At 38.0% G+C, this 115,343-nt stretch carries 112 protein-coding genes and 1 pseudogene (2 of these 113 only partly in view); 62 read left to right on the top strand and 51 right to left on the bottom strand.

Going from position 1 to position 115,343, the window contains the following annotated elements; translation table 11 throughout:
• The 11 genes from BGO88_RS05190 to BGO88_RS05140 form a co-directional block, all read right to left on the bottom strand.
• Positions 1–1,956, bottom strand: the 5' portion of a protein-coding gene (locus BGO88_RS05190) for a T9SS type B sorting domain-containing protein (protein WP_286706175.1). Its footprint begins 456 nt before the window's first position; the window shows 1,956 of its 2,412 coding nt (coding positions 1–1,956); the start codon lies at positions 1,954–1,956; its stop codon lies beyond the left edge, outside the window.
• Between the two features lie 48 nt (positions 1,957–2,004).
• The gene (locus BGO88_RS05185; protein ID WP_286706174.1) at positions 2,005–4,782 is read right to left on the bottom strand and encodes an FIDD domain-containing protein; all 2,778 of its coding nucleotides are present in this window, start codon (positions 4,780–4,782) and stop codon (positions 2,005–2,007) included.
• Between the two features lie 31 nt (positions 4,783–4,813).
• Complete coding sequence (locus BGO88_RS05180) at positions 4,814–7,114, bottom strand: T9SS type B sorting domain-containing protein (RefSeq protein ID WP_286706173.1); 2,301 nt, start codon at positions 7,112–7,114, stop codon at positions 4,814–4,816.
• Positions 7,115–7,136: 22 nt separating this feature from the next.
• Positions 7,137–7,976, bottom strand: coding sequence for a DUF2705 family protein (locus BGO88_RS05175; RefSeq protein ID WP_056070037.1), 840 nt, complete (start codon positions 7,974–7,976; stop codon positions 7,137–7,139).
• 61 nt (positions 7,977–8,037) lie between these two features.
• On the bottom strand, positions 8,038–8,934 hold the full coding sequence (locus tag BGO88_RS05170) for an ABC transporter ATP-binding protein (RefSeq protein WP_273238454.1): 897 nt from the start codon (positions 8,932–8,934) through the stop codon (positions 8,038–8,040).
• Positions 8,935–9,026: 92 nt separating this feature from the next.
• A complete protein-coding gene (locus tag BGO88_RS05165; RefSeq protein WP_056070040.1) occupies positions 9,027–9,266 on the bottom strand; it encodes a DUF1660 family phage protein in 240 nt (79 codons plus the stop codon).
• Between the two features lie 190 nt (positions 9,267–9,456).
• Positions 9,457–10,515, bottom strand: a complete 1,059-nt coding sequence (locus BGO88_RS05160; RefSeq protein WP_056070043.1) for a nucleoid-associated protein — start codon at positions 10,513–10,515, stop codon at positions 9,457–9,459.
• Positions 10,516–10,565: 50 nt separating this feature from the next.
• A complete protein-coding gene (locus tag BGO88_RS05155; protein ID WP_286706172.1) occupies positions 10,566–10,925 on the bottom strand; it encodes a four helix bundle protein in 360 nt (119 codons plus the stop codon).
• A 111-nt stretch (positions 10,926–11,036) separates the two neighbouring features.
• Positions 11,037–11,573 (bottom strand): IS1096 element passenger TnpR family protein, encoded by a 537-nt coding sequence (locus BGO88_RS05150; protein ID WP_056070049.1) that lies wholly within the window; start codon positions 11,571–11,573, stop codon positions 11,037–11,039.
• Positions 11,574–11,678: 105 nt separating this feature from the next.
• Positions 11,679–12,068 carry an SMU1112c/YaeR family gloxylase I-like metalloprotein gene (gloA2, locus tag BGO88_RS05145; RefSeq protein ID WP_056071408.1) on the bottom strand — a complete coding sequence of 130 codons (390 nt, stop codon included), beginning with the start codon at positions 12,066–12,068 and terminating at the stop codon, positions 11,679–11,681.
• A 5-nt stretch (positions 12,069–12,073) separates the two neighbouring features.
• Entirely contained in the window at positions 12,074–12,451 is a 378-nt protein-coding gene (locus tag BGO88_RS05140; RefSeq protein ID WP_273238456.1) for a VOC family protein, read from the bottom strand.
• 165 nt (positions 12,452–12,616) lie between these two features.
• Between BGO88_RS05140 and BGO88_RS05135 the strand changes: the two genes are divergently transcribed.
• The 6 genes from BGO88_RS05135 (at position 12,617) to BGO88_RS05110 (ending at position 18,637) form a co-directional block, all read left to right on the top strand.
• The gene (locus tag BGO88_RS05135; RefSeq protein ID WP_286706171.1) at positions 12,617–14,770 is read left to right on the top strand and encodes a TonB-dependent receptor; all 2,154 of its coding nucleotides are present in this window, start codon (positions 12,617–12,619) and stop codon (positions 14,768–14,770) included.
• A gap of 408 nt (positions 14,771–15,178) precedes the next feature.
• Positions 15,179–15,808 (top strand): tetratricopeptide repeat protein, encoded by a 630-nt coding sequence (locus BGO88_RS05130; protein ID WP_286706170.1) that lies wholly within the window; start codon positions 15,179–15,181, stop codon positions 15,806–15,808.
• Positions 15,809–15,829: 21 nt separating this feature from the next.
• Positions 15,830–17,185, top strand: a complete 1,356-nt coding sequence (locus BGO88_RS05125) for a 2TM domain-containing protein (protein ID WP_286706169.1) — start codon at positions 15,830–15,832, stop codon at positions 17,183–17,185.
• The gene (locus BGO88_RS05120; protein WP_235498583.1) at positions 17,176–17,520 is read left to right on the top strand and encodes a 2TM domain-containing protein; all 345 of its coding nucleotides are present in this window, start codon (positions 17,176–17,178) and stop codon (positions 17,518–17,520) included. Before BGO88_RS05125 ends, BGO88_RS05120 begins: the two co-directional genes overlap by 10 nt.
• A gap of 4 nt (positions 17,521–17,524) precedes the next feature.
• On the top strand, positions 17,525–17,842 hold the full coding sequence (locus tag BGO88_RS05115; RefSeq protein ID WP_101472051.1) for a 2TM domain-containing protein: 318 nt from the start codon (positions 17,525–17,527) through the stop codon (positions 17,840–17,842).
• A gap of 39 nt (positions 17,843–17,881) precedes the next feature.
• Positions 17,882–18,637, top strand: coding sequence for a LytR/AlgR family response regulator transcription factor (locus BGO88_RS05110; RefSeq protein WP_101471652.1), 756 nt, complete (start codon positions 17,882–17,884; stop codon positions 18,635–18,637).
• A gap of 548 nt (positions 18,638–19,185) precedes the next feature.
• On the opposite strand, the gene BGO88_RS05105 is transcribed toward BGO88_RS05110, so the two are convergent.
• The 8 genes from BGO88_RS05105 to BGO88_RS05070 form a co-directional block, all read right to left on the bottom strand.
• Positions 19,186–20,205 (bottom strand): COX15/CtaA family protein, encoded by a 1,020-nt coding sequence (locus BGO88_RS05105; RefSeq protein ID WP_286706168.1) that lies wholly within the window; start codon positions 20,203–20,205, stop codon positions 19,186–19,188.
• Between the two features lie 35 nt (positions 20,206–20,240).
• Positions 20,241–21,674, bottom strand: coding sequence for a CCA tRNA nucleotidyltransferase (locus tag BGO88_RS05100; RefSeq protein WP_056070074.1), 1,434 nt, complete (start codon positions 21,672–21,674; stop codon positions 20,241–20,243).
• 37 nt (positions 21,675–21,711) lie between these two features.
• Positions 21,712–22,272, bottom strand: coding sequence for an L-threonylcarbamoyladenylate synthase (locus BGO88_RS05095; RefSeq protein ID WP_286706167.1), 561 nt, complete (start codon positions 22,270–22,272; stop codon positions 21,712–21,714).
• Positions 22,269–22,901, bottom strand: a complete 633-nt coding sequence (locus BGO88_RS05090; RefSeq protein WP_286706166.1) for an acetyltransferase — start codon at positions 22,899–22,901, stop codon at positions 22,269–22,271. Before BGO88_RS05090 ends, BGO88_RS05095 begins: the two co-directional genes overlap by 4 nt.
• Positions 22,898–23,971, bottom strand: coding sequence for a DegT/DnrJ/EryC1/StrS family aminotransferase (locus BGO88_RS05085; protein WP_286706165.1), 1,074 nt, complete (start codon positions 23,969–23,971; stop codon positions 22,898–22,900). Before BGO88_RS05085 ends, BGO88_RS05090 begins: the two co-directional genes overlap by 4 nt.
• 5 nt (positions 23,972–23,976) lie before the next feature.
• A complete protein-coding gene (locus tag BGO88_RS05080; RefSeq protein WP_286706164.1) occupies positions 23,977–25,113 on the bottom strand; it encodes a hypothetical protein in 1,137 nt (378 codons plus the stop codon).
• Positions 25,114–25,119: 6 nt separating this feature from the next.
• On the bottom strand, positions 25,120–26,073 hold the full coding sequence (locus tag BGO88_RS05075; protein WP_286706163.1) for a WaaS/CpsH family glycosyltransferase: 954 nt from the start codon (positions 26,071–26,073) through the stop codon (positions 25,120–25,122).
• A 386-nt stretch (positions 26,074–26,459) separates the two neighbouring features.
• Complete coding sequence (locus tag BGO88_RS05070; RefSeq protein WP_277015404.1) at positions 26,460–27,311, bottom strand: glycosyltransferase; 852 nt, start codon at positions 27,309–27,311, stop codon at positions 26,460–26,462.
• A gap of 110 nt (positions 27,312–27,421) precedes the next feature.
• Between BGO88_RS05070 and BGO88_RS05065 the strand changes: the two genes are divergently transcribed.
• Together BGO88_RS05065 and BGO88_RS05060 are read left to right on the top strand one after the other, a co-directional pair.
• Positions 27,422–28,180, top strand: coding sequence for a lipopolysaccharide kinase InaA family protein (locus BGO88_RS05065; RefSeq protein WP_286706162.1), 759 nt, complete (start codon positions 27,422–27,424; stop codon positions 28,178–28,180).
• Positions 28,181–28,202: 22 nt separating this feature from the next.
• Positions 28,203–29,015, top strand: a complete 813-nt coding sequence (locus tag BGO88_RS05060) for a glycosyltransferase family 2 protein (protein WP_056070093.1) — start codon at positions 28,203–28,205, stop codon at positions 29,013–29,015.
• On the opposite strand, the gene BGO88_RS05055 is transcribed toward BGO88_RS05060, so the two are convergent.
• Positions 29,012–30,073, bottom strand: a complete 1,062-nt coding sequence (locus BGO88_RS05055; protein WP_286706161.1) for a glycosyltransferase family 9 protein — start codon at positions 30,071–30,073, stop codon at positions 29,012–29,014. The genes BGO88_RS05060 and BGO88_RS05055 overlap by 4 nt on opposite strands.
• A gap of 92 nt (positions 30,074–30,165) precedes the next feature.
• Positions 30,166–30,981, bottom strand: coding sequence for a 2,3,4,5-tetrahydropyridine-2,6-dicarboxylate N-succinyltransferase (locus BGO88_RS05050; RefSeq protein WP_056070100.1), 816 nt, complete (start codon positions 30,979–30,981; stop codon positions 30,166–30,168).
• Positions 30,982–31,098: 117 nt separating this feature from the next.
• On the opposite strand from BGO88_RS05050, the gene BGO88_RS05045 reads away from it, so the two are divergent.
• The 4 genes from BGO88_RS05045 to BGO88_RS05030 all read left to right on the top strand — a co-directional run bounded on the left by BGO88_RS05045 (position 31,099) and on the right by BGO88_RS05030 (position 34,468).
• Positions 31,099–31,836 carry a class I SAM-dependent methyltransferase gene (locus BGO88_RS05045; RefSeq protein WP_286706160.1) on the top strand — a complete coding sequence of 246 codons (738 nt, stop codon included), beginning with the start codon at positions 31,099–31,101 and terminating at the stop codon, positions 31,834–31,836.
• Positions 31,837–31,939: 103 nt separating this feature from the next.
• A complete protein-coding gene (locus BGO88_RS05040) occupies positions 31,940–32,443 on the top strand; it encodes a hypothetical protein (protein WP_286706159.1) in 504 nt (167 codons plus the stop codon).
• 1 nt (position 32,444) lies between these two features.
• Entirely contained in the window at positions 32,445–32,861 is a 417-nt protein-coding gene (ruvX, locus tag BGO88_RS05035) for a Holliday junction resolvase RuvX (RefSeq protein WP_056070110.1), read from the top strand.
• A 107-nt stretch (positions 32,862–32,968) separates the two neighbouring features.
• The gene (locus tag BGO88_RS05030; RefSeq protein ID WP_286706158.1) at positions 32,969–34,468 is read left to right on the top strand and encodes a malate:quinone oxidoreductase; all 1,500 of its coding nucleotides are present in this window, start codon (positions 32,969–32,971) and stop codon (positions 34,466–34,468) included.
• Between the two features lie 48 nt (positions 34,469–34,516).
• On the opposite strand, the gene BGO88_RS05025 is transcribed toward BGO88_RS05030, so the two are convergent.
• Positions 34,517–36,739: an FUSC family protein gene (locus BGO88_RS05025; RefSeq protein WP_273238473.1), complete on the bottom strand. Its 2,223-nt coding sequence runs from the start codon at positions 36,737–36,739 to the stop codon at positions 34,517–34,519.
• 175 nt (positions 36,740–36,914) lie between these two features.
• Between BGO88_RS05025 and def the strand changes: the two genes are divergently transcribed.
• Together def and BGO88_RS05015 are read left to right on the top strand one after the other, a co-directional pair.
• Complete coding sequence (def, locus tag BGO88_RS05020; protein ID WP_056070119.1) at positions 36,915–37,502, top strand: peptide deformylase; 588 nt, start codon at positions 36,915–36,917, stop codon at positions 37,500–37,502.
• Positions 37,503–37,540: 38 nt separating this feature from the next.
• A complete protein-coding gene (locus BGO88_RS05015) occupies positions 37,541–37,975 on the top strand; it encodes a DUF5606 family protein (RefSeq protein ID WP_056070122.1) in 435 nt (144 codons plus the stop codon).
• Between the two features lie 53 nt (positions 37,976–38,028).
• Here the strand turns inward: BGO88_RS05015 and BGO88_RS05010 are convergent, their stop codons facing one another.
• From BGO88_RS05010 to BGO88_RS04990, 5 genes are all read right to left on the bottom strand, one after another.
• Positions 38,029–38,577 (bottom strand): PepSY-associated TM helix domain-containing protein, encoded by a 549-nt coding sequence (locus tag BGO88_RS05010; protein ID WP_056070125.1) that lies wholly within the window; start codon positions 38,575–38,577, stop codon positions 38,029–38,031.
• A gap of 87 nt (positions 38,578–38,664) precedes the next feature.
• Positions 38,665–39,096, bottom strand: coding sequence for a VOC family protein (locus BGO88_RS05005; protein WP_056070127.1), 432 nt, complete (start codon positions 39,094–39,096; stop codon positions 38,665–38,667).
• A 34-nt stretch (positions 39,097–39,130) separates the two neighbouring features.
• Entirely contained in the window at positions 39,131–39,646 is a 516-nt protein-coding gene (locus BGO88_RS05000) for a DUF6265 family protein (RefSeq protein WP_101471668.1), read from the bottom strand.
• Between the two features lie 71 nt (positions 39,647–39,717).
• Positions 39,718–40,524, bottom strand: a complete 807-nt coding sequence (locus BGO88_RS04995; RefSeq protein WP_286706157.1) for a DUF6597 domain-containing transcriptional factor — start codon at positions 40,522–40,524, stop codon at positions 39,718–39,720.
• Between the two features lies 1 nt (position 40,525).
• Positions 40,526–41,020 carry an SRPBCC family protein gene (locus BGO88_RS04990; RefSeq protein WP_286706156.1) on the bottom strand — a complete coding sequence of 165 codons (495 nt, stop codon included), beginning with the start codon at positions 41,018–41,020 and terminating at the stop codon, positions 40,526–40,528.
• 345 nt (positions 41,021–41,365) lie between these two features.
• On the opposite strand from BGO88_RS04990, the gene prfA reads away from it, so the two are divergent.
• The 4 genes from prfA to BGO88_RS04970 are packed head-to-tail and all read left to right on the top strand — an operon-like array spanning position 41,366 to position 44,515.
• On the top strand, positions 41,366–42,442 hold the full coding sequence (gene prfA / locus BGO88_RS04985; protein ID WP_056070137.1) for a peptide chain release factor 1: 1,077 nt from the start codon (positions 41,366–41,368) through the stop codon (positions 42,440–42,442).
• Positions 42,443–42,497: 55 nt separating this feature from the next.
• The gene (gene pyrF / locus BGO88_RS04980) at positions 42,498–43,310 is read left to right on the top strand and encodes an orotidine-5'-phosphate decarboxylase (protein ID WP_286706155.1); all 813 of its coding nucleotides are present in this window, start codon (positions 42,498–42,500) and stop codon (positions 43,308–43,310) included.
• Between the two features lie 5 nt (positions 43,311–43,315).
• Positions 43,316–43,705, top strand: coding sequence for a DoxX family protein (locus tag BGO88_RS04975; protein ID WP_286706154.1), 390 nt, complete (start codon positions 43,316–43,318; stop codon positions 43,703–43,705).
• Between the two features lie 3 nt (positions 43,706–43,708).
• Positions 43,709–44,515 (top strand): ABC transporter substrate-binding protein, encoded by an 807-nt coding sequence (locus tag BGO88_RS04970; protein WP_101471673.1) that lies wholly within the window; start codon positions 43,709–43,711, stop codon positions 44,513–44,515.
• 210 nt (positions 44,516–44,725) lie between these two features.
• On the opposite strand, the gene BGO88_RS04965 is transcribed toward BGO88_RS04970, so the two are convergent.
• On the bottom strand, positions 44,726–45,481 hold the full coding sequence (locus BGO88_RS04965) for a DUF4197 domain-containing protein (protein ID WP_286706153.1): 756 nt from the start codon (positions 45,479–45,481) through the stop codon (positions 44,726–44,728).
• A gap of 167 nt (positions 45,482–45,648) precedes the next feature.
• On the opposite strand from BGO88_RS04965, the gene BGO88_RS04960 reads away from it, so the two are divergent.
• The 3 genes from BGO88_RS04960 (at position 45,649) to BGO88_RS04950 (ending at position 51,555) form a co-directional block, all read left to right on the top strand.
• A complete protein-coding gene (locus BGO88_RS04960; protein WP_286706152.1) occupies positions 45,649–47,130 on the top strand; it encodes a catalase in 1,482 nt (493 codons plus the stop codon).
• 236 nt (positions 47,131–47,366) lie between these two features.
• A complete protein-coding gene (locus BGO88_RS04955) occupies positions 47,367–50,807 on the top strand; it encodes a methylmalonyl-CoA mutase family protein (RefSeq protein WP_056070153.1) in 3,441 nt (1,146 codons plus the stop codon).
• Between the two features lie 214 nt (positions 50,808–51,021).
• Complete coding sequence (locus BGO88_RS04950; RefSeq protein WP_286706151.1) at positions 51,022–51,555, top strand: hypothetical protein; 534 nt, start codon at positions 51,022–51,024, stop codon at positions 51,553–51,555.
• A gap of 71 nt (positions 51,556–51,626) precedes the next feature.
• On the opposite strand, the gene BGO88_RS04945 is transcribed toward BGO88_RS04950, so the two are convergent.
• The 6 genes from BGO88_RS04945 to BGO88_RS04920 all read right to left on the bottom strand — a co-directional run bounded on the left by BGO88_RS04945 (position 51,627) and on the right by BGO88_RS04920 (position 57,058).
• The gene (locus BGO88_RS04945; protein ID WP_286706150.1) at positions 51,627–52,814 is read right to left on the bottom strand and encodes a DUF3570 domain-containing protein; all 1,188 of its coding nucleotides are present in this window, start codon (positions 52,812–52,814) and stop codon (positions 51,627–51,629) included.
• A 19-nt stretch (positions 52,815–52,833) separates the two neighbouring features.
• Positions 52,834–53,049 (bottom strand): DUF4266 domain-containing protein, encoded by a 216-nt coding sequence (locus BGO88_RS04940; protein WP_056070167.1) that lies wholly within the window; start codon positions 53,047–53,049, stop codon positions 52,834–52,836.
• 1 nt (position 53,050) lies between these two features.
• Positions 53,051–53,974, bottom strand: a complete 924-nt coding sequence (locus BGO88_RS04935) for an FAD:protein FMN transferase (protein WP_286706149.1) — start codon at positions 53,972–53,974, stop codon at positions 53,051–53,053.
• Between the two features lie 12 nt (positions 53,975–53,986).
• Entirely contained in the window at positions 53,987–54,421 is a 435-nt protein-coding gene (locus BGO88_RS04930; protein WP_101471680.1) for a thioredoxin family protein, read from the bottom strand.
• Between the two features lie 86 nt (positions 54,422–54,507).
• A complete protein-coding gene (locus BGO88_RS04925) occupies positions 54,508–55,197 on the bottom strand; it encodes a VIT1/CCC1 transporter family protein (protein WP_286706148.1) in 690 nt (229 codons plus the stop codon).
• Between the two features lie 46 nt (positions 55,198–55,243).
• The gene (locus BGO88_RS04920; RefSeq protein ID WP_286706147.1) at positions 55,244–57,058 is read right to left on the bottom strand and encodes a hypothetical protein; all 1,815 of its coding nucleotides are present in this window, start codon (positions 57,056–57,058) and stop codon (positions 55,244–55,246) included.
• 217 nt (positions 57,059–57,275) lie between these two features.
• Here BGO88_RS04920 and BGO88_RS04915 point away from each other — a divergent pair, with 217 nt between their 5' ends.
• The 20 genes and pseudogenes from BGO88_RS04915 to BGO88_RS04820 all read left to right on the top strand — a co-directional run bounded on the left by BGO88_RS04915 (position 57,276) and on the right by BGO88_RS04820 (position 74,486).
• Positions 57,276–57,743, top strand: coding sequence for a GyrI-like domain-containing protein (locus BGO88_RS04915; protein ID WP_286706146.1), 468 nt, complete (start codon positions 57,276–57,278; stop codon positions 57,741–57,743).
• Between the two features lie 21 nt (positions 57,744–57,764).
• Positions 57,765–58,520, top strand: coding sequence for a helix-turn-helix domain-containing protein (locus BGO88_RS04910; RefSeq protein WP_286706145.1), 756 nt, complete (start codon positions 57,765–57,767; stop codon positions 58,518–58,520).
• 32 nt (positions 58,521–58,552) lie between these two features.
• The gene (locus tag BGO88_RS04905; RefSeq protein WP_286706144.1) at positions 58,553–59,713 is read left to right on the top strand and encodes an FAD-dependent oxidoreductase; all 1,161 of its coding nucleotides are present in this window, start codon (positions 58,553–58,555) and stop codon (positions 59,711–59,713) included.
• 20 nt (positions 59,714–59,733) lie between these two features.
• Positions 59,734–60,306, top strand: coding sequence for an AAA family ATPase (locus tag BGO88_RS04900; RefSeq protein ID WP_286706143.1), 573 nt, complete (start codon positions 59,734–59,736; stop codon positions 60,304–60,306).
• A gap of 117 nt (positions 60,307–60,423) precedes the next feature.
• Positions 60,424–60,786: a cupin domain-containing protein gene (locus BGO88_RS04895; protein WP_056070185.1), complete on the top strand. Its 363-nt coding sequence runs from the start codon at positions 60,424–60,426 to the stop codon at positions 60,784–60,786.
• Positions 60,787–60,790: 4 nt separating this feature from the next.
• A pseudogene (locus BGO88_RS04890) lies at positions 60,791–61,668 on the top strand (AadS family aminoglycoside 6-adenylyltransferase).
• Between the two features lie 44 nt (positions 61,669–61,712).
• Positions 61,713–62,585, top strand: coding sequence for an alpha/beta hydrolase (locus BGO88_RS04885; protein WP_286706142.1), 873 nt, complete (start codon positions 61,713–61,715; stop codon positions 62,583–62,585).
• 100 nt (positions 62,586–62,685) lie between these two features.
• Positions 62,686–63,309 (top strand): hypothetical protein, encoded by a 624-nt coding sequence (locus BGO88_RS04880; protein WP_286706141.1) that lies wholly within the window; start codon positions 62,686–62,688, stop codon positions 63,307–63,309.
• A 213-nt stretch (positions 63,310–63,522) separates the two neighbouring features.
• Entirely contained in the window at positions 63,523–63,789 is a 267-nt protein-coding gene (locus BGO88_RS04875) for a hypothetical protein (protein ID WP_286706140.1), read from the top strand.
• Positions 63,790–63,798: 9 nt separating this feature from the next.
• Positions 63,799–64,806, top strand: a complete 1,008-nt coding sequence (locus BGO88_RS04870; RefSeq protein ID WP_286706139.1) for a T9SS C-terminal target domain-containing protein — start codon at positions 63,799–63,801, stop codon at positions 64,804–64,806.
• Positions 64,807–64,972: 166 nt separating this feature from the next.
• Positions 64,973–65,518: a hypothetical protein gene (locus tag BGO88_RS04865; RefSeq protein WP_286706138.1), complete on the top strand. Its 546-nt coding sequence runs from the start codon at positions 64,973–64,975 to the stop codon at positions 65,516–65,518.
• A gap of 163 nt (positions 65,519–65,681) precedes the next feature.
• Positions 65,682–66,629: a cation diffusion facilitator family transporter gene (locus BGO88_RS04860; RefSeq protein WP_286706137.1), complete on the top strand. Its 948-nt coding sequence runs from the start codon at positions 65,682–65,684 to the stop codon at positions 66,627–66,629.
• A gap of 228 nt (positions 66,630–66,857) precedes the next feature.
• On the top strand, positions 66,858–68,051 hold the full coding sequence (locus BGO88_RS04855; protein WP_286706136.1) for an MFS transporter: 1,194 nt from the start codon (positions 66,858–66,860) through the stop codon (positions 68,049–68,051).
• A 171-nt stretch (positions 68,052–68,222) separates the two neighbouring features.
• Positions 68,223–69,017 carry a porin family protein gene (locus tag BGO88_RS04850; protein ID WP_286706135.1) on the top strand — a complete coding sequence of 265 codons (795 nt, stop codon included), beginning with the start codon at positions 68,223–68,225 and terminating at the stop codon, positions 69,015–69,017.
• 387 nt (positions 69,018–69,404) lie between these two features.
• Entirely contained in the window at positions 69,405–69,974 is a 570-nt protein-coding gene (locus BGO88_RS04845) for a DUF2652 domain-containing protein (RefSeq protein ID WP_286706134.1), read from the top strand.
• 212 nt (positions 69,975–70,186) lie between these two features.
• Positions 70,187–70,630: a DUF3347 domain-containing protein gene (locus tag BGO88_RS04840; protein ID WP_286706133.1), complete on the top strand. Its 444-nt coding sequence runs from the start codon at positions 70,187–70,189 to the stop codon at positions 70,628–70,630.
• A gap of 9 nt (positions 70,631–70,639) precedes the next feature.
• The gene (locus tag BGO88_RS04835; protein WP_056070225.1) at positions 70,640–71,065 is read left to right on the top strand and encodes a hypothetical protein; all 426 of its coding nucleotides are present in this window, start codon (positions 70,640–70,642) and stop codon (positions 71,063–71,065) included.
• Between the two features lie 3 nt (positions 71,066–71,068).
• Positions 71,069–71,665, top strand: coding sequence for a DUF3347 domain-containing protein (locus BGO88_RS04830; protein ID WP_286706132.1), 597 nt, complete (start codon positions 71,069–71,071; stop codon positions 71,663–71,665).
• A gap of 1 nt (position 71,666) precedes the next feature.
• On the top strand, positions 71,667–72,116 hold the full coding sequence (locus tag BGO88_RS04825; protein WP_286706131.1) for a heme-binding domain-containing protein: 450 nt from the start codon (positions 71,667–71,669) through the stop codon (positions 72,114–72,116).
• 21 nt (positions 72,117–72,137) lie between these two features.
• Positions 72,138–74,486, top strand: coding sequence for a multicopper oxidase family protein (locus BGO88_RS04820; RefSeq protein ID WP_286706130.1), 2,349 nt, complete (start codon positions 72,138–72,140; stop codon positions 74,484–74,486).
• Between the two features lie 148 nt (positions 74,487–74,634).
• Here the strand turns inward: BGO88_RS04820 and BGO88_RS04815 are convergent, their stop codons facing one another.
• Both BGO88_RS04815 and BGO88_RS04810 read right to left on the bottom strand, forming a co-directional pair.
• Positions 74,635–76,992 carry a glycosyltransferase gene (locus BGO88_RS04815; protein WP_286706129.1) on the bottom strand — a complete coding sequence of 786 codons (2,358 nt, stop codon included), beginning with the start codon at positions 76,990–76,992 and terminating at the stop codon, positions 74,635–74,637.
• A 51-nt stretch (positions 76,993–77,043) separates the two neighbouring features.
• Positions 77,044–77,307, bottom strand: coding sequence for a hypothetical protein (locus tag BGO88_RS04810; protein ID WP_101471697.1), 264 nt, complete (start codon positions 77,305–77,307; stop codon positions 77,044–77,046).
• A gap of 374 nt (positions 77,308–77,681) precedes the next feature.
• Between BGO88_RS04810 and BGO88_RS04805 the strand changes: the two genes are divergently transcribed.
• From BGO88_RS04805 to BGO88_RS04760, 10 genes are all read left to right on the top strand, one after another.
• Positions 77,682–79,871: a glutamine synthetase III family protein gene (locus BGO88_RS04805; RefSeq protein WP_277015517.1), complete on the top strand. Its 2,190-nt coding sequence runs from the start codon at positions 77,682–77,684 to the stop codon at positions 79,869–79,871.
• Between the two features lie 473 nt (positions 79,872–80,344).
• A complete protein-coding gene (locus BGO88_RS04800) occupies positions 80,345–81,181 on the top strand; it encodes a hypothetical protein (protein ID WP_286706128.1) in 837 nt (278 codons plus the stop codon).
• A gap of 60 nt (positions 81,182–81,241) precedes the next feature.
• Positions 81,242–81,757 carry a hypothetical protein gene (locus tag BGO88_RS04795; RefSeq protein WP_286706127.1) on the top strand — a complete coding sequence of 172 codons (516 nt, stop codon included), beginning with the start codon at positions 81,242–81,244 and terminating at the stop codon, positions 81,755–81,757.
• 3 nt (positions 81,758–81,760) lie between these two features.
• On the top strand, positions 81,761–82,486 hold the full coding sequence (locus tag BGO88_RS04790; protein ID WP_286706126.1) for a CsgE family curli-type amyloid fiber assembly protein: 726 nt from the start codon (positions 81,761–81,763) through the stop codon (positions 82,484–82,486).
• Positions 82,487–82,502: 16 nt separating this feature from the next.
• Entirely contained in the window at positions 82,503–82,904 is a 402-nt protein-coding gene (locus BGO88_RS04785) for a curli production assembly/transport component CsgF (protein WP_286706125.1), read from the top strand.
• Position 82,905: 1 nt separating this feature from the next.
• A complete protein-coding gene (locus BGO88_RS04780) occupies positions 82,906–84,315 on the top strand; it encodes a CsgG/HfaB family protein (RefSeq protein ID WP_286706124.1) in 1,410 nt (469 codons plus the stop codon).
• Between the two features lie 18 nt (positions 84,316–84,333).
• Entirely contained in the window at positions 84,334–85,818 is a 1,485-nt protein-coding gene (locus BGO88_RS04775; protein ID WP_286706123.1) for a carboxypeptidase regulatory-like domain-containing protein, read from the top strand.
• 356 nt (positions 85,819–86,174) lie between these two features.
• Positions 86,175–86,963 (top strand): OmpA family protein, encoded by a 789-nt coding sequence (locus tag BGO88_RS04770; protein ID WP_286706122.1) that lies wholly within the window; start codon positions 86,175–86,177, stop codon positions 86,961–86,963.
• Between the two features lie 77 nt (positions 86,964–87,040).
• Entirely contained in the window at positions 87,041–87,928 is an 888-nt protein-coding gene (locus BGO88_RS04765; protein WP_286706121.1) for an OmpA family protein, read from the top strand.
• A gap of 104 nt (positions 87,929–88,032) precedes the next feature.
• Positions 88,033–89,211: an AIR synthase related protein gene (locus BGO88_RS04760; protein ID WP_286706120.1), complete on the top strand. Its 1,179-nt coding sequence runs from the start codon at positions 88,033–88,035 to the stop codon at positions 89,209–89,211.
• 110 nt (positions 89,212–89,321) lie between these two features.
• Here the strand turns inward: BGO88_RS04760 and BGO88_RS04755 are convergent, their stop codons facing one another.
• The 9 genes from BGO88_RS04755 to BGO88_RS04715 all read right to left on the bottom strand — a co-directional run bounded on the left by BGO88_RS04755 (position 89,322) and on the right by BGO88_RS04715 (position 97,250).
• A complete protein-coding gene (locus tag BGO88_RS04755) occupies positions 89,322–90,191 on the bottom strand; it encodes a GNAT family N-acetyltransferase (protein ID WP_286706119.1) in 870 nt (289 codons plus the stop codon).
• Positions 90,192–90,195: 4 nt separating this feature from the next.
• Positions 90,196–90,555 carry an iron chaperone gene (locus BGO88_RS04750; RefSeq protein ID WP_286706118.1) on the bottom strand — a complete coding sequence of 120 codons (360 nt, stop codon included), beginning with the start codon at positions 90,553–90,555 and terminating at the stop codon, positions 90,196–90,198.
• Between the two features lie 2 nt (positions 90,556–90,557).
• Complete coding sequence (locus tag BGO88_RS04745) at positions 90,558–91,175, bottom strand: class I SAM-dependent methyltransferase (RefSeq protein WP_286706117.1); 618 nt, start codon at positions 91,173–91,175, stop codon at positions 90,558–90,560.
• A 10-nt stretch (positions 91,176–91,185) separates the two neighbouring features.
• On the bottom strand, positions 91,186–91,548 hold the full coding sequence (locus BGO88_RS04740) for a heavy-metal-associated domain-containing protein (protein ID WP_101471708.1): 363 nt from the start codon (positions 91,546–91,548) through the stop codon (positions 91,186–91,188).
• Between the two features lie 192 nt (positions 91,549–91,740).
• Complete coding sequence (locus tag BGO88_RS04735; RefSeq protein ID WP_286706116.1) at positions 91,741–92,238, bottom strand: hypothetical protein; 498 nt, start codon at positions 92,236–92,238, stop codon at positions 91,741–91,743.
• 23 nt (positions 92,239–92,261) lie between these two features.
• Positions 92,262–93,191: a GLPGLI family protein gene (locus BGO88_RS04730; RefSeq protein WP_273238585.1), complete on the bottom strand. Its 930-nt coding sequence runs from the start codon at positions 93,189–93,191 to the stop codon at positions 92,262–92,264.
• A gap of 188 nt (positions 93,192–93,379) precedes the next feature.
• Complete coding sequence (locus BGO88_RS04725) at positions 93,380–93,787, bottom strand: hypothetical protein (protein WP_286706115.1); 408 nt, start codon at positions 93,785–93,787, stop codon at positions 93,380–93,382.
• Positions 93,788–93,799: 12 nt separating this feature from the next.
• Positions 93,800–95,434, bottom strand: coding sequence for a T6SS effector amidase Tae4 family protein (locus BGO88_RS04720; RefSeq protein ID WP_286706114.1), 1,635 nt, complete (start codon positions 95,432–95,434; stop codon positions 93,800–93,802).
• Positions 95,435–95,837: 403 nt separating this feature from the next.
• Positions 95,838–97,250 carry a hypothetical protein gene (locus BGO88_RS04715; RefSeq protein WP_286706113.1) on the bottom strand — a complete coding sequence of 471 codons (1,413 nt, stop codon included), beginning with the start codon at positions 97,248–97,250 and terminating at the stop codon, positions 95,838–95,840.
• 306 nt (positions 97,251–97,556) lie between these two features.
• Between BGO88_RS04715 and BGO88_RS04710 the strand changes: the two genes are divergently transcribed.
• Both BGO88_RS04710 and BGO88_RS04705 read left to right on the top strand, forming a co-directional pair.
• Positions 97,557–98,174 carry a GNAT family N-acetyltransferase gene (locus tag BGO88_RS04710; RefSeq protein WP_286706112.1) on the top strand — a complete coding sequence of 206 codons (618 nt, stop codon included), beginning with the start codon at positions 97,557–97,559 and terminating at the stop codon, positions 98,172–98,174.
• A gap of 3 nt (positions 98,175–98,177) precedes the next feature.
• Complete coding sequence (locus tag BGO88_RS04705; protein ID WP_286706111.1) at positions 98,178–98,615, top strand: hypothetical protein; 438 nt, start codon at positions 98,178–98,180, stop codon at positions 98,613–98,615.
• Between the two features lie 55 nt (positions 98,616–98,670).
• Here the strand turns inward: BGO88_RS04705 and BGO88_RS04700 are convergent, their stop codons facing one another.
• From BGO88_RS04700 to BGO88_RS04680, 5 genes are all read right to left on the bottom strand, one after another.
• A complete protein-coding gene (locus tag BGO88_RS04700; RefSeq protein ID WP_286706110.1) occupies positions 98,671–99,834 on the bottom strand; it encodes a peptidylprolyl isomerase in 1,164 nt (387 codons plus the stop codon).
• Positions 99,835–99,876: 42 nt separating this feature from the next.
• Positions 99,877–100,992: a peptidylprolyl isomerase gene (locus tag BGO88_RS04695; RefSeq protein ID WP_286706109.1), complete on the bottom strand. Its 1,116-nt coding sequence runs from the start codon at positions 100,990–100,992 to the stop codon at positions 99,877–99,879.
• A 14-nt stretch (positions 100,993–101,006) separates the two neighbouring features.
• Positions 101,007–101,642: a gliding motility-associated peptidyl-prolyl isomerase GldI gene (gldI, locus tag BGO88_RS04690; protein ID WP_286706108.1), complete on the bottom strand. Its 636-nt coding sequence runs from the start codon at positions 101,640–101,642 to the stop codon at positions 101,007–101,009.
• A 4-nt stretch (positions 101,643–101,646) separates the two neighbouring features.
• A complete protein-coding gene (locus tag BGO88_RS04685; RefSeq protein WP_273238595.1) occupies positions 101,647–102,657 on the bottom strand; it encodes a DHH family phosphoesterase in 1,011 nt (336 codons plus the stop codon).
• A gap of 68 nt (positions 102,658–102,725) precedes the next feature.
• Positions 102,726–103,982 carry a voltage-gated chloride channel family protein gene (locus tag BGO88_RS04680; RefSeq protein ID WP_286706274.1) on the bottom strand — a complete coding sequence of 419 codons (1,257 nt, stop codon included), beginning with the start codon at positions 103,980–103,982 and terminating at the stop codon, positions 102,726–102,728.
• 173 nt (positions 103,983–104,155) lie between these two features.
• Between BGO88_RS04680 and guaA the strand changes: the two genes are divergently transcribed.
• From guaA to BGO88_RS04655, 5 genes are all read left to right on the top strand, one after another.
• Positions 104,156–105,685 carry a glutamine-hydrolyzing GMP synthase gene (gene guaA, locus BGO88_RS04675; RefSeq protein WP_286706107.1) on the top strand — a complete coding sequence of 510 codons (1,530 nt, stop codon included), beginning with the start codon at positions 104,156–104,158 and terminating at the stop codon, positions 105,683–105,685.
• Positions 105,686–105,785: 100 nt separating this feature from the next.
• The gene (locus BGO88_RS04670) at positions 105,786–107,807 is read left to right on the top strand and encodes a LysM peptidoglycan-binding domain-containing protein (RefSeq protein WP_286706106.1); all 2,022 of its coding nucleotides are present in this window, start codon (positions 105,786–105,788) and stop codon (positions 107,805–107,807) included.
• The gene (locus tag BGO88_RS04665; protein ID WP_056070374.1) at positions 107,807–108,208 is read left to right on the top strand and encodes an OsmC family protein; all 402 of its coding nucleotides are present in this window, start codon (positions 107,807–107,809) and stop codon (positions 108,206–108,208) included. The genes BGO88_RS04670 and BGO88_RS04665 overlap by 1 nt, the downstream gene beginning before the upstream one ends.
• Positions 108,209–108,211: 3 nt before the next feature.
• On the top strand, positions 108,212–108,871 hold the full coding sequence (locus tag BGO88_RS04660) for a hypothetical protein (RefSeq protein ID WP_286706105.1): 660 nt from the start codon (positions 108,212–108,214) through the stop codon (positions 108,869–108,871).
• Positions 108,872–109,102, top strand: a complete 231-nt coding sequence (locus BGO88_RS04655; RefSeq protein WP_056070380.1) for a DUF3820 family protein — start codon at positions 108,872–108,874, stop codon at positions 109,100–109,102.
• Positions 109,103–109,158: 56 nt separating this feature from the next.
• Here BGO88_RS04655 and BGO88_RS04650 read toward each other — a convergent pair whose 3' ends face one another.
• Complete coding sequence (locus BGO88_RS04650; RefSeq protein WP_286706104.1) at positions 109,159–109,530, bottom strand: RDD family protein; 372 nt, start codon at positions 109,528–109,530, stop codon at positions 109,159–109,161.
• Positions 109,531–109,748: 218 nt separating this feature from the next.
• Between BGO88_RS04650 and pyrG the strand changes: the two genes are divergently transcribed.
• The 4 genes from pyrG to mnmA all read left to right on the top strand — a co-directional run.
• The gene (gene pyrG / locus BGO88_RS04645; RefSeq protein ID WP_056070386.1) at positions 109,749–111,362 is read left to right on the top strand and encodes a CTP synthase; all 1,614 of its coding nucleotides are present in this window, start codon (positions 109,749–109,751) and stop codon (positions 111,360–111,362) included.
• A gap of 69 nt (positions 111,363–111,431) precedes the next feature.
• Positions 111,432–113,375, top strand: a complete 1,944-nt coding sequence (gene yidC, locus BGO88_RS04640; protein ID WP_056070389.1) for a membrane protein insertase YidC — start codon at positions 111,432–111,434, stop codon at positions 113,373–113,375.
• Positions 113,376–113,519: 144 nt separating this feature from the next.
• The gene (locus BGO88_RS04635) at positions 113,520–114,269 is read left to right on the top strand and encodes a toxin-antitoxin system YwqK family antitoxin (protein ID WP_286706103.1); all 750 of its coding nucleotides are present in this window, start codon (positions 113,520–113,522) and stop codon (positions 114,267–114,269) included.
• A gap of 108 nt (positions 114,270–114,377) precedes the next feature.
• Positions 114,378–115,343: the 5' portion of a tRNA 2-thiouridine(34) synthase MnmA gene (mnmA, locus tag BGO88_RS04630; RefSeq protein WP_286706102.1), read on the top strand. Its footprint extends 222 nt past the window's final position; 966 of the gene's 1,188 nt are visible here — the first part of the coding sequence; it begins with the start codon at positions 114,378–114,380; its stop codon lies beyond the right edge, outside the window.

Here is a 115,343-nt window from a genome sequence, read left to right as displayed (position 1 = left end):
GACTATCACTATGTCGGCAATAGTAGCATTATTGGATGGCAGTACTTCTATGGTTCTGGTTTTGGAACAGCCATTGGCATTTGTGACTTTGACGGTATAGGTTCCTGCTTCATTAACCCTTATAGAAGATGTGGTTTGTATGGGAGTTGTTGACCATTCATACGTATAATCAGTTACGGAGCCTTGCAATAATCCTGCATCTAAAGTAGTGTAGCGATTAGGCAGATTGGTACAGACATAGTCAGTGTCCTGTACTTCGATTTGAGGCAGACGGTTAACGACCAATTGAATTGGTGAAATCCCCGAACAACTGTTGGCATCTTCAATACGCACATAAATGGTAGCATTGTAAGGCGTGGCGTTTGGATAATTGCCGGTATTGGTAATTTCATTCTGTTCCAGTAAGGCATCGTTGAGGTTAGGATAAAAATGCGCGGTTTCGGTTGGAGACAATACAAGGTCGGTTGTTCCAAGGTCAAAAGGCATAATACCTGTTTCTGACAGGTCACATTGCGGAGCAATAGTAACCGTTCTGTTGATAACATTTACATTTAAATCGAGGGTTCCCCAGCTGAAACATCCGGTCGTGAGGTTGGTGATTTTTACATCAAGGGTTTCGGGATTTGATATATTGTTATAGGCAGTAGGAAGCGGTGTCGTTGTGCCCGTCCTGAAAAATGTTACACCAAGATTGGCATCGTTTCCGGTTAGGGATGGGACTGCTTCGTTGAGATTGAATAAGGTCAATCCGTCCGGAGTTAAGCCTGTATCACATTGAACCAAAGTGCCACTCACTTTGGCGGGAAGCGGATTTACGATAAGTTTGATTTCCTCTATTCTGAAACAGCCATTCGGATTAGTGACTTTGATGAATACAGGCTCCTCGTTAGGAACGATGTTGTAATAAGTAGGTCCGTAAGCTCCGGTATTAGCCATGGCATTGGCAAAACTGGAATAATAATCTACTGTAGTCCCGACAGGATTTGCATTGGCAATTATGCCATTCGTGACATCACTCATAATAAAGGTCGCTTGCCCATTCTGGTCATCACCGTCAAGGTTATCATCACACACGGCAAATTGATTGTTTGGAATGACAACCGAATTGATTACTTCAACAGAAAATTCCGATGTCGAAAAACAACCGGTTACGGTATTGGTGATTCGGGCAAAAATAGGCTGCGGGTTTACTGTATTTCTGAAATCGTTGGAGGGCGTTATTGGACTTTCTCCCGTTAATACATCATTAAGGCTGGTATGATATGTAACAGCTACAGAGGTTTGGGTTCCAATAATGGTGCTGGTGTTTAAATCGAGATTGAAAGAGGTAGAATTATCAATAGTACCGTCATTGTCGCAATTTTCCATATCAAGGGCAACTCCTGTAGGCATTTGGAATGTTGGCGGTTGGTTGAATGTAGCCGTTCCTGTCCAGGTTAGTGAAAAATTACTCGAACCTACAGGCCTGTCAATAACCAGAAAATAGCTTTCGCCATTGTTAACCGTTAAAGATTGTACGAAACTGTTACCAAGTGCTCCGGGTCCTTCAGTAGTGTCAACTTCATCATCTTTAAGACCGGTGAGATTGTCTGTTGCATTGGCAGCTTGCGGGTTTGTAGTGGAACAGCGGATGGCTTGTCCTAAACTGCCGCAGCTAACATTAGGGCCAAATATGAAAAAATCAAAATCTACATCAATATTGGTGTTTTCCGGAGTGAGAATAAAACCGAGTGTTCCTCCGGTATCAATCGACAACTTTAACCAGATACTATTGTTTTCCTGACTGCTACAATTGTTGCCAAATCCCAATTCCTGAATCCCGATTCCTGTAGCACTAAGACCTTGAAATCCGGTATTTCCACATACCACGATGGCATCGGTACAGTCGTTCTGAGAAAAGGCTTGGGTTACGGTAAAAAAGAACAGGAGCGCAAGGAGGAATTTTTTAAGTATCATTCGTTTAAGGATATTTGTCCAAATTTATCATATTTTTTAAACGAATTGTTATCTTTTTAAAGAAAAGTGCCCCCTCACGGTTCTTTCTGGGTTTAAAAGTACCAAATACCAGTAATCTGTTGATAGAGCGGGATGGTTGTTATAATTTCCATCCCAACCGGCACCTTTGGGGTCAACATCTGCGAGAAGCTTGCCAAATCGGTCGAAGATGTAAATTTTGGCATTAGAATAGAATACGGAATTTATTCCAATAATATTCCAGGTGTCATTGTAACCATCACCATTTGGAGTAAAGTAATTAGGAATGTATAGTACGGAAATGTCTTTTTTGACAATTCCGCATCCGCGAGTATCATAGACATACACGGTATGAAAACCAGGGCTTACATTTTCAAAATGATTAGAATCCTGAAAAGGACCGTTTGGCAGGTCAAGGCTGTATTGGTAACTTCCAATGCTTTCCGGTGACAGCAGTACGGTTACGGTGTTGTTTTGTACCAGGTCAACAATTACTACATTCGCAATAGTAGCATTATTGGATGGCAGGACAGTGATAGTTCTGGTTTTGGAACAGCCCTTGGCAGTTGTTACTTTAACGGTATAGGTTCCCACCTGATTAACCCTTATTGTAGGCGTGGTTTGTATTGGTGTAGTTGACCATTCATAAGTATAATCAGAGATAGTACCCTGTAATAAACCCGGGTTTAAAGTAATGTAACGATTAGGCAGGTTGGTACAGACATAGTCTGTGTCTTCTGTTCTGAGTTGTGGCAACGGATTTACGACAAGATGAATAGGGAAAAGGCCATCGCATTCATTGTTCTCTTCTATCCGGGCATAAATTGTCTGTCTGTCACGTACTGTATTTCTATAGGCTGTAGGTAGTGCATTTTGTTCAAGCAGCGCATCATCAATACTGGCATAGTAGGAAGTAGTAGCTGTGGGAGAAATTCCGGGAATCACGACATCAGTGAGTGTGAAATCAGAAATTCCGTCCTCACCGTTCAACTCATCACATTTTTCAAGTAGCAAGGGAGCATTTATTACAGCGTTTACAGTTAGGTCTAGTGTTGTTGTCACAAAGCATCCGGTCGTATTGTCTGTTACCCGGGCAAAAACCCGTTGCGGATTGGAGATGTTAGGGTAGGAATTAGGCAATGGATTGGCATTGTCATTCGCCGCCTGGGAAGACAGGAAAAAAGAGACGCTTAAATTTGTATTGCCTCCGGTAATATTTTGCGAAGCTTCGGAAAGTTTAAAAAGAATATTGGTGTCAGCTGCTGTGGGACTGCATTGTGTCAGGCTGGAAGGAAATGCTGTTGGAAGCGGATTAATCTGTATGTTTTTACTGCTTCGGATAGTTCTTCCTTCTACAACAGCAGTTGCCCAAACAGTATAATTTCCGGGACCGGGAAAGACATGATATGGTTCAGAAACAGTACTAAAGGCACTGCCGTCACCAAAATCCCATACCACACTTTGAACGAAACCATTGGCACTTACTTCAAGTTCTGTAGCCTGACCTGCACAAAGATTTTTGGCAAGGATGTTTGTGCTGAATACGGAAGTAATGAACGGAGGTAGTCCGAATCGGGATATTCCCTGGTCCAGACTAATTGCGGCATTTTGATAATTGCAGGCTATTCCGTCTTCTTCCGGATTGTTGATAACGTCCAGAAAAGTATCTTCAAATCCGGTGTTGATGTTGGCTTTATAAATTTTCTTGTCAGGACCCAGTTGAAGTGCCGAAAAACTTTTTCTGGAAATAAATTGCCCTGAATTTGGAATGGATGCTGCTTCGAGATTGAACTGCATTACTCCGTTTTCTGCCGACAGGTAAAGCTTTTTAGTTTCGGCAGAAAATTCAACCCCATAGCAGCTGGCATCAGTTACTATTGCCTGACCGTTAGAAACAATTCCGGTACTGTTATCAAAATCATAGAGATAAAGAGCACCGCCGGTTTGAGGACCTACATGTGTTTCAGTGATCTGAACATGGGCGACAGCAATTTTTTTTCCGTTGGGAGAAACCTTAATTTGTCCAATCGCATTTCTTCTGTAACCCGAAATAGGAACTACAGGGTTAAGTTGCGAAATCACAGGAGTGGTGCTAACACCTGAAGGGTCAATCTTAAAAGCATAAAACTTGTCTATGAAATGGGTGATGACCCAGTAACCGCCTCCGTTTCGTATCTGGACAGCCGTTATTTTTTCAGAACATTTATATTTGATTTCTTCACCGGCAGGGTCGGGGTTATAAGTAACCAGATGAACGTTTCTTGTTGTCACATTCCCAATACTTCCGTTTGCTCCGGTAAGTGACATGTCAACAACAGAATAGTTAAGACCGTTGTTGAAACCGTCATCTCCATCCGGAATTGTGCCTCCTCCCGCTTCATATACTCCTGAAAATTGATTGGGATAGGCCGCCGCATTCTGATGGTGCGGCTCGTCTACCGTAAAAATATAATAAAGATTGGGATTGGCAGGATTGGGTATTATAATGCCTGATTGCGTACTGGAAGGGTCTCCAAACAATCCTGTACCCGCTGCATAATCTCCATTTGGCATGATAACATGGTTTCTGTCCCAAACAGTACGGCCGTCTGTATATAGCAGGAGATTGCCGTTAAGGTCAGAAAAAGAACTGCATCCTTCGTCAGTAACGATTCTGATTGGATTTGGAAAAGTAGAAAGGGTGGTTATTGTATTGTCACTATTAAACCGGATACCGGCTCTGTTGCCAAAAAACCAGTTCGATGCTTCGCCCTGGGGGAAGCAACTTATGGATAAGAACAGAAATAATACCAGTAATTTTGACCTCATATTGAGCCGATTAGCTCTCAAAGATAGAAAATTATCTCAAAAGTGAGAAGTGTCCCCTGATTTCTCTGTTGTCTTGCAATATTATTTTAAACCAATAGTCGTTTGCCGGTAAATCGTGCCCGTTCAGCTTGCCATCCCAACCCGGTTGCCCTCCTTTGAAAAAGTAAATGAGCTTGCCATAACGGTCAAAAATGGCAACTGTAGCATTAGGCTGATATTGTAGGTATGGAATTCTCCAGTAATCATTGGTTCCGTCATTATTCGGGGTAAAGAATTTTGGATAATCCATGATGTAAAATTCATGGGTAATAGTGCCACAGTCTGCTTCTTTTATAATGACGTTATAACGACCGGGAGCCAGATTTGTAAATGTTGGCGAATCCTGGAAAGTAATTCCGTCAAGAGAATATTGGTAGGTTCCAATGCTGTTTGACGTAAGCACAACAGTTGCAGTGTTATTTCCTCCCTGGAAATCTCTTATTCGGATGGTTTCTACTGTTGCAATACTGGAAGCCGTAACAATGAATTTTTTTGTGCCTTCGCAACCGTCAGCGTTGGTAACAGTAACGGTATAGGTTCCCGCCGCATTAACCCTAATGGTTTGCGTTGTTTCGTGATTTGGAGTGTTCCAGCTGTAGCTTGAAAAGCCACTTCCCGCATTTAACAATACAGAACTGCCGCTGCAAATAGTAACTTCAACATCATCCAGGCTGTTGCCGAAATAATTGACACGTACATTAAATTCGGCAATTCCATAACAATCAATACCCGAGCTTAATTTGGCATAAATACGCTGTGTAAACGGAACCGTATTAGGAAATGTTTCCGGAGTAGGAATCGGATTGAGTCCTGATAACGCATCTGCATAGGAAGTGTAATAGTTCACATTTCCTGCCGGCAGATTAATCAGAATATCTGCTTCCCTGTCACGCAGGTTAAAAACCGAAAGACCGTCTGAAGGATTGGCATCGGTGTCGCATTTTTTCAAATCCTGAGGGTCGGCAATATTATTATTGGAAACATTTAATGTTACTTCTGCAATAGCATAACAGCCGTACTGGTTTTCTACGCGGGCATAAACAATTGGCTGTGTATTTTCGAAATTGGTAACGTTGGTAATCGGGTTGGAATCCGATGCCGCTTCCGCATTGGTCCTGAAATAAACCGGATCAGTTAATGTAGGATCGGCTGCTACAATCTGAGCGTTTGCCTGGTTGAGGTTAAACAAAGCAAGACCATCGTTATCTTCGTCACATTGTACTAAAACAGCATTGGATACTGTTGGTACAGGTGAATATTCAATTTTTATTTCACCATTTGAGAAACAGCCGCCCGCAAGTTCAACGCGTACAGAATAAGTGCCGGCTTCAATGACCTGATAAGTAGGAGTTGTTTCCGGTTGTAATATGCTGTTTTTATACCATTCATAGCGTATGGCATTGGCGTTAGTCGCATTCAATGTTAGGGTTTCGTCCTTACACAACGGATTTCCATTTGCCAGCAATCGGTCATTACCTAAATCTGTTTCTATCTTAAAACTTCCTCCACCTAAGAAAATAGCCGAGTCATATCTGTAATTGCCTTCATCAGCCACAACTAATTTTATATGATAGCGAACGCCTGGCGTTACATCCGATTGGGCTGTCATAATAACAGTCTGTCCGTTGAAATTGGTTGGGTGTTCATATCCGTTGAATCCGCCAAAATATTCTTCGTTTTGAGCATCACAACCTCCGTTCCCGCCAATTGCCGGACGTACAGAGGTTACCTTAACGGGTATTGTAGTGCCTGGAATAACAGCCAGGTTTTTATATTCTCCGGTGCCGCCAACTTCTTTAAGCAGGAATGCAAATCCGTCCGAATAGCGGCATGGAGCATTATCATGATATTCTTCTGAAGAAAGAATGTAGTCAAAGCTTATTTTGTTGCCGAGAGGTATAAAGTCAAATTCAAGTACGGTAGCGTTAACAGAGTTGTTTATTTCCAGGGCAGCCTCTAAATCAGAATCGCCCGGCCAGTCCATTCCGCGTCCGTCATCTAACAGGCTGCTGTTAGGACCTTGTGCGGCCACAGCTCTTCCTGTGCTTAGTATGATTCCGTTTGCAAATGGAAAGCTGCTCGTTCCTGCATTAAAATAACCATAACTTTGTTCTCCGGATGCGAAATTCCCGCCTAAAACGGAGATATTTGAAACACTGGCACAGGTGTTATTGATGAGGACATCCCTGACTAATTGTTCTTTTGTATAAGTGTCATTAACTGTAATATATTGCGCTCTGGCTAAAAAAGGAACGCAAATTGCCAATAAGAAAAAAATGTGGGCTTTCGTCATTTTCATAGTATCGGCAAAGATACTATAAATCTCGTTTTTGAAGAATTTTATACGACATTAACATAAAAATAACCGTCCAAATGACAACAATAACAATTTCATACCAGTGCACGCTGTAATCTTTTGCAGCTACACCGCCAGAGACCTGATTTTCAATAGCCTTATAAGCCTTGAAACGTGTAAATGGTTCTTTTATAAGATTTGACATCGATTCTAACGGAAGGAAAGCGGCAACTTTATCTACCTGTTCCGTACTCGTAAATACCAACCATCTCAGAAGTCCGTAAAAGATTTTTTCTGCAAAAAACCATACAAGCAGGAAACCTAATGCAAAAGCAGAACGTTTTACCAATACGCCCAGAAAAAGACAGAACGAGAAGAAAGCCACAAGTTTTATGAAATAGGCCAAAAAATATTCAAGGTCGGAAAAGATAATGGCAGCTTCGTCATAAGAAGAAAAGCACAGCCCTAATATCATCGACATGATGAAAATAAAAATTGTAGAGCCCAATGCGAAAAGTGCAACGGTTATCAATTTTGACTGTATGAATTCTTTTTTGCTCAGTCCGTCTATAAGATTCTGTTTGAGCGTTCCATAGGTATATTCGTTTGCCATCATTGAAACAATTACAACGGCAAGGAAAAATTTAAGGATGGCGGCAATGTAGGTGTTGAAATGCCATATATAGGGAAAATTGAAAATTCCCTGGTCGGCAATACGGAAGTTAATTCCCAAAAAGCTGAAATTGATGGAAGCAATCAGGGCAATAAACGAAAGCAGAATGAAATAAGTAAGGGTCAATACTCTGCTTGCCTTATTCTGCCAAATTTTTTGGAGCTCTATAGATAGTAATCGTTTCATTTGGTTGTATGTTTTGTCCGGGCGCCATGTCAGACTCCGGTTCGGATTGGTTTCAGGATTGTTATTTGTTGTTTGTCAGTTGCAGGAATTGCTCTTCCAGACTATGCTTGCGTTTTACAAGATGGCTCAGCGTTATATTCCTTTCAAAGAGGAATTTGTTCAGTTCTGCCGCACTCAATTGATTCTTAGGATAGGCAATGATGCGTCCTTCTTCTTCCTCAACTTTTTCAATAGACGGATGTTGTGCCAGCGCCGTTTTTAATTCCTGAAGGTTGTCTGACAGCAGTTCGAAGAAACCATCGTGAGAATTCATTCCGTCAACAGTTCCGGAATATAAGATTTCGCCTTTTCGCAATACCAATACGTGACTGCACACTTTTTCGACTTCATCCAAAAGGTGAGAGGCAAGAAGTATGGTGGTTCCCTGTGCTGCAATTACTTTGATAATATCTCTGATTTGACGAATTCCCTGCGGGTCGAGACCGTTGGTTGGTTCGTCCAGAATTAGGATTTCCGGGTCATTGAGCAAAGCCGAAGCTATAGCCAATCTCTGTTTCATTCCTAACGAGAAAGTTCTGAATTTGCTGTCTTTCCTGTCAAGAAGGCCAACGATTTCAAGTTTTTCGTTTATTTTGGAATAATCAGTTCCTTTAATCTTACAAACGAGCTTAAGGTTTTGCTCGGCAGTCATATAAGGATAAAAATTAGGCCTTTCGATAATGGCGCCTACTTTTTTCAGGGCCTCATGGGTTTCCATTTCTCCGCCAAACCAGCTGTAGGTTCCGGAGGTTTTATTGACAACATTGAGAACAATTCCGAGAGTGGTTGATTTTCCACTTCCATTCGGACCTAAAATTCCATAAACATTTCCTTTTTTGATTTCAAGGGAAACATTTTTAACGGCTTTGACCAGTCCGAAGTTTTTATAAAGATTTTCAATTTTTAGTATGGTTTCCAAAATAGATAAAGGTTTGGTTTTATAGTAAGACGAACCTGGCAACAATTTGTTACAAGAAAATTAAAACTCTTTTCGGACTTGTTTTTGTAAGCTTACAAGGCTATTTGCCTTCTTTCATAAAGCTGATTGAGTGCCTTATTGATATCTTTCATTTCTTCAGAAAGATGAATTTTGTTGCCTAATATGTCATTGGTCGCACAGCGGTGGCACACTTTGCATTCAAATTCTTTGAAGTGGTCGGTTATTTTTCGTGTGGTCTTAAACTTATGACCAAAAAAACGACAAAAGGCTTTTTCGAAAAGCACATTGTGGCGGGCGATGTTTGGATTCATTGTAGGTTATGTTTGTTAGGGACGATAAACATACTAATTTATCCGATTAACGGCAAAAATAATCGATGAAATGCATAATGTATGTATTTTGTAAACAAGATGTTAGAGTGCGTAAACTAAATTGTTATCCGGAAGTATAAGAAATAAAAAAATCCCCGGAAGGGGATTTTTTTAAGTATTTCGATAGGTTTTATGATTTCTGTTCTTTGTTGAAATAAACCAGATAGTAGTACATCTGCTTTTCTTCATCCCATCCTTTTTCTACAAACTTTTCAGCACTTTCAGGATTAATGAAATCCAATTTGATTTGGATGTTTGTATCCAGATTGATGACATTCTTGATTTTTTTTCTTGCATCCGAAACTGCTGCATTTGCAATAGGGAAGGTAGTCACGTCTTCAATGCTGTATTTTTCTCCTTTGTCGACCTTGTAGTTTTTGAATTCCGACATAAGGTCCGGATTGTCAATTACCTCATTCAGGAAGTTTTGTTCTACGAAATCGTCGTTTTTCGCGAAATAGTTCACGGAGCGGTTCATGAACATTACTTCTTCTTTTTTGTCTTCAGCCGGTAATACCACATCTTTGGCAAAGTCCTGACAGAATTTTAAATATTTTTTAGTGATGAAGTTTTCATCCTGGAAAGCGTCAACAGAAAGGAAATGCTCTAACCAGTAGCGCGCATCATATCGGTTGCTGTCTACCGTCAGGATTTTATATCCTTCTTCTTTTTTGTGGTTAAAAATAAGGCATCCTTTGTCCAGCTTGTTCAGGTTGATACCATGTTGCAATATCATTTCCAGATTGCTCCCGTTCTCTTCAAATTGCAGGAAGTCAGACTGCAATTCGCTTTTGAAAACGCCTACTGCATCTACCTGATTGTTGTCAATGCTCAGGTTGGTAAGGTAAGCCACATAAACCTCTCCGTTTTTGATGTGCGGATGGTTTGATTGCTCAAAAAGATGTTTTGTTATTTTTTTTGAAACTTCATGCACACTACCCGGATTGGCAAAAATCTCGCTGGCAAAGTTGTACATTTCGTTATATTCCAAATCTACATCGTGTGCAAACTGGAAATAGTTCTCTTCTTTTTCCCTAAATGATTTGAAGAAAAACTCTTTTAGCAAAGGCATGATCTCGTCGTTCAGCCCATAAGGCGATTCAGACAAAAAGAAGGCTTCGTTACGGCTTTTGTTTCCAACTCTGTGAACAGAAAGGGTTTCGATGTGGGTGTTAAATAAGTTGATCATTTTTTTAAGTTGCTAAGGTAAAAAGGTACTAAGTCGCTAAGGTGCTGAGGTTATTGACGTTCTTTTATTTTATTTATAAAAGCGATGAGCATTCTCTCAACTTCCCTGCTGTCTTCGTACTGTTTGTTAAATTGTTCCATTGTAAAATAGCTGATATTCTTGGCTATTTCTAATTGTGTTTGTAGTTCAAAAAGAGAACTGATTGAAATGTTTAGAAAACGGAGATAGTCTTTATTACTATCTCTGCCAAATCCCTCCGCTATGTTGCTTGGAATTGAAATGGCACATTTTCTGATTTGCGATGTGAGACCAAATGCTTCTTCTTTTGGAAATGATTTAGTAGCATTATAAATTTCGGTTACTAAAGCCATTGATTTTTGCCAGATGAGTAAGTTTCTAAAAGTGTTCATGGCGCATATATTTTAAGATTTCCTCAAATATAATCCAATCCGCGAACAAAACCTCAAAACCTTATCTACTCCAAAAAAAAACTTAGAACCTTAGCGACTTAGCACCTCAGATCAATTCCAATTCTCCTCAAATCCGTAATCCTCAAAATTATCACCTCCATCAAACATATCCAGGTCGTCTTCGTCAAACTCGTCCTCATCATAGTCAAATTCATTTACGGCTGAGTCGCTAAAATCTTTGTCCGGAGCTTCAAGAGGCACTATTCCGTGTGAGAATAATACATCCGGATACACCTGTCCCGGAACATGCTCTTCGATTGCAGCTAGTTCTACAAAGAAAGTCCACATGTTGATAAAGTCATAAACATAGATGATTTTTGTTCTTTCTTCGTCTAAAACTTCAGAAAGCTCAAAATCAGACATTACTTTTTGTTCGCCCGGTACATCTCCTGTATCAAACATCGGAATTTCTTCATCCTGATTCCATTGGTCGTCACTGGTATAAAATGATGCTACTTCCATGCCGTCAAAGCCAAAGGCATTGACAATAGCATTGTGGAGGTCTTCTAAAGTGTCATTGTCCTGAATGGCAATATCTCTGAAAACATCTTCTTCCGCATCGAGTATTACCCTAAATTTATAAACCATAATCTAAATGTATTTTTGAAACGCCAAAGGTAAAATTTAAATTCCGATTTTTAGATTTTGCTTTCTTGGAATTTTTGATATACGCCCGTAATCAGCAATCATTCTTTAAGCTTCATAAAATTCAATAGGCAGATTATCAGGGTCTGCAATAAATGTAAAACGCTTGTTGGTGAATTCGTCAGTTCGCAGCGGTTCAGGGTTGAGATTGTTTTCAACCAAATAATGCCTTGTTTTTTGGATGTCGTCTACTTCAAAAGCCAAATGCCGTAATCCGCAGGCTTCCGGACGCGAAACACGGCCTGGCGGGTTGGGAAATGAAAAAAGTTCTATTGAATAATTACCATTCAGTGCCAAATCCAGCTTGTAGGAATCCCTTTCGCTGCGATAGGCTTCGGCTATGATTTCAAAACCCAGGATTTTGGTATAAAAATGTTTTGATACTTCATAATCAGAACAGATTATGGCAATGTGGTGTACTTTGTTGATTTTTAACATATAGATTATTCTCTTAAAGGTTCTGTAATCCACCATTGGTTTCCAAACGGGTCTTCAAATCCGGCAGTATAACCGTATTCTTCCTGTCCCGGATTTTTAAGAATTTTGGAACCTTTCTGTATGGCGAGATTAAAAACGTCGTCAATTTTTTCAATGAATAAAAACATACCGCATGTTTTCTGATGCCAGGTGTCATTGGCCTGGGCAAACATTACAACGGCATCCTGAATCCTGATTTCGCCATGCATAACGGAATTGTTTTTCCCGGGAACAATAAGCTGTTCTTTGGCTCCCAATACGGTTTTGGAAAATTCTAAAAAGTCACTGGCCTTATTCAGTATCAGATAAGGCATTACGGGAAGATATTGCTGCGGAATTTTCATAGAGGTACGGTATTAATTCTAATTAAAAGTATAAAAACAAAATTACATGAGGAAGGTTTTTATGATAGCATTGCAATTCATCCCCGAAAAATTACAATTCGGTAATCTTTATTATGAAAGAAAATTTTCCAAACGCAACTTTGCTCTATCAAAAACACCTAATCAATGAAAAATATTTTTACACTACTGTTTCTTATGTTGTCTGTTGCAAATTTTGCGCAGCAAACTATTTCAGGAAAAGTCACTGATGAAAAGGGACGTCCTGTTACGGGAGCCAATGTTTTTATTGAAGGAACCTATGACGGGGATTCTTCAGATGAAGAAGGGAATTTCAGTTTTCAGACTACTGTAACCGGAAAGCAAAATCTTGTGGTTACCTTTTTAACTTTTGAAACCTATAATCAGGAAATAGTAGTTGAAGATTTTAAAAACAGAACTGTCAAATTAAAAGAATCGGTTAATACGCTTGATGCCGTTGTGATTACTGCCGGAACATTTGAGTCGGGCGATAAAGCAAGAACTTCAGTTTTAAAACCTTTGGACATTGTTACGACGGCAGGTGCTGCTGGTGATATTGTTGGAGCATTACTTACTTTGCCGGGAGCGCAGACTGTTGGAGAAGACGGCCGTCTTTTTGTAAGAGGAGGCGAGGCCGATGAGACGCAGACGTATGTTGACGGGCTTCGCGTTTCACAACCCTACGGTGCAACAACAAACAACCTGCCAACACGAGGGCGATTCTCTCCTTTTCTTTTTAGCGGTATTGCCTTTTCAACGGGAGGTTACAGTGCAGAATATGGAGAAGCATTGTCAAGTGTTTTGTTGTTGAATACAATCGAAGACCCGGACCAGGAAAAGACAGAAATTTCATTGATGACTGTTGGTTTAGGATTGGGAAATACGCAAAAATGGGAAAAGAGTTCTTTAAGTGTAAATGCTTCCTATGCGAATCTGGCACCTTATCAGGCTGCGGTTCCACAAGCTGTAGATTGGAACAGGGCCTATCAGTCCATTTCAGGAGAGTTGGTTTACCGCTATCATTTTAATAATGGAACCCTGAAGACCTACATGGCTTTTGATGCGGCAGATTTTGACCTGAACCAGGAAGATATTAACCGTACTGAAAAAATCAGGGTAGATGTGCGAAATAATAATTTCTATCTGAATTCTTCTTATAAAGGATATTTTGGAAGCAACTATCAACTGACTACAGGAATTAGCTATGGCTATTCGCAGAATAAGATAGGAATAGCTTTGGATGATGTGAAAAATGCCGAACATGCTACGCATATGAAGATAAAAATTGGTAAAAATATTACTGAAAGAATAAAATTGGCCGTTGGAGCTGATTATTTCACGACTAAATTTGATGAAGATTATGCCCAAAATGCAGGAAGCACCTTTTCTTCAGGATATGACAATAATATTGCAGCGGCCTATGCAGAAACGAATGTTTTTTTCTCAAAAAGATTTGCAGCTAAAGCCGGTTTCCGTTTTTCGTATACCGATTTATTACAGGAGTCTAACCTTTCACCAAGATTTTCTTTGGGTTACAAGGTAAGTGATAACGGACAGCTGTCTTTTGCTTATGGAGATTTTGTACAATCACCAAGACAGGAATACCTGAAATATTCCAACCAATTCGAAAGTGAGAAAACGGCACACTATATATTGAATTATGAATACAGCAAGACCGGGAGAATATTCCGCGCTGAGGCTTATTTTAAACAATACCGAGATTTGGTGAAATATGATACTCAAACAGTTCAGTTTGACTCTCAATTTAATAATAACGGAAAAGGTTTTGCAAAAGGAATCGACCTGTATTGGAGAGATAATACAACATTTAAGAATCTGGAGTACTGGTTTTCTTATTCTTATATCGATACGGAAAGAGATTTTAAAAACTATCCAAAAGAAGTGACTCCTAGTTTCGTGGCAGACCATTCGTTTTCTGTAGTTACAAAATATTGGATAAACAGCCTGAGGTCTCAAATTGGATTAACTCATAGCTTTAATTCAGGAAGACCTTATAATAATCCTAACGAAACCAGTTTTATGAACGGAAAAACAAAGTCTTATAACAACCTTAGTCTGAGTTGGGCTTATTTGGTTTCACAACAAAAAATACTTTATTTCTCAGTATCAAATGTTTTGGGAACAGATAATGTCTTCGGATACCAGTATGCAAACAATCCTGATGCCAGCGGTCAATTCCAACGCAGGGCTATAGGACAACCGGCAGACCGCTTCATATTTGTTGGCTTTTTCTGGACAATAAGTGACAATAAGAAAGATAATCAGTTGAAGAATTTATAGAGAGTTGCTAAGTGGCTAAGGTTCTCAGTTGCTGAGGTTTGTTTTGGGAATGTAGATGTGAGTACTTTTGAAAAAGAGTAGTTTAAAAGTTGCTAAGGTTCTAAGGCGCTAAGTGGCTGAGGATTGTTTTTGAGGGTTAGGTGTTAATACTTCGAAAATAGGTTTGTTTAAAAGATGCTAAGGTCCTAAGGAAAAGAACCAAACATTTACCTTCACATCTCAAAACCTTAGTACCTCAGTACCTCAGTACCTTAGAACCTTAGCCACTTAAAAAAACAATTCATCCCTAAAATTCAACAACTCAGTAAGTCTCTTTTTTAAAAGATAAAATTCCGAAGCAAATTTGTATCAGAATAATAACCGTTTCAATCATCAAAAAAAGAATACCAACCTAAAAATTTTTCAATTATGACAAAATGTATCATTACCCTCGTTTTTTTTGTGACTTCTTTAGTAGGCGCACAAACACAATATGAACAAGGAATGCAGAAAGCTTTTGCGCTTTGGGGCGAAGGAAAAACTTCAGAAGCATCGGCTATGTTTGAAAGAATAGCATCTGCAGAAAAAAACAACTGGCTTCCAAATTATTATGTGTCAATGGTCAATACGACAGCGGCTTTTCAGACAAAAGATAAAGATAAGGTAGCTGCGTTGTTAGGGAAAGCTCAGGAAGCATTGAATATAGAACTGGATAAAAATTCTGAAAATCCGGAATTGTTAGTACTACAGGCAATGATTAATACAGCCTGGATTGTGTCTGACCCAATGACAAACGGAATGAAACTTTCAGCAAAGACAATAGAAATTTATAATAAAGCTTTGGCGATAGCTCCGGAAAACCCAAGAGCATTATTTTCAAAAGCAGAATTTGAAATTGGAGGAGCGCGTTATTTCGGGAATGACACCAAACCAATGTGCGCGGAGATTGACAAAGCAATAGAACTTTTTGCTAAATTTAAACCGGAAACTCCTTTTCACCCAAGCTGGGGATTAGACAGAGCCTTAGAAGCTCAGAAAGAGTGCAATAAAAAGAAATAATAATTACCAATCACTTCTTCCATGCAAAAAGTTATCAAATATTTTTTTAAGACTATCGTGACAGGTTTTGTTGTTAGTTGTGCCATCATAGCAATAATGTTTGTGCTTGAAGCCATGTTTGGAAGAAGTTTTAAGATAGATGCTTCTTTGTTTAAGGAAATGGGGTATTACTTTTTATATGGTATTGTACTAACCGCTATCAATTCTACCTATTTTGATTTTATGAACAATAGAATAGAGTGGAAGAAATATAAAAGATACAGATTTACCCTTAGTATTCTTGGAAGTGTTGTTCTTACTGTTATTGGAATTTTTATCATAAGATTGTTCATTGCATTGGTTCTGGAGCAAAGGAGTTATTCAGAATTTATTGCCAATGAAAACCATAGGTTCTATGTTGTCTGTCTGATGATAACCATGGTTGTGACTCTGGCTTTCCATTTGATTTATTTCTACAAGAAATCTCAGGAAAATAAAGTTAAGGAACAGAAGATTATTGCCGGAACAGCCTCTGCAAAGTTTGAGACATTAAAGAACCAGATTGACCCGCATTTCCTGTTCAACAGCCTGAACGTATTGACATCGCTCATTGAAGAAAACCAGGACAATGCACAAAAGTTCACAACGTCGCTGTCTAAAATCTACCGTTATGTTTTGGAGCAAAAAGATAAGGAGTTGGTAAGCGTGGAAGAAGAGCTTTCGTTTGCCAAAACCTACATGAATCTCCTGAAAATGCGATTTGAAAACAGCGTGTTTTATGAACTGCCGGAATCGGTTAAAAATCCGGATGCAAAAGTAGTTCCGCTGTCGTTACAGCTTCTGCTGGAAAATACGGTAAAACACAACATTGCCAGTGAAACAAAGCCTTTGCATATTAGGATTTATGAAAAAGGCGATTATCTGATTATTGAAAATGATTATCAGAAAAAAGAAGTCCTGCAAGACAGAAAAGGAGTAGGACTGCAGAATATCGTTGACCGGTATTCAATTATAACCAACAGGAAAGTAAGAATTGAGCAGACAGAAAAACATTTCAAAGTGGAACTGCCAATGCTCACCAAACAAATAGCAATTATGGAAACAGATTATAATACACAAGAAAGCACTTATCGTAAAGCGCAAAAAAAGGTAGAAGATATCAAAGGATTTTATGGCAACCTGACCTCTTATATCGTAGTAAATATTGGATTGGCAGCGTTGAATCTGATAACCTCTCCAGCTCATTTATGGTTTCTTTATCCTGCAATTGGATGGGGAATAGGAGTAGCAATACATGGAATGACTGTTTTTAACTATATGCCATTTTTAGGCAGTGATTGGGAAGAGAAGAAAATCAGGGAACTGATGGAAAAAGACAAGCAAGACAAATGGCAGTAATAATAACCCAAATGGTCATGGAAAATTTTAATTCTGAAAAAATGGCTTATGAAAGAGCCAAAAAAAGAGCAAAGGAAATCAGGGGATTTTATTACAACCTCACGATGTATTGTATCATCATTCCAATACTGATTATCATTAATCTGGTTTTTACTCCTGAATTTCAATGGTTCTGGTTTTCAATGTTGGGCTGGGGTACAGGGCTTTTATGCCACGGAATGGCCGCATTCGGATACAATCCTTTTCTGGGGAAAAATTGGGAAGAGAAAAAAATAAAAGAGATTATTGAAAAGGAAAAAAGAAAACAGGACTATTACCAACAAAATATCAAATAAGAAAATGGAAAATCTAACTGAACAAGAACAACGAAGATTGGAACGCGCGCAGAAACGTGTTAAATCAATCTTAGGATTTTATAAGCATTTGATTGCTTATGTGTTGGTGAATTTATTTCTTATTTCACGACACTATTTCGACCTTAAACCAGGAGAGGAGTTTTTTAAGTTTTCTACTTTTTCAGTAGCTTTCTTTTGGGGATTTGGGTTGGCTGTTCATGCTGCTTCCGTCTTTGGAAAAAATATCTTTTTAGGAGGAGATTGGGAAGAAAAGAAAATCAACGAAATCATGGAAAGAGAAAAAAACTCAAAATGGGAATAGCCCTTAATTAAAAACTTAAAACTAACCGCAATCAAGAATATGACAACCCTAATTATCGAAGACGAAAAACCGTCAGCAAGATTGCTGCAGAGAAAGCTTCAAAAATTGGATATAGAAACAAGTACGATGCTTCATTCGGTAGAAGAAGCCATTAACTGGTTTCAGGACAACCCGCACCCGGATTTGATTTTTTTAGATATCCAGCTTTCTGATGGACTATCATTCGAAATTTTTGATGCTATTGATATAAAAAGCGCCATTATTTTTACAACAGCTTATGACGAGTATGCTTTGAGAGCATTCAAACTGAACAGTATTGATTATCTGTTGAAGCCTATTGATGAAGACGATTTGGAAGCAGCCATCAATAAATTCAAATCCCGACAGCCAAAAGCGGAATCCATGTCTCTGGATTTGGAAATGATAAAAAAAATGCTTGTCAGTCCGGATACCAAAAACTACAAGAAACGCTTTACGATTAAAACCGGACAACATCTGAAAATGATTAATATTGATGAGGTAGAATGCTTTTATAGTGAAAATAAAGGTACTTATCTGCATACGACAGACAACAGGGATTATCTTCTGGAAGGAACACTGGAACAGCTTGAAACCGAATTGGACCCTAAAGACTTTTTCCGTGTGAGCCGCAAATTCATTGTTCCTATGAAAACAATCAAGGATATTGTAGTATACAGCAATTCAAGACTGAAATTAATCCTTCCAACTTATAAGGAAGATGAAGTAATTGTTAGCCGGGAACGGGTTAATGATTTTAAAAACTGGATAGGCTAAAAAAGAGACTGTTTCAAAAGCTATCGGGTTGATAAAGCTAATGAAACAGTCCTTGGATCATTTTTTTGGTCTTATTATGTAATGGTAAATTTGTTTATTTTAAATTCATTTTACTGAATTTTCCAAATTATTCCTGATTACTACAGATTAAAAAATGAACTCAAAATCAAATAAAGATTTGATTCTTTTTGTGCGATTTCTGTATTGTAAAGTTACTATAATACCATCACAGAAATGTTATATCATTTTGGTAATTAGTTATATAATATTTAATGGCTATCGGGTAGTTTATACCAAATCAAAGAATAGTGGAGTTAGCCACAGGTCAAAATGATTAGACAGATTTAAAGAATTCATATAAAATAAAAGAAAACCCGAAAAAGGCTCACTTTCATAACTTTTTCTTTGATAAGACTTAATACTTTGAGAATCTGCGCCTTTGCGAACCATTATTTCATGCAAAGGCGAAGAGTCGCAAAACATGACAAGTTATAAAACCTAGATATAAGAATCTTTTGGTGTAAAGTTTCCGATAATCAATTATTATTTTATTCTCTGTTTTTACTTTCTAAAATTAGGTAAAACTGCGTTCCAAACAAAAGTGATGCGATAACAAGATGTATGGTTTGTGAACCAAACGGGAAATCGTACCAATACATCACAATTCCCGAAAGTATCTCAATGCCTAAAAGCCACATCACCCAATTGATTTTTTTGAAACCTAGCTGTAATTTATTGTTTCGGGTAATTAGAATTACATTGATAAGCAAGACTACAAATGAAAAAGTTCTGTGGAAATAAAACCCGATAATAGGGTCTTCCAGAATTTTATGCATAGCATCATAGCCATAAATTTTAACCTGTTCATCCACAAACTGGCGTACCTGTGTCCCTAAGATAATCTGGGTCAATGTCAATATCAGCGAAATAATCAGGACGCTGTCAAAAACTTTGTCAAATTTTAGTGGTGTTGCCGGTTTTGGCTTTGCCAGATTTAAAATGTATAAAATGATGCATACAATTAATAGCGCCATCACCATGTGGATGGTAATTTTTACCGGATTCAGTACAGAATAAACAACTGTTGCTCCTAACCAGGCCTGAAAACCCATTAAAAATACCACAAGCCATGAAAGCAGCGTTATCTTTTTATTCTGTTTCCACAGGCTGAAAGAAAAGACAGCCATGACAAAGCAGGCCAATCCGGCCAATGCCCCAACCAAACGGTTAATATATTCTACCCAGGTATGCGTTGGATTAAACGAGGCATAGTCGTGTTTTGTATAAACCTGCCAATGGTTTTCCTCAAATTCACTGCCTGATTTGAAATCTTCCTGTGCCACGAGCAATTTTTCGCCACGAATAATTACCTGCCCTTTTTTAAATTCGCGTTCAGGCGACCACGTAAGTTCAGAAATATCTGTTGGCGGAATATAGTAGCCAAAACATTTAGGCCAGTCCGGACAACCCATTCCGGAACCGGTCATTCGTACTAAGGCACCGGCAATGATTACCAAATAAACCAGAATCAGGGCTGTTTTGGTAATGGAGGAAAAATATTTTTTCATTTTTAGTTAGTTTGAATTCGAATTGGATGAGGCGCCTAGTTGGCTGTTTTTTGCAATCCTAATTTTTCCGCTCTTTTCAGCATGAAATCATAGGCGGGCTGATATTCGTTAGGGATTTCTCCTTCAAGAATAGCCTCCTTAATAGCTTCTTTCAGTATGCCGATTTCTCTTCCGGGCTTTAAGCCGAATGTTTCCATGATTTCTTCTCCGGAAATAGGCGGCTGAAACTTTCTGATATGGTCGCGCTCTTCCACTTCCACAATCTTTTGGCGTACAATCTTGAAATTATTATGGTATTTTTTGAATTTGTTCGGATTCTTTGTCGTGATGTCTGCCTCGCATAAAACCATCAGGTCCTCAATATCTTCTCCGGCATCAAAAACAAGCCTTCTTACGGCAGAATCGGTTACGATATCCTGCGATAATACGATGGGACGTGAACTCATCATTACCATTTTGGAAACATACTTCATTTTATGGTTCAATGGCATATGAAGCCTTTCAAATAATTTCTTGACCATTTTTCCGCCAACAAATTCATGGCCGTGAAACGACCACCCGTTTTTTTTATGGTGGCGTTTTGTAGGCGCTTTTCCAATATCGTGGAGCAGGGCAGCCCATCGAAGCCAAACATCATCCGTATTAGGGGCAATATTATCGACAACTTCCAAAGTATGGTAAAAATTGTCCTTATGGGTTTGTCCTTCAGATTCGTCAACACCTTCAAGTGCTGTCAACTCAGGTAAAATGATGTGTAATAATTTGGTTTGATGCAACAGGAGAAAGCCAATTGAAGGCTTGTCTGTCATCAATATTTTATTTAACTCGTCAACAATTCGTTCACCGGAAATAATCTTTATTCTTTCTCTGTTTCGTTCGATTGCCTTGAGGGATTCTTCTTCAATATCAAAGTTTAATTGCGCGGCAAAACGAATAGCGCGCATCATACGAAGCGGGTCGTCAGAAAAAGTAATATCCGGATTGAGAGGCGTCTTTATGATTTTGAGTTCCAGGTCGGATAACCCGTTGAAAGGGTCAACAAGTTCTCCGAAATTGGCCTCATTTAGTGAAATGGCCAAAGCATTGATGGTGAAATCCCTGCGGTTTTGGTCGTCTTCCAAAGTTCCGTTTTCAACTACAGGATTTCTGCTTTCAAAATGATAGGACTCCTTTCTGGCGCCTACAAATTCAATTTCAGTATCTTCAAATCGGAGCATGGCTGTTCCATAAGTTTTAAAAACCTGGACTTTTGGCTTTTTTGGAAGCATTTCAGAAACTTTCAAAGCCAGCTCAATGCCGCTTCCAACAGCAACAATGTCGATATCTTTTTTAAATTTTCTTTTTAAAAGTAAATCCCGTACGAATCCTCCAATAACATAACTGTCAATGTTGAGCTCTTTGGAAGCCTGCGCGATTACATGGAATATTTTGCTGTTTACTGCTTCTTTATATGAAGTTTTGTCTTTCATTATTATGCTTAAAGTTCTAAGAACCGCAAACCTATTGCTATTTTCGGATTATCTTAACCTGGCTGTCTGAAGTCAGTTTGATAATAGCAGAAGGTTTTCCTGTCATCTTTTCTTGCTGCAAATTTACGACATAGTCAACGCCCTTTAAAATCTCGGGGCTAATTTCTTTGTAATTTATAGGGGTAGGCTCTCCGGATATGTTGGCAGAAGTAGAAACAAGAGGTTTTTTCATGCGTTCCAGCAGTTTGTAGCAGAAAGGTTCTTTTACGATTCTCATGCCCAAAGTGTTGTCAGGAGCAATCAGGTTTTTGGCAATGTTTCTCGGATTGTCTAAAATCAGCGTTGTTGGTTTTTCAGAAAGGTCTAAAATCTGCCAGGCCACTTCGGGAATATCCTTGAAGACATTATATACCATTCTTTCGCCATTCATCAGGACAATCATCGATTTTGACTCTTCTCTTCTTTTTAAGGCATAGATTTTCGCTACTGCGTCTGGATTGGTTGCATCACATCCAATTCCCCAAACGGTCTCCGTAGGATAAAGAATAATACCGCCTTCTTTGATTATTTCGTAAGCTTTGTGAACTTCTTCGTTCATATTTTTGGAACGTTATATTTAATTGTTTTTCCCGGAACACCAACAACAACTGCATTGTCTTCAATGTCTTTTGTGATAACGGCACCGGCTCCTATAGTTACATTTTTTCCGATTTTCAATTTAGGTAAAATTGTCGCATTGGCACCAATTGTTGTAAAAGCACCAATTTCGCAATTGCCCAAAACTTTTGCTCCCGGCGATATTTCTGCAAATTCGCCAATTTTACAGTCATGGTGGATACTCGCATAAGCATTGATCAATACGCCGTTTCCAATAAAAGTGTCTGCAGATACAAATGCAAAAGGCATGATGTTCAGTCCTTTTCCTAAAACGGCACTTTTGCTCACAACAGCGTTTTTGGCTATTGCTGAAACAGGGTTGCCATTGTATTCTAAAAACAGGATATAAACTTTGTTCCTGCTAAAAGGATTGCCAAGTCCTAAGATAAAATCGGGATTTTTTTTGAGTTGGGACCGGGCTTGTTCGGTAGTTTTTAGAATCGGATATGAGAATAAAGAATCTTCAAGGTCGGCACTAACGTTGTCAAAAAAATAAAACGAATCGGGTGCATCGATGGTTAAAACATCGAAAACTTCCTTAGCATGACCTTTTGCTCCAATAATTATCATATGTTTTGATTGATTATAGAAGTGATTTGTTCTAAATCTTCTGTTTTTAATCCCACATACAAAGGAAGGCACATCACCCTTTTTGAAACAGATTCCGAAACAGGCATTTCGGTATTTTTTATAAAATTAACCGTATTCAGGGATGGATAAAAATACCTTCTTGGGAAAATCTGATTCTCGTTTAATGCCTTTTGTACTCTTAACAGCGTTTCTTCAGAGTCCAGAATTATAGGATAATAGCTGTAATTCCATTTGGTGTTTTCCCGAATCTTCAAGCCTTGCAGATTGGAAAAGTTTAAATTGGCGTTATAAAAATCGACCACTTTTTTTCGTTCGGCGAGAATGGTATCGATATAAGGCAAAACGGCCAGACCCATAGCAGATTGAAGTTCTGAAATTTTAGCATTGATTCCTAAACCATGAAAATCCAAAGGTCCGTTGTGTCCGAAATTATGGCTGTAATATAATTTATGAAAAAGTTCTTTGTCTTTACAGAAAAGGGCTCCGCCTTCACCCGTATGGAACAATTTGGTTGCATGGAAACTGCAGGTACTCACATCGCCAAAATTAAAAAGAGACTGATTTTTATATTCTACACCAAATGAATGGGCAGCATCATAAATGACCTTTAAATTATTTTTTTTAGCGATAGCCTCAATTGCTTCCACCTGACAGGGGTTGCCAAAAACATGAGTAGCCAGTATGGCTGTAGTTTTTGGAGTTATGGCAGCTTCTATTTTGGTTTCGTCAATTGTAAGATATTCGGGGTTAATGTCAACAAAAACAGGTTCGCAATGTTCCCAGACTATTGCAGAAGTTGTCGCAACATAAGAAAAAGGTGTCGTGATGATTTCTCCTCCTTTTCCCAAAAGTTTCAGTGCAATTTGTAATGGAACAGTACCGTTATTGGTGATTAAAATAGAATCAGTATTCAGCCATTCTTTCAGCTTGTTTTCCAATTCTAAGGTCAACTGGCCCCTGTTTGTAAGCCACAAACTATCCCAAGCTCTTTTAACCAGGTTGTTATATTCGCTTTGCGGTGGTAAAAATGTCTGTGTTACGTTTATCATTTTGATTATTTAAAATCAAAGTTATGCAAATAATACTGCTTTATGTTATTCTCAAGCATGTTAAAACTGTATAATTTGTTAACAATGATGTCTAGTTTGTCCTGATATTCTTTAAAAGTTTCAGGATTATCATAATGTTTAATATCATCTGCTATCTTTTCATTCATTTCATCAAATGAAGTATAAAGCGTTGGCAGGTTCTTGAAATCTTCGGTAAAGAAAATCTCATTGTAAACGGCAAATGAAATACCTCCGGAGAAAATAGTTTCTATAAGGTAGCCATCCAATCCTTCGCCAAAAGTAATGACAAATTTGGCTCTTGAAGCATAATCTTTATAGGTGTCATACTTCATGTTTGTTATTTCAACAAAAGTATAATGCGGCAGTTTGGCTTTTAGATTTGCCAAAATTCCCTCTTTTGTCAACGTACTTGAATTGGGAACCCATTGAATTTTATCTGGGGAATAGATAACCAGATTTTCTTTTTCACTAAATGCCTTTCTGTTGTAGGGAGTTGGGCTTAACCAGGCTGAAAAAAGATGAAGCGGCACGCCGTAATAATTTCTTTTTTCAAGTGTAGCATAACGCTTGTGTGCCATGGTCATAGTCGTGTTTGGGAACATTTTCTTGACATTGTCGATTTTTTCAATCGGTGGCATAAAAAGGTCATTCTGGTTGAGCAGGTTGATTTTTATATCTTTTATATTTTCCGTCCATCTGAAAAAAGGAACCATACGTTTGTTCCCTTTATTGAAAGCAGCAATCATTACATCCGGGATATGAATTTCCGCAAAGTCAAGATGGTCAAAATACCTTTCAATTTCTTTGAAGGTGAAAATAATCATTTCGTTTGAAAACTTCCTGTATTTATAGTCGGTTTCACTTTTCCCGGGCAAAAAACTGGCAACCACGTCACATCCGTGAATGTCTTTTAACTTCCTGACAATGTTATAAATGGTGCATATTGACAAAATTCCTCCGTTAATCCTGTCTGTTCCGGAAGGAACAAAAAACAGGATTAGTTTTTTTGTGTCGGAATAATGTTCTTTAAAATATTTTTTTTTGAAGGATTTGTGGTGTCCCTGTAAAAAAAAGCTCTTGAGCTGATGCTGAAATTTATGGAAATCTTTTTTTATTGACATAAATAGCTATTTGTGAAATAAAACATTTTGAATCCAGCCTCTAATCGTGTATTTATGGTAGATTTCTTCAGGAAGCTTTTCATAGTCGCTTTCAAAGAACGAGGTAGGGATTACCGGATTTTTTTCGTCTATGACCAAAATATTATTGGGATTGTAGAAATCATAATTTACAATATCAGGATTGGTTGTTATGAGTTTCTTTTCTAACCCGATACTTTCAAAAATCCTGAAAGTCAGTCCAAATTGGCCATCTCTTTTGATGTCTAAAAGGGCCCTGGATTTTTCGATAAATTTCGAGACTTCTTCCAATGTAATTCTTTCAAAGAAAAATTCGATTTCGCTCTTCGGGCATTCCTTGTCTCTGCTCAAAACAATAATCTTGTGTTTTATCTGCTTCGACTTTAATTCAGAAATGATTTTTGAAAGAACAGGAAGTCTTTTGTCTTTGGAACAGATATTAAAAACCTGAAAATCAAACGGCCCTTTACTGCTGTTCTTGTTCTCTTCATAAATCCAGTTAGGAGCAAACTTTAAGCCTAATTTTTGACAGTCTTCCTTTTCAAAAGAAAATGCCTGGTCAAATGCAGAAGCAACCCGCTTTATTTTTGGACAACGTGTAGCACTGTCATTAAAAAAACCGATTGACTTTCGCGTATGTTTTTTTAATTGCTTTAAATAGCTTTTGTCAATGAAGTCTCCCTTGATGGTCACAATCAAATCCTGCCTCTCACCAATTTGCTCCAGGCGCTTGATGATTTCTTTTCCGTAGTAAATGTTTTTGATATTTTTCCTGAAAAAGACCTTCAGGAAAGCATTATAAATTTTATAATAAAAACTTGGGTATTTGTATATAAAATTATGGAAATCAATATGGTGCACAGTGTGACCGTCCTGTTTTAAGACTTTAGCAATTCCTTCATTCAAACCCCAATTGTCAAAACTAATCAACGCAATTTTCATCTATCTCCTTTGTATCGGTTTGCAATAAGAAATTACGAAATAATTTCTTAAAGTGGAAACCTGATTTTGCTTTTTGTTTTTGTCTTTTGCCGAAATGTTGGTTGCTTCAATTCTCAATATTACTTGCAAAATGCTTGTAAAAAAATTTGATTTCCGCAAAGATAAGTTTTTTTAAACGGAAGAAACAAGCGATATGTGCAATATGTTAAGAAAATCTTAATTAAATTGATAATCAGTAATTTGCAGGTGTTTTTAATGGGGATTTACCAATTAAGATTAGAATTTAAACAGTAAAAAGCAAAATAACAGTCTTAAAACTGAAACTTGAAAACAAATTCTTAGGAGGTGAGATGCTTGTGATAGAGAAGTCGAATTTCGACTCAAGATTATTTTATTTTATAAACACCCAATGCCTTTTTTATCTTTTTGCTTAAAAGAACCAATTTTACATACAATCGGTTTTTCAAACTCAGGAACATCCAGTTTTTATAGGGAATAAGTTCTTTTTCAATCAGGCTGTTCATTTTCTCTGATACAATAAAATCTTTATTGATATGCGCCCATTTTACATTGTCGTAACCGTCAAACTCATTCACCTTGTTTTTTTCATGAATGATTGACATCCATAAACGCTTGTCTGTAATCTGCGTAATACGGGTTTCCTTTTTCCACAACGTATGGTCGTTAAACCAAACAGTTTTCGGGTTTTCATTTTTTTCAATCAGGCTTATGAAAGGATTGAAAATATGTTCTTTTTTACCTAATATGTAACGGGGTTTTACCTGTAGAGAATAGCCTTTGATAACATCAACAGCCTGATATTCCTGTGACTGAAATTTGTGCTGTACTTCGTTGATGAAATTTTTATGGATACAATCGTCATTGTCAATTCTTGAAGTAATCAAATAAGGAACATTCTGTGCATCTTCAGAAATAAACTGTTGGATAGCCGGATAAAATTCAGGCATACCATCAATATAAAAGGCTTTGATGTTTGTCTTATCCGAAATCAGGTTAGTTATGGCACTTTTATATTTTTCGGGTGTTGTAGTGTCAAAAAATAGAAGCCAGTTAAAATCCGTATTGGTTTGCGCCACAACAGATGGGAAACAAAAGTTCTCAAAGAGCCACATTCTGTCTTCCATCCACTCGTCGGTCAGTAAGGTTTCGTTATTTTTAGTAACGTTCCAATCAGGATTTCTCAGATTAAACCTAGTAATTAGATAGTGTTTAAACATTTATTGGGTGCTAATTAACCTTTCGGCAATTTTTTTGTAAAATTAAATTAATTATTTGAACTCTAAAATCGAAAATGGTTACTTTTGTGAACAAAATAAGAAAAGCATAAATGCACGAAGTTTACAATCCAAAATTCCTACACCAGAAAGAAGCCATACGGGACTGTATTGCTAATTTTGAGGCTAAAGGTATTTTGTTTGTTGACGGAAAGCGCAACAAAATCAGGCTCTTTGAATTGGATGAGATTACATTGAATGTCAAATCGTTCAAGATTCCTAATTTTATCAATCAGGTAGCCTATAAATTTTTCAGGCGTTCAAAAGCCAGACGCTCTTTTGAGTTTGCCAATATTTTGCTGGAAAAAGGAATAGGAACCCCTCAGCCCATTGCTTATTTTGAAAATTTCAAAAATGTTCTTTACGACAGTTATTACATCAGCGAACAGTTGAATGCAGATTTGACGTTTAGAGAATTGACAACAGATTTGAATTATCCTGACCACGAGACCATACTAAGGCAGTTTGTGCGTTTTTCATTTAATTTACATGAAAATGGTATAGAATTTCTCGACCACACGCCAGGTAATACACTGATTAAAAAGAATGGTGAAGGGAATTATAATTTCTTTTTGGTTGACCTGAACAGAATGCAGTTTCATAAGTCCATGACCTTGAAGCAGCGGATTGTCAATTTATCCAAACTCACACCCAAAAGAGAATTGGTTGAAGTAATGAGCGACGAATATGCAAAGCTTTATGGCAGGCCTTATGAAGAGGTTTTGCAAATGATGATTGTTGAAACGGAATCATTCAGAAACAGGTTTCATAGAAAGAAGCGGCTCAAGAAAAAACTGTTTTTCTGGAAATAATTTTTTTGCATTTAAATAGATTATGAAAGCATCCGTAATAATGAGTACCTATAATTCTGAAGAATGGCTTGAAAAAGTCATATGGGGATTTAGTGTGCAAACTGAACTCAACTTTGAAATTATTATTGCAGATGACGGGTCAAAACCTAAAACCAAAGAATTGCTCGATACTTTAAGACCGCAACTTTCAATGCCGTTAATTCATGTATGGCAGGAAGATAACGGTTTTCAAAAGTCACAAATACTCAATAAGGCAATTGTTGCTTCCAATACAGATTATCTTATTTTTACGGACGGCGATTGTATTCCGAGGAAAGATTTTGTGGAAACACATCTTCATTATCGTGAAAGAGGCTATTTTCTTTCCGGAGGCTATTTTATGCTTCCGATGAATATTTCGCAGGCTATCACAAAAAATCATATCCTGCACCAGAATTGTTTTGATGTAAAATGGCTTGTTGGGCGAGGCCTTAAAAAGTCATTTAAAAACACAAAACTTTCTGCTACCGGTTTATGGGCAAAGTTCCTGAATTTTATTACGCCAACAAAAGCAACCTGGAACGGACATAATGCTTCCGGATGGAAAGACGATTTGGTTGCTATCAATGGCTTTAACCAGGAAATGCAATATGGCGGACAGGACAGGGAACTGGGTGAAAGGCTTTTTAACAAAGGGCTGAAATCAAAACAGATTCGATACAGTGCCATCGTAGTTCACCTGGACCATGCAAGAGGCTACGTAAATGAAGCTACCTGGAAAAAGAATTTTGCTATTCGTGAAAATACCCGAAAAAATAAGGTTATCAGGACGCCAATCGGGATTGATTCCAATTAATTTTTTTCCAGATAACTGTTGAGTTCCGGCAGAATGAGTTCCGGAGTAAAAGACTCGTACAGTTTCATGGCCTGATTTTTCATTTCTTTTGCAGATTTTTTACCATATAATTCCGGTTTGAAATCTTTGAGATGAACAGAAGCATAATGTATGCCGTCTTCAAACGAATTCCAGGCTTCCTTTTTTATCCATGTAGAAAATATTGTGAATGTAGGCTTGAATAGGGCCTTGGCCATATTTACTGCCCCGCCTTCGTTGCCAATCAGGGCATTGCAATGATAAGTAATCGATAAAAATTCCCGAATGCTTCCCGGAACAATGTTAATCTTAATGTTCTTTTGTGTTTCCGGCTGGCACAGTCCGAATATTTTTTTTGCCTGTTCCGCCTGTGATGGCATGTAGTTAAACAGAAGCGTAGCGTTGGTTTTGGCAACTATGGCATCAAGTAACTTTGCCATATAAGGAAAAGGATAGGTTTTATTATGACCACTACCCAAAACACCAATCATATAGATTTTTTTTGAAAAATCGATATTGTTTTGAATCAGGATATCTTTTCCGTTTTTAATTTCTTCTTCTGTCAGGAAAATTTTAGGGCGATTGTCAAGCGGAATGCCCGAAGAAAAAGGCTGTAGCAACAGCATTCTGTTTTCAATAGCCAGACCGGCTGAAGTTTTTGGTTTTAAAAGTTCCTTAAACGTGTCCGTATATAAAAAGTTGGTATAGGACTTATGAAATCCGATTTTCTTCTTTGCGCCTGACATTCCTACAACAAGATTGCTTTCCAGCTTTCCATAGGCATCAACAACAATATCGTATTTCTCTTTTCGGATAGAAACCAGAAAACGCAGGAGCATTTTTTTGCTTTTGCGAAATTCTTCCTTGAAAAGTACCAAATTATCAATATTGGGATTGTTTTCTACCACCGGCTTTGTGAAAGGATAAATCAGGTAGTCAATCTGTGCATCAGGATAAATAGTCCTTAAGTTGTTGCAAAGAATAGAACTGGCCAAAACATCGCCTATCATTTTCTGCTGGATTACAAGTATCTTTTTCATGAAAATTGTATGAATTACAAATTAATAATTAGGAATTACGAACATTTATGCCAGACAGGTTGTTCGTAATTCCTAATCTCAATTCCTAATTATTATACCGCTACGTCGTATTCTCTCAGTGCGTTGTTTAAAGAAGTTTTCAAATCGGTAGAAGGTTTTCTTTTTCCGATAATTAAAGCGCAAGGAACCTGAAATTCTCCTGCAGCGAATTTTTTAGTATAACTGCCCGGAATCACAACCGAACGTGCTGGCACGACACCTTTCATTTCTACAGGCTCATCACCGGTCACATCTATAATTTTTGTAGAAGCTGTCAGACAAACATTAGCGCCAAGAACTGCTTCTGTTTCAACGCGAACACCTTCAACTACAATACATCTGGAACCAATAAAAGCACCATCTTCAATGATTACGGGAGCAGCTTGTAATGGCTCTAAAACACCGCCAATTCCTACACCACCGCTCAAATGCACGTTCTTGCCAATCTGGGCACAACTACCTACGGTAGCCCAGGTATCGACCATCGTACCTTCATCGACATAAGCACCAATATTGACATAGCTTGGCATTAAGATTACACCGCTTGAAATATAAGCACCATGACGGGCTACAGCATTAGGAACAACACGAATTCCTTTTTCGGCATAGCCTTTTTTCAAAGGCATTTTGTCATGATATTCAAAGATTCCTGCTTCAAGGGTTTCCATTTTTTGAATAGGGAAGTACATTACAACTGCTTTCTTTACCCATTCATTAACTTGCCATCCACCGGCAATTGGTTCAGCTACGCGTAATTTTCCACTGTCTAGCAGTTCGATAACCTCGCGGATTGCTGTGGTTGTTTTTTCTTCCTGAAGCAGGGCTCTATTTTCCCATGCCTGCTCTATAATTGTCTGCAAAGTGCTCATAAAATTTGATTTTCAGCAAAGATATGTTTTTTTCGTTTTCAACCCTGCCAGAGTTTCAAACTCTGGCAGGGTTGAATAAACGGATTTTACGTAAATTTGTAAGACACCCTATTTCCTATGAAAGATAATTTTTCAAATCAAGCCTCAGAGTATTCTAAGTTCAGACCTTCTTATCCGCCGGAACTTATTGAACATATCGTTTCGTTTACGGAATCGAGAGAAATGGCATTGGACGTGGCCACAGGCAATGGGCAGATTGCCCAAAAGCTATCTGAATATTTCCAGACCGTATATGCTACAGATATCAGCGAAAATCAATTGCAGCATGCCAAACAATTATTAAATGTAATTTACAAAAAACTTCCTGCAGAAAGAACCGATTTTCTGGACAAGCAATTTGACCTGATTACAGTAGCCCAGGCAATACATTGGTTTGATTTTGACCAGTTTTATGCGGAAGTATATCGCATACTAAAACCCAACGGAATCTTCGCAGTAGTTGGTTATGGGCTTTTCAGCACCAACGAGGAATCAGATAAAATACTTTCTGATTTTTATTACAATATTGTAGGTCCGTTTTGGGATGCTGAACGAAAATACCTGGATGAGAATTATCAAACGATTCCTTTTCCATTTGAAGAATTGGAAACGCTTCGTTTCCAGAATAAATTTACGTGGACTTTCGAACAGTTGGTAGGTTATTTGGAAACATGGTCAGCGGTAGAACATTATAAAGCGCATAACAACGAAAATCCAATCGATTTGATTCGCAAGAAATTGGAGATTTCATGGGAAGCAGGAAATAAAACAGTTGTTTTTCCGATGCTTTTGAGATTAGGGAAATTAAAAATGTAATTTTACGCAGCCTAATTTTTGATTTATGAAAATATTGATTCCGTTGTTATTGGTTTTCTTGATAATTTCCTGCAAGAAAGAGGAAAGTTCGTCTTATGAATCTATGGAAGATATTAATAAAAAGATAACCCAAAACAAGCCCTTTTTTGATTTTGATGAAGTAATACATTATCAGATTCCAATTGACGAGAATGAATATTATGATTTGATTTTAGCAGATACAATTTCTGAAAAAGGTAAAATATTTGAATTTTTATTAAGAGAGCCTTGCCCGGAAACTAAAGAAGAAAAAATAAAGTTCAAAGAAGCCATTAAATCTGTTGATAAAGTAGAAAATACTGCTATCAATCCTAAGTATTACGATGAGCTGAGAACGCAGATTTTTGCAGAAAAGAGATGTGACCAATTTTTTATTGCCGCTTGCGACCCTATTTACAGAGATATCTTTATTTTTAAAATGAATAAGGAAGAAACAGGAATGGCAAAGATTTGTTTTAAGTGTGGATTATATAGTTTTTCAAATAAATCTGCAATTGTAGACTGTTTTAATATGAATGGTGAATTAAGAAGGCTTAAGAAAATAATTTCAGAAAATAAGAAAAGTTAAAATGCCAAGAATACTAGCCATAGATTACGGACTAAAACGAACCGGAATTGCCGTTACAGACGAAATGCAGATTATTGCTTCCGGACTAACAACTATTCCTTCAGAAACTGCTATTACTTTTCTTAAAGATTACTTTGCTAAGGAAAAAGTAGAAAGGGTTTTGATTGGAGAGCCTAAACAGATGGATTACACACCATCAGAAAGTGCCAAACTGATTGAAGCTTTTGTGGAAAAATTTAAAAATAATTTTCCAGACCTACCATTTGAAAGGGTTGATGAGCGTTTTACATCAAAAATGGCGTTCCAGACCATGATTGATAGTGGGTTAAAAAAGAAACAACGTCAAAATAAAGCGCTGATTGATGAGATTTCGGCAACGATTATGCTTCAGGATTACTTATCCAGAAAAAAATTCTAGATTTTATTTTTATTTTATTAAAAAACCTGTTTGTAATTTAAAATAGATATAAATAACAAAGTTTTTTGTTTCTTTCAAAGTATCTTTGCACGACAAAAATTTTTGTGATGGCAACTACAACTTTAAGAACAGAAACGGATGTGGTTCTAATTGGCGCCGGAATCATGAGCGCTACTTTAGGTTTATTGCTTAAAGAACTGAATCCCAATATTAAAATTGAAATTTACGAGCGACTGGACATGGCTGCGGCCGAAAGTTCTGATGCATGGAATAATGCGGGAACAGGTCACTCTGCATTTTGCGAGCTCAATTATACTCCGGAGCTTGCAGGTGGAGAAATCGATACCAAAAAAGCTGTAAAGATTGCAGAATCTTTTGAAGTTTCGAAGCAGTTTTGGGCCTATCTGGTTGAAAAAAATCTTATCTCCAATCCTGAAAATTTTATCAAGAGTATCCCGCATATGAGTTTTGTTTGGGGTGAAGAAAATGTGGATTTCCTGAAAAAAAGATATGACGCGCTTCAGCAATACAGTCTTTTCAAGGGAATGGAATATTCAGAAGATAAAGATAAAATACGTTCGTGGATGCCATTGGTTATGGAAGGCAGGAATCCAAAATCAGTTATTGCGGCTACTTCAATGAAAATTGGTACCGATGTGAATTTTGGTGAACTCACCCGAAGTATTTTTAATTACCTTAAAACATTAGAAGGTGTTAGCATGAAGTTCCATCATGAAGTGAAAAGTCTGAAAAAAGGTGAAGATGGAAGATGGCAGATTAAGGTGAAAAATCTGGAGACAGGCGATAAAACCAAAATCATTACACGTTTTGTTTTTATTGGAGCCGGAGGTGGTTCATTACCGTTACTTGAAAAAGCAGGTATTCCGGAAGGTGATGGTTTTGGAGGTTTTCCTGTAAGCGGTCAATGGTTGAAATGTGTCAATGAAGATATAATCGCAAAACACAATGCCAAAGTTTACGGTAAGGCTTCTGTAGGTGCTCCGCCAATGTCAGTTCCGCATATCGATACCCGTATGATTGATGGTAAAAAAGCTTTATTGTTTGGGCCTTATGCAGGCTTTTCTACTAAATTCCTGAAAAATGGCTCGTATTTGGACTTGCCGCTTTCTATAAAACCGAATAACCTGATTCCGATGCTTTCAGCCGGATTCCATAACCTGCCTTTGACAAAATATCTGATTGACCAGGTGCGTCAGTCACCGGAAGATAGGCTCCAAGCCTTGAAAGAATACCTTCCGGACGCCAGGATGGAAGACTGGGTTTTAGAAACTGCAGGCCAACGCGTACAGGTTATCAAAAAAGGCGAGAATGGGGGAGGAGTATTGGAATTTGGAACAGAAGTAGTAACAGCGGGTGATGGTTCGTTAGCCGTTTTGCTAGGTGCGTCTCCGGGAGCTTCAACCGCAGTTTCGATTATGCTTGACCTGATTCAAAGATGTTTTTCTGAACATGAAAAGTCAACAGCATGGCAGGAAAAGTTAAAAGAAATGGTTCCATCTTATGGAATCTCATTAAACGATAATGAATCTCTGCTTCAGCAGGTGAGGGAACATTCTGCTAAAGTCTTGAAATTAGATACGTTGTAAATAAATAGAAATTATACAAAGAAGCCTGAAGCAATTGTTTCAGGCTTTTTATTTGGTCTGATGCAGCAGCTTGGCCGCTTTGACAATACTTTCAGAAAGATTGGTCAGCCATACCAGTTGTTCGATAACCAATTGGGCTTCCTGCATTTTAAGCTGGAATTCTTCATCCTCAGAAAGATGCGCTTCCTTTAATTCCTTGGCACGCATATTCTTTAATTCGGTAAAGCGCATGGCCAGATCTTCATTTGTTTCGGTTTGTGCCAAAGTGCCGGAAACCTCTAAATCAGCAAAAGTGATGGCATAATTCAGATTTTTGATTACCGTTTGGACAACTACATTGAAAGCTTCAGATGCCGTCGATGTTTTATGCGTCTGTATATAAGTTCCTAAAGAAGCCAATGAAGAAAGCAATGTGTGGTTTAAGACGGCAAGTTTGTAAACCTGCTGCACCTGTTTCTGTTTGGATTTGGGTTCCTGGGTCATACGTTGAAACGAGGCCATCAGGTTACCGACTTCAATGAAGGCATTTTTTCGCGCGATTCGGTATGAGGTTGTCACTTCTCCTTTGTTGTTGTAAAAAATAGAAATCTCGTTGAGATAATCACGATTGGCTTCAATGGATTTTTTAATATAAATAGGCTGGCTCATAAATTCCCATGATGGCCAGAAGAAATAATTGGCCAAAAAGGCAAGGCCTGCCCCTACCACAGTATCCAGAATACGGTATTGGATGACATCGTTAATATTTGGGGTAATGATTCCGTAAACAAAAACAACATAAATGGTTACAAAAGTAGCGCCTACTTTATAATTTATCGAGGTAAATGTAAAGCCTAAAATCATCGAAGTAATAGCTAAGGCACCAATGATAATGTGATTATGGATAAACAGCAGTAGGGCAAAAGCAATGAGTCCGCCGACCACGGTTCCGATAATCCTGTGGAACGAACGCTCTTTGGTCAATCCGTAGCCCGGACGCATGATAACTACTATAGTCAGCAATATCCAATATACATTTTGAAAAGGGAAAAGGCTTCCTAACAAAAACGCAAGCATGATTGTGGCCGTCAGCCGTAACGAATGGCGAAATATGGTTGACGAAAAACTCAGGTTTTCACGGAATGTGCTCCACGGATAATATTGTGGAGTCAGTAATTTGTCAAGATTCTTGTCTCTTCCTTTATAATCGTTCGTGTTGAAGTTTGGCATGAAGGCACGCTCCACAATCTTAATTTTTTCAATCTGCTTTTCCGCATAATGCAGCATGTTGGAAAGCATCCAAACGCCTTCGGAAGCTTTTTCCTTTCCCAATTCCTGTTCGTAGTCTGAAATTACTTTTTCGAGCGCTTCAAGGTCTTTTAGCAGCGAATGCTTCGGTACATATTTTTTTCGGTTCTCGAGGCTTTTAAAAATTGCTTTTAAAGTAGAAGCAAGGTTGTAGGCCAGGTGCTGATAGGTAGCCAGGACTTTTGGATGGTCTGCAAATTTTTGATGCAGTTTATTATGGTCAAATGAGGTCGATAGTGCCAATTCCAGAATTTCAAGCAGTGAAATAAAAACCAGGGTCATCTTTCGGGTCTGGTCTGAAGTACCGTTGGAATGGCTGCGGTTTCGTATTAAAATTTCCCTTAGGTTTTCATGGATTGTGTTTAATTCTACCTGAAGGTATAGCTGCTTTTCGATAATTTTTTCGCGGGGTGAATCAATCTTCCATAAATCACCACGCAATTTCATATACTTTGAAGTCAGTCGCAAGCATTCGGCAACCTGAAGTTCGATATAACGGTGCGGTCTGATGTAATTAAATGTCAGGGATATGAGAAGGTAAAACAGACCGCCAACAAACATTAGTCCTGAATATTGGAGCATTTCCCATCCATCGTGTATGTGGCCAAAAGCAAGGCAGATAGATAAGAGGGCTGAAAATGAAACCTGAGTCGCACGTTGTCCATAAACCGAAATCATGGAGAAAAAGAAAATCATAGCCGCCATAGCCGGATACAATATCCAGGGTTGCGGATAGAGCAGGTTAACGACCAGATTGTTTCCCGCTACAATCAGGGCAGCAACCAGAATACCATTTATTCGGTGTTTTCTGTTGCTGGGAATATCGCTCGGATAGGTCAAAAAAGCACCTAAGGCAATATTGAAACCAATTTCAAAATTACCTGTATAAGAGAACAAAAGCACCGGAATAGCAGCGGCCAATGTCACTTTTAAGGCATTGGAAAAATTGGTACTATCGGTAAAATTTCGGACTTTCTGAATCATTGCGAAGCGGTTACTAGCAAAGATAGGAATTGATAAACATTTTCGGAATTAAAAAAATAAAGATTTAATGCTTTTGATGTTATTAAAAGATTACCGTCTATAATCTTTTTTCACTATTTTTGCCCTCTGATTTTGCAGAGATTCTGCTAATTCTTTATAATTCAATACGAAAGAAATGATTTTACCAATTATAGGATATGGCGATCCGGTTTTAAGAAAAGTAGGTGAGGAAGTGCCACAGGATTATCCTAACCTGAAGCAAGCGATTGCAGACATGTATGAGACGATGTATAATGCTTATGGAGTAGGTCTGGCAGCGCCTCAGGTAGGACTTAGCCTTCGACTATTTGTTATTGACACGGAACCGTTTAGTGATGATGAAGATTTAGAGGAAAAAGAGCGTGAAGAACTGAAAAACTTTAAAAGAACCTTCATCAACCCAAAAATGCTTAAGGAAGAAGGGGAAGAATGGGGATTTAATGAAGGATGCCTGAGCATTCCGGAAGTCCGTGAAGATGTGTACCGAAATGAAAGAATCACCATTGAATATTTTGATGAAGATTTCAATAAGAAAACGGAAGAATTTGACGGATTGATTGCAAGGGTAATTCAGCATGAATACGACCATATCGAAGGAATTTTATTCACAGATAAAATATCTTCACTAAAAAAACAGTTAATAAAGAAAAAACTTCAAAACATTATGGACGGAAAAACACGTCCGGATTATAAAATGAAGTTTGTTGCCAAAAAAGGCAGATAAGAAGAACAAATTAATTTCAATTATAAAATATCTTTAAAATGAATTTAGACAAAATATTGGCCATTTCTGGCAAGCCGGGCTTATATGCACTTAAACTTCAAACCCGTACCGGTTTTGTTGCCGAATCATTACTTGACGGAAAGAAAATTACGGTTGGTTTGAGAAGCAATGTCAGCCTGCTTTCAGAAATTTCTATTTATACAAATGAGCAGGAAAAACCGTTGGTTGAAGTAATGAGAGCTATTGCTGTAAAAGAAGATAACGGACCTGCCTTATCTCATAAAGAAGACAATGCTAAATTGGCTGCTTATTTTCTTGAAATCTTACCGGACTATGATCAGGACAGAGTATATCCGTCAGATATCAAAAAAGTTTTGAACTGGTACAATATGCTTCAGGCAAAAGGCCTGGTTTCAAAAGAAGCTCCTGCACCAAAAGTTAAGGAAGAAGTAACAGAAGAAAATTCAAACTAATTCTTCATCAAAAAATAAAAAACCTCGTTTAGAAATAAACGAGGTTTTTTATTTTAGCTCAATAAGAAGAGAAACAATAGCGGGAACACAATGCCGGCTATAGCGAGTTTCCAGCCTCTTTTCTTAAAGGTAAATTTTCCATAAGGAATCATCAGGGCACCGGTAACCGCAATTACAATTAATGAAATACCAAAAATATCAGAATAATAAATCCACCATTCTGAAGTGTTTTTGTGTAGTTTCATAGCATGGCTGATGATTGGTGTTTTTTTGAAAGCGACAATTTCTCCTTTTCCTGTTTTCATATCAATTTCCACATCGTGGTTTTCAAATGAAATCTTCAAAGTTCCTTTTTTGATGGAATGGCGTCTGATTTTATCATCAATGCCGTGTTCTTTTCCTAAGGATTCAGCATATTTTTCGCTAATCAGTTCTTCTGGCGGTAGCTTTACTTCAATGTTTTTTGTTTCAACGGTATATTTTTCCGGATGCCAGCTATCTCTGTGATTCATCAATATTCCGGAAAAGGCAAAAGAAATAATCAATCCAATGTAAAAATAGCCTAAATCACGATGCAGGCCTCTTATTTTTTGTTGCTTCATGTTGTTTTTAAAAGATGGCGCAAATATAGTTCACTTTTTCCAGCACAGGGCAAAAAAAAGCCCCCGTTTTGGCGGGGCTTAAGGTTTTTATTTCTGCTCATAATCGTAATTCACCATCCAGAGGATACCGAATTTGTCAACAAACATTCCAAATAAAGCGCCCCAGAAAGTTTTTTCCAAAGGCATGGTTACTTTTCCGCCATTGGAAAGTCCGTCGAAAAGTTTTTTAGCTTCGTCTTCGCTTTCTGTATTGATGGAAACTGAAAAATTCGTTCCTGCAGTAACAGGCTGTTGTCCGAAAGCCTCACTCGTATCACTTCCCATGAGTATTGTTTCTTTGCTGATTGGCAATGAAACGTGCATAATCAAATCTTCTGTTCCGGCTGGAAGCGGTTGTTCAGAAGGCATATCTTTAAACTTTCCGATATAGGTAAATTCTCCGCCAAATACGGATTTGTAAAATAGGAATGCTGCTTCACAGTTTCCATTAAAAGTAAGATAAGGATTTACTTGTGCCATGTTAGATTGTTTTATTGTTTTTGTTTGTTCAAACTTACTGAACTTTTTTCATTGCAAATTGTTCCGATTTCGTTTTTCCGTCTTTCATTCCGGAAATTTCAGCTACGATGCTGTCTTTTGTAATTTGGTTGTAAGTAATCTTGTTTGGGTAATCGTGTTTCGGGTTCTCGAAAATAAGTTGTTTGTCAGAAGAGTTTGTCAGGGCAAATTCTACAGGCTTTTCATTATTTTGATTTCTTACTGATACTTCATAAATCAATTGATTTTCTTTTTGCCAAAGTTTTACGCTTTCTCCAAAAACGGTGTCCTTACCAATGACAAAATAGCTTTCTCCGTGAAAAGTAGAATCATTTTCTTTGGTCCATATCTCAGAAAGATTGCCTTCTTTGGAATTATTCTCCCAACGTCCTAAAAACCAATCGGCTTTTTTGATTTCGGCATAAGTTTTTGGAGTAGCTTCAACGGGAGGAAGCTTTGAATCATGGGCTTCTTTACAGGAAGTGATTCCTAAAGTTGCCAAAACAGCCAGTGCATAAATAGTTTTTTTCATAAGATTGATTTAGTTTACAGCAAACAAATATGAATCAATATCGATTGATAAAATTGTAAAAAAACGACTTTCTATTCTAAATTGAAATATTTTGCCATTTCAAGATTTTCCGAAAAGTATTTTTTCGGATTCAAGCCTGTAAAATATGTGAAGTCTTTTATGAAATGGGCCTGGTCGTAAAAACCGCCGTCATAGGCTACATTGGTAAAATTTCTAAAATCTTTGTTTTCAATGAGCTGTAAAGCATGATTGAATCGTATGATTCTTGAAAATAATTTCAGGCTCAATCCTACGTTGGAAAGAAATTTACGTTCCAGGTGACGTTGCCCGGTTTTTAGATTAGCTGTCAGTTTTTCTATTGAAATCATTCCTTCGGATAGGATGATTTCATTGACACAACTTTCAATTGCATCCGTGTCGGTGGTATTTTTGAGATGGTTCTCAAGGAAATTTTCGATAACCCGAATGCGTTCTTCATTATTCTGGCAACAACCCATTTGTTCTTCCAAGGAACTGCTGTCTTCCCAGATTTTTGATAGCTCCACAAAAATTCCGGTCAAATTGCTGACAGGAAAATCAATAAAAGGCTGTAATCCGGCGGGTTGAAACCGGATGCTGAAAATACCAACTTTGCCGATTCCCTGTACTTCAATGAATTTTTTTAGCTGACCGTGTATAAAGTTTTTTGGTTGCGTTTCGGCTCCGTTTTTAGTGTAGGTGACAAACAGGTCGCCATGATTAAAAATCAGTTCAATACAGCCGTCAGGAAAAATACGTTCTCTTGAATGCGGTTCCAAATCATCAAGATTGTCGAGGCTCCAATAACAGCGGATGTATTTTGACAGCCTGTCATTTGGTGAAAAAACATGGTAGTTCATCTTAATTATTTACCATTGGATAAGTGTTTTCGTTTTTATTTCTCAAGTCCAGGCCACCTTCATATACTGATTTCAGATTAACCAGATAAAAACTCCAGCCCGTATGGCATCCCAGACGGATATTCCTTTTTGAATTTTCATCAGTCGGAATGTTTTTTTGTGTGAGTTCCACCAATACATAGCCGTCTTCTTGCGTAAGTAGAATATCGACAAGACAATTTCCGGCAAAAGTAAACTGCAAATAATCAGTGCCGTTGGCCTCGGTAATTTTTCCTTTTTCGACATCGTCATACAAAAACCATCGCCATTCATAAGTGGCATCTTTTTCGACGGCTGTTTTCGAATCGAGCTGTTTGCCATTTGGGTCAAAATAGGAAGCATTGCTCAAAAACCATTTTTCAATTTCTGAAGATGTGGCCCAGGCATTGTAAAGTGTTGAAAGGCTAGATTTTATTGCAATTTTTCTGGTGAATTTTGTCCAGTCGAAATTTTCCATACAAGAGTTTTTAAAGACTAAAGTAAGTAAAAAAAACTCAATTGTTTATCAGAAAACTTGCTTTGCGATTTTGTGTGAAATAGTTGCTCGCAAAGGCGTAGAGCCGCAAAGTTTTTAAGAACAAATTATTGACATTGCCGGTGTGGTTTAGACTTCTAAAATCCACATAATTGTTTTAATCTGTGATAATCCGTGGCCTAAAAACAATGAAATGAACCGTAAGAAAACCGGCTTTTCTTTGTTTGGTATAAACTTCATGACAGTCATAAAAACTCAATCTCAAGCCCGATGGAACGTAAACAATTTTTTTGTAAATTTGCACTCCAATTACATAAGGAAGAAAAGATGTTAGATAGATTGCAGATTGTAAAACAGCGTTTTGACGAGATTTCGGATTTGATTATCCAGCCGGATGTCATTGCCGACCAAAAGCGCTATATCCAATTAAACAAAGAATACAAAGACTTGAAAGCGCTTGTAGAAAAGCGTGACGAGTATGTAAATATAATGGGCAATATTGATGAGGCAAATGAAATTATTGCTGACGGTAGTGACCCGGAAATGACCGAAATGGCAAAAATGCAGTTGGATGAGGCCAAGCAGAGATTGCCGGAATTGGAGGAAGAAATCAAATTTTTGCTAATCCCGAAAGACCCGGAAGATGCGAAAAACGTCATGGTTGAAATCCGTGCCGGAACCGGTGGGGATGAAGCCAGTATTTTTGCAGGTGATTTGTTCCGAATGTATACCAAATATTGCGAAAGCAAAGGTTGGAGAACGTCGGTTGTGGATATGAACGAAGGAACTTCCGGAGGTTTCAAAGAAATTATTTTTGAGGTTACCGGTGAAGACGTTTACGGAACTTTAAAATTTGAAGCAGGTGTACACCGTGTACAGCGTGTGCCACAGACTGAAACTCAGGGACGTGTGCATACTTCTGCAGCAACTGTAATGGTTTTGCCAGAAGCGGAAGAATTTGACGTTCAGATTGACATGAATGACGTTCGTATTGATTTTTTCTGTTCGTCAGGACCTGGTGGACAGTCAGTAAACACGACAAAATCTGCTGTTCGTTTGACGCACATTCCAACAGGATTGGTAGCCCAGTGTCAGGATGAAAAGTCACAGCATAAGAATAAGGATAAAGCATTTACCGTTTTGCGTTCCCGTTTGTATGAGCAGGAATTGGCTAAAAAACAGGAAGAAGATGCTCAAAAACGTAGCTCTCAGGTAAGTTCAGGAGACCGTTCTGCAAAAATCCGTACGTATAACTATGCACAGGGTCGTGTAACCGACCACAGAATTGGATTGACGTTATACGATTTAGGAAACATCATGAACGGAGATATCCATAAGATTGTTGACGAGCTTCAGCTGGTTAGCAATACAGAAAAATTAAAAGAAGCCAGCGAAGTATTCTAAAAATAAACAAGCCTCATTATTGGGGCTTTTTTTATAAGACCAACTACACAACACCATGACAACACAACAACTAACCGAACAAATCCACCAAAAAAAATCCTTCCTTTGCATTGGATTGGATGTTGATTTGAATAAAATTCCCCAACATCTGCTCAATACGGAAGACCCGATTTTTGAATTCAATAAGGCTATTATCGATGCTACTCATGATCTGGCTGTGGCCTATAAGCCTAATACAGCTTTTTATGAAGCCTATGGAATCAAAGGATGGATTTCACTCGAAAAGACAATCCGTTATATCAACGAGAAACATCCGGAAATTTTTACAATAGCCGATGCCAAGCGTGGTGATATTGGGAATACTTCTTCTATGTATGCCAAGGCTTTTTTAGAAGACATGGCTTTTGATTCGGTTACAGTGGCACCTTATATGGGCAAAGATTCTGTTGAACCATTTCTGGCTGTGAAAGATAAGTTTACAATACTTTTGGCGCTGACTTCCAATGAGGGTGCTTTCGACTTCCAGACAAAATCAGTTGAAGGGAAAGAGCTTTACAAGCAGGTTATCGAAACGTCAAAACAGTGGAAAAATTCCGAAAACCTGATGTATGTTGTTGGAGCTACCAAAGCAGAATATTTTACCGAAATACGAAAAATAATCCCGACAAGCTTTTTGCTGGTTCCCGGAGTAGGTGCGCAGGGCGGAAGCCTTTCGGAAGTCTGCAAATACGGAATGTCTGAAAATGTTGGATTGCTCATCAATTCGTCAAGAGGAATCATTTATGCTTCACAACAGCAGGATTTTTCAGAAAAGGCCAGGGAAGAGGCCCTTAAAATGCAACAGGAAATGGAACAAATTCTAAAATAGTTGCTATGGACAGGACTTTTATTCTTCGCTTTGCAGTCGCCTTTATCCTCATTATGCATAGTGTGCCTGGAATGTTCAATAATGGGATCCATGAGTTTGGAACCTTATATCTGAATACGGTCGGATTTGCTCCTTATGGAGTTTTACTGGCCTGGTTGATTAAGCTGTCACACGTAGTTGTAGCGGTATTGCTTTTGCTGAATAAATATGTCAAGATTGCTTCTATCGTTACTATCTTCGTTTTGATTATGGGCATTATCATGGTTCATTATCCGGAAGGCTGGTTTGTGGTTGGCGGCGGAAGAAACGGCGTTGAATTTAACTTCCTTCTTATTTTTGTGCTTTTGGCAATTATGTTCCCGGAAGGAATAAATAGTAAACTTTCAAAAAAATAACCATTGAAAACGTACAGCGACCAATTGGGCAATTCGCATACTTTTGAATCGGTTCCCAAAAGAATAATTTCCCTCGTACCATCACAAACAGAGTTGCTGTTTGATTTGGGACTGGAAGAAAATCTTGTGGGAATTACCAAATTTTGCATTCATCCTTACCATCTGAAATCAACCAAAAAGATTATCGGAGGAACTAAAAAGGTGCATTATGAAAAGATAAAGCTGTTACAGCCCGATATTATTATCGCCAACAAAGAAGAAAATACGGAGGAAATTGTAGAAGAATTGCGTAAAATCTGTCCGGTTTGGGTCACCAATATCCTTACTATTGAGGACAGTCTGCAGATGATTTCAGATTTTGGACAATTATTTAATAAGCGGACGGAAGCTCAGAAGTGGATTGACAAAATACAATTTGCCTTAACCGATTTTCAAAATTTTATCAAAGACAAAGAAGAGCAAAAAGTAGCCTATTTTATTTGGGCTAATCCTTATATGGTAGCGGGAGGCGATAATTTTATCAATGAAATGCTAAAGCTTAACAAGTTTGTCAATATTTATGATAATCATCCAAAATATGAAGGCCGGTATCCTGAAATTGTGATTCAAAAAATGAGAATACAAGGTGATCCGGATTTGATTTTGCTATCCTCAGAACCTTTTCCTTTCAAAGATGAGCATGCTTTTGAATTGGGACGTTTTACACATCACGCCAAGACCGTTTTTGTTGATGGTGAGATGTTTTCCTGGTACGGAAGCCGAATGGCAAAAGCCTTTGATTATTTTAAAAAGCTGCATTCTAATTTATAATCTATTATCAGAAACTATAACTGTCAGCTGATATAATAAAAAAGCCAGTGTTCCTAAAAACACTGGCATTTTTTTTCTAACTAACCCTAACCAAATGAGAAAACCATTAATCTCTCTGCAAATGTCCAACTTTTTTTGGAGCGTATGTGTTAAGGCAATGTTATTTATATGTTATTGATTACTAATTTTTTAAGGGTCTGTTTGTTCCTCTTAATCCTGCATGGCAAACACCTTTTTTAGTAGTGGAGAAGTACGGGCTCCAATATCGGTACGAATTTTTTTCTCCTCCACAGAAATCATCTTAAACACACCTTCCATAGCTTTATCAGTCACATAGTCGTTAAGGTCAGGATTCACTTTTGCGACCAAAGGAATCGTATTGTATTTTTTAATGATACCTTCCCATACCTTATCAGCACCTACATTGCTCAATGATGTTTTTACAACAGGATTGAATTTTGTGTAGAGTTCGGTAGAAGTTGCACCTTGTAGATAAGTCGTTGCGGCATCTTCATTGCCTAAAAGAATGTTTTTTGCATCGGCAAACTTCATGTTTTTAATGGCACTTACAAAAATAGGAGTTGCTTCTTTTACGGCATCTTCAGCCGCACGATTCAATACTTTAATTCCTTCGTCAGCCAGGCTTGACAATCCCATAGAACGTAAAGTCTTGTCCACTTTCTGTAATTCTTCCGGGAAGAGAATTTTTACGGCTTCATTTTTATAAAATCCGTCCACAGCCGTCAGTTTGGTTACCTGTTCCGAAATTCCTTTTTGAAGTGCTTCTTTTAGTCCGGCACTAATATCGGTGCTTCCCAATAGGCTGCCGGTTTTTTTAGAACTTGTTTTAGTTTGTGTTTTTTCTGTTTTCGATTGTACCTTTTCGGTTGCCTTTTTGATAAATCCATCCAATTGTGCAAAGCAGGTTGCAGGTACTAAAAACGCCACTAGTAATAATCTTTTCATGAGAGTAAAGTTTTTCGATTCAAAGATAATCAAACATCATACCGTTTAGCAATATAGTTAAAAATTATTAAAATATAAAAACAATCAATTTTGTTTATCGAAAAGGATTGTTTAAATTTGAGGAAAACAAACTGATAATTAGGTACTAACAACAAATAATAAAAATTATGAAAGAACACAACAAACTCACCACAGCCTCAGGAAAGCCTTATGCCGAAAACGAAGATTCCCAATCAGTAGGACCCAGAGGACCTCTTTTGCTTCAGGATTTTATCCTGCATGAAAAAATGGCTCATTTTAACCGGGAGCGTATTCCGGAAAGGGTTGTACACGCAAAAGGATCGGCAGCTTTCGGAACTTTTACTGTAACACACGATATTACGAAATATACCAAGGCAAAAATCTTTTCACATATAGGAAAAGAAACAAAACTTCTGCTCCGTTTTTCTACTGTTGGAGGTGAAAGAGGTTCGGCAGATACGGAAAGAGATCCAAGAGGATTTGCATTGAAATTTTATACCGAAGATGGAAATTGGGATTTGGTAGGAAACAATACGCCTGTATTTTTTATCAAGGACCCGAAAAAATTCGGAGACTTTATCCATACCCAAAAACGTGATCCTTATACTAACTTGAAGTCGCCTACCATGATGTGGGATTTCTGGTCGTTGAATCCGGAAAGTTTGCATCAGGTTGCGATATTAATGTCTGACAGAGGAACTCCATACGGTTACCGCCATATGCACGGATTTGGAAGCCATACTTTTTCTTTTATCAATAAGGATAACGAACGATTCTATGTAAAGTTCCATATGCTTACCAAACAGGGTATTAAAAATTTTACGGATGCCGAAGCAGCAGAAATGAAATCAAAAGACATGGATTTTGCTCAGAGAGACCTGGTTGAAAATATTGATAAGGGCAACTTTCCGCGTTGGGACATGAAAATTCAGGTGATGACCGAAGCAGAGTCAAGAACCTACCATATTAATCCGTTCGACCTTACAAAAGTCTGGCCTCATGCCGATTATCCACTAATTGACGTTGGTGTTATCGAACTTAACAAAAATCCCGAAAACTATTTTCAGGATGTAGAACAGGCCGCTTTTGCTCCGGCGCACGTCGTGGATGGAATAGGATATTCGCCAGATAAGATGTTGCAGGGAAGATTGCTTTCCTATCCGGATGCGCATCGTTACAGATTGGGTGCCAATTATGAGCAAATTCCGGTAAACAGATGTCCGTTTGCTACTAACAATTATCAAAGAGACGGACAGATGCGTATTGATGGAAACGGAGGCAGCGCTCCAAATTATTTCCCAAACAGTTTTGACAATATTGTTGTTGACCAATCGTATAAAGAACCTGCATGGGCATTGGAAAGTAATGTAGCGGGTTGGTATGACCGCAATGCCGAAGGTGAAAACGATCATTACACACAGCCGGGTAATCTTTTCCGCTTATTGGAACCGGAACAGCAAAAGAATCTGATTAGCAATGTAGTGGGGGCAATGTCAGGCATTGAAGGGCCAAAAAGAATGGAAATCATTAACCGCCAGCTTTGCCATTGGTTCCGGGCCGATCCGCGATTAGGAATGGGAATTGCGCAAGGATTGGGAGTTGAAGTCGATCCGGACATGATGAAATAAGAATCCTAATAAACAGGATTTTACAGATAAGTCAATATTTTAGAGTTTTGACCCCCTGGGCCCTTTCGGTAATTTTCTACCGGAAGGGCTTTCTTTTTTTAACGTTTCCGCACCCTGGCAGGGTTTTAAACCCTGCCAGGGTGCGGAAACGTTGTTCAGTTAAAATACTTAATAAACACTTCGAAATTTTTAGGAATTTCGTAAATTGCCGACCTTAAAAAGACATATATTTCAAAATGGAACAAGCCAAACCTTATATTCCTAAAAATAAAGTAAGAATTGTAACAGCAGCAGCACTTTTCGACGGACACGATGCTGCCATTAATATTATGCGACGCATTATCCAGTCGACAGGAGTCGAGGTAATCCATTTAGGACATGATAGGAGCGTTGAAGAAGTTGTAAATACAGCCATTCAGGAAGATGCCAATGCCATTGCCATGACCTCTTATCAGGGTGGGCATAATGAATATTTTAAATACATGTATGATCTGCTTAACCAAAAAGGAGCAGGCCATATCCGAATTTTCGGTGGAGGAGGCGGAGTTATCCTGCCGGATGAAATAAAAGAATTGCAGGAGTATGGAATTACGCGAATCTATGCGCCGGATGACGGACGTGAATTAGGACTGCAGGGAATGATTAATGACCTTGTTCAGAAATCTGATTTTCCGATTGGCGACAAGCTAAACGGAGAGGCCAAACATTTGGAAGAGAAGAACCCAACTGCAATTGCCCGTCTTATTTCTTCAGCAGAAAATTTTCCTGAAATTGCAAAAGAAACCCTTGATGCGATACACAAACAAAATGAAACCAGCAAAATTCCGGTTCTGGGTATTACAGGAACAGGTGGAGCCGGTAAATCATCTTTGGTTGATGAATTGGTCAGAAGATTTTTAATTGACTTTCCGGAAAAAACAATCGGTTTGATTTCGGTTGACCCTTCAAAACGTAAAACAGGCGGAGCACTTTTAGGAGACAGGATTCGTATGAATGCCATCAACAATCCACGTGTTTATATGCGTTCTTTGGCAACAAGACAGTCCAACCTGGCTTTGTCCAAATATGTTGCAGAAGCCATTCAGGTACTCAAAGCCGCTAAATACGATATTATCATATTGGAGACTTCGGGAATTGGACAGTCAGATACCGAAATCATGGACCATTCCGATGTTTCGCTCTATGTGATGACTCCTGAATTTGGAGCCGCTACGCAGTTAGAAAAAATCGACATGCTTGATTTTGCTGACCTTGTAGCGATTAATAAATTTGATAAGAGAGGTTCGCTGGATGCCTTGCGTGATGTTAAAAAGCAATACCAGAGAAACCATAATCTTTGGGATGCCAATCCGGACGATCTTCCGGTATTTGGAACCATTGCTTCCCAATTCAATGATCCGGGCATGAATACGCTTTACAAGGCAATCATGGACAAGATTGTTGAAAAGACAGAAGCCGATCTTAAATCCACATTTGAGATTACGCGTGAAATGAGTGAAAAAATCTTTGTCATTCCGCCGCACAGGACGCGCTATTTATCTGAAATTGCAGAAAACAACAGAAAATACGATGCAGTTGCTTTGACACAACAGCAGGTAGCACAAAAATTATACGGTATTTTCAAAACTATTGAATCGGTTTCAGGTAAAACTCCGGAATTGACAAAAGCCGGAATAAATGATGATTCTGTTTTGCCAAGCGCAGTAGAAGAACACAACGAAACCAGAATCTTCCTAAACCTTTTGCTCAACCAGTTTGACAAAGTAAAGATGGATTTGGACCCGTATAATTGGGAAATTATCTTTACCTGGGATGAAAAAGTAAACAAATACAAAAATCCTGTCTACACTTTTAAAGTACGTGACAAGGAAATAAAGATAGCCACACACACGGAATCCTTATCACATTCGCAGATACCGAAAGTAGCCTTGCCGAAGTATGAGGCATGGGGCGATATTCTAAGATGGTGCCTGCAGGAAAATGTGCCGGGTGAGTTTCCGTTCACTTCAGGATTATATCCGTTCAAACGCGAAGGAGAAGACCCGTCAAGGATGTTTGCCGGAGAAGGCGGACCTGAAAGAACTAATAAGCGTTTCCACTATGTGAGCGCAGGGCTTCCGGCAAAAAGACTTTCTACTGCTTTTGACAGTGTAACATTATATGGAAATGACCCGCACCTAAGACCGGATATCTACGGAAAAATCGGTAATGCAGGAGTATCTATCTGCTGTTTGGACGATGCCAAAAAATTATATTCAGGATTCAATCTGGCACATCCGCTGACTTCGGTGAGTATGACCATTAATGGTCCGGCTCCGATGTTGTTGGGATTCTTTATGAATGCTGCAATAGACCAACAATGCGAAATCTACATCAAGGAAAATAATCTGGAGGATGAAGTAGAAGCAATCATAGCCGAAATCTATAAAAAGAAAAATATAGAAAGACCGCGTTATAACGGAACACTTCCTGAAGGGAATGATGGTTTGGGACTGATGCTTTTAGGAGTAACCGGCGATCAGGTATTGCCAAAAGATGTCTATGAGCAGATCAAGGTTAGAACTTTATCACAAGTACGTGGAACCGTTCAGGCAGATATCCTAAAAGAAGATCAGGCACAAAATACCTGTATCTTTTCGACAGAATTTGCGTTAAGGTTAATGGGTGACGTACAGGAATATTTCATTGCCAAAAATGTACGTAACTTCTACTCGGTATCTATTTCAGGATACCACATTGCAGAAGCCGGAGCCAACCCTATCACACAATTGGCATTCACGCTTGCTAACGGATTTACCTATGTAGAATACTACTTGAGCCGTGGTATGGACATCAACGATTTTGGTCCGAACCTTTCGTTCTTCTTCTCGAATGGAATTGACCCGGAATATGCCGTAATTGGACGTGTAGCCAGAAAGATTTGGGCGAAAGCACTTAAAAATAAATACGGTGCCAACGAAAGAGCACAGATGTTGAAATACCATATCCAGACATCAGGCCGTTCACTGCACGCTCAGGAAATTGATTTTAACGATATCCGTACTACATTACAGGCATTGTATGCTATTTATGATAACTGTAACTCATTGCATACCAATGCATACGATGAAGCTATCACCACGCCAACTGAAGAATCGGTGCGTCGTGCCATGGCAATCCAGCTGATTATAAACAAGGAACTTGGTTTGGCTAAAAACGAAAATCCGATACAGGGTTCTTTTATTATCGAAGAATTGACTGACCTTGTAGAAGAAGCTGTATTGCAGGAATTTGACAGGATTACAGAAAGAGGAGGAGTATTGGGAGCTATGGAAACCATGTACCAGCGTTCTAAAATTCAGGAAGAAAGTATGTATTACGAAACACTGAAACATACTGGGGAGTTCCCTATTATTGGCGTGAATACTTTCCTGAGTTCCAAAGGTTCGCCAACGGTTATTCCTGCCGAAGTTATCCGTGCCAGTGAAGAAGAAAAACAATTCCAGATTCACACTCTGGAAAACCTGCACAAAGCCTACGGTGATAAAATGAAAGAACAGTTGGCTATCATTCAGGATGTAGCCATCAATAACCAGAATATTTTTGAACAGCTTATGGAAGCAACCAAAGTGTGTTCATTAGGCGAAATCACTGCTTCATTGTTTGAAGTAGGTGGACAATACAGAAGAAATATGTAAGAACATATCACATAATTGCCAAAAAAAAGACCTTCATCGAAGGTCTTTTTTTATTAACCACCACTACCCACTATCCACTGTCCACTGTCCACTGTCCACTGCCAACTATCCACTTTTCCATCATTGGTAGATTAAAAACGTCATTGGTCTATTACTTGTTTTTTTGACCTTATTGAATGCCTAGTTTCGTTCCATAAATTTTAAATTAACTATTATGAAACCAATCAAAAAAATTAGTGCTCTTTTATTAATGATTTTAGGAACAAGTATCATCTCCTGTTCCGATGATGGAAAAGATGGAGTAGACGGATTAAATGGAATGGATGGTGAACCCGGAACAGCCAATGTAATTTATAGCGACTGGCTCGACCGACCTGTTGGAACAGAAGCGACGATTGATGGAACTTCTGGAATGTTATATACTTATTCCGTACCTCAGATAACCAATGAAATTTTGAATAGCGGTACCGTTCTGGTTTATATGCAATTTAATGGTGCAGATATTTTTGCCTTACCCTATACTTCAAGGGCAGGTAATAGTATAAATACAATAGAGGCCATTACTACTTTAGGAAATCTGAAAATTTTCAGGTATCGTCACGATGGACTAACTCCAACTATTGCTGTTGGTAGTGGTGTTAAATTTCGTTATATTATAATCCCTGGAGGAACTCCCGCCGCCAGATCTATAAATTTAAGAGACAGAAGCTATGACGAGGTTTGTGAATTATTGGCGATACCGAAATAAAAGTATTGACTTGACGTAACTAAAAAATCCGAAGCTAGCTTCGGATTTTTTAACTTTATTCTAATTCTCATTTATTTGTATCTGATGTTGATGCTGACAATATCAGAATTTAAATTATTGGAACGGGCATAATGTCCGTAACGTATTTCCAGCATATTAAGATGTTTGATGCCAAAAATGCCATTAACCGGAGTCAGTCGAAGGCCAAGACCAATAAAACTGCTGTTGAATTTTGAAAGGTCATAATTGCTGGTATAAAAATCACTTTGGAGATTGTGCATTTCATAGCCTTTAAAATATTTTGCAGCTGTTTGCGTATAATATCTGTAAAACGGAGAAACGGATACAAATGATGTGATTTTTACCGGTATTTCAATATCGGCTGTATGAGACTGGATTCCCCAATCGTCAGTATAAAACCGGTAATAACCCCTAATAATCACATTATCACCTAAAAAATAACTTGCTCTGGCAGCCAGCGGTATCTTAAGGCGGCTGTCCGGAAGTTTTTCCTGATGTACTGAACCGTCAGTAAAATATACTCTGTGAAATGGCAGCGAAAGATAGCCTTGCTGCGATATCAGATCAGCCTGAAACATTACCTGGAAGTTTTTGTTAATGATCTGCGAATAAGTGAGTGACCCAACAAATGTATTTCGGGAAGCATTGCCAGAATCATCAACATTGGGTAATCCGCGAAGTTCTATAGGAGCAAGCAGTTTTACCTGATCAAGATAAGCCTGAAATTTTACTCCAAATTCGCCATTTCTGTCTTTGGTTTTTTGTGAAAAACTCACATTTCCTCCAAAAGACTGGTAATCATACTCTGTAGAGGAAGAAACCCCAATACCCAATGTACGCCCTTTTTCTTCATTTTCTCGGATATAGTTCAACGAAGGATATACTCTTATGTCAGAAGACGATGCGGACGAATTGGCATTAAGATCTATCTTGTCTGAAGAGGCAGAACTATAATGGTCGACACCTACTTCAACATCAAAATTATGTTTGATATTATTCTTGCCGTATTTTACCACCCTGAGGTCTATCGCATTGGATATATCAGTAAGTTTTTCTGTTCCCAATCCTCCTGTAACAGCTGAATTGTCTCCATTTTGTCTGTAATAGCTTGACACAAGATTTATCTCATCGACTTTAAGTTTTTTAGGCTTATATGCGGTCGAATCTGCCTGTTCATTTTGGGCATAGGCTTTTAAAAGCCCCAGCAGAGCAAAGCCGGTTATAAAAACTCTTTTCATTTTGTTATACAGTTAGGGATTAATTGCAACCGCATCCGCCACCACTTTTTCCGGCATTGGCACCAGATGAGCCTTCCCTGTAAGATTGGAAGCTCAGTTCAGTTTTTTCGACTTTCCGGTTAGACAATGCCATTTCGGAATCGTTTATCTTATTTTTTTGGTACTCTTTAACGGACGAGCACCCGGCAGTCATGACTATACAGCATGCTGCTATCCAAACGGGGAGATTTTTCATTTTATGTAAGATTTATATTTTTTGAAGTATATAGCTGGTTGTCATCATCAATAATGATACAGTGCAGTTCCGGTATCTGGTTGACGAGATAAAGACCCGCTTTTATGCCCATGACAGCGATAGGAGTTGCCATTGCATCGGCAAATTCAGCATTGCTGCTGATTATTGTAACACTCTTAATTCCTGATATGGGTAATCCTGTTTTAGGGTCTATGGTATGCGAATATTTTTTTCCGTTTATCATGACATACTTTTCATAATTACCGGAAGTTGCTACGGCTTTTCCGCTAATGTCTAAATAGGAAAAAATGTCTTCCGGAAAGTCAGGGTTAGATATTCCTATTCTCCACGGTCTTCCTGAGGGCTGATGTCCCCATGCGCTAAGGTCGCCACTGGCATTTATGATTCCGCTCCCGACGCCTTTTTGCATTAACAGCCTTTTCGCCATTTCGGCGGCATAGCCCTTACCAATACCTCCAAATCCTATCCTCATGCCTTTATTCTTGAGAAATACGGTACTGTTTTCTTTATCAACAAGAATATTTCTGTAATCAATAAGATGTACCATTTTCAGGGCTTCTTCGCGTGAAGGAAGTTGAGTCATATTCCTGTCAAAATTCCAGAGTGTTTTGTCAATGCTGCCATAGCTTATGTCAAAAGCACCTTGCGTAATTTTTGAAATTCCGATGCTTCGTTCAATTAATTCTACTACTTCTGTATCAACTTCTACAGGTGAAATACCTGCATTGTTATTAATTAGGCAGGTCTGACTATTCTCATCAAAAGTAGTAAGTAGTCTTTCTATACGCCTTATTTCTTCTATGGCAGTATTGATATGTGATTCTGCCTCTGTTTTAGTAGGGCTTACTACCGTTATGGTAAATTGATTACCCATCAGCCTTAGCGATTGTGAAAATTCCAGCATGGTGCCTGTTTCTTATTTGTGAGAGTCACAGATATTTTTGATTTCCTTTGTCCATTTTTCGACAGAAACTTCAGGTTTTCCAACCCATGACTTCAGCACTTTGCCATTTGAATCCAATAATAGAGTGAATGGAAAATTGCCTTGCTTGTTGTATTTTTCAGCAAGTGCTTCATTTTTTTTGATTTGTTCGGGAGAGAGTTGATTTTTCTTTTTTCTTGGAAAATCAGCATTAAGCAGAACAAGATTGTCCTTTGCCATAGACAGGAAGGAATCGTTTTCAAAATAGTCCCTTTTAGTAGCTACACAGGGCGCGCACCAGTCAGACCCTGAAAAATTGAGCAGGATTAGTTGTTTTTTTTCTTTGGCATCTTTTTGGGCGGTGTCAAAATCTGTTTCCCATTTTAAAGGAACAAATGCCAGCAAGAATAAGAAGGTGAAAAGTTTCATCGCTATACAGTTATTGTTATAGCAGATTAACGTAATAGTGTTCTGAAAATGTATTGCAGTTTCCTTAAGATTGGCTTAAGATTACCTTACGAAGTCTGAACACCAAAAGCATAGCCGACAAGCGCTGAAGCTACCATGGCAACCGTTCCCCAGATACAGATACGGGCCACCGATTTTAGTTTATTTGAACCGCCGGCTTTTGCAGCCAATGTTCCCGATAGGGCTAGAAAAATAATAGCAAATCCGTATTGCAAAAACACCATATACTTCAACGGGGCAAAAATTGCTACCAAAAGCGGCAATATTCCTCCGCAAATAAATGCCAGGGCAGAAGCCAATGCTGCCTGCATAGGCCTGGCCTGAGTAATTTCATTGATTCCAAGCTCATCACGGGCATGGCTTTCGAGTGCATTATGTGAGGTGAGTTGCAGGGCCACTTCTTTTGCGAGTTCAGGAGTAAGTCCGCGGGAAATATAAATTTGCGTGAGTTCTTCCAGTTCCGATTCAGGCGTTTCTTCCAATTCTTTCATTTCCCGTTTCAGGTCGGATTTTTCGATATCGCTTTGTGAGCTGACAGATACATATTCTCCCGCTGCCATAGAAAGCGCGCCTGCTACCACTCCGGCCAAAGCAGCCAGTATGATAGGTGACCTGGTTTCGGAAGCAGCAGCTATTCCAATAGCCAGGCTGGTGGTAGAGAGAATTCCGTCATTGGCTCCTAATACGGCAGCCCTAAGCCAGCCGCTACGGGTTATGTAATGTGTCTCATTTTGCATATTTCCCTTTTTAAATATAAATATAGCAAAGGTTTTGTTTGTTTGGTTAACCTGTCTGAAGATTCTCAAAAGAAACCTGACCTATTTCAATTGCCTCAATTTCTTTACGCAAGTTGTTCCACGGATGGGTATCAGTTCCTAAAGAAACAGAAAGAAATAACTTCTCATAATAATCAATTCCGGAAAGCAGGTTTTTTTGAAATGTTATCCATTTCTTAAATTGGGCTGGAGTTGCAGTGCTATGGTGTAGGGCTATTTCTTTTTTCAGATAATCAATATAAAGCCGTATTTCTTTTACAAACAAATTTGGACGGTTTGGAAAATCCATTACAGAATCATATCCGTAGATGTGGCGTAGCATGTCCTGTAATGAAACTTCTCTGTTAAAATAGGCCATGTTAGGTCCCGGACAAATAACAACGCCTTGTGCTTCACCTTTAACGGTAATACCATTTTCAAGATAGGAAGCATTGGCGAGTCCAACACAAAGACAGGCTTTTTCGGTAATATCAAACTTTGCCTGTTCATAAGCCATAGCCGTGAGTTCATGTTTTCTGCTTTCTAACGATTCCAGTTTATACGATTGGTATTTTAGTGAAGCCGTACAAATTCCCTTTTTATCTAGTTCTCTGTCCAATGCCAGGTATTTTTTAGGGCAGGAGCTTCCCGGTCGCCCTACTGTAATGCGATGCTGTTTTAGCTGCTCATTGCTTGTGCCGCGAATTGTATTAAAAGGAACGCCCAAAGGAGATATATGGCTCAGATAAAGGTCTTTTTCTTCTGCTTTCGCCAATAATAATCGGGTGTCATTATCTACAGAAGTAGCTTCAGAAACCAACAGGAAAGGCGAGCCCCAGCCTACAGAATCCATTCTATAATGATGTAATAAAAAATCATGTTCTTCAGCAGTACCTACGCCGCCCTGAGCTGTAATTTTTAAAGGAAGCGGATGGGATGGCGTGGGAAGTCCTTTTTGTTCTAGCGCTTTTGCCATCAACTCGTGTGATGTTTGGATGAGTTCTTTTCTTTTTGTTCTGAATTCTTCCAATATTGGACCTAAAAGAAAACCTTCGGTGGCAAAGGCGTGTCCTCCACAGTTCAGCCCCGATTCAATACGGTATTCAGAAACCCATAAGCCTTTCTTTGCCAGAAAATTGCCTTGTATCAATGCTGAACGGTAATCACTGACTTTCAATGTGATTTTCTTTTCGAGCTTTCCTTCTGTATCCGGAAAAAAACAATTGAAACTTTCAAGATAGCTATACAGTCTTGGATTCATACCTGCCGAAAATACTATTGAAGATTGAAGCTTACTGTTTGCAAATCCCCTCAAAGCGGCATGCGCATCATTAAAATCAATAGACAGGGCTTCTTTTTTATCATAATTTTCTCTGTCAACTTTAGTCATGATATTGACATCAATGGCTCCGGGTGTGAAATGTTTTTCAAGGAAACTTTTGATGCCATGTTTCAATTCGGAACCATTCTCCAAAAGCTCCTGTAAACTTCTTTTAAAATCGGATTGGTTCGGAAGCATACCCAGAAAACGTTCCAAAGCCGGGCGACTTTCAGAAAGTTCGCGTTTAAAAGCCTGAAACTTTTCCTTGACGACATGGTCCATCATATCCAGATAACTTTTAATGCGTTCGGCACGATAGTCATGGATTTTTTTTGTAATTTCCTGATAAGGCAAACAAAATTTCTTGCTGTAAAAAGCATTCATCTTTTCAATAAGTTCATCGTCTACAATAGAAACTACGGAAGAAATTCCATAATGAGCCACCCGAATTGGGCTATCAATTGTAAAAGAAAGTCCCATTACAGGAATATGAAAAGTATGTACAGAAGTATCAGGCGCCATAATGCATATTAATTTAAGATAGCTGCAAATATGAATAAACCAATTGTCGTAAAAGATGATAAATGTCAGTTTTGGAAAAGCAGATGAAAGGTCACAGCGACATATCCCATTTATTTTATTAATTTCGTAAGATAATGTGATTATCCGGTTTAGAAAATAATACTCTTTTTTTCTGGAACACACTAATATATGAGCTTCGAAAAATAACATACAACAAATGGAAACCGGTAAAGAAAACTTCCTACTGATAGGCATTCAACTTGATAACAAAACAACCAATAAAGATGGTCAGGCTGCCATAGACTGTGGCGGACTTTGGCATCAATTCGAGACGGAAAAGAGATACAGCCAGATAGAAGGTAAATTAGGTAATGAAATCTATGCTGTTTATTTTGACTATGATGGCGACCATACACAACCGTATTCCTATTTCATAGGCTGCAAAGTGGCAGAAGGCACAGCAGTTCCGCAAGGATTCAAAAGTCTGAAAATACCGGCACAAACCTATACTCAAAAAATAGCCAAAGGCGTCATGCCGGCCTGTATTGCAGAAGCATGGAGAGAAATCTGGAAAGAAGATGCCAATTTGAACAGGGCCTATCAATATGATTTTGAAATATATGATGAACGCTGTGCAGATTGGAACAATGCAGAAGTGGATATTTTTCTTTCCGTAAAAAAATAACCTAACGACCATCATTAAAAAATGGACGGTCCGTTTAAATATAAAATAGTAAAACCCGATTCGTCGATTGCCGGATATGTTGAAAGCTTTTGGGAAATCAGGACACCTTCCGGAGAACCCAAAAATATCATAGTATTGCCAGACGGGAGGATTGATATTATTTTTTCATATTCCGATACCGAACCATTTCGTGCCGTTCTTTTAGGGTTGGAAACGGAAGCTTCACAAACCCTGATGCAATCAGGAAGAACCATGTTTGCGGTTAGCCTTCGCCTTTTAGCGGTTGAATATCTTTTAGAAGCCAGCGTTTCATCTTTGCTTAATGGCGGACGTCTTCTTCCGGAAGGTTTCTGGAATATTGCCAAAGAAGACCTTTCCGATTTTGATGCTTTTTGCAACAAGCTAACCGGAAAAATACAAAGCCTTATTAAAACAGTACCCGATAACAGGAAACTCAGACTGTTTGACCAAATATACACTTCAAATGGTACGTTAACGGTGAAAGAACTTTCTGAAAAGGCCGGATGGAGCAGTCGCCAGATGAACCGTTATTTTAGCCATCAGTTTGGATTGCCGTTAAAAACCTATTGCAATATTTTGCGCTTCAGAGCTTCCTTTAAACATCTCAAGGAAGGGAAATTGTTTCCCGAACAGGATTTTGCAGACCAGGCCCATTTTATCCGTGATGTAAAAAAGTTCTCCGGTGTGCTTCCCAAAGAATTATCCCAAAATAAAAACGACCGATTTATACAATTTTCCACCTTGAATAAGAAATAGTTTTGCCTTGATAAAACTAAATCTTTAAAATCATGGTAGTTAAAAACAAAAAAATAGCAATTATTGGTGGTGGACCTGGAGGATTGACACTTGCCCGACTGTTGCAACAAAAAGGGGTTGATGTAACAGTGTATGAAAGAGATGCGGGAAGATTTGTAAGAGTACAGGGAGCCACGCTCGACCTTCATGACGATTCAGGCCTTAAAGCACTCAAAGAGGCCGGACTAATGGAAGCGTTTAAAAAATATTACAGACCTGGTGCCGACAAGATGCGTATTGCGGACCAATATGGTAACCTTGTTTACGACCAGCATAACGAACCTGATAAAAAGGCTGATTTTGGACACGAACACTTCCGCCCTGAAATAGACCGTGGTCCTTTGCGTGATTTGCTCCTTGATTCGTTACGACCGGAAACAATAGTATGGGATAGTCATATTACAGCATTAGAAAAGGAAAACGGTATCTGGAAGCTTGTTTTTCAAAATGGAAAAACAGAAACAGCAGACCTGGTTATCGGGGCAGATGGTGCCAATTCAAAAATACGTCCTTATCTTACAACTATCCGGCCCTTCTATTCCGGAATTACAGTCGTAGAAGGCAGTCTTTATGAGGCGGCGGAAAAAGCACCCCGCATCTATGAAATGGTTAAGGGTGGAAAAGTTTTTGCCTTTGGTAATCAAAAGTCACTTATTGTAAGCGCAAAAGGAGATGGAAGTCTCTCTTTTTATACAGGCTGTAAAACACAGGAAACTTGGGTACGCGATAGTGGTATTGATTTTAAGGATAGCCAATCAGTAGCAACCTGGTTTCGTACAGAATTTTCAGATTGGGATGAAATCTGGATGGAATTATTTGTAACAGAAGGCACTTCTTTTGTTCCGCGTCCGCAGTACTGTATGCCGTTAGACCAGACATGGAAAGCACGGGCAGACAGTACTCTGATTGGTGATGCGGCACATTTGATGCCACCCTATGCCGGAGAAGGCGTAAATATGGCAATGCTTGATGCCCTTGAACTCAGCAATTGTCTTACGGGAACAGATTTTTTAGATATTGAAGAAGCAATTGCCCATTATGAAAAGCAGATGCGTAAAAGAGCCTCCGAAATTGCAAAAATGACATTAGAACAAACCGAAGCCCTGCATTCTGAAAATGCAATCTCCCATATGTTGGAATTGTTTAAAGAATAAAAGGGAATAATGATAATGAAATGAAATACCAAAACGAGAACTTTTATATTCTTACCGGCGGTCCCGGTGTTGGCAAGACATCCGTTTTAAACGAACTGGAAAAAAGCGGTTATATGGTTATGCCAGAAACAGCACGTGCAATTATCAAAGAACAGATAGCAACTGGCGGAGAGGCATTACCATGGAAAAGCAAGGAGCTTTATATGCAGTTAATGGTAGAAGCTTCTGCTGAAAGCTACCGTGAGGCTATTTCTAAAAACAGTCTGCTTCCCGTTTTTTTTGATAGGGGAATTTTGGATGCAGTCTGCTATGCCCGAATGGTAGGTTTGGACCTGTCAAATGAAATACAGGAAATAGCAGAACATTATCAGTATAATACAAAAATATTCATCTTCCCGCCCTGGCAGAGTATCTACGAAACAGATGAGGAAAGAAAACAGGATTGGAAAGAAGCCGAAGCTACTTTTGAAGCCATGAAAAAGACCTATCAGGATTATGGCTATGAAATTATAGAAGTGCCAAAAGATACCGTTGAGAAGAGGAAGGAGTTCATAATAAATAGGATAAAACAGAATACATCTGATGAAGATTAAGTCAGAAGAATAAGCTTGAATTGGGAAAGGGATTTTAAATTGATGGATAACGATTGGAAAAGAGTGGGTTCAATCAAGCGTTATTTTTTATAACTTCGTCTTTATAGTCTGAAGAAAATGGAAAAAGTAACTATCGCCCAAAAGCTTTCTTTATTTAACGATTACTGGAACCCAAGAATTGTTGGAGAATTGAACGGGCAACATGTCAAACTGGTAAAATTTCAGGGTGAATTTGTATGGCATAAACACGACAATGAAGACGAAATGTTTTTGGTTGTCAAAGGCCAATTCAACATGGAATTTCGGGATAAGACCGTTGAACTCAAAGAGAACGAATTTTTGATTGTACCACGCGGAGTTGAACACAGGCCTGTAGCGCCACAGGAAGTATCTGTTTTGCTGTTTGAACCTGCATCGACACTTAATACAGGCGATGCAGAAAAAAGCGACCTTACAAAACGAACCCTGGATACGATTTAGCACAATGGAAAACAAAAGAGAAACCCAATTAATGGAAATCATGGATTGGGCGACATCGAATGATGACATCAGGGCGGTGCTACTAACAAGTTCGCTTGTTAATCCCTATGCTCCGGTAGACCAGTTTAGCGATTTGGATATTGAGTTTGTCGTGAGTAACCTGCAACAGTTCTTGTCAGATGATAGTTGGGTAGAGAATTTCGGCAAAAAAATAGCCATGATTGTAGAAAACGAAGAAGCATTTGAAGGCAAACACGCCATGCGCATGGTTTTTTATGAAGATTATACCAAAGTGGACTATAAAATCTATTCCGTAGATAAATTTCTCGAAGAAGTAAACAATGAAGAATTGCAGGAAGATTGGGATGTAGGCTATAAGGTACTGCTGGACAAAGACGACATTACAAAAAACATGAAGCCGCCAACCTATAATGCGGTTATGGTTAAAAAACCTACAAAACAGGAGTTTACAACCCTATTTAATGATTTTTGGTGGGACATGACCTATGTGGCGAAATGCCTGTGGCGCGATGATCTTTTTTATGCCAAATTCATGCTTGAAGACAATATGAGAACGCAATACTTCCAGAAAATGGTAGAATGGCATATAGGGCTGGAGCACAACTGGAATGTATCAACCAATAAAAAAGGGAGATTGTTTAAAAAATACCTTTCTCCCAAAATGTGGAAAAAGATAGAAGCCACTTTTTCCGGCAGTGACATACAGGACAATTGGCGTGCCTTGTTTGCCTATGCAGATATAGGTACAGAACTGGGAACCGCAATGTCTCAAAACTGGGCTATGCATATCCTGCAGAACTTGATTCTAAAATCAGAAACTATCTGAATCACGTAAAATCAATGGAAGGTAAGGATAGCTAACGACTGCAAACATCAACGGAATCATTAACCTGAAAAATAATGTTATGAAAAATCTGAAATTACTATGGAGTGCCGTTTTCTTATTCTATGGGTTGGCCTCTCAGGCGGCAAAGGTAGACACGCTTGCAATTCCTAGTGTTGCCATGAACAAAACCTATAATGCGGCAGTTGTCCTTCCTAATTCATATGCAAAAAGCAAGACGAAATATCCGGTTGTATATTTGCTGCATGGTGCTTACGGACATTTCAGAGACTGGCTAAATGCTACATCAAAAAACAGTACGGTTAAGAATTTGGCAGACCAGTATGATATTATCATTGTCATGCCGGAAGGCGAAACATTTAGCTTCTATCTGGACAGTCCTGTCAATAAAGGCAGCCAGTTCGAAACCTATATTACTAAAGAAGTCGTACAGAAAATAGACCAGACCTACAGGACAATCAATGAGAAGAAAGGCCGGGTTATTACCGGATTGTCAATGGGAGGACATGGCGCGTTGTATTTGTCAGCCAAACACCCGGACATATATGCGGCAGCCGGAAGTATGAGCGGAGCTGTTGACATGGGAACCATGAAAAATATGGGAATCGATACACCGGAGAGAATTGACCAATTGATGGAACCTGTTTTTGGGTCTCAGGGAGCACCTCAGGAAGTATATGCCGCACATGCAGTGTTGAATATGATAGATAAAATGAAAGCAAACGGTCTGCCTCTTATTATTGACTGTGGTGTTGATGATTTTCTGATTGGGCCTAATAGGGAATTACACAGGAGATTGGTTTACAGTAAGGTGCCGCATGATTATACAGAACGGCCGGGTGCCCATACGTGGGAATACTGGGAAAATTCCTTACCTTATCATATGTTGTTTTTTTCCAAAATATTTAAAGTAAACAACGCAACAGCCCAATAAGCCTTAATAATAAAGAAATAACAGTTTCTTAAAAAACAAAATAAAAAGTTTTTTAGAGCGTTCTTTGTAGTATGCTATCAAAAACAAGCATGCCCTGATAATGAAATTTTTACAAGCACTATTTATTCTATTTGCAGTCAATGCAACCGCACAATCAGAATTAGGAATTGGAATTGCAACTATAAAATATACAGGCAACTCTGTTTTGAATTTGTATGCAGCCGCTTATGATAAAGAACCAAAACAGATTATCCAGTTTTACCAGGACGAAGTAACAGGAAGCCCTGACATACGCGATATTGAGTCAGTTGAAAAATGGCTGAAACCGGAAGGTTTCTTTTTGGACTATGACCAATTGGTTTTCCGATGCAAATCAGAAGAACGTTTTTGGATTGAGGTAATCGTAAATAACGAAACCGGTGAGTCTTACTGGATAAGAAAGACAAAATCGGTTGATTTGGATACCTGGGAAGGTTTTCTGAAAAATGCATTTATGATTTCCCGAAATTCTTTCCCGCAAGAAATCAAAGCACAACCTAATGATTCAGCCAGAACAATTCCTTTTGATGGCGAAGATTGCTTTCAGGTCAAGTCAATGAAAGGCGACTGGATTCAGATTTTTACGGGCTCGCATTGTGATGATGACGGAAATCCGATAAAATCAGGATGGATTCGTTGGAAACAAGAAAATGAGATATTAATTGATTACTTTTTGACATCTTAGAAAGAGGGGCTAAGTTGCTAAGGTTCCAAGATGCTAAGTTTAGAAACCTTACATCGAAATGTGTTATACCCTAACTTAGCGTCTTTGCGTGAAAACAGCTGCTCGCAAAGACGCAGAGATACAAAATTCATCAAATAGAAGACTTCCTAACAGAAGTCTTTTTTTGTTAAAACACCTAAAAACTGAACATTTCTATAATTCAAATAACGTAATTTGCAGGAAAAGAAATCAGCAGATATTATTATGGTAAAGAAGCTAAAAGAAGAAATCCTCCTAAAGGACGCTTCAATAAAGAAGGTACAATTTGATAAATATTGGTTTTATGACCTGAAGGATGTTGCCGATTATTTAAATGAAGACCTTTCTGAAGTAGAATATATTCACCTGCCTTTTGTTGTAGATGAGGTAAAAATCAGTACCAAATGTGCAACATTGGAAGATATTGAACGTGCCAGGGCTGCCAAAGGAAAAACGATTTAATTGGGTAGTATGAAAACGATTTGCAGCTGGCTGTTTTTTTTGAATCTTTTTTTTATGGCTGATATGGCAGCGCAAATTGCAGGTTGTACAGACCCGTTATCTAAAAATTACAATCCGGAAGCAACAATAAACGACGGGAGTTGCCAATATAAAAGAGCAGCAATTCGACCTGAATTTTCAAAAAAGCTGGATGAAAAATTACACGAAACTTCGGGATTGATTTTTTGGAATCGAAAATTATGGACACATAATGATGATAAAGACACGGTTATTTATGGAATCGATACCATTTCGGGAAGTATACAGGAAAGTTATGAACTAAAAAAAGTAGTCAATAAAGATTGGGAAGAAATATCCCAGGACAGTAGTTATCTGTATATAGGCGATTTTGGCAACAATGTGGCCGGTAACAGAACGGACCTTCATATTTTAAGAATTGAAAAGAAATCCCTTGCCTTAAACCCTGTCATAGATACTATCTCTTTCCGTTATTCAGACCAGGCCAATCCCCTCATACCATCAAAAGCCAACCAAACCGATTATGACGGTGAGGCCATGGTAGTTTCAAAAGACAGTATTTATATTTTTACCAAACAATGGACATCCAAAAAAACGGCCCTCTATTCGTTGCCTAAAACTCCGGGAAATCACGTTGCCCAACTAAAAACGGTACATGACATTCGCGGATTAGTTACGGGTGCGGTATTTTTAGAAGCAGAAAGTACCATTGTTTTGTGCGGCTACTCAAAACACCTCAAGCCCTTTTTATATCTCCTGTATGATTTTCACGGAACCGATTTTTTTACCGGAAATAAAAGAAGAATTAAACTGCGATTGCCTTTTCATCAGATTGAAGGTATTGCTACACAAGACGGATTCCATTATTATTTAACGAATGAAAATTTTTCGAGAAAGCCATTTATCAATAAAACGCAGAAATTGCATAAAGTAGATTTGAGTCGTTTTTTAAGAGTTTATTTGGAGACGAAAAGAAAAAATAATTTTAATAAAGAATAATTTTGTTAAAATTATTTTTAAATAACTGTTTTAAATTCAGTAAATTAGTAAATATTTGCCGTGAAAAGACATCTAGATAATAAGGGAAAAAGTATTAAAATTCTCTAAAAACTTTTTTTTGGCTTTATTTTTGGAATACATTTATAAACAAATAAAAAATAATATTATGAAAAGAATACTTTTACTTTTAGCTATTGTCGGAATGACGGCATTACAAGGTTGTAGCAATGATGACGACCGCGTTGATAACGATACTATTGCGGAAGTTTTTGAAATTAATCAGAATACTAATTTCAATTCTTTAAACAATTATAGAATAAGTTATACGCTAAATCCACCCATTTATAATTCCGATATGATTTTGATTTATCGACTTGATGGACAAGATGCCGGCCAGGACGTATGGGTACCGCTTCCAAAAACTTATTATTTTAATGGAGGCGATGAATTAGATTATAGCTTCGATTTTTCAACAAGAGAGATTTTTATCTATTTAGGTTTTACAAATTCAGCAGTGCTTTTGCCTGAATTTACTCAAAATCAAGTATTCCGTGTGGTAATTATTCCAGGGTTCTTGTCTAATAAGCCTGCAAAATCTTCTGATAAAGGAATTGCAACTCCAGCTTCAATAGATTATAATGATTACTATGCAGTAATGAGGGCATACGGTTTAAATGATAGTAATATAAAAACTCTAAAGCCTTCAAAATAATTTAAAAGAGACTTCGGTCTCTTTTTTTTTTGACAAAAGGTAAATCTTACAAATCTATCAAAGAATTCCACAACATTAGTTACGTAGATTGTCGTCAGTTTTGTATCGTATTACATAAATAAATAGAAATGCGATATTAAATAATTTTATAGCAAATACAATTATGGGACATGACCACGAACACAATCATTCTGGTAGCGCGAATAAAAAAACCTTAATCATTAGCCTTGTTATTATTACGGCTTATATGGTTATAGAGGTTATAGGCGGATTGATTACAAACAGCCTGGCTCTGCTGGCAGATGCCGGGCATATGCTGAGTGATGCCATATCACTTTTTATAGCCTTGATGGCTTTTACATTCAGTAGCAAAATAGCTGATTATAGCAAAACGTATGGTTACAAACGATTTGAAATATTAGCTGCTGTCATCAATGGAGCAACACTCATACTGATTTCAGTCTATATTATTTATGAAGCTATTGAACGTTTTCAAAAGCCACCGGAGATTACTTCCGGCGGAATGCTAATCATCGCTGCTATAGGTCTGGCCGTAAATGTGCTTGTAGCCTGGATAATGATGCGTGGTGCAGATGTCAAGGAAAATTTGAACATGAGAGGGGCATATCTGCACGTGATAAGTGATATGCTTGGTTCGGTAGGCGCCATCATCGCGGCTTTGCTTATTATGTTTTTTGATTGGGTCTGGGCAGATGCATTTGCAAGTGTCATTGTTTCTGTGTTGGTATTGCGTAGCGGCTATTTGGTTACGAAATCATCGGTACATGTGTTGATGGAAGGCACACCAGATAATGTTGAAGTTGAAAAAGTAACACAAAAAATATTGGAAACTGAAGGTATTATCAGTATCCACGACCTGCATATCTGGACGATTACAAGCGGACTAAACGCGTTGACCTGCCACGCGGTAGTTGATGAAAAAATGACAATTGAAGCAGGAGAGATTATGCTTCGTAAAATAGAACACGATTTGGAGCACTTAAAAATACATCACGTAACTATCCAGTTGGAAACGCCGGCACACTTGCATGATGCTTCGGTATTGTGTACTACAAAGGCAGAGGTAATTGCCCACGACCATAATCATTAATTTACTGCAAACCTCACTAAATAATTTATAATTATACCAGCATAGCTCTATTGTGCTGAATGGTTTTTAAAGATTAAAACCAAAAATAACATCATTAAAGGTTGTGGTATTGTTGTACTACAGCCTTTTGTTTTTTATCTAATCAGTAAACATCATAAAACAAATAAGAAATAACACAATAGCAGCAAGAAGGCAAGTACTGAATTTTGTACCCTAAGTTTTATGTATATGAAAACAACAGCTAAATGGAGTAATGTATATCTGCTGTTTATAGCACAGGCATTGTTCCAGACAGCCTCCATTCTGGTCATCACACTGTCTGGCGTGGTAGGGTTGGCTATGGCACCTGATAAAAATCTGGCTACATTACCAATAGCTATGATTACGGTAGGTACGGCAATGATGATGATTCCTGCCTCTATGCTTATCAGAAAAGCAGGCCAGCGTAATGCCTTTATGGTTGGTACGCTGATTGGAGTACTGGCCGGATTAGTCTCCTGGTATGGTATTATTCAGAATTCATTCTGGATATTTTCTATAGGTAATATGCTAATAGGAGCTTATCAGGGATTTTCACAATATTATCGTTTTGCTGCGGCTGATGCTGTTCCGGAAAAAGCGAAGAGCAAAGCCATTTCTTTGGTAATTGCGGGAGGTATTGTTGCTGCTTTTTCCGGGCCTAATCTGGCAAAATTCACACAGCATTTAGGTAAGGTGCCTTATGCTTATTCTTACTTTTCTATCGTCTTGCTGAGCATACTGGCATTTGGTATTGTATCGCTGCTAAAACTGGATAAGACCTCATTGCAAAAAAATGATAAAAACAATACAGATAAGGGCCGTTCTTTAAAGAAAATCATTAAAAACAGAGATACTATTCTTGCATTACTGGCTTCGTCTACCGCATTTGCTGTAATGGGGATGTCTATGACCGTTACACCCATAGCAATGTATGGTTTTGGACATTCTGCGGAGAGTTCGGCTACAGTTATTCAGTGGCACGTATTGGGAATGTTTCTACCTTCATTCTTTACCGGACTGCTCATCCAGAAATTCGGGACTTACCGTATTATTATTTCGGGTCTGTTTATTATGTTTCTCTATATTATTATTGCGCTTAGCGGAACAGGCACCGGAAATTTTGTTGCAGCGTTATTTGTTGTAGGCCTGGGCTGGAACTTCCTGTTTATTGGCGGTTCATCCTTACTGACTAAAGTCTATCGCTTAGAAGAGAAAGAGAAAACTCAGGCTTTCCACGATTTTACCGTTTTTGCTGTAATCAGTATTGCCAGTTTCTTTGCCGGAAATCTTTTCAATCATTGGGGATGGAAAGGTGTAAATATAGTATTGATACCGATGTTAGTCATTACTTTGATAGCAGCCCTGAGAATTACCTGGTATCAGGGCAAATCTGTCCGGTAATCTGTAAATGTCGCAAATTAAATCATGAAAATCGCAATGCTGCTACGCCTTCAACTGTTGAAATTTGTAAGACAGATTACAAGATTATAAATACATCCATTTCTTGAAAATAATACCAACAGTTACGACTTGCAGAGAAATGGAATAAAGACATCATTTAAAAGTTTAGCAATGAAAAAATACATACTCTCATTAGGAATGGCAGCCGTTTTGTTTTATACAAATTCAATATCAGCCCAACAATGGAGCATCGGAGCCCGTGGTGGACTTTCAATACCTAACTTAACGGCAGGTAGTGGTTCAGCGAATAATTCACTAAGTAAAGGATACAGTTCCCGTTTGGGAGCTGGATTTGGTGTTTTTGCGGAATACCAGACAAGCAAACTTTTTTCTATTCAAATAATGATAGAATATTCACAACAAGGTGGGAAGAAAAATGGTTTTCAGGCATTTCCGGTTCCGGCACAAATGGCTCCTTTATTTGGTAGCCAGGCTCCTCCTTATTTATATGCTGATTTTAACAGTACAGCTAAATTTGATTATTTGATGTTACCGGTTTTAGCCAAATTTGGTTGGGATTTGGGGCCTAAAAAGAAGTGGAGGATTTATGCAGGTGTCGGTCCATTTGCGGGACTGTTGTTAAGAGGAAAACAAGTTACTGAAGGAACAAGCCAAATATATCTTGATGAAGCGAGGACAACCCCTGTTCCTTTAAATCCAGCCAATCCTTCTCAAGGACTTTTGACTTTATCCTTTGACAATACTAAAAATATTAAGGATAGGCTCCGTCAATTCAATTTCGGATTGGAAGGAAATGTCGGGATAGGTTATAAAATAAAGCGTAGTACTATTTTTCTGGAAGGAGGAGGCAATTATGGTTTTATTGATATACAGAAAGGAACTGCCAATGGGAAAAACAAATCGGGGGCTGCCACTGTTATGATTGGCTATGCCTACAGCCTGTAACTATAAACCTATCTGATTAATTTTTTTAATAACCTGATGCAGGTTAAGAGTTTTTGTGTTAATTGGTTTGGGGGCTGTGAGAGAGAGGTAGGTAGATAGGAAGTGATTTAGGTGATAAAAAGCATTCCTTCTTTTCCTTGTATAAGGTAATTTTATTCTGCGGTAACTACCTGAATAATTGGGATAAAGTAATACCTGCCTCCTTCTTTCAGCTTTTTTAATCCTGGTTCCTTAAATCTGAGTCAGGTTAAGTAAATTTCTATATAATACAAAACAAATAGAGCAAACTGCAAAGATCAACACAGGTGACAAATTTCCCAAATTATAAATTCAACTCTAAATGTGAGAATGTTCAGTGAGCATCACTATTTTATCATAATAAATCTAATGATGAAAGAACAAAGTATCCAAGATAAAAAGGGAATATTGATGATTCCTGACATTTCAGGGTTTACGGATTTCGTTATCAATTCAGACATGTCAGTAGGTAAATATATTACAGAAAACCTTATCAAATCAATAATAAAAAGTAACATCCTCTGCTTTGAAATCTCTGAAGTAGAAGGTGATGCTGTACTCTTTTACAAGTATCGTAACCTACCCACATTTCAGGAAACATTGATACAGATAGAGCAAACATACAGTGAGTTTCAAAAGGAATTGCGACGCCTGTCAAAGAAACTGGCGCTTGAGATTCCGCTTTCGCTAAAAACCATTGTGCACTATGGAGAATTTACTAAGTACAGAATAGGTAAGTTTGAGAAACTCTATGGGACAACTGTGGTAGAAGCGCACAAGATGTTGAAGAACCGTATTGCGCAATATCCTCCCTATGCACTATTTTCAGACACTTTTGTGAGAGCCAATTTTGACCAGCCTGAAAGATCAACGGTGCAATATGATGCTTGCGAAGATTGTAAGTATCTTCCGGAAATAGGCTACATACACTATCTGTAACAGTAAATATCACAAATCAAATAAGAAAAATTGTAAACAAGACGGAACAGAATCGACTGAAATTTGTAATATCTAAAACAGCAGAGTGGAATAGGATTGAAAATTATCAGTTTGGAATCTTGCCTTTAAGATACTGTTAGTCATTAAAAATTAGAAGTTTCCGATCCGGACTTGTATCGATCCTCTTATTCAGCCTTTAAAATTATAACAATATGAAAAAATTAATGTTGGTACTGGTAGTACTATTTTTTGGATTTCCAGCATTTGCCCAGAATACGGCTAATCTTTTAAACAACTACATGAATGTAAAAAATGCATTGGTAAACGGTGACAGTAAAGCTGCCTCTGAAGCTACTGCTTCGTTGTATGAATCTATCAAAAAAGAAGATGGTTTTAACCAGAAACAAGAACTGCTGCAGGCTGCAGAAAAGCTCAACAAGGCAGGAAATATTGAAAAGCAAAGAGCAGAACTGAACAATGTGTCTGTCATTCTCTGGAAGTTGGTAGAAAATGATAAAAAGCTGGACCAGACCGTTTATTACCAATACTGTCCTATGAAAAAAACTTACTGGTTAAGCAAGGACAAAGAAATAAAAAACCCTTATTACGGCTCTTCAATGCTTACCTGTGGAAAAGTAACCTCAACTAAACAATAAAACTGTATTATGAAAAACTTTAGGATAATTATCGTTCTTTTTTTTGCCATTCTAAATGTTGCCTGCGCGCAGAATAGCAAGTCACAAAATGTTTCAACAGAAAATAGGGATCATAGCCATAGCGACGGAAAAGCCAATGGGGTTGCCTATCAAAAAGGTGATGTGGTACCGCATAATGAAGTATGCATGGTCAATGATGCCTATATGGGTAAAAAGCAGATTGAGGTAGAATATGAGGGAAAGAAATACTATGGCTGCTGTGAAATGTGTGAGAAAAGAATTCCAAAAGAAAAAGAGGTGAGGATGGCTGTTGATCCTGTTTCCAAAAAACAGGTAGATAAAGCCAAAGCGGTGATAGCCATCACAGGCGACAATAGTGAGGTGTCTTACTTTGAGAACAATAAAAACTATAAAACCTTCTTTAAACAAAAATAAGATATGAAACATCGAATCCTATCTATCCTTGTCTTTACTACTGTTGTTCTCATTATCTTTTCCTGCAAACAGACTCCGGATAAAAGCAATGAAAAACAAGAGGAAAAGGCTCCTGCGGCACACGGACAGGAAACCGGGGAAGCAGGAAATAACACAACTGCTCCGCAAAATTTCTCTATTGAAACAATAGTTAAAGATTATCTGGCTTTAAAAAATGCGCTTACAATAGATGATGGCAAAGCGGCGGCCGAAGCAGGCAAACAGCTCTTTGGTTCTCTGAATGCTGTGGATATGAAAACAATCCCCGGAGATAAACTCAGGGACTATACAGAAATTGCAGATAATGCCAAAGAAAATGCAGAACATATAAGTGTTAGTGCCGAAAAGATAGGTCATCAACGGGAGCATTTCGCTTCATTAAGCAAAGATGTTGCAGATCTGATTGAATTATTTGGTATGAAACAAAAGCTGTATGTGGATCATTGTCCAATGTTCAATGATGGTAAAGGAGCTATTTGGATCAGCGAAACAAAAGAAATTAAAAATCCATACTACGGCAGTAAGATGATTACCTGCGGGTCTGTAAAAAAAGAGTATTGAAATGAAAAAGGTAATTAAAAAAATTCTGGTCATAATACTCTTTGTTTTTTTAGTGATACAGTTTTTTCAACCTGCTCTCAATACAGATGATGGTAGGGTTTATACTACCGATTTTACTCACACTTATAAAATGCCTGCTGAAATAAGCACAATGCTCAAGGCCTCCTGCTATGACTGCCATAGTAATAATACCAATTATGTATGGTATGACTATGTACAACCGGGCAGATGGCTCGTAGAGAAACACATCAGACAGGCTAAAAATGAATTGAATTTTAATGAATGGGGCAATTACTCAGCCCGTAAACAGGAACGTCTGTTACATTCAATGGCAGAGCAGGTTGAAACCGGGCAAATGCCGCTCCGTTCTTATACTTTACTGCACAAGAATGCGGTACTTAGTAAAGATCAGATTGAAGTTTTGACAAAATGGCTGAAAGAACAGCCGTAAATCTCAATAAAAAATTAAAAAATGAATAGACTCATCCATATGTTTAAAAGGTTATTGCCGGCAATTTTCATATTATTTTGTGCGCAGTCGCTTTTTGCACAAAAGGTAGTGCGGTATGAACTGGTACTCAAAGACACTCTTGTCAACTTTGCCGGTAAACAGAAGAGAGCCATTGCGGCTAACGGACAAATCCCAATGCCCACTCTTGAATTTACAGAAGGCGATACGGCTGAAATTGTTGTACATAATCAACTGAGAGAGGGCACAGCACTTCACTGGCATGGCCTGTTTCTGCCCAATAAAGAAGATGGTATTCCTTATTTAACTCAGAAGCCTATTAAACCCGGAACATCATTTACATATCGTTTTCCTATTATTCAGAATGGTACACACTGGTATCATTCACATGAAGGTTTGCAGGAGCAGATAGGAATGTATGGTAATTTCGTAATGTATAAAAGAGCAGATGATAAAACATTCCGTAAAGGTATTGACGATTTGCCTTCAGTGCCTATTGTGTTAAGTGAATGGACGAATCTTAGTCCGGACAATGTACATCGTATGCTGCATTCAGCTACTGACTGGTTTGCCATAAGAAAAGGAGCCACGCAAAGTTATGCTGAGGCTATCAGAAGCGGACATTTCAAAACCAAAATCAAAAACGAATGGAAGCGTATGTTGGCAATGGACGTAAGCGACGTGTATTATGAGAAGGTATTGATGAATGGCAGAAATAGTACGGAACTGAAGAGTATTGATGGCAAACCGTTAAAAGCAGGTGACAAGGTGCGGCTGCGCATTGCCAATGGTGGTGCATCTTCTTATTTCTGGCTGCGTTATGCAGGTGGTAAAATGAGTGTTGTTGCCAGTGATGGTAATGATGTCACCCCTGTTGAGGTAGACAGGCTCATCATTGCCGTATCGGAAACCTATGACGTGGTGGTCACTATTCCCGAGGATGGTAAGGCTTTTGAATTTATAGCGACTACCGAAGACCGTACGCAGTCCTCAAGCTATTTCATTGGTAACGGTGAAAAACAGTATGCAGGTGCATTGCCCCGTCTGAAATACTTCGAAGGAATGAAGATGATGAATGATATGATGAAAATGAATGGAGACCTGGATGATATGGGAATGAACATGTCCCTGCAACAGATGGATATGAACGTAGTAATGTATCCGGAAATTACGGGTGAGGAAAAGAAAAAAGATAAATCTGCAAAAAATAAAACAGTAGAAGCAGATCACAGCAAACATAACATGCCGGATAACGAAAATAAACAGAATGCCGGAGCAGGTGAGCATGAAATGAATACAGATGAAAATCCTGACCGTTATAATGCCAACGCATTGAGCGATATTGTGACTCTAAACTACAGTATGCTCGAGTCGCCTCACAGTACGGAACTTCCTGAAAATGCTCCGGTAAAAGAATTGAAATTTACCCTTACGGGAAATATGAACCGTTATGTTTGGAGTATGGATAATCGGATATTGGCCGAAACAGATAAAATTCTCGTCAAAAAAGGCGAAATATTGCGGATTACGATTTATAACAATTCAATGATGCGGCACCCGATGCACCTGCATGGTTTCGATTTCAGGATTATTAATGGCAAAGGTGAAAAAGCACCTTTGAAAAATGTGTTGGACATTCTGCCGATGGAAACCGACACCATAGAGTTTATGGCTAATGAAGAAGGAGATTGGTTTTTCCATTGTCACATCCTTTACCATATGATGTCGGGTATGAACAGGGTCTTTGCCGTAGATGATTATCAAAATCCGTATTTGCCGGATAAAGCAAAAGCTTACCGCAAGTTGCAACGCGATCATAATATGCCACATTTAATGGCTGAAAATGATTTTGCTTCTAATGGTAATGATGGGTCGGCAATGTTACAGAATGCAAGATGGAGTCTTGGATCAGAATGGCGTTTGGGTTACAATGATATGCATGGTTACGAAATAGAAACGCATTTGGGAAGATACATAGGTAAGATGCAATGGCTGATGCCTTTTATAGGTTTCGACTGGCGTTACCGTAAAATGGGAATAGATGAGCATGAAAAAAACATATTTGGTCAGGTTAATAAAAAAGACAACAGAAGTGCTGTAAGTTTAGGAGTAATGTATACCCTGCCTATGCTGGTCAACTTCCAGGCAGAAGTTTATCACGATGGCATTGTACGCCTCCAGCTCATGCGGGAGGATATTCCCATTGCCAAGAGGTTGAGGGCGGGCTTTATGGTAAACTCCGATTTAGAGTTTATGGGAGACCTGCGATATATTTTTACGAGAAACCTTGGCATCCGCACACATTATGATAGTGATATGGGTTTTGGTGTAGGTTTATTTCTGAATTATTAGCAAATACTACTTTAAGCAATATTTCTTGCCAACATAAAAAGATAATAATACAAAGATTTTAAGGTCTGTGAGTGTAGATTGCTTTCAGTTTGATTAATTTTTAGGTTGAAAAGTCCCGCTCAAAGCGGGACTTTTTGTGAATTAATAATTAACTCTTAAGAAGCAAAAGTTTTGTTGCTTTTAGTTTTTTACGGAAGTATATGGTATTCGGATTTCCAAAATAGCGCGCAATGGTCAGCCTTGCCATAAGATAGCTTAAGGTTGATTCGGCTCCCTGGTTCAGGTTGACATTGGTTTCTTCCAGTCCGTCAAAACAACCCCCCGTACATGGATTATAGATAATCTGTTTCAGGTGGTTATTACCCAGAAACCAGTTGAAAGCTATTTCCATCTTGTTGAGGTATTCCTCATCTTTAAAAATATCATGGAATTTTCGAAGTGCTAATATGGTATACGCCACGTCAATAGGCTGCTCCCCGTAACTGTGTTTTTCCTGTCCTTTAAAATGCCAGGTTTTGTTAGAGATAACTTTGATTTGGTTTTCCGAAAATGTATTTCCTAAAAGGAAGTCGAAAGAATCTTTAGCAATTTCACGGTATTCCTCATTATCGGTTACAGCATAAGCGCAGAGCAACGCTTCCGGAAGCACGCTATTGGCATAGGTCAGGTAGCTTTCAAACCATTTCCAGTTTTCAGAACTTTCGTGTTTATACATCTGTACGAGCCTGTCTGCAAATATTTCAATGTAAATTTTATAATCAAGATCTTTAATATGTCGGTTGAAATAATAAAGTCCTTTTATAATAAATGCCATCGCTCTTGTAGAATGCATCTTTTCAGTTTGCGGCATGGCTTTTCGGAATAAAGTTTCTGCCTTTTTGGTGAAATTTGAAGGCAGTATAGGAGCCAGTGAAATCAGATACCCCAAGGCCCATATAGCACGGCCGGAACTGTCTTCCAGATTTACGCTGTTATTTTGTGGTGTAAAATTATGGTCGATATCCACATAATTTTTGAACTTGCCATCTTCACTCAGGCAAAAAGAAATAAAATTCAGATAAATACTGATGTATTTTAAATCTTCAATATCACGGGTCAGCTTATAATCCTGACAAAGGGCAATAAGCGCGCGTGCGTTATCATCCAGCGTGTAGCCGGAATTAGGATCCGGGCGGTTGAGTTTGGAAAACTGCAGTATTCCGAATTCAGTCGTCATCTTTTTGATATGGTCCAGATTCAGTTTCGGATTCCTGTAATGCAGTTCTATTTTTCCTCCGGATACTTTTTGGAATAAGATAGCGTGCGCAACGGCAGAATTTTCCCATGCGGTGTGCATAATCTTGTGAAGTCCGTTCAATATCATATTTTTTCGAAGACCAATATCATAAATCAATTGGTTGACGGCTTCGGCCAATTGTTTGGAGTTTCCAAAATCAAAAGTAAGTCCCGAGCCATTTTGAAGCATTTCTTTGGCATGGGGAATTGGAGTTGAAACAATGGCACATCCGCAACTCATGGCATAAGAAAAAGTACCGCTTACAGCCTGATTTGGGTCTTTCGAGGTGAAAAGGTAGATATCCGTCAATTGAAGATAGTCCAGCAATTCCTCCAGAGGAAGGTATTTGTTTACAAACTGAACGTGGTTTTCAAGTTTCAGTTCTTTGATTTTTTCTTTAAGCGAATCGCGATAGGATTCGCCTTCATTAACAACGATACCCGGATGGGTTTTCCCTATAATAAGGAAAAGAACATCAGGACTCTTGTCAACAATGTTGGGCAAGGCTTCTAAAGTAGTTTCGATGCTTTTTCCGGAGCTTAATAAACCAAACGTTGAAAGTATTTTTTTCCCCTTAACCCCATATTTAGCCTTTAATGCATTTTTATCATTGTGGGGTACTAAATGGGTACCATGTGGAATCACAGAGATTTTTTCAGAAACTACCGTATAATCTTCTAAAAGGATAGCCTCAGAATTTTTGGTCATTACGATAATCGAATCTGCCCGGTCAAGAATCTGCTGTACTTTTTGTTTAAATGCCTCATCCGGTCTTGGTAAGACCGTGTGGAAAACGACAGCCAAAGGTTTTTTGATTTCAGTGAGAAACAAATTAAAACTTTCATGATCGCGGAAAAGCCCGAATTCATGTTGAATTACCACAACCTTAATAGTAGGATCGTTGTTGATTGTTGCTGCAATGGCCTTAAAAGAAGAAGGATCTGAAGTGTTTAAAGTATATTTTACTTCCTCATCAGAATAGTGATGTCTTTCATGATCGTTTTCCAGGGCGCAAACAGTCAAAGAAAATGAACTTACATACTGATTGTTCAGTGCTTTCATCAGATCCTGTGAATAGGTAGCAATACCACATTCTCTTGGCGGATATGAAGTGATAAACAGAATTTCAGGTAATAGCTCTTCGTCCGTAAGTGTATTAGCACGTGAAGGGAAGGCAGGAGCCTCTGGATTTAAATCAGTTAATATTGAGCTGTGTGGTAGGTTTTTCATGTGTTATTCAGTTTTTGGCAGTTTGACGATTCTGAAATCAGTTAAAAATAATTATGATGTAATACGATTAGCCCATTCGTTGGCTCTATCTTTTGCTTTATTGGCTAAATTTTCACCTTCTTCCAAAGCATCATTGAATTCTCTTTTTGCTTTTCGTTGAAGGTCATTCAGTTTGCTTTTGAAATTATCCCGCGCTTCTCTGGCTTTTTCTGAAAATTTATCTTTTTTGGATTTCTTTTTTGCGACTATAAGTCCTACAATGGCTAAAGCAGCAACTCCAGCTGCAATCCCGATAACTAATTTTTTTGAGCTCATGATTAATCTTTTTTGAGTTACTATTTTTTTCTTTCTTCTAAAATTAATTATAATGAATGGAAAAGTGTATTTCTGTTATGGAATGTTTAACATAATTAACAAATCATTGATTTATGTGTATTTATTTGTAGGATTTTTCATTTTTAATGAATATTATATAGTTTTTAGATTAAGTTATAAGATTTGGCAGGTGAAATACATATTGTAAAAAGGTATGAAGATTTGTTTTCTTTGTTTTGCTTGTTTTTTAAGGGGTGGTTAGGGTATATTTTTATTTTTATTATTTTATACCCTAAAAAAATAGGGGTATAAATTATTTTTTTATTCAAAAATTATATCTTTGCATCAAATTAGTCAAATCTAAAACAATTTATATGTCGACATTTCGTTTTCAAGCATTAGCGCAGACAGCCGGAAGAAAGCCTGTCAAATTTGAGGAATTGGAGAAAAAATCTGCAATTTTTGGTAGCAATGTATTTAATGACAAGGCAATGCGCCAGTTCCTGACGCAGGATGCTTATCAGGGTGTAAAAGATGCAATACAGCATGGAAAGAAAATCGATAGAAAATTAGCAGACTATATTGCTCTTGGAATGAAAGAATGGGCATTGTCAAAAGGAGTAACACATTATACGCACTGGTTTCAGCCTTTGACAGGAACAACGGCAGAGAAGCATGATGCTTTTTTTGAAACTTCATTTGATGGCAGCGACCCGGTAGAAAAATTTGGAGGAGGACAATTAGTTCAGCAGGAACCGGATGCTTCGAGTTTTCCTAACGGAGGAATAAGAAACACATTTGAAGCAAGAGGATATACGGCCTGGGATCCTACATCGCCTGCTTTTATTTTTGGTACAACATTATGTATTCCTACTGTTTTTATTTCCTATACAGGTGAAGCGTTGGATTATAAAACACCTTTATTAAGAGCATTACACTCTATTGACGAAGCTGCAGCATCGGTTTGCCGTTATTTTGATAAGAATGTAAAAAAGGTAACCGCTACTTTAGGCTGGGAACAGGAATACTTCCTGATTGACTCTGCATTGGCAAACTCAAGACCGGACATATTAATGACGGGAAGAACCTTATTAGGACATACTTCTGCAAAAGGACAACAGCTTGATGACCACTATTTCGGTTCCATCCCAACAAGAGTACTTTCTTATATGAGAGAGTTGGAATACGAATGTATGCTTTTGGGAATTCCGGTAAAAACCCGTCACAACGAAGTAGCACCAAATCAGTTCGAATTGGCTCCTATTTTTGAAGAAACAAACCTTGCGGTTGACCATAACTCTTTATTAATGGATGTGATGCAGAAAGTAGCAGAACGCCATGATTTCAAAGTGCTGTTCCATGAAAAACCATTCAAAGGAGTTAACGGTTCCGGAAAACACAATAACTGGTCTTTGGCAACAGATACCGGAGTGAATTTGCTTGGTCCTGGAAAAACGCCAATGAGCAACCTTCAGTTCCTGACTTTCTTTATCAATACGATTAAGGCAGTACAGACTTATGAAGAACTAATGCGTGCTTCTATCGCTACAGCCAGCAATGACCACCGTTTAGGAGCTAACGAAGCGCCTCCGGCAATTATTTCTGTCTTTATCGGACAACAACTTACCAAAGTTTTGGAAGAATTGGAAGGCGTATCAAACGGAAAATTATCTCCTGAAGAAAAAACAGACCTTAAATTAAATGTAGTAGGAAAAATTCCGGATGTATTGCTTGACAATACAGACAGAAACAGAACTTCTCCGTTTGCATTTACAGGAAATAAATTCGAGTTCAGGGCTGTAGGTTCAACTGCAAACTGTGCCAATGCTATGACTACACTAAACTCTATCGTAGCAAAACAGCTTATCGATTTCAAGAAAGAAGTTGATGCCTTGATTGAAGGGAAGGACATGAAGAAAGACGATGCCATCTTCAATGTTTTGAGAGAATACATTAAAGAAACAAAAAACATTCTTTTTGAAGGCGACGGTTATAGCGATGCCTGGCAGAAAGAAGCGGCTAAAAGAGGATTGAGCAACCATAAAACAACTCCTGAAGCTTTAAAAGCAAAAGTTTCTAAAAAAGCTATCGAATTGTTTGGTGAGTTAGGAGTAATGAACCATGTAGAAGTTGAGGCTCGTTATGAAATCGAAATGGAAGAATATACTAAGAAAATCCAGATTGAAGGAAGGGTTCTTGGAGATATTGCCAGAAATCACGTAGTACCAACAGCTATCCGTTACCAAAACCTTTTGATTGAAAATGTAAGAGGTTTGAAAGACATCTTTGGGAAAGAATATGAAACAATAGCGAAAGAGCAGATTACATTAATCAAGGAAATTTCCGGACATATCGAAGCCATCAATACTAAGGTAGAAGAAATGACCCAGGAACGTAAAAAAGCCAACAATCTTTCTGATACAGAAAAAATGGCTTTTGCCTATTGCAACAAGGTGAAGCCTTATTTTGAAATTATCAGAAAGCACTGTGACAAGCTGGAGCTTTTGGTAGATGATGAAATCTGGACATTAACCAAATACAGAGAATTATTATTTACTAAATAATATACTACAAACAACAACACAACACCTGAAAAGTACCTGCCCAATGGCAGGTATTTTTTTTGTAGCTATTACATAGGAGGGTAATAATTGAAATTCAGACGATATTCTATTTTAAGTAGAAGAAAAATTCTACATATTATTTTTGGTAGAAAATAAATTGAACTCTTAATCTTACTAAAAAGTTAAATAAATAGCCCGTAAATGTGAATTTTACAATTAATTTTGATGGTGTAAATTAAAAATCATGTATTTCATCCGATTTTTTAAACAATTCATAGAAAAATAAGAATTAGCATGTAATTTTTACGGTTTCCCGTATTGCTTTTTAGAAAAAAGAAATAACTTTGAAAAGCAAGATACCACAATTGCAATCCAAAAATACTTCATTCACAAGCTGTTAGCAGCTTCCCTCTAAGACTTTTTTCGTCCCCCAAATATTAAATTGTAATTATAACCAATTAAATATTTTTATTATGAAAAAAGTGATTTTGAGCATCTCAGTGATGCTGGTAAGTGCAGTTTCTTTTGCACAATTTAATGACAGCAATGTTTTGCAGTTGGGCGGATCCAACAACTCGGCTGTTAATCAAAAAGGATCGTATCAGGATTCGGATGTAAGACAACAAGGAAACAATAACGTTTCGAATGTTACGCAAGGAATTAATCCAAACCTTTCTTCTGCTTCCAATCATAACAAAGCAGACGTAAAACAAGTTGGAAACTCAAACAACGCTTTTGTATCACAAAACAATCTTTACAATGAAGCTTATCAGGTTCAGACAGGAAACAGCAACCAGGCTACTATCTGGCAGGATCAGCTAAACCCTGTTGCCGGAAACGGTCATGATTGGGCAAAACAGGTACAGACTGGAAACAACAACAAAGCTACTATTGACCAGGGTACTACCGGAAACGAAATGCCATCCGGAGCTCCGTTCAGTGCAGAAGCTCTAGGATTTGTAAGTGCAGTTGCTGTGCCATTCATGCCACACGGATACAATGATGCATTACAAACTCAAAATGGAGATTTCAACATTGCCTACACTAGTCAGGGTGGGGAAATGAATGATTCTAAAATTACTCAGACCAGTACAGCCGTAGCAGCTTCCGGTGCCAACAAAGCCAGCCACTATCAATATGGTAAGGAAAATGACGCTCTGACTACTCAAAACGGATTTGGTCATTTAGACAACACACTTCAAATAGGAAACTTTAACTATTCTAACGTAATGCAAAGCGGTAACAACCAAACCAGCATGAACGTTCAAAAAGGAAATTCTAACATCAACAACGTTACTCAATCCAACTAGTTGAGGAATGAAAATGGGGCAGCCGGTTCAGGTGGCCCCATTTTTATAAAACAAAAGATTATGAAACCCTTATTTTTTAAGCTATTGCTCCTGATACTTTTTTCTCAGGTTGCTCTGGCACAGGAAGAAGAAAATCCGGGCTTCGATCAATACAGTTCTTCTGTTTTTGATTCGAAGGAAGAAACCCTGTTTGTGGTTTCAAGTATGAATCCGAAACAATATGCCAATTCCTTGTTTCAGAAAGGAGATATTCTGGTACAGCAAATAGGAGATTACAATTTGTTCAATGCAAACTTAAAAGCCAATGAAGTCAATGTTTCTGTGCTTCAAAACGGTGATGATAATGCTATTTCACTTTCTAAACAGGCCAACACAATAACACAGAATATCATACAATCCGGGAAAAATAACGGTATACAGGATTTTACCTATTACACTAAATATGATGTGAATACGCAGATGATTCAGCAAGGTAATAATCAGAACATACAAAATTATGGAACCAATTCCCTTTCAAAAGACATGAAAGTCACACAGTCCGGAAATGGTTCTTCGGTAATTATAATAAACCAATAAGCCATGCCAAAATATCTTTCCTATAGTTTTTTCATACTGATGCTTTTTTCTCCTGCCGCCTATTCGCAACTGACGAACAGCCAGGTCAAGGCAAAAATACACCTGGAAGAAATTGAAGGAAATATAAAGATTACTGGTACTGCGGAAAATTTAACCGATATCGTTCAAAGCCTATCGTATAAATTATCAGTAATAAGAAAGAATAAGATAAACAGCAATCAATCCAATAATGCTCAGGAAGGGCTTTTTACTTTAGATCCGAACGAGACAAAAAAGCTGTCATCAACCCAAATCAATGTCAATGAGAATGATGAAGTTATTGTCATGCTCCTTTTTTATGATAGTAATAAAAAACTGGTGGGAAAAGACAGGATTGTCATTGGTGAAGAAAAAAAGGATGAAGGAATAGTTCCTGTAGACGGTTTTGAATTGTCCGGGATAGTAACCGATGATACCAAAACCAAAGCAGGTAAAGATTTTTATGACTTATATTTTTTTAAGTATAGCGATCTGAAAATCAATTCCAAAAAGATTGTTACCATAACTGAAGAATTGAGTTTTGCCAGAAATACAAAAATTACGATCAGCATAGATACTAATCCCATTTATGAGTTTTTAGTAAATCCCGATGAAGAATTTTTAAGTCTCGTAGCCGAAGATGCTGTAAATGTTACTTCTGCTTATCTGAAAAATCTGGAAAAACAAAGCCGATATCTCACTCAGTATTAATCTTATTCTATTAATTATGAAAGCTCTAGCAACTGCAATTATCATTTTGCTGGCCTATGCAGCGAATGCTCAGGATCTGGTCTACAAGCCCAGAAACCCAAATTTTGGAGGAGATACTTTTAACTACCAGTGGCTTCTGAGTTCAGCCGAAGCCCAAAACAAACTAAAAGACAATACGGTCACGACCAAAACAAAAACGGAACTGGAGAGTTTTACTGAAAACCTGAACTCACAACTGCTGAATTTGGTTTCCAGATCCCTGTTCACACAACAATTTGGAAATAACGGAATTTCAGAAGGGAGCTACACTTTTGGCAGCCTGTCTGTTGAAATTTTTCCGTCAGAAAACGGACTGACCGTAACTATCCTGGATACAAATACAGGAGAACAAACACAAGTTATCATCCCAAAATCATAATATGCAGATCAGATATTACTTTGCGATAGTCCTGATGCTGTTGCTCTCCGGATGTGGCGCTTATTACAATCAGCCATTGAAGATTGAAAAAGCATCGTTGGGAGAAATCACCCCGGCAACAACACTTTTAAGGGAATTGCCAAAACCTAAAGAACCCGTGGTAGTTGGGATTTATAAATTTAGGGACCAAACAGGACAATATAAAGCTTCGGATAACGGAAGTACTTTCAGTACTGCCGTAACTCAGGGAGCGACCTCTATATTAATCAAGGCTTTGGAAGATTCCAAATGGTTTGTTCCGATTGAGCGCGAAAACATTGGAAATCTTTTGCAGGAAAGAAACCTGATTCGCTCTACGAGGCAGGAATATTCTAAAAATCCAAATTCAACAGAACAGCTAACGCCGCTTTTGTATGCAGGAGTTTTGTTAGAAGGAGGTATTGTTTCCTATGATACGAACATCATAACGGGAGGTTTCGGGGCAAGATATTTTGGAGTAGGAGGTTCCACAAAATACAGGCAGGACCGTGTGACCATTTACCTTAGGATGATTTCTACGGCAAGCGGAAAAATCCTGAAATCAGTATATGTTTCCAAAACTATTTTGTCGCAGGCCATTGACCAGAGCTTTTTCAGATATGTCAAATTCAAAAGATTGCTTGAAGTCGAAACGGGATATTCTACAAACGAACCCGTACAGATGGCTGTGACAGAAGCTATCGAAAAAGCAGTACAGTCTTTGGTACTGGAAGGAATTCAGGATAAAATTTGGGAAGCAGATGCCAGTAAAGAAGAAGTAGATTCGCTTATTTCAAAATATGAAATGGAAAAAGAAGTGGCAGATGCTACCGGAATCTACGGAAGATACAAAACAGAAAGAAGGTCACGGTTTGCGATGGAATTAGCGGGAGGAGCCACGCTTATTGATGGCGATTATGACAAGTCATTACTTCGTCCGATGGGTCGTGGGGCATTGAAATATTTTTTCACTCCGGGTTTTAACCTTTGCGGTTCCATAAATGTTATTAACCTAGCAAACAAAGACCGTCTGGATGTAGGCTATCTGACTTTTGACCTGAATGCCGAACTGATTTTACTGCCTAAAGAACAACTGAGTCCGTATGTTTTTGGAGGTGTCGGATTTGGAGCCAACCGTCTTTTCGAAAATACGCATGCAAAAGTGCAATACGGTGCCGGACTGGAATATCTGGCTTCCAAAACAATCGGAATAAAAGTGTATGCCGAACACAATCTCAACTTTAGCGACACTATAGATTATTTGGAAAGAGGAGTGCGTGATGATTATTATTTCCGGTTTGGGTTAGGGCTGACGTATTATTTCCCAAGAAAAAATCAGAAAATCTATGAGAAATACATCATTGAAGAAGCCCAAAATCCGCTGAAGCAATAATTTTTAATCTTTAAAGTCATGAAAAATATTCTTATAAAATCAGGATTTGTTCTTTTGCTTCTGCTCCTATCGTGCAGTGAGGAAAAAGTCGATGGAGAAGATTTCGGAACCGTTACAGGAAGAGTGGTCGTAGCCAATACGTTTGAGCCTTTGGCGAATGCAAAAGTTTTCTCCAATCCAACATCAAGTATTGTTTTCACGGATGAAGACGGAAGGTTTACAGTTCCTAAAGTTGTCGTAGGCCAATATTCTTTTCAGGCTCAAAAAGACGGCTATCTCACCAAGTTTGAAGCAGCAAATGTTGTGAACAATAGTACAACAGAAATTGTTTTTGAATTGTCTGTCTCCACAAGTGGCAACCGCCCGCCCAATGCTCCAACATTAACACTTCCGGCTGACAATGCGGTCAACCAGAACCGCCAGGTTGTTTTGACCTGGACGGCTACAGACCCTGAACAGGATTCGCTCACCTATGAAGTCATACTCAGAAACGATGCTACAGATGATGTGGTAGTTTATTCGGATATCAGTACGCCAACTTTTACTTTGCAAAATCTTGCTTTCGGAACCAAATATTTTTGGCAGGTTTCGGCTTCTGATGGAGTAAATGCTCCTGTTATGAGTGCAGTACGAACATTCACGACAACTTCTTTTCCGGATACCCGTTTCCTCTTTGTCAAAAAGCTTAGCGAGAATAATGTTATATATGCAGGTGACAATTCCGGCAATCAGATACAACTGACGAGTTCAGAAACCAATAGCTGGAGACCCAGAAAAAACAACCAATCGAATAAAATAGCTTTTATCCGTTCCAACGGAGCCCAAAACCATATTTATATCATGAATCCGGATGGTTCGGGAGTATTCAAAGTGACAAATTCAGTGCCCGTTGCAGGGTTTAATCCTGAGTTTATCAATTTTTCATGGAACACCAGCGGTAGTCAGATTATCTATCCGAGTTTTGACAAACTATATAGGATAAACAGTAATGGGAGCGGGCTGACTGAAATCTTCCATACGCCAAATGGTAAATTTATTTCAGAATGTGATTGGAGTTATGATGGCTCAAAAATTGCCTTAAAGGTTAATGATGCCAGCGGTTATAATGCCGAAATATATGTGATTACGTCCGAAGGTAGCATTACAGACCTGGTTATTTCGGGAGTGAATGGAGCTGTGGGAAGTCTTAATTTTTCAATCACGGGACAAAAATTACTTTTTACCCGGGATATTTCCGGTTTTGAAAATCCGGACTACAGGCAATTGGATACGCGAATTTTCCAGCATACTTTCAGTACCAATACAACCGCAGAAATCAATACCGAAAAACCGGCCGGAACGGTAGACATTGATGCCAGATATTCGCCCAATGAAGCAGAAGTAATTTTTGTAAACACCTCAAATGATTTTATTAGTGCGAGGAATATACAGAAATACCTGATTGGCATAGTAGCCTCAAGAACCACGCTATTTACGAATGCCTCAATGCCGGATTGGGAGTAAAATAAATATGTAAAGTGTTTTGGCTAAGAATATTGCATTTAATCGATTATCCGCCAAAATTCTGAAAAACTATACTGTTTTAACTTAAATTAGTGATGAAAATAAGAGTTCGTTCGATAGAACTTTACCCCATAAGTTTTGTACTTATACTTATTTATTTACCCCCATCGTAAATAAATATTTTAATTTGCTTTAGGATTTGAGTTTGAAATACAAGCCCTTTACCGGGTGAACCTAAATTCTAATTTTTCGCAGCAAATTAATTCTAAAACTGGTGAGATAGCGAAAGCTGTCTCACTTTTTATTTAATCGTAATAAAATTCTGAATCTTCCGTTTAATTTAAAAAAAATATAACGTGAAGCAAAAATTTACCACAACTTTCCTCTTATTGTTTTCTGTACTCCTATATGCTCAGGAACAACAATTCCAAGTGTTTTTTGATTTTGATATTTCAGAAACGAATACCGCCTCAACGACCAAATTGCAACAATGGATAAGTGATAATCCTACAGCAGAGGTTGAAAAAATTTATGGCTATTGCGACTCGGTTGGCAGTCTGGAGTATAATGATGTGCTTTCTGTAAAACGGGCTAATTATGTTTTGGAAAAACTTAAAAGTAGCAATATAAAAATAAGCGGGAAAGCTGAAATAAAAGGTTTTGGAAAACGGTTGACCCAGCCTGGTTTGGCATCAGCCAACCGTAAAGCAGTAGTTTATTATACTATTCCGGCTAAAAAAGAAGAGCCCGTTGCAAAAGAGAATCTTTCAGAAGAAACAAAAAACTTAAAAACCGGTGATAAGTTCACGCTAAAAAATCTTAATTTTTACAACCGTTCCGGAGTTATAGTGCCATCATCTGAACCTATATTAAAGGAATTGCTAAATGTAATGGTTGAAAGACCCGATTTGAAAATAGAAATACAAGGGCATATATGCTGTCAGTTGGGAACAGATTTAGAAAACATAGCCACCATAAGAGCAAGGGCAATTTATAATTTCCTGATTGAAAACGGCATCAGTAAAGACAGGCTGCAATATAAAGGATTTGGCAGTTCAAGGCCCATTCACCAGATACCGGAAAGGAATGAGCAGGAGCGCAATGAAAACAGGAGAGTAGAGATTGTAATACTTGACAGTAAGTAGCAATATTAGATGTTCAGGCAGATTTTCCTATGTAATAAATAATTTGTTACTTCGTTTTTATTTATAAACCCCAGTCCATGAAAAATACGGCTCTATATATCTTTTTTTTATTTTTTTCGTTAGTAGCACAGGCGCAGGAAGAATTTTCAGTCTATTTTGACAGCAATAAATACGAACTCAAAAAAAAGGAAAACGAAAGGCTGCAAAATTTTATCAATACCAATAAAGAGGTCAAGATTGTAGCAATCAATGGTTATACTGATGAAGACGGAACCACAGCTTTTAACGACACGCTTGCACAAAAAAGAGTCGATTTTATTTATGGCATAATAAACGGAAAGCTAAAAATCAGGGATGATTTCAAGACCAGAAGCTTTGGAGAAAGACACAGGCAATCAAAAATAAAATCCGAAAACAGAAAGGTTACCATTTATTTCCTTTTGGCCAAAGACCTGCCACGAGAAAACGAAATTCTTGGAATTAAAGAAGAACCCGTGGTGAAAAAACAGAGGGAAATGCCTGAATATCCGCAAAAGATGACCCTACAGAATCCTAATGGCACGACCAGTGAATTGGTTTTTGATGTTGCCTTTATGGAAAAACTGACGGTTGCAAAACCCGGCGAAAAAATAAAACTGGAGAATCTTAATTTTCAGTTGAACACATTTGCTATTACTAATGACTCAAGACCCAAAATGTATGAATTGCTGGAAGTCATGAAAAGAAATCCGCAGATGAAAATACAGATTCAGGGGCATATTTGCTGTATGCAAAACGACAAACAGGACCTTTCGACCAAAAGGGCCAAAGCCATTGCCAGATTCTTGGAAATGAACGGAATTGATAAAGATAGGGTGACCTACAAAGGATTTGGAGTAACCGAACCACTTTTTGCCATTCCGGAAAAAAGTGAGGAGGAAAGAGCTGCAAACCGACGTGTTGAAATTGAAATCATAGAGAATTAGCCCATGTTTTACAAAAGCAGGTAGCTTGAAAATCTATGACTGTCTGCCAATTGAAACTCAAAAAAACTGATTATCTTTGCGGCACAACAACACAACCTATTTTTATGAGTTCTGATACCAGCAAACGCTATAATTTGCGAGGAGTTTCTGCTTCAAAAGAAGATGTCCATAACGCAATTAAAAACATAGACAAAGGATTATTTCCAAAAGCTTTCTGCAAAATTGTTCCGGATTACTTAACCAATGACGAAGATTACTGCCTCATTATGCATGCAGACGGAGCAGGAACAAAATCATCTTTAGCTTATTTGTACTGGAAGGAAACGGGCGATTTGTCTGTTTGGAAAGGCATTTCTCAAGATGCCCTCATTATGAATATTGACGATTTGTTGTGCGTTGGCGCTACAGACAACATATTGCTGTCTTCCACTATTGGGAGGAACAAAAACCTGATTCCGGCCGAAGTAATTTCTGCCATCATTAACGGAACTGAAGAACTTATTGAAGAATTAAAATCTTTTGGCGTTACCATTCATTCAACAGGTGGCGAAACGGCAGATGTAGGTGATTTGGTACGTACCATAATTGTCGATTCTACCGTAACGGCAAGAATTAGAAGAGACAAAGTAATCGATAATGCCAATATCAAACCAGACGATGTGATTGTTGGTTTGGCTTCTTTTGGTCAGGCAACTTATGAAAAGTCGTATAATGGAGGAATGGGCAGTAACGGATTGACATCAGCGCGTCATGATGTATTCCATAACTATCTTGCTCAGAAATATCCTGAAAGTTTTGACGCTTCTGTACCAGCAGATTTGGTATATTCCGGTAATGTGAAACTAACAGACGAAGTTAAAGGCGCTCCAATTGATGCCGGAAAACTGGTGCTTTCTCCAACAAGAACCTATGCGCCTGTTATCAAAAAAATCCTGGATACCTATTCTCCGGAACAAATCCACGGAATGGTTCATTGCAGTGGAGGTGCTCAGACAAAAGTCTTACATTTTGTTGATAACGTACATGTGATAAAAGACAATTTATTCCCGATTCCGCCACTTTTCAGGCTTATTCAGGAACAATCAAAGACAGACTGGAAAGAAATGTATCAGGTATTCAATTGCGGACACAGGATGGAAATCTACGTGCCACAGGAAATAGCCAATGAAATCATAGCAATTTCCGAGTCGTTTAACATAGAAGCGCAGATTGTAGGCAGGGTTGAAGCCTCAGAAAACAAGAAGCTGACAATAAAAAGTGAATTCGGAACTTTTGAATATTAATCAATGTCCTATTAAATAAAAACTCCCGCTGTTCGGGAGTTTTTTTATTGTTTTATCTGAAATTTCAATAAGTTTATTTTCCTCGTTCCCAATAGAAATACTAAACTTTACTATCCTGTATAAACTTCCCGCAAGCCATCTAATTTTAATTCCATTTCATATTGGCTTATAAATTTTTCGAATCCCATAGATTCCAAAAAAGCTGCAGTTTCTTTAGAATTACCATCGATATTGATTAATGCTATTTCGTTACCAAAATTAGAAGCGATATAGCTGAAAAGCTGCCCTGCCAATCCTTTTCTACGGAATTCTTTTTTAATAGCAAACTGCTGTACTCTTTTCGCAGCAGGATTATAAATCAGATAACCAAGTAATTGTTCCTCATCAAAAATTCCAACCGCATGATTGGTTTCTTTTAAATTTTCTACGGCAGTGATTGAATTTTGCCATGAAGGTTCCCAATCCCAAAACAGTCTCATGTTTTGCCAGTCAAACGATTTTAACTCTCTAATGTCATAGTCTTTGTCTTGACCTTCTATTTGTAGTGATGTTTTATAACAGTCGAGATTTCGGACTACCTTAAAACCTGTTTTTTCATAGGTTTTTAGCGCGGGAATATTTTCCGTAAGTACCTCAAGTCTGACAATGTCTGTATTTTCAGCCTTTAGAAAAGGGAGAATATATTCGTAAAGTTGGGCAGTGAGTCCATTTCCTCTTTTTTCAGGTATGATTCCCGTTCCGGCATTATAAACCACAGTTTCCCCATTAATCTTATCATAACCATGGAGTATAAACCCGACTAATTTGCCGGCTTCAAAAGCTCCGACAGACAATTCCATGCGAACGCTGTCATTGGTGATTTTCCCTTCTAATTGTGGTAAGGTCAGCCGAAAAGGAACAATATAATCTGAAAATGAACTATTGAAAACTTCCAGAATTTCTTCTGTACTGCTTTTTTCAAGCGTCTGGAATTGCATCATTATATTATTTCTTTTTTTCAGAATTCTGTTTTACCCTAAATGCGGTGATTCTTGCAATCAAGTCGAGTGGTATGGGTTGGTCAAAAGGAAACTGTACAGAACCTTTCCCTTTTTTGTAAGCAATGAGTTCCCTGTCAAATTCTTCCATGCCTTCCGGTGCCGGATAGAAACCAATATGGTTTTTAAAAGCAGCAAAATGGACAAGATTACCATTTAGTACAAAAGTAGGAATGGCATATTTAATTGCTTCGGTGGCTTCTGGGGCAGCCTTTTGTATGGTGGAGCGAACTTCTTTCAGAATCTTTTGTACATCATGTGGGAAAGTCGCAATATACTCGTCTATATTATCTGGTTTCGCTGTCATACTCAATTCCTATTTCTCTTAAAACTACAGAATAAGAAATTTTGTGTAGTATTAAAAGGTGTTTTGTGGTCTTCATAAATACAGTGTAATTTTTCAAATCTGTTTTTTAATACAGCATGCAGGGTTTCTTCACCATATTGTTTTATATCAAGGCCACTGCATTTTTTTGGTCCGTTTTCAGAAAAAGTACCAATTGTTAGGTATCCGGAAACGGCACTTTGGGCGATTTCGATATACTTTTCTACCTGTTCTTTTGTAGTGAGGAAATGAAATGCAGCCCTGTCATGCCACACATCAAAGGTAGTATCGGGTTTAAAATCCAATATGTCGCTTACAATCCAATTTACTTTTTCTGACCTATTCCCCAAACGTAATTTTGCTTTTTCCAGTGCTTTTGCAGAAATGTCCAGTACGCTGATATTTTCAAAACCTTCATCGAGTAAAAAGTCAACCAATTTGCTATCGCCACCGCCAATATCAATGATTTTAGCGGATTTATTTAAATTAAAAGAATGGATAAAATTCAATGAAGTTTTTGGAATTTCTTGTGTCCAGCTTACTTCTTCCGGGCCTTTATTCTGATAGACGGCCTCCCAATGTTCTTTGTTTTTTGTATCCATACTAAGTTTGTTAAGCTTTTTTACAGCAATTGTCTAAGCTTTCATAAGCAACTGCATCAGCTTTGATATCGTCTGCATCATAGCCTAATTTAGAGATGGCCGTTTTAATAGTCTGTAAATCCGTTTTTGTAGCATTATAATACACCGTAAGTGTACTGTTTTTTTCATCCAGTTCATACATTCGCACGCCTTTTATCTTTAGCATATTGGATTGAAATTTTGACCCGCAGGTTTCACATTCCTTACAATGGTCGCAATGAATACTGGTTTTGATAACTGCTTTTTGGTTTTTCTTGCCTTCCTGTCCAAATGAAGCAACAGCAAATAGCATAAAAAATAATAAGATTGATTGTTTTAAGAAAGTGTTTTTCATCAGTTATAATTTTGCTTTCTCACAAATATAAGGCAAATTATTGGCTGTAAAATCCTAAAATTATCAGATAGGAATGTGTATCGTAAATACTACTTTCAGCCATCTAACCTTACAACTTTACAACTTTACAACTTTATGACTTTATGACTTTATGACTTTATGACTTTATGACTTTCCAACTTTATAACTTCATCACTCCGTCGCCTCTAAATATTTTTTATCCCAATTTTCATAAAGCTGTACTAAGGCATCATAATTCCTGTCTTTTGGAAGATTTTTATCCCATTTCTGTATCATCTTTTGGAGTTTTCCTTTATCCCGTTTTATAAAAGCAACAGTTCCCTTTGCATAGAAATACCATGCTTTTCCCTCATCACCTCCAAACAACCTGTATAAAAAATTATAGGTTTTTTTAAAATAAAATATGGCCTGTTTATCATTTTGCGCCTTTGCAAACATTTGCCCGGCATGCCATTGTAAGGATTGACTGTTAGTATGGGTTTTATTGTTTTTAAGATACGAAACAATCATATTGCCCGCTTTTTCATATTCTTTAGTATTGGCAAGTTTTCTCCAGCAGCAGGTGTCACTGTCAAAAAAACGCTGTTCATACAAGAGTACATTGCTCAGGTCTTGAGCAGCAAGATTGGAGCATGAAAATAGAAGTAGGAGAAGAACTATTGTTTTCATTGTTGCCATTCCACCAAAAATCATCATGGGTAAGGATGTAGAGATTTTGGGCGCTCTATCGGATTGTTAAATACGGGCATTTGTGCAGGAATGCCAGTGTTTTTACCAGGCGAAACTTGTTTGAGGCTGCCAAGTCCTACTAATTCCATTTGGGTTTGCAGGAATTTCTTTGGGTCCTTATCGCGGGTTTCCTTTAATTTCTTTATTTCTTCCGGAGTTGCTTTAATAGCATCCGGAGGCAATTGAATTTCAGTTTCTGAAAGGACATTGCTGCTTCCTATTTTTCTGATGGTATAATCATTTGATGGATTCCGAACCGGTTTTGCCTTTTCGTCAATTTTCTCCAATCCTAAAAAGATAAAACTCACCTCTGCATCCTCATCATAAGCTTCAACAATCAGTCCGGGCAATCCTACCAGTTTCCATGGGCCGGTTGAAAAAGGTAACTCTTCCGCAAACCAGGCTGTCCAGTTCCTGCCTCTAAAATAGCCTGTTGCTTTTTTGCAATTCAGGCCTTCAATAATACGGGTATCGGTTGAGATTTTCCAGTCAATTTTTTCTACTTTTTCTTCTGTAAGATAAAAAGCCACCAATTGCTCTTTTATAATAAACTTATGCCGATTGGCAAAATAGAAAATCTCCATGCTATTGGATTGTCTTTTTTTGGGCGGAGAAACAAATGTGGGAGTTTCTACATTAGCCTGCTGACGTTTTTGTTTTTCAAACGCTTCTTTCGCTTCTATATCCTGTATTATTTTATCATAACTTAAATATACAGAAGCATTTTTACCGGCTATCAGCATCATGTTTTCCCTATAATAATTTTCCCTGTTTGTAGTATCCCGTACATGTGAAAAGGCATATTTTACACGTATCAACGCCTTGTCCGGCTCTTGTGCAAAAGCAAAAGGGGCAATTGCTGTTGCGAATAAAGTAAATAGAAAAGTTTTCATATCTCTGTTGTTAAGTGTTGCTGTTTAGATTTGAAAATCAATGATTTACCTTTCTAAAGTAATAAATTTTATTTTTAATTACACAAAATCGCAACAGAAAGTGATTAAAGTGAGAGGGTTAAATAAAAAACGACGGGAATTTCCCGCCGTTTTTAGTTAAGTATAATTGATTCAACTTTTTTTGCTACTTAATTTTTAAAATTGAGATATTCCAAATTTGCAATTGAATCTAATTCTTTACTTTCAAAAAAGGATAGACAACCATTAGTAATAGCTTTATAGCCTTCCAAATCTCCACCTTTAAGCCAAGTTGCCCTATCGTTGATAATTTTGGAATAATTTTTCCCGATAGCAGTCGTTTTTGATAATACATTGTAATCTCCCAATACTTGAAAATTTAAAGAGGGAGAAGCATCTTTTTCAATCATGACATTATTGTTTTTAAGGCACTCATAGAATACCTGTGCCTTAAAGGCAAAAATCCATTCTTTTTTTTCTTTGTCTCTTGGTATATCATTTCGATTAAACTTAGAAGATGTTTTGCATGACAAAAGAAATGAGATACATAAAATAATTAGGATAGACTTTCTTTTCATATTTCTATAAATTTATTCCAATACCCAAATATCAATATAATCGATTGGTGCTGGTGGATTGTCTTGGAAATGACAACCGGATTTACAAGTTCCGTCATCATTAATTATATCTGCATGTCCAGACGACCATTGAGGATTTGTGGAAACCATTGAAAAAATACCTTTTTTTCCATCAACTAAAGTAGGAAAATTTTCTCCGTTGGAACCTCCATCATCTGCTGTAAAATGATAATGATTTTCATTAATTGGAGTAGAATCTGTTGCTGGATTTGTGTCAAAAGTTTCTCTCATCCATTTATTTAAAGATTTAGCATTCAAAAAATAATATTTTCCGTCGGCTCCTTTTAAAGTCCCGGGATACCCATTACTTGTAATTATTCTTGGTATGATAACTCCAGAATAGTTTAGTGCTCTTGATACCTTCAAGGCACAGCCGTTTACAGTTGCCTCTGGATAGTCTATTTGAGCTTTAGCTACTTCACCGCCAACAACACCATAAAGTTGTGAACTGCTTTCGGATGGGTACGCGTTTTCAAAGTCATCCCAACTTGGTAAGTCTTGTTGGGGGAAATTTAAGTTTGGGTTTTCCCAAAAATTTTCGTCATATAAAAAATCTCTTCCTTCGTCCGGTACCATGAACCAATTTTGGAATTTGCCAATAGTAATAGATGGATGAGTTCTTAAATAATCAATAGCCCACCTCCCAAATATTCTTGCCTCGCTACTTATATCACCATCTAAAATCAATTGATTGTTAACATAGGAATGATTGGAAGTATTATCTTTTAAATAATTTAATATAACAGCCACAGCAGCATTATTATTATTAGCATTATTCCACCATGCTTTCTGTTCCGGAGTAAGTCTCCTGATAAATCTAAAATCAATTATTCCCATAAAAACGGGATGTGTTGCAATAGATGTTGCAATGTCAGGATTTCCGCCTCCGGCATCGTTAATAGGATTAAGAACAAAAGTATTGTTAAGATAGGGTTCGGGTTCGTTTATAATTATTTCAAAACAATTAACAGAGGTTATCGATTTCACGTGTGCACCTTCATCCTTGTTAGTATAGCAGCCTTTTCCGGCTAATGTGGGCGGATTGTTGTTGGTGCAATACAAATGCGTACTTATAAAACATTTGGTGGCAGAAGTCAATCGGGAGGCCAAATTGGAGCGTTCTAATTCCGTCATGTTGAACTTTCCGGAAAACTGTGCATCAGGATTTAGCTCGAAGCGGGAAAGAAAAGAGGCATCCGGTTTATATTTAACAATAATTGCCTTTTTCTCATTTCCGTCATCAAAAACAACAAGGTTTTCAAATACGCCATCTTCCTGATTTTCTCTTGTGATAGACATCGTGTAATAGGCTATCCCATTATTTGTAATTTGGATTACCGCGGTACTGTCTATTTCAAATTGATAATGCGGGTCTGTATTCTTATTCCGGATTGATAATCCGTGATTGGGTATAATTTCTGATAATAAGCCCGGAAGTTTTTCAAATTCTTTAAATTCTTTACTGACAATAGGAGCGTATGGATTGCGTTTACTGGCCGATTCCTGAAGGTCTTCGACCTGACAGTTTACTAATAGTAAGCTTCCAATTATGAAGAAGCTAAAAAGAAGTTTTGTTTTGAGATTCATAGTTCTGTTTGGCTTTTATTGTGGCTGATATCTTCGGGTTGTGAAAGAATTGTCCTGATTAACTTATTATGTATAAATATGCCCACAAAAGCTGACCTGTTTTAATGAAAAGTAATAAGTGGTCGTATAGAAGAATAAGTGGTAAGATTTTATCAGGTTACTAATTGGTTAATAAGCAAAACGACGGGGAATTCCCCGCCGTTTTTAGTTAAGTATAATTGATTAATCAGGAGTGTTTCTATCTAAAAATTTAATTAATTTCCGATATAATTTTATTATAAAATAAATAATTACGGCGAGAAAAAGAAGGCTGATTACTTCCCACAAAGTGCCTAAAATAAAAGGCAGATTGTATACTGTTTCTGTTTCAAAGACCTGTTGTTTCATAGTTGGATTTTTAATATTAATTGTAACGCCATGATGAGCTTACGATGGTGGCATCCATCGGATTCAGGATTAAGGTCAGACGTATTCCTTTGAAGACTTTGATTCCCCAGCCTTCTATAGAATAATCATATTTCATAGAGCCGATAACTTCAACTTTAATGTTTCCGTTGGGCAGTATATCAACGAAATAGTCGCTTTGGCTCCATTCTCCAAGTGATGCACCATATTCTTCAGAAGTTACATTGGTAACGGTATGTCGCTGTTGTCTGGAAACAGAAAATTTCACATTCAATCTTAATCCTGTAAAAAGATTGATTTTGAATTTGTAGCTGCCTAAAAAAGTATTGCTTATGTTAGGTTGCTGTTCCATTTCAACTGAATTTATTTCCAGTTGGTTTAAAGATTCGGCCAGTTCTTCCAGGCTATTTATTGTTCTGGTTCCGGACGGTTCTATTCTGCCGTCAAATTCAAATGAGAGTCCGTTTGCAATAGAATAATCAATTAATTTCTTGGCAAATGCTATTGCTTCGGGATTGATTGTCCCGTCAAATGTGTTTTGGTTTAGATGGTTAAGAATTGATACTACGGCTTTATTGTTAGCAGGACTGTCCCACCAGTCTTTTTGTTCCGGAGTTAAACGTCTTATAAAATTAAATTGAATATTTCCGAGAAAAATCGGTTGGGTAGCTATAGGAATTGCAATGTCAGGATTTCCACCGCCGGCATCGGTAACGGGTTCAAGAACGAATTTGTTCTCAAGATAGGGCTCAGGGTTATTCATGACCACTTCGAAGCAATTAATTGATATTACCGATTTCACATGGGCTCCGCCGTCTTTGTTTTTATAACAGCCCTGGCCGGCTAAGGTTGGCGGGTTATTATTGGTACAATATAGTTGGGTGCTTATAAAACATTTAGTTGCAGTAGCACTTCTGGAAAGAAAAGAAGTTCTGCTTATCTCTGTCATGTTGAATTTACCGGTAAACTGGGTTTGAGTATCAGCCTTATAGCGGAAAAGGTAAGAATCGTCAGGCTTATATTTTATAAGTACTGCTTTTTTCTCATTTCCGATATTAAAAACAACAAGATTTTCAAATGTTCCTTCTTCGGTTGTTTCACGGGTTACAGCCATTGTATAATACTCAATACCATTGTTCGTGATTTGTGTTACAGACGTACTGTCGATTTCAAATTGATAGTTAGAATCAGCGTTGGAATTGCCATTTCTTGCCGCCAAAAGCAATTCGCCCGGAAGCGCTTCCGAAAGTAAATCAGGAAGTTTTTTGAAATCGGTAAAAGGTTTGCTGACTATAGGCGAAACAGAATTATTTTCACCGGGAAGTTCCTGAGTTTCGTCTGTCTGACAACTTAATAACACCATGCTCCAAATAAAAAGGAGGCTCTTTAAAAGTTTAGCTCTTTGTTTCATACTGTTTGGTTTTTAATTAGTCATTTTGGCGTGAGAGTGATACAATACTACAAAAAATAATTTATAAATAAACAAATTAATTTATTTTTATTGCAAGTAAATCATAAAACGATACTGATAAAAAGGGTTTAGTGTTAATTTTTTCAATGTATACAGTGTTTTTTATGTTATGAACTAAAATGTTTATTCTTAATACAGAAACGACTGTAATAATTTATTCCAATCTGTAAAAAAAAACCTGTCAATATTTTATATCTTCACGAAGCTTTTTTACGCACCTATACAACCCTAAATCGTACAATCTTTATGACATTAAAAAAAGAATTTGACTTTTCACAAAACCTGGTTTTAGAAGACGATACCGTTTTGTTGCGTCCGTTGCAACATTCCGACTTTGAAAACCTGTTGTATTTTGCACTCAATGAGCCTGAAATCTGGACATTTTCAAGCATAGCGGCTAGTGGAAGTGAAAATCTGAAAAACTACATCAACCTGGCAATACAAGCTCGCGAAAACAAGACAGAATTTCCTTTTATCGTTATAGACAAGAAAACAGGGCGCTACGCCGGAAGCACACGCTTTTATGATATTAATTTTCCGTTTAGCAGCCTGCAGCTGGGATATACATGGTATGGGAAAGATTTTCAGGGCACCGGACTCAACAAACACTGCAAATTCCTGATGTTGCAATTTGCTTTTGAGGTTTTGAAAATGGAAAGGGTCGAATTCAGGGCAGACAGTAATAATGCCAAAAGCATAGCGGCAATGAAAAGTATTGGCTGCCAGGTAGAGGGAATATTGCGAAGCCATATGCCCAAACTCAATAGCCATGACAGACGCGATTCCATAATTTTGAGCATACTGAAAAACGAATGGGAGGAAGGAGCCAGACAAAGGCTGCTTGATAAAATAAATAACAAATAAAATATGAAAATCAATCCAAAAACAGGAATAGACAAACTGGTCTTCGGGATGTTGCAAAAAGATGTAGAAGAAGTATACGGCAAACCCGATAAGACTTCTCCTGATGAAGATGGTAATAGAATACTACAGTACAACAAGCAGAAAATCCGACTGACTTTTTACAAGGATGAAGATTTCAGACTGGGTTATCTTATCACATCCAATCCGGAAGTTTTACTTTTCGATAAAAAAATTATAGGCCGTCCAATGGCTGAAGTACAAAAAGAACTCGAAACTGCCGGATGGGCAAAATGGGAAAAGGAAGAATTCGATACGCTGGAAAACTTTTTTAACGAAGCTAACTGGACAATACTCCAAGCCGAATTTGATGAGGTGGTAAAGGTAGAAATAGGAGCCATCATCAATGACAAGGATGAATTTGAATGGAAGTTCAAAAAATAAAAAAAGGGATTTTCTAAATGAAAATCCCTTTTTTTGTATTGTATTTAAAAGCTAATTATTGTTTTGGTGCTTCCAAAAGCTCTACTTCAAAAATAATGTTGGAGTTTGGTGGAATTACGTTGCCAGCACCTCTTTCGCCATAACCGAGATTAGACGGGATGAAGAATGTAGCCTTATCTCCAAATGACATTAGGTTAATTCCTTCAAGGAAACCAGGAATCAGGCCTCCTTTGTTTGTAATATCAAAAGGAAATGGCTGGTAACCACCTTGTGCTTCGCGGTTAGCATCATATTTTCCGAATGCTTTTGATATTTCTGCATTACTACTGTCAAACAGGCTTCCGTCTTCCAGATAACCTGCATAACCAACATAAACTGTTCCTGATGTAGGTTTGGCTCCGGTTCCTTTATGCGTAATGGCATACTGCAAACCTGATTCTGTTTTTTTGGCAGTAGCTTTCATAGCTGCAAATTCAGCAACTTTTTTAGCCTTTACAGGAGCATACTCAGCCTCCAATGCTCTTTTTTTCTCGGCTTCGGCAGCAAGTTGTTTTTTCTCTATTTCATCTTTGTTGGCAAAGTAATCATTGAAAACTTTTGCAGCATCGAATTTTTTAGCGTCAGCTCCATTACGGATGATTTTAACTTCCATGATTACATCATTCTGCTCAATAGCATTCACTATATCCATACCGCTGATTACTTTACCAAAAACAGTATGTTTTCCGTCAAGCCACGGAGTATCTTTATGAGTGATAAAAAACTGGCTTCCGTTGGTGCCAACTCCGGCATTAGCCATAGAAAGTACACCGCCTGAATCATGTTTCAATTCCGGAACAATTTCATCTGCAAAACGATAGCCCGGACCGCCGGAACCATTACCGTCCGGGTCACCGGCCTGAATCATAAAATCTTTAATTACTCTGTGGAATTTAATTCCCGTATAGAAAGGTTTTCCTTTATATTTTGCACTTACGGCATTGTTTGTTCCCTCTGCAAGTGAGATAAAGTTGGCCACCGTAATAGGTGTTTTTTGGTATTCCAACTTCACGACTATTCTTCCTTTGTTTGTTTCTATCTGAGCATAAATGCCCGGGTCTTGAGCCGTAGCTCCTGCTTTTTTAGTTGTTGCGGCTTTCTTTGGAGCGGCTGATTTTGTCTGGGCGCTAAGACCAGTTGTCATGACCAGAAACAATAAGCAAATAAATTTTAATTTCATTGTGTATCAGATTAAGTTTTCTATACTGTTTTTAAGAATCTATTAGTTTGCAGGAGTAGCTCCCAGCATTTCAATTTCAAAAATAATATTAGCATTTGGAGGAATAACACCACCAGCCCCTCTTTCTCCATAGGCAAGATAAGAAGGAATAAAGATAACTGCTTTATCTCCAGGCGATAATTGTTCAATGCCTTCAATAAAGCCCGGAATCATGCCTTCTTTCATTCCAATAGTGAAGGGAATTGGAGAATAAGCCTTGGCTGCAGCTCTGTTAGGATCTAATTTCCCGAAAATTGTAGCGATACTTTCGATATTGGTGTCAAACAAATCACCATTTTCAAAGTAACCGGCATAGTTAATAGAAACCGGAGTTCCGGCTACAGGCGTTTTTCCTTTTCCTTTGGTAATTATTTTATATTGTAATCCGGATTGGGTTTTGGTTGATTGCGCTTTTAACTGTTGGAATTGAGCCTCCTTTTCTTTAATGACAGCAGAATATTTCTCTCTCATCTTTAATTGCTCTTCTTCAAGTTTTTTTAGCTCTTCAGTTTGTTTGTCAAAACCATCTTTAAAAATTTTAGGAGCATCAAACTTTTTGGCATCCTGACCCTTACGGATAATAGTTATTTTTTTAATAACATCGTCTTGTTGTATAGCATTCACAACTTCCATCCCGTTGCCCATGACATGGCCAAAAATAGTATGGATGCCATCAAGCCATGGTGTAGCCTGGTGTGTGATGAAAAACTGACTTCCGTTTGTAGCCTTACCTCCGTTTGCCATAGACAGCACACCGCCTTTGTCATGTTTTAGTTCCGGAACAATTTCATCCTGAAAACGGTAACCTGGTCCTCCGGAACCATTTCCGTCAGGATCACCACCCTGTATCATAAAATTAGGAATCACCCTGTGGAATTTTAATCCGTCATAGAAGGGTTTTCCTTTGTATTTTTCATTTACTACAGGATTTTTTCCTTCGGCAAGCGATACAAAATTAGCAACCGTAACCGGTGTTTTTTTATACTCCAGTTCCACCATAATGGTTCCTTTGTCTGTTTCGATTTCAGCATACATACCATCAGGCAGATTGCTGTTAGACTTGTCGCAGGATAAAAATAAAACACTAAGGCTTAAAAGTAAACTTGTTATTTTCTTCATAGTGAATAGTCGGTTTATTGTTTGATTGTTTCTGTTGTTTTTGGAGTCTCGGTAGTTAGTGGGACCGTCGTTTTTGCATCTTTAGCAGTTGCCTTAGCGTCTTTTTCCGGTTTGATGTCCTTTAGGGTAATTGTAACCATCAAAGGCTGGTTGTGGCCAATTCTCCTGTTATCGCCATGATAGCCATAGCCCATATGCGAAGGAAAAAGGAAAGTCAGTTTTTCCCCTTTTTTCATCAGCTTGATACCGTCACGCATTCCCATCATGATATTTTGCTTATCGACACGATACACCTGCGGACGAAGTTCTAATTCTGTATAAATCATGTTGCCGTTCAGGTCTTTGACTTCATAATCAAAATAGGCAACATCTCCTTTTTTTGGAGTCAGCGTATCGGCCACCGTACTTTTTAAATCATATTTATACCAATAACCTTTTGCTGTGGCTATATATTTGGCCGCCGTATCTTTTTTGATAACGGCTTCGATTTCGGCTTCCTCACCGGCAATCAGTTTTTTGTTTCGCTCAACAGACTCTTTCATAAAAGTTCCTGAGGAATTCGAAATAGGCTTTCTGGCCTGTTGTTGTGTACAGCCCGTAACCAGTAGAGCCCCGGCTGTAATACCCAAAATAAGCTTGAAAAATTTCATAGGCCTACACATTAAAATTTTGTTTTGGTAAAATAGATTCAAATTGTTTTACGGTTTCGTCTAAAGACAGGGTTGATTTTCCTCCAGCCGCATTAATATGTCCTCCACCGTTAAAATAGTCGCGGGCAAATTGGTTGACATCAAAGTTGCCCTGCGAACGGAATGAAATCTTAATAATTCCTTCTTCTTTATTTTCGATAAATATGGCTGTGAAGATAATTCCGCGTATGGTCAGTCCATAGTTTACAATGCCTTCCGTGTCACCTTTCACATAATGAAACTCATCGAGTTCCTGCTGTGTCAGTTTGATGTAGGAGGTTTTGTATTCCGGCAGCACTTTCATGTTTTGCAATGCTCTTCCCAAAAGCTGAAGCCTGTGATAAGAATTGTTGTCAAACAATGAATTGTGGATGTCTCCGTTTTCTACACCAATATCCAGCAACTCAGCCACAACGCGATGGGTCATACTGGTTGTTGAAGGGAAACGGAAAGAACCCGAATCTGTTACGATTCCCGTATACAGGCAGGAAGCAATAGTTTTGTCAATCAGGTTTTTATGGCCTAAAAACAAGATGAAATTATAAATCATCTCGCAAGTAGATCCGAAATTTGTATCAGAATAAGTATAAATCGCATAATTGTCCGGTTTCTGATGATGGTCTATCATAATAAACGGCACTGTTAACTTCGACAATACGCTTTCCATTTCTCCCGTTCTGTGAAGTGCATTGAAATCTAACGTAAAGACTAATTCTGCTTTTTGGAGAACTGCTGTAACATTTGTTTTGTCTTTTTCATAAATCAGTACGGCTTCAGAACCGGGCAGCCAGGCCAGAAATTCAGGAAATTCATTTGGAGCAATCACTACGGCATCATGGCCTAGTTTTTTTAGCAGGTGGCATAATCCAAGAGTAGACCCCATAGCATCACCATCTGGACTTCGGTGCGGAATAATTGCAATCTTTTTAGGCGATACCAATAATTCCTGTATCCCTTTAATATCTTCTTCTTTCATAGATTGCGAAATTACATTTTTTTGCTATAATAATTAATAAAATTAAGGAATGTAGTAATACAAATGCATTATAAATCTTTCAGGTCTTTTCGCCTGATTTTCTGATAAACAATATGTTTTGGTCCTTTAACGATTTGAGAGTGATAGATTCCTACAGAACCTGAACAGAAATAAGCCACCAGGCAGGCCAATGCGACATAAATTCCACAATCTACTCCAAAGAGTTCCATTCCCATGATGCTACAGGCTACAGGCGTATGTGTGGCGCCTGAAAAAACAGCAACAAAACCCATACCAGCCAAAAGTGCCACAGGCAGCGGAATCAAACCTGAAAGTGCACTCCCTAGGGTTGCACCAACAAAAAACAAAGGTGTCACTTCGCCTCCTTTAAATCCGGCGCCTAACGTAAATCCGGTAAAAAGTATTTTAAGTAAAAAATCAAAATTGTCACTCTGGTTTTGGAAAGAATCCACAATGGCAGGTATTCCCAATCCGATAAATTTTGTAGTATGGGAGCTGAAAATAACAATTGCAAGAATAATTCCGCCCGCAAATGGTCTTAAAGGTGGATATGGAATGTATTTCGAAAAAAGGTGTCCCCAAAAATGAGTTGTTCTTGAAAATAGCATAGCTGCGAGTCCAAAAAGAATGCCGGCAGGAACTATCCAAAATAAATTCATGGCAGTAAGCTCCGGAACAAAAGGAATGGAATAGTGGGTGTGTTTTACAGGCAATAGCTCTACCGTATAATAAGCAATGTAGGCGGTCATAAAAGATGGAACGATGCTGTTGATTCGTATTTTACTGAAATACAAAACCTCAAGAGCAAAGAGGGCTCCCGCCAATGGTGTTCCAAAAATGGAAGCAAATCCCGCACTTATTCCTATTATTAATATCGTTTTTCGTTCTTCAGGCTGTAATTTAAACAGAAGTGTAAACTGGTCGGATAGGGCACCGCCCATTTGAACGGCAGTTCCTTCACGTCCGGCAGAACCGCCAAAAAGATGTGTGATGATGGTTCCTGCTAACACCAGTGGTGCCATTATAAAAGGAATGGTTTTCTTCGGATTATCATATTCCTCTAAAATCAGATTGTTTCCTTTTACTGCTTCTTTGCCATAATAGTAATACAGAAGCCCTATCATCAGGCCTCCAACAGGCAATAAAGAAATAATCCAATAATTATTTTCTCTGTAAGAAGTAGCCCATTCAAGTAAAAAAAGAAAGAGGGCCGAAGCCAATCCTGAAAGTATTCCTGTAAGCAAACAGATTACTATCCATTTGAAAAAAGAAGATAAATGATTTTGAATACCTGTTGATTCCATGTTCATGGGTTCGTTCATTTAGCAACCGGAACAATTTCTGGTATTATAAAAAGACAAAAAATAAGTGCCTGATTAAAAAAATGGTTGTAAACAGTAATGCAATACTACAAAAAAACTTTTTTGTTTTTTTGCCGATGCGTTTTTAATTTCAAATAGTAATAGTATTTTTGCGCATGCAACACAACGTACTTATTTTAGATTTCGGATCGCAATACACACAACTGATTGCGAGAAGGGTTCGCGAATTAAATATCTTCTGCGAAATATTCCCATACAATCATTTTCCGAGTGATTTATCCAGTTATAAAGCTGTAATTTTATCAGGAAGTCCTTTTTCTGTAAGAGCAGAAGATGCACCGCATCCTGACCTGTCACAAATCAGAGGCAAACTGCCAATGCTTGCCGTTTGTTATGGAGCACAATATCTTGCCCACTTTTCAGGAGGTGAAGTAGCACCTTCCAATATTCGTGAATACGGAAGAGCCAATCTGACTTTTATCAAAGACGATGAAGATTTCTTTGATGATGTACATCTTAACAGCCAGGTTTGGATGAGCCATAGCGATACTATCAAAAAAATGCCTGAAAATGGCATAAGGCTGGCAAGTACCAAAGATGTAGAAAATGCGGCCTATAGAATAGAAGGAGAAACGACTTATGCTATTCAATTCCACCCGGAAGTATACCACTCAACCGATGGAAAACAGATTTTAGAGAACTTCTTGGTTAAGATTGCAAAAGTGCCTCAAAACTTCACGCCAAATGCATTTGTTGAAGAAATCGTAGCCGAACTTCAGGAAAAAATCAAAAACGATAAAGTAGTTCTTGGTTTATCAGGTGGTGTTGATTCTACCGTAGCGGCAGTTTTGTTAAACAAGGCCATTGGTGAAAACCTATACTGTATTTTTGTAAATAACGGATTATTGCGCAAAAATGAATTCGAAAACGTCCTGGAACAATACAAAGGAATGGGACTCAATGTTAAGGGAGTAGATGCTTCGGCACGTTTTTTGGGTGAGTTGGCAGGAATAGAAGACCCTGAAACAAAAAGAAAAACAATCGGACGTGTGTTCATTGAAGTTTTTGACGACGAATCTCATCAATTGGAAGACGTGAAATGGCTTGCCCAGGGAACTATTTATCCTGATGTAATCGAGTCGGTTTCTGTGAAAGGACCATCGGCAACCATTAAATCCCATCACAATGTGGGAGGTTTGCCGGATTTCATGAAACTAAAAGTTGTAGAGCCATTGCGTATGCTTTTCAAAGATGAAGTAAGACGAGTAGGTGCTACATTGGGAATCTCTCCGGAATTATTAGGAAGGCATCCTTTTCCCGGACCGGGATTATCCATCCGAATCTTAGGCGATATCACTCCGGAAAAGGTGAGAATCCTTCAGGAAGTAGACTCTATTTTTATTGAAGGATTGAAATCACATGGGTTATATGACAAAGTTTGGCAGGCAGGCGCAATTCTGCTTCCTGTAAACAGCGTAGGTGTCATGGGAGATGAAAGAACCTATGAAAAAGTAGTTGCCCTGAGAGCAGTTGAATCAACAGACGGAATGACGGCAGACTGGGTACACTTACCGTATGAATTTTTGATGACGATTTCAAACGAAATTATAAACAAAGTAAAAGGCGTGAACAGAGTTGTATACGACATCAGCTCAAAACCGCCTGCCACAATTGAGTGGGAATAAGAAATTGAAAAATTAAATTAATTAAGTCGTTGCTTTTCTCTAAATTAGTAACGACTTAATAGCTTATAAAACTTATATAGCCTTTAAAAGAAAGAATAAAATGAAGCAGTTTTTTTATGTACTTGTATTAATGTTTTTAGTGTCCTTTACAGCAAAGGCACAGCAAAATGTGAAACACACGGTGTTGAGCGGTGAAACAGTAACACAGATTGCGCAGAAATATAAAGTTACACCTCTGGATATTTACACGCTTAATCCTGATGCGAGAAATGGCCTAAAGGAAAATTCGGTTTTGTTGATTCCTTCCAAAGGAACGGTTAAGATTCCGGTTAAAGAGCAAAAAGTTACAGATACGCCATCCCAAAAGAAAAACGGAACACATACCGTTGCTCCAAAAGAAACCGTTTACGGTCTTGCGAAGCAGTACAATATTTCTGTTTCTGATTTAGAAAAAGCAAACCCGGAAATAAAAAACGGGCTAAAAATAGGTCAGGTTCTTACAATACCTAAAAAAGAGCAACAAGCTCCACCACAAGAAACAAAGCCTACTAAGAAAGAGGAAAGAAAAGCGGAGAAGGCAGAAAAGAAAGCTGAAAAAGAAGAAAAGAAAGAACTCAAAAATACGGTACAGGATTTTACTCACGAAGTACAGCCAAAAGAAACAAAATATTCTATTGCTAAAAAATACGGAATTACTCTTGAAGAATTGGAAAAGAGAAATCCGGAAATCAAAGAAGGTTTAAAAATAGGGCAGGTATTGATTATTAAAGGCAATCCTTCAAAAGTAGAAACTGCTGATAAAAAATCGGAAACCAGACAGGAAGCTCCAAAACAGGAAACCGCAGATTCAAATTTCGACAAATATGAAGTAAAACCTAAAGAAACACTTTACAGCCTTTCCAGACAATTTGGCTTAAGCCAAAACGAGTTGATTGATTTGAATCCGGAACTGAAAGATGGCGTAAAAGTTGGTATGATGCTAAAAGTTCCTAATACGTTGCCGGTATCAGGTGCTTCGACTAAAAATTTTACGGATTTGACTAAAACACTTTCGAAAAAAGATAGAAAGGAATTGGTGTTGTTGCTGCCTTTTAACCTGACAAAAATAAGTGGAGATTCGACATCAACTGTTCAGACAAGACTTAAGAAAGACGGTTTCTTAAATATGACTCTCGATTTTTACTCAGGAGCTTTGATGGCAATTGACTCTGCAAAAACATTAGGACTGAATATTGACGTAAAGATTTTTGACTCACAGGAAAATAAAAATACATCCAATATTTCAAGCACTTTTGTACAGAATAATCTAACGAAAGCGGATGTGGTAATCGGGCCGTTTTATCAGGCACATGCCGAAAAAACGGCAGAAATGCTGAACCAAAGTAATGTTCCTGTAATTTCACCATTATCAAAAGATAGTGCTAAACTGTATAGCAACCTATACCAGTCAATGCCAACGCCGGAATATCTGAGAAATGCTATGTTTGATTACATGAACAGCAAAAATGGTAATATAGTGGCCGTTGTCGACCCTAAAAAAGCAACGACCAGAAAATATATTTCAGACAACTATGGCAATGTCCGATTTGCTACTTTTACCGATAAAGGAGGATTGTCTGCAGAAAGCCTGAAATCATTGCTTAAACCAAATCAGATGAACTATGTTGTTATGGAAACGGCTAGTATCTGGATGATTAAGTCTACAATTACAGCCTTGTTGGCAGCACAATCCGAATATCAGTTGCAATTGGTTATTTTGGAATCGAATGAAGCCCTGGATTCTGATGAAATTTTAGTTTCCAATCTTGCTAAGCTAAAAATGATGTATCCTGCCGTGACACGTGAAAATGATACGCCCGAAGCATTGATTTTTGCGAAAATGTACAAAAAGAAAAACAACATCCTGCCAAACCAGTATGCAACCCGTGGATTTGATGTTACATTTGATGCCATGCTACGACTTTCGCAGGAAAAAAGCTTTGAAGAAACCATCTATGATGTGGCTACAGAACAAGTAGAAAATAAATTCAACTATAATAGAAATCCGGCGGGAGGCTACTCTAATAAAGGTGTTTACATTCTTTATTATGATGAAGACCTGTCTGTTAAAGAAGCAAAATAATGACATCAAAAGTAACATACCTGGGAGATTTAAGGACTTCTTCCGTACACCTGCAATCAGGAACCGAAATTCTTTCCGATGCGCCAACTGATAACCATGGAAAAGGTGAAGCTTTTTCCCCTACAGATTTACTGGCCAATGCGTTGGGTAGCTGTATGATTTCGATTATGGCAATCAAATCAAAAGATATGGACATAAACCTGGTAGGTTCGACTGTTGAAGTAACCAAAATCATGCAGGCAGAACCAAGAAAAATTGCGAAGATTGAAATCGTGATGAATATGTCGGTTGCCGCCGATGATAAGACCAGGACTATATTGGAAAGAACAGCAATGAATTGCCCGGTTATTCTTAGCCTGAATCCGGATATCGAAAAAGTAATCACCTTTAACTGGAAATAATCATTGGAAAATTCTCAATTCATTACTTTTCAGAAATTCAATCTTAAAGAAGATGCTGTCGAACTGGCTAATTTTTTAAAAGAAAGCCGTATAGAGTACCGCATTGAAGATGTTTCTTCCGGTTTGGATGGTAATTTTGGTGGTTCGGAACTGACAAAGGATTACCTGATAAAACTGCAAAAGGAAGATTTTGAAAAAGCCGATGTTCTTTTGCTACAGCTTTCGTCTAATCTGGTAGAAACTATTGGTTCAGACCATTATCTGCATGACTTTACAGATGAAGAGCTAAAAGAAATCATCGTTAAGAAAGATGAATGGAGCCACCTGGATTATTTGCTGGCCCAAAAGATTCTTAAGGAAAGAGGACATGAAATAGCCCCGGAAGAAATCGAAAGGCACAGAAAGCAGCGATTGGAAGATTTGGCTAAGCCGGAAGAACGCCAGACTACCTGGATTATCATTGGCTATATCATGGCTTTTTTAGGCGGATTTATGGGGATTTTTATAGGATGGTATTTGAAAACCCATAGAAAGACACTCCCAAACGGCGACCGTGTTTATAATTATATCGAATCCGACAGGAAACAAGGTGGCAGAATCCTGACACTAAGTATAATTTCTCTTGTGTTTTGGATTGGAGTCAGAATCTATTTTTCCAAATAAATGGACGAACAGAAAAAGCTTCTCATAAAATTAGCCCATACCAAAATGCCTTTCGGAAAGTATGAAGGCCGTTATCTGATAGATTTGCCGGAATACTATGTTGTTTGGTACAGCAATAAAGGTTTTCCAAAAGGAGAGTTAGGACAGCAATTGCAACTGGTTTATGAATTGAAATTAAACGGACTGGAAGAACTCGTCAGAAATATAAAGAAACAATATGCCAAACCTTGAGTTGGCAGCAACAAAAAAAGCCTGTGAAATTTCACAGGCTTTTTTTTGTTTAAAAATTATTTGTTGACTACTCTTGTTTTAGCTAAGTCGTCACCCAGTCTTGGCTTATCGATAAGCACCAGAATAGCATCAAGTAACGGAATAAATAAAGTTATATTTCTTGTGGCGCTGGTAGCATAGTCTCCTTCTAAAGAAGAGCCATCTTGCTTAACGGCTGCATACTTCATGATTTTTTTACCAATACTTTGGCCGCCCGGAAGCGCATCTCTTAACAGGTAATAGCCAATGCCAAGTAGCCATCCTATGTGGGAGATTATCCCAATACCGGCAAGAACCGCTATAAAAGAAAACACAAACATTGGGATGTACGCAATAATACCGTCAATAAAGATCCCAAGAAATCGATTTAATTTTGATACTTCTGTCATAATAATTTTTATTTGGTTGATTATAGACTAAAATACAAATTATTTTAACAAAATTGAATTTATTTAAAATAAATTAATGTAAAATCTTTTTTGCTAACCAAACAGCCACTAAATTTTTTCAAAAAAAATAATGTAGGCTCCCGCTTCTCAATTATCAATTAATAATTTGTACTTTTGCCACGTTTTTTTACACAACTACAACGACAAACAACAGCACAATGAATCAGACAAAATATATTTTTGTTACAGGCGGTGTGACTTCTTCTTTAGGAAAGGGGATTATTGCTGCGTCTCTAGCAAAATTATTACAGGCCAGAGGTTATCGAACGACAATCCAGAAATTTGATCCTTACATTAATGTGGATCCGGGAACTTTGAATCCCTATGAGCACGGAGAATGTTATGTGACGGATGATGGAGCCGAGACCGATTTGGATCTTGGACACTACGAACGTTTTTTAAACGTTCCTACTTCGCAGGCAAATAATGTGACTACAGGAAGGGTTTATCTTTCTGTAATTGAAAAAGAGCGAAGAGGAGAGTTTTTAGGCAAAACCGTTCAGGTAGTTCCACATATCACCAATGAAATCAAGGAGCGAATGCAGCTGCTTGGAAAAACTGGCGAATTTGACATAGTGATTACTGAAATTGGAGGTACTGTTGGCGATATTGAGTCACTTCCTTATATTGAGTCCGTTCGTCAACTGGTTTGGGAATTGGGTGAAAACAATGGAATTGTAATTCACCTGACATTAGTGCCTTATTTGGCTGCGGCAGGTGAGCTAAAAACGAAACCGACACAGCATTCTGTTAAGGCATTGATGGAAAGCGGAATTAAAGCCGATATTTTGGTTTGCAGAACAGAACATGAACTTTCTGATGAATTGCGTCAGAAACTGGCTTTATTCTGTAACGTAAAAAGAGAAGCTGTAATCCAATCGATTGATGCTTCAACAATTTATGATGTTCCAAACCTGATGCTGGAAGAAGGTCTTGACAAAGTAGCATTGAAAAAATTGGATTTGCCAGAAAAAGCAACTCCGGATTTGAAACAATGGAACGAGTTCCTGCAAAAACTGAAAAATCCGAAACACATCGTAAATATCGGTTTGGTTGGGAAATATGTTGAATTGCAGGATTCTTATAAATCCATTTTAGAAGCCTTTATTCATGCAGGAGCCGCCAATGAAACCAAAGTCAATGTAGTGAGCATTCACTCTGAATATGTAGATGAGAAAAATATTGCCGACAAGCTAAGGGATTTAGACGGTATTCTTGTAGCGCCGGGCTTTGGTGAAAGAGGAATTGAAGGAAAGATTGATACGGTTCGTTATGCAAGAGAAAATAATATTCCGTTTTTTGGAATCTGTTTAGGAATGCAAATGGCTGTAATTGAATATTCAAGAAATGTTTTGGGGTATTCAGATGCCAATTCAACAGAAATGAATGCGGGAACAGCACATCCGGTAATCAATCTGATGGAAGAACAGAAAACGATTACTGATAAAGGTGGAACAATGCGTCTGGGAGCATGGAAATGTGAAATAAAACCGGATACTCTGGCTTCAAAGATTTATGGTAAAAACCAGATTCAGGAGCGTCACCGCCACCGTTATGAATTTAACGGCGAATATTTGGAAGAATTGGAAAATGCCGGATTAAAAGCATCGGGTATAAATCCGGATACGAAATTGGTGGAAATCATCGAGATTGAGAAACATCCGTTTTTTATCGGAGTACAGTACCATCCGGAATATAAGAGTACAGTCGCACAGCCACATCCGTTATTTGTGAGTTTTGTAAAAGCGGCCGTAACACATAAAAATAAATAGTATTTGAAGGCAACTTCAGCAAAGAACTCACGCGTTAGATGCGTAATTAAATTAATTATTTAGAATACAATGGAAGAAAAAAAGTTTGACCGTAATTCAATTATTGGCTTCTTGTTGATTTTTATGCTTTTGTTGGGCGTAATGTATATCAATAAGCCTTCACAAAAAGAAATTGATGCGAAAGCCAAAATTGAGGCAGAAAAACAAAAAGCAGCAGCAAAAACATCTGAAAAAGAAGCCGCATTAACCGCAGTTGATACTACGGCAAAAGATTCGCTTCAATTGGAAAAATTGAAAAGCTCTTTAGGCAGTTTTGCTTATGCTGCAACACTTCCGTCAGCAAAACAGGAAATCCAGACTTTAGAAAATGATTTGGTAAAACTTACTTTTTCTAACAAAGGAGGTTATATTGTTGGTGCAGAAATGAAAAATTTCGAAGCCGTTAGCAAAGGTTCCGGTGAACTGGTAAAAATAATTAAAGACAATAATGCCAAATTAAATATCGAGCTTAAAACACAAGGCAATCTTGTTTTAAATACAAAAGACCTTTATTTTGAGCCGACTCTTACCAAAGAAGGTGAAAACCAGGTGTTGACCATGCGTTTAAAAGCAGGTCCGGAGCAATATCTGGAATACCGTTATGTATTGAAGCCAAAAGAATACATGCTTGACTTCTCTATCAGAACACAAGGTTTGAGCAAAGTACTGCAGACTTCCAATCCGCTTCCTTTGGAATGGACCATGAAGACCTACAGAAGCGAAAAGAGTATTTCGTATGAAAACCGTTATACAGAATTGGTGTACGAATATGAAAATGGAAAAGACGACTATTTAGGACAATCTTCCAGCAACACCGAAGCTAAAGACGTAACCTATATTGCATTCAAGCAACATTTCTTTACCTCAATTCTTTTGACAGATACACCATTTAAGGTAGCAGAGTTGAAATCAGATAATCTGGTAAAAGATATTGAGAAGGACACCATCTTCACAAAATCGTTTAAAGCTACTGTTCCTTTGGCTTTCAAAGGTGGAGAAGTGAATTACAATATGAACTGGTACTACGGACCAGCCGATTATAAAATCTTAAACAAATACGACAAAAATCTTGACGAAGTGATTTCTTTAGGATGGGGAATCTTTGGATGGATTAACCGTTGGATTTTCATTCCGGTTTATGATTTCCTGAGCCTTTTCTTATCACACGGAATCGCAATTATCGTATTTACTATTCTGGTACGTTTGGTAATGTCACCGGTAACCTATAAGTCATACCTGTCACAGGCAAAAATGAAAGTGCTTCGTCCGGAAATTATGGAATTGAACGAGAAGTTCAAAAAAGATCCGATGAAGAAACAACAGGAAACCATGAAACTGTACAACAAGGCAGGCGTCAATCCTATGGCGGGATGTCTCCCGGCTTTAATGCAGATTCCTGTATTCTATGCCTTATTCCAGTTTTTCCCTTCGGCTATTGAACTGAGACAGAAAAGCTTCCTCTGGGCTGAAGATTTGTCTTCTTTCGATGCTATTTTCTCTTGGAAGCAGCACATTCCGGTAATTTCAGGTTTTTACGGAAACCACATCAGTTTGTTCCCGATTTTGGCAGCAATTGCTATCTTCTTCTACATGAAGATGACAACAGGTGACCAGACAATGAGTGCACCACCACAGGAAGGTATGCCGGATATGAGCAAAATCATGAAAATGATGATTTATCTGTCGCCATTGATGATGATGATTTTCTTTAACAACAATGCTTCCGGATTGAGTTTGTACTATTTTGTCTCCAACACTATTACAATTGGAATCATGCTGGTAATTAAGAATTACATCATTAATGATGAAAAAATCCATGCAAGAATTCAGGAGAATAAAACCAAAGAAAAGCCTAAAAGCAAATTCCAGCAAAAAATGCAGGAAATGATGGAGCAGGCGCAGGAACAGCAAAAGCAAAAAAACAAAGCTCTGGAGGATAAGAAAAAATCACTCGACGAGAGAAAAAAGAAATAAAAAATAAAAAGCACTCAATTAGGGTGCTTTTTTAAATTCTGACACAGTCTGTGACACAAATGTTTCGGCAGGCTTTTTGAAGTGAAGACCACGGCAATAAAAACTGATATTTTTAGTTAACAAGAATAATAAAACCACTATTGTATGAAATTACCTGTCATAACATTTATTCTATTTTTATCAATATTCCAGGCTGCATTTGCACAGGAAACTAATAAGTCCGACGAAAAAGGCCTGCGCCACGGACTTTGGAAAGGAACTTATGCAGAATCCCAAAGACCTCGCTATGAAGGAACTTTCGAACACGGAAAAGAAACCGGTGTTTTTAAGTTCTTTGATGATACTAAAGAACTAAAAGTTATAGCTACCAGAGATTTTACGGCAAAAGACGGAAGTGCTTATACTACATTCTTTGACCAAAAAGGGAATAAAGTAAGTGAAGGAAAAGAAGTAAACAAACTTTATGAAGGCGAATGGAAATACTATCATTTGGAGTCAAAAGAAATAATGACAGTTGAAAACTACTCCAAAGGAAAATTAAATGGCATTAGAAAAGTTTTTTACAAAAGTGGAAAAATAGCCGAAGAAGCTAACTATAAGGATGGAATCAAAAACGGACCTTATAAAAAGTATAGTGAAAGAGGAGTCGTTTTAGAGGATGCCATCTACAAAAACGGAGAATTTGACGGAGCAGTTACTTATAATGATGATGCGGGAAAAACTATAAAAGGACAATTTAAAAATGGTAAAAAATCCGGTATCTGGAAATATTACGAAAACGGAAAATTAGTCAAGGAAGAAAACCCGAATAAACCGGTTAAGGAAAAATTCAAAATCAATAGTAAAAACAAAGGAGCCCGAAAATTGCCGCAAAATGCTCCTACAAACAGATAAATTTCTCAAATGCGTTTATAAATTAAACAAATGCAGAGCATATAAAAACTATTCTATTTTGGCGTACTTTTGCAGCGTCAAATATTTTTGAATTAAATAATAAAGAAAATGAAACGTGTCGTAGTAGGTCTTTCCGGAGGTGTTGATTCCAGTGTTGCTGCTTATTTGCTTAAGGAGCAGGGCTATGAAGTCATTGGCCTTTTCATGAAAAACTGGCATGACGATTCTGTAACTATTTCTAACGAATGCCCTTGGCTGGAAGATAGCAATGATGCACTTCTGGTAGCTGAGAAATTGGGCATTCCTTTTCAAACAATTGATTTAAGCGAGCAATATCAGGAGAAAATCGTGGACTATATGTTCCGCGAATATGAAAAAGGAAGGACACCCAATCCGGATGTTCTATGCAACCGCGAAATCAAGTTTGATGTCTTTATGAAAATTGCCCTGAGCCTTGGAGCCGATTATGTAGCTACCGGACACTATTGCAGAAAAGGAGAAATTGAAGTGGAGGGTAAGCCGGTATATCAATTACTCGCCGGGGTTGATGGTAATAAAGACCAATCCTATTTTCTTTGCCAGCTTTCACAGGAACAATTGGCCAAATCTTTATTTCCTATTGGAGAATTGACCAAACCTCAGGTTAGGGAAATTGCAGCCAAAATGGAGCTGGTTACAGCAGAAAAGAAAGATTCGCAAGGATTATGTTTTATCGGGAAAGTACGCCTGCCGGAATTCCTTCAGCAAAAATTACAGCCAAAAGATGGATTGATTTTTGAAATCGGAGCCGATCAGGAAATCTATAAAAAAGAAAAAACGGGGTTTAATTCATTACAGGAAGAACTTGCTCATGAAGCGGCATCCATTCCTTATGCCCCGGAAATGGGTAAAGTAGTTGGAAAACACCAGGGAGCCCATTATTTTACAAAAGGGCAACGTAAAGGACTGAATGTAGGCGGAACTGTAGAGCCTCTTTTCATTATTGAAACCGATGTGGAAAATAACATCATCTACACTGGACAAGGAAATCACCATCCGGGTCTTTATAAAAAGGCACTTTTTGTAGAGCGTTCA

It is taken from the genome of Flavobacterium sp. 38-13 (assembly GCF_001899155.1).
GTDB lineage: Bacteria > Bacteroidota > Bacteroidia > Flavobacteriales > Flavobacteriaceae > Flavobacterium > Flavobacterium lindanitolerans.
This window is presented reverse-complemented; position numbering and strand designations above follow the sequence as displayed.

Excerpts from the sequence above, each read along its gene's own strand:
- BGO88_RS05185 (WP_286706174.1), bottom strand. The coding sequence starts at position 4,782 with ATGAGGTCAAAATTACTGGTATTATTTCTGTTCTTATCCATAAGTTGC.
- BGO88_RS05180 (WP_286706173.1), bottom strand. The coding sequence starts at position 7,114 with ATGACGAAAGCCCACATTTTTTTCTTATTGGCAATTTGCGTTCCTTTT.
- BGO88_RS05175 (WP_056070037.1), bottom strand. The coding sequence starts at position 7,976 with ATGAAACGATTACTATCTATAGAGCTCCAAAAAATTTGGCAGAATAAG.
- BGO88_RS05165 (WP_056070040.1), bottom strand. The coding sequence starts at position 9,266 with ATGAATCCAAACATCGCCCGCCACAATGTGCTTTTCGAAAAAGCCTTT.
- BGO88_RS05160 (WP_056070043.1), bottom strand. The coding sequence starts at position 10,515 with ATGATCAACTTATTTAACACCCACATCGAAACCCTTTCTGTTCACAGA.
- BGO88_RS05155 (WP_286706172.1), bottom strand. The coding sequence starts at position 10,925 with ATGAACACTTTTAGAAACTTACTCATCTGGCAAAAATCAATGGCTTTA.
- BGO88_RS05150 (WP_056070049.1), bottom strand. The coding sequence starts at position 11,573 with ATGGTTTATAAATTTAGGGTAATACTCGATGCGGAAGAAGATGTTTTC.
- gloA2 (WP_056071408.1), bottom strand. The coding sequence starts at position 12,068 with ATGTTAAAAATCAACAAAGTACACCACATTGCCATAATCTGTTCTGAT.
- BGO88_RS05140 (WP_273238456.1), bottom strand. The coding sequence starts at position 12,451 with ATGAAAATTCCGCAGCAATATCTTCCCGTAATGCCTTATCTGATACTG.
- BGO88_RS05135 (WP_286706171.1), top strand. The coding sequence starts at position 12,617 with ATGAAAAATATTTTTACACTACTGTTTCTTATGTTGTCTGTTGCAAAT.
- BGO88_RS05130 (WP_286706170.1), top strand. The coding sequence starts at position 15,179 with ATGACAAAATGTATCATTACCCTCGTTTTTTTTGTGACTTCTTTAGTA.
- BGO88_RS05125 (WP_286706169.1), top strand. The coding sequence starts at position 15,830 with ATGCAAAAAGTTATCAAATATTTTTTTAAGACTATCGTGACAGGTTTT.
- BGO88_RS05120 (WP_235498583.1), top strand. The coding sequence starts at position 17,176 with ATGGCAGTAATAATAACCCAAATGGTCATGGAAAATTTTAATTCTGAA.
- BGO88_RS05115 (WP_101472051.1), top strand. The coding sequence starts at position 17,525 with ATGGAAAATCTAACTGAACAAGAACAACGAAGATTGGAACGCGCGCAG.
- BGO88_RS05110 (WP_101471652.1), top strand. The coding sequence starts at position 17,882 with ATGACAACCCTAATTATCGAAGACGAAAAACCGTCAGCAAGATTGCTG.
- BGO88_RS05105 (WP_286706168.1), bottom strand. The coding sequence starts at position 20,205 with ATGAAAAAATATTTTTCCTCCATTACCAAAACAGCCCTGATTCTGGTT.
- BGO88_RS05100 (WP_056070074.1), bottom strand. The coding sequence starts at position 21,674 with ATGAAAGACAAAACTTCATATAAAGAAGCAGTAAACAGCAAAATATTC.
- BGO88_RS05095 (WP_286706167.1), bottom strand. The coding sequence starts at position 22,272 with ATGAACGAAGAAGTTCACAAAGCTTACGAAATAATCAAAGAAGGCGGT.
- BGO88_RS05090 (WP_286706166.1), bottom strand. The coding sequence starts at position 22,901 with ATGATAATTATTGGAGCAAAAGGTCATGCTAAGGAAGTTTTCGATGTT.
- BGO88_RS05085 (WP_286706165.1), bottom strand. The coding sequence starts at position 23,971 with ATGATAAACGTAACACAGACATTTTTACCACCGCAAAGCGAATATAAC.
- BGO88_RS05080 (WP_286706164.1), bottom strand. The coding sequence starts at position 25,113 with ATGTCAATAAAAAAAGATTTCCATAAATTTCAGCATCAGCTCAAGAGC.
- BGO88_RS05075 (WP_286706163.1), bottom strand. The coding sequence starts at position 26,073 with ATGAAAATTGCGTTGATTAGTTTTGACAATTGGGGTTTGAATGAAGGA.
- BGO88_RS05070 (WP_277015404.1), bottom strand. The coding sequence starts at position 27,311 with ATGTTTAAACACTATCTAATTACTAGGTTTAATCTGAGAAATCCTGAT.
- BGO88_RS05065 (WP_286706162.1), top strand. The coding sequence starts at position 27,422 with ATGCACGAAGTTTACAATCCAAAATTCCTACACCAGAAAGAAGCCATA.
- BGO88_RS05060 (WP_056070093.1), top strand. The coding sequence starts at position 28,203 with ATGAAAGCATCCGTAATAATGAGTACCTATAATTCTGAAGAATGGCTT.
- BGO88_RS05055 (WP_286706161.1), bottom strand. The coding sequence starts at position 30,073 with ATGAAAAAGATACTTGTAATCCAGCAGAAAATGATAGGCGATGTTTTG.
- BGO88_RS05050 (WP_056070100.1), bottom strand. The coding sequence starts at position 30,981 with ATGAGCACTTTGCAGACAATTATAGAGCAGGCATGGGAAAATAGAGCC.
- BGO88_RS05045 (WP_286706160.1), top strand. The coding sequence starts at position 31,099 with ATGAAAGATAATTTTTCAAATCAAGCCTCAGAGTATTCTAAGTTCAGA.
- BGO88_RS05040 (WP_286706159.1), top strand. The coding sequence starts at position 31,940 with ATGGAAGATATTAATAAAAAGATAACCCAAAACAAGCCCTTTTTTGAT.
- ruvX (WP_056070110.1), top strand. The coding sequence starts at position 32,445 with ATGCCAAGAATACTAGCCATAGATTACGGACTAAAACGAACCGGAATT.
- BGO88_RS05030 (WP_286706158.1), top strand. The coding sequence starts at position 32,969 with ATGGCAACTACAACTTTAAGAACAGAAACGGATGTGGTTCTAATTGGC.
- BGO88_RS05025 (WP_273238473.1), bottom strand. The coding sequence starts at position 36,739 with ATGATTCAGAAAGTCCGAAATTTTACCGATAGTACCAATTTTTCCAAT.
- def (WP_056070119.1), top strand. The coding sequence starts at position 36,915 with ATGATTTTACCAATTATAGGATATGGCGATCCGGTTTTAAGAAAAGTA.
- BGO88_RS05015 (WP_056070122.1), top strand. The coding sequence starts at position 37,541 with ATGAATTTAGACAAAATATTGGCCATTTCTGGCAAGCCGGGCTTATAT.
- BGO88_RS05010 (WP_056070125.1), bottom strand. The coding sequence starts at position 38,577 with ATGAAGCAACAAAAAATAAGAGGCCTGCATCGTGATTTAGGCTATTTT.
- BGO88_RS05005 (WP_056070127.1), bottom strand. The coding sequence starts at position 39,096 with ATGGCACAAGTAAATCCTTATCTTACTTTTAATGGAAACTGTGAAGCA.
- BGO88_RS05000 (WP_101471668.1), bottom strand. The coding sequence starts at position 39,646 with ATGAAAAAAACTATTTATGCACTGGCTGTTTTGGCAACTTTAGGAATC.
- BGO88_RS04995 (WP_286706157.1), bottom strand. The coding sequence starts at position 40,524 with ATGAACTACCATGTTTTTTCACCAAATGACAGGCTGTCAAAATACATC.
- BGO88_RS04990 (WP_286706156.1), bottom strand. The coding sequence starts at position 41,020 with ATGGAAAATTTCGACTGGACAAAATTCACCAGAAAAATTGCAATAAAA.
- prfA (WP_056070137.1), top strand. The coding sequence starts at position 41,366 with ATGTTAGATAGATTGCAGATTGTAAAACAGCGTTTTGACGAGATTTCG.
- pyrF (WP_286706155.1), top strand. The coding sequence starts at position 42,498 with ATGACAACACAACAACTAACCGAACAAATCCACCAAAAAAAATCCTTC.
- BGO88_RS04975 (WP_286706154.1), top strand. The coding sequence starts at position 43,316 with ATGGACAGGACTTTTATTCTTCGCTTTGCAGTCGCCTTTATCCTCATT.
- BGO88_RS04965 (WP_286706153.1), bottom strand. The coding sequence starts at position 45,481 with ATGAAAAGATTATTACTAGTGGCGTTTTTAGTACCTGCAACCTGCTTT.
- BGO88_RS04960 (WP_286706152.1), top strand. The coding sequence starts at position 45,649 with ATGAAAGAACACAACAAACTCACCACAGCCTCAGGAAAGCCTTATGCC.
- BGO88_RS04955 (WP_056070153.1), top strand. The coding sequence starts at position 47,367 with ATGGAACAAGCCAAACCTTATATTCCTAAAAATAAAGTAAGAATTGTA.
- BGO88_RS04950 (WP_286706151.1), top strand. The coding sequence starts at position 51,022 with ATGAAACCAATCAAAAAAATTAGTGCTCTTTTATTAATGATTTTAGGA.
- BGO88_RS04945 (WP_286706150.1), bottom strand. The coding sequence starts at position 52,814 with ATGAAAAGAGTTTTTATAACCGGCTTTGCTCTGCTGGGGCTTTTAAAA.
- BGO88_RS04940 (WP_056070167.1), bottom strand. The coding sequence starts at position 53,049 with ATGAAAAATCTCCCCGTTTGGATAGCAGCATGCTGTATAGTCATGACT.
- BGO88_RS04935 (WP_286706149.1), bottom strand. The coding sequence starts at position 53,974 with ATGCTGGAATTTTCACAATCGCTAAGGCTGATGGGTAATCAATTTACC.
- BGO88_RS04930 (WP_101471680.1), bottom strand. The coding sequence starts at position 54,421 with ATGAAACTTTTCACCTTCTTATTCTTGCTGGCATTTGTTCCTTTAAAA.
- BGO88_RS04925 (WP_286706148.1), bottom strand. The coding sequence starts at position 55,197 with ATGCAAAATGAGACACATTACATAACCCGTAGCGGCTGGCTTAGGGCT.
- BGO88_RS04920 (WP_286706147.1), bottom strand. The coding sequence starts at position 57,058 with ATGGCGCCTGATACTTCTGTACATACTTTTCATATTCCTGTAATGGGA.
- BGO88_RS04915 (WP_286706146.1), top strand. The coding sequence starts at position 57,276 with ATGGAAACCGGTAAAGAAAACTTCCTACTGATAGGCATTCAACTTGAT.
- BGO88_RS04910 (WP_286706145.1), top strand. The coding sequence starts at position 57,765 with ATGGACGGTCCGTTTAAATATAAAATAGTAAAACCCGATTCGTCGATT.
- BGO88_RS04905 (WP_286706144.1), top strand. The coding sequence starts at position 58,553 with ATGGTAGTTAAAAACAAAAAAATAGCAATTATTGGTGGTGGACCTGGA.
- BGO88_RS04900 (WP_286706143.1), top strand. The coding sequence starts at position 59,734 with ATGAAATACCAAAACGAGAACTTTTATATTCTTACCGGCGGTCCCGGT.
- BGO88_RS04895 (WP_056070185.1), top strand. The coding sequence starts at position 60,424 with ATGGAAAAAGTAACTATCGCCCAAAAGCTTTCTTTATTTAACGATTAC.
- BGO88_RS04885 (WP_286706142.1), top strand. The coding sequence starts at position 61,713 with ATGAAAAATCTGAAATTACTATGGAGTGCCGTTTTCTTATTCTATGGG.
- BGO88_RS04880 (WP_286706141.1), top strand. The coding sequence starts at position 62,686 with ATGAAATTTTTACAAGCACTATTTATTCTATTTGCAGTCAATGCAACC.
- BGO88_RS04870 (WP_286706139.1), top strand. The coding sequence starts at position 63,799 with ATGAAAACGATTTGCAGCTGGCTGTTTTTTTTGAATCTTTTTTTTATG.
- BGO88_RS04865 (WP_286706138.1), top strand. The coding sequence starts at position 64,973 with ATGAAAAGAATACTTTTACTTTTAGCTATTGTCGGAATGACGGCATTA.
- BGO88_RS04860 (WP_286706137.1), top strand. The coding sequence starts at position 65,682 with ATGGGACATGACCACGAACACAATCATTCTGGTAGCGCGAATAAAAAA.
- BGO88_RS04855 (WP_286706136.1), top strand. The coding sequence starts at position 66,858 with ATGAAAACAACAGCTAAATGGAGTAATGTATATCTGCTGTTTATAGCA.
- BGO88_RS04850 (WP_286706135.1), top strand. The coding sequence starts at position 68,223 with ATGAAAAAATACATACTCTCATTAGGAATGGCAGCCGTTTTGTTTTAT.
- BGO88_RS04845 (WP_286706134.1), top strand. The coding sequence starts at position 69,405 with ATGATGAAAGAACAAAGTATCCAAGATAAAAAGGGAATATTGATGATT.
- BGO88_RS04840 (WP_286706133.1), top strand. The coding sequence starts at position 70,187 with ATGAAAAAATTAATGTTGGTACTGGTAGTACTATTTTTTGGATTTCCA.
- BGO88_RS04835 (WP_056070225.1), top strand. The coding sequence starts at position 70,640 with ATGAAAAACTTTAGGATAATTATCGTTCTTTTTTTTGCCATTCTAAAT.
- BGO88_RS04830 (WP_286706132.1), top strand. The coding sequence starts at position 71,069 with ATGAAACATCGAATCCTATCTATCCTTGTCTTTACTACTGTTGTTCTC.
- BGO88_RS04825 (WP_286706131.1), top strand. The coding sequence starts at position 71,667 with ATGAAAAAGGTAATTAAAAAAATTCTGGTCATAATACTCTTTGTTTTT.
- BGO88_RS04820 (WP_286706130.1), top strand. The coding sequence starts at position 72,138 with ATGAATAGACTCATCCATATGTTTAAAAGGTTATTGCCGGCAATTTTC.
- BGO88_RS04815 (WP_286706129.1), bottom strand. The coding sequence starts at position 76,992 with ATGAAAAACCTACCACACAGCTCAATATTAACTGATTTAAATCCAGAG.
- BGO88_RS04810 (WP_101471697.1), bottom strand. The coding sequence starts at position 77,307 with ATGAGCTCAAAAAAATTAGTTATCGGGATTGCAGCTGGAGTTGCTGCT.
- BGO88_RS04805 (WP_277015517.1), top strand. The coding sequence starts at position 77,682 with ATGTCGACATTTCGTTTTCAAGCATTAGCGCAGACAGCCGGAAGAAAG.
- BGO88_RS04800 (WP_286706128.1), top strand. The coding sequence starts at position 80,345 with ATGAAAAAAGTGATTTTGAGCATCTCAGTGATGCTGGTAAGTGCAGTT.
- BGO88_RS04795 (WP_286706127.1), top strand. The coding sequence starts at position 81,242 with ATGAAACCCTTATTTTTTAAGCTATTGCTCCTGATACTTTTTTCTCAG.
- BGO88_RS04790 (WP_286706126.1), top strand. The coding sequence starts at position 81,761 with ATGCCAAAATATCTTTCCTATAGTTTTTTCATACTGATGCTTTTTTCT.
- BGO88_RS04785 (WP_286706125.1), top strand. The coding sequence starts at position 82,503 with ATGAAAGCTCTAGCAACTGCAATTATCATTTTGCTGGCCTATGCAGCG.
- BGO88_RS04780 (WP_286706124.1), top strand. The coding sequence starts at position 82,906 with ATGCAGATCAGATATTACTTTGCGATAGTCCTGATGCTGTTGCTCTCC.
- BGO88_RS04775 (WP_286706123.1), top strand. The coding sequence starts at position 84,334 with ATGAAAAATATTCTTATAAAATCAGGATTTGTTCTTTTGCTTCTGCTC.
- BGO88_RS04765 (WP_286706121.1), top strand. The coding sequence starts at position 87,041 with ATGAAAAATACGGCTCTATATATCTTTTTTTTATTTTTTTCGTTAGTA.
- BGO88_RS04760 (WP_286706120.1), top strand. The coding sequence starts at position 88,033 with ATGAGTTCTGATACCAGCAAACGCTATAATTTGCGAGGAGTTTCTGCT.
- BGO88_RS04755 (WP_286706119.1), bottom strand. The coding sequence starts at position 90,191 with ATGATGCAATTCCAGACGCTTGAAAAAAGCAGTACAGAAGAAATTCTG.
- BGO88_RS04750 (WP_286706118.1), bottom strand. The coding sequence starts at position 90,555 with ATGACAGCGAAACCAGATAATATAGACGAGTATATTGCGACTTTCCCA.
- BGO88_RS04745 (WP_286706117.1), bottom strand. The coding sequence starts at position 91,175 with ATGGATACAAAAAACAAAGAACATTGGGAGGCCGTCTATCAGAATAAA.
- BGO88_RS04740 (WP_101471708.1), bottom strand. The coding sequence starts at position 91,548 with ATGAAAAACACTTTCTTAAAACAATCAATCTTATTATTTTTTATGCTA.
- BGO88_RS04735 (WP_286706116.1), bottom strand. The coding sequence starts at position 92,238 with ATGAAAACAATAGTTCTTCTCCTACTTCTATTTTCATGCTCCAATCTT.
- BGO88_RS04730 (WP_273238585.1), bottom strand. The coding sequence starts at position 93,191 with ATGAAAACTTTTCTATTTACTTTATTCGCAACAGCAATTGCCCCTTTT.
- BGO88_RS04725 (WP_286706115.1), bottom strand. The coding sequence starts at position 93,787 with ATGAAAAGAAAGTCTATCCTAATTATTTTATGTATCTCATTTCTTTTG.
- BGO88_RS04720 (WP_286706114.1), bottom strand. The coding sequence starts at position 95,434 with ATGAATCTCAAAACAAAACTTCTTTTTAGCTTCTTCATAATTGGAAGC.
- BGO88_RS04715 (WP_286706113.1), bottom strand. The coding sequence starts at position 97,250 with ATGAAACAAAGAGCTAAACTTTTAAAGAGCCTCCTTTTTATTTGGAGC.
- BGO88_RS04710 (WP_286706112.1), top strand. The coding sequence starts at position 97,557 with ATGACATTAAAAAAAGAATTTGACTTTTCACAAAACCTGGTTTTAGAA.
- BGO88_RS04705 (WP_286706111.1), top strand. The coding sequence starts at position 98,178 with ATGAAAATCAATCCAAAAACAGGAATAGACAAACTGGTCTTCGGGATG.
- BGO88_RS04700 (WP_286706110.1), bottom strand. The coding sequence starts at position 99,834 with ATGAAATTAAAATTTATTTGCTTATTGTTTCTGGTCATGACAACTGGT.
- BGO88_RS04695 (WP_286706109.1), bottom strand. The coding sequence starts at position 100,992 with ATGAAGAAAATAACAAGTTTACTTTTAAGCCTTAGTGTTTTATTTTTA.
- gldI (WP_286706108.1), bottom strand. The coding sequence starts at position 101,642 with ATGAAATTTTTCAAGCTTATTTTGGGTATTACAGCCGGGGCTCTACTG.
- BGO88_RS04685 (WP_273238595.1), bottom strand. The coding sequence starts at position 102,657 with ATGAAAGAAGAAGATATTAAAGGGATACAGGAATTATTGGTATCGCCT.
- BGO88_RS04680 (WP_286706274.1), bottom strand. The coding sequence starts at position 103,982 with ATGGAATCAACAGGTATTCAAAATCATTTATCTTCTTTTTTCAAATGG.
- guaA (WP_286706107.1), top strand. The coding sequence starts at position 104,156 with ATGCAACACAACGTACTTATTTTAGATTTCGGATCGCAATACACACAA.
- BGO88_RS04670 (WP_286706106.1), top strand. The coding sequence starts at position 105,786 with ATGAAGCAGTTTTTTTATGTACTTGTATTAATGTTTTTAGTGTCCTTT.
- BGO88_RS04665 (WP_056070374.1), top strand. The coding sequence starts at position 107,807 with ATGACATCAAAAGTAACATACCTGGGAGATTTAAGGACTTCTTCCGTA.
- BGO88_RS04655 (WP_056070380.1), top strand. The coding sequence starts at position 108,872 with ATGGACGAACAGAAAAAGCTTCTCATAAAATTAGCCCATACCAAAATG.
- BGO88_RS04650 (WP_286706104.1), bottom strand. The coding sequence starts at position 109,530 with ATGACAGAAGTATCAAAATTAAATCGATTTCTTGGGATCTTTATTGAC.
- pyrG (WP_056070386.1), top strand. The coding sequence starts at position 109,749 with ATGAATCAGACAAAATATATTTTTGTTACAGGCGGTGTGACTTCTTCT.
- yidC (WP_056070389.1), top strand. The coding sequence starts at position 111,432 with ATGGAAGAAAAAAAGTTTGACCGTAATTCAATTATTGGCTTCTTGTTG.
- BGO88_RS04635 (WP_286706103.1), top strand. The coding sequence starts at position 113,520 with ATGAAATTACCTGTCATAACATTTATTCTATTTTTATCAATATTCCAG.